This window comes from Streptomyces sp. NPDC093018, from assembly GCF_040684035.1.
Taxonomy (GTDB): domain Bacteria; phylum Actinomycetota; class Actinomycetes; order Streptomycetales; family Streptomycetaceae; genus Streptomyces; species Streptomyces murinus.
In genome coordinates, this window is the sequence record NZ_JBFBFF010000012.1 from 98,791 (window position 1) to 214,133 (window position 115,343).

Sequence of the window (115,343 nt, forward strand, 5' to 3'; positions counted from 1 at the left end):
CGGCTCGGCCGGGTCCAGCTCGGCTCGGCCGGGTCCAGCTCGGCTCGGCCGGGTCCAGCTCGGCTCGGCCGGGTCCAGCTCGGCTCGGCCGGGTCCAGCTCGGCTCGGCCGGGTCCGGCTCGGGCCGTGTCAGACCGTGGTTCCGGCCGGCTCGTTCTCCGCGGCCGCGGGCCGGGAGGAGAAGGTCGTGCCGCCGCGCACCAGCAGCGGCAGCGGGGCCGCGACCAGCACGATGAAGGCGCTGACGATGAGCATGTCGCGGGTTCCGATGCTGGCGGCGACAAGGCCGGCCGCCGCATAGCCGAGCGGCATCAGTCCCTGGCTGCCCAGCCAGTCCAGGGCCATCACCCGGCCGAGGACCCGGTCGGGGACGTCCTGCTGGAGGGCGGTCATCCACAGGATGGAGAAGATGGTGACGCCGACGCCGGCGATCGCCCAGCAGATGAGGACGCCGACCAGCGGCAGCACGGCGAGCGAGCCGACCGAGCCGAAGATGGTGAAGAGGCCGCAGCAGGCGACGGTGCCCGGCCGACTGGTGCGGATCTTGCCGCCGACGATCGAGCCGATGATCGAGCCGACGCCGAGGGCGGCGAACGCACCGCCGTAGGCGGCGGATCCGCCGAGGCTCTTCTCGGCGACGATCGGGGCGGCGAGGAAGGCGGGGGCCACACAGAAGGTCATGACGACGGTCGCCATGCCGATGGAGGCGCCCACCCAGGGGCGGGAGCGGATCTCCCGGATGCCCTCGTTGAAGTCGCGCAGGCCGCGCCGGACGATGCCGCCGGGCTCCTCCTCGCCGGACGACTCGTCGCGCGCGTTGGCCGCGTCGGTCTCCTTGATGAACACGAGGGTGGCGAGGCTGGCGGCGAAGGTGCCGACGTCGATCCACAGCGCGGGCCCGGGGCCCACCCCGGCGATCACGAGGCCGGCCAGGGTCGGTCCGGCCACCATGGAGACGTACTGGGACAGGGCGCTGAGCGCGTTGCCGCCCTGGAGTGCCTCCTCCGGCAGCAGCCGCGGGGGCACGGCGCTGTAGGCGGGCAGGAACAGGCCCTCGGCGATGCCGATGGCGATCACGAGGACCATGAAGACGGCCGTGTTCAGGTGCACCGGGGCGATCGCGATGGCGGCGACACCGACGGCGCGTACGACATCCGCGCCGATCATCACCCGGGTGCGCCGCCAGCGGTCGCCGATGGAGGCCGCGAGCACGGTGCCCGCGGCCAGCGCGATGCCCTGCACCGCGAGGACCACGCCGAGCCCGGTGGCGCCGGAGTGTCTGTCCAGGACGACCATCGCGAGGATGATCGGGAACATGGCGTTGCCGATGGAACTCAGGGACTGCCCGGTCCACAGGAAGGCGAAGTCCCGGTGTTTGAGCGGCAGGAACATGCTGGGCTTGGGATCCGTCATGTACTCGATCTCTCAGGGGGGTCGGTTCGTCGCGGCGGTGGGTGCGTCAGAGGGGTCGTACGGCGGTGAGGCAGGTGAAGTGCGGTGGGGCGCTGGGAAGTTCGACCGTCCGCATACCCGTGAGGCCGGCCTCGGTGAGCCAGTCCGTCACCTCCGCCCGGGAGTACATGGCGCCGCTGCTGGTGCGGGCGGCCAGGAACAGCGCGTACTGGGCGCGCACGGGGTTCGTCTCGTACGGCCCGGAGCCGAGGATGTCGATGACGGCGAGGGTTCCGCCGGGCTTGACGGCGGCGGCCGCCCGGTGCACCAGGCGCTCGGCGTCCCCTGCGGTCTCCAGGTGCAGGATGTTGCCGAGGATCACCAGGTCGTGGGCGGCGGCGGGCAGTTCGACGTCGAAGTAGCTGCCCTCCAAGGTGGTGACGCGGGCGTCGAGGCCGGCCTCGGCCGCGTTGTGCCGCAGTCCTTCGAGGACCGGCGGCAGGTCCACGGCGGTGACCCGGGCGTCCGGCATCCGGGTGGCCACGGCGAGGCTCCACACACCGGAGCCGGCGCCGAGGTCGAGGACCGAGCGGGCGCCGTCGCCCATGCCGTACGGCTCCCCCTCCAGCGCCTCGGCCAGTTCGGCGGCCGCGGCCGGGTACATGTGTCCGAGGCCCTGCGCGACCTGGGCGTAGTGGCGGCCGCGTTCCTCCAGAGTGCCGTCCATGGACAGCAACGGCTTGCCGGACAGGAGCAGTTCGGGCAGGTGGTCGAAGAGGTTCAGATGGAGTTCGACACCGCCGGGGGCGTTGCGGGCGCGCTCGGCCAGTTCGGGGGATGCCTGGTAGCGGCCGTCGGTGTGGACGGCGGCGCCGCTGTGCACGAGGACGTTGAGGGTGAGGCGGGTGGCGAGCGGGTCGAGCGTGAGGTCGGTGGCGAACTCCTCGGCAGTGGCGGCCCGTTCGAGCAGGGCCGCAAGGAGACCGGCGCGTTGGGCGCCGAGGACCGCGAGCACGGGTATGCCCTGGTCGAAGACCTCGGCGAGCGCGGTGGCCGGCTTGGTCATGAGAATTCCCTTCGATCTTCCGAGTCGCACATCCAGGAGACGAGCTCGACGGGTTCGGCCCCCAGGCGCTGCTTCCACGCCGGGTTGGTCCGGCCCAGCTCGATGACCTCGCAGCCCTGGGACACCGCGTAGTCGACGGAGAGGTCCAGCAGCACGAGGTACGGACTGAAGTTGCTGCGCACCTCGCTCTCCACGCCGATGGCCCAGTTGTGCAGGGTCCGGCCGTCCAGGAAGGACACCGAGGCGGCGACCACGTGCCCGGCCTCCTCCAGGGTGAAGACGCAGGCGGGCGCGCCCACGTTGGTCAACAGGCCGGCCAGTGGCCCCTGTTCGTAGTAGCCGGGGTTGTAGCGGTCGGCGGTCAGCTTGAGGAGCCGGCACGCGTCCCGGACGATCCGCTCGGGCAGCGGGTCGCGGTAGACGTGTCCGGTGATCCCGGCCCTGGCCGCCAGGCGCAGCTGTCGGCGCGCGTCCTGCCGTACCCGGCCGGGCAGGCGTTCGAGGTGTTCGGCGAAGCTGGCGACGGCCGTCAGGGGCATCCGGAAGCGGTGGTTGCGCGGCACCCGGCGGGCCCTGCTCTCCAGGAGCGGGGTGAGCGGGGAGTCCAGTGCCATGTTGATGAATCCGAACTCGGCCGCGCCCCACGCGCGGGCCTGTGCCCGCATCGCTTCCCACAGGGGCTCGACCAGTTCCTTCTCCGCGTGCCGCAGGGGCAGCCGGGTGTCGTAGCAGTGCCAGAAGTGGCTGACCGCCCAGGGTGGGCCCGCCACGTTCCGCGTCCCGAACGGGTCCCGCGCGGGCACCAGGTACAGCGGCATGACCGCGGCCGGGTCGTCGCCGGAGCCTACGGTCAAGTACCGGTGGTCCAGGGTGGGTTGCAGGGGGCTGGCGGCGTACGAGGTGAGCAGTGCGGACCGGTAGAAGACCGGTGCGCCCGCGGCGGCGACCACGGCGTCCCAGCCGCGGGGGTCCGGGATCCGGGTGTGGGAGGAGATCCGTATGCCTGTGGCCGGCATCGGAGGCTAGCCCACTCGCTCGTCGGTCATGCGCAGCACCTGCTCCACCGGGGCGATGTCCTGCTCCACGGCGGAGAGCAGACACTCGCTGCGCAGGGTGCCGAGCATGGGCGGGAGTGTCGCCAGCATGCGGCGCACGACGACGTTGGCGAAGAGCACGGTGGTGGCGCCGTACTCGGCGAACGTCTCCAGCGGCACCTCGGGCAGCGAGGTGGGCGCGAGGGTGATCGGCAGCAGTCCGCGGACCTGTTCGAGGACGGGGAAGAGCTGGTCCTTGCACTTTCTGTTGACCTGGACGAACAGCCCGTCCACGCCGGTCTCGGCGTAGCGGCGCATCCGGCGGACCGCCTCGTCGACGCCGAGGCCGGCCACGAGCGCCTCGCAGCGGGCGACGATGCGCAGGTCCTTGCGCTCGGCGGTCACCCGCTCCAGGCGGTGGGCGAACTCCTCGGTGTCCATGAGGTCGCGGGACTCGTCGGCGGCGAGCGAGTTGCGCTTGGGGAAGACGTTGTCCTCGATGACGACGGTGTGGGCGCCGGCGTCCTCGAAGGCGCGGATCGCGCGGGCGGCGGTCAGGTCGCTGCCGTAGCCGTTGTCGGCGTCGACGAAGATCGGCAGGGTGGTGGCCGCGCGGACCTCGCGGATGACGGAGGTCATCTCGGTGGGGGTGAGCAGGTTCCGGTCGGGTATCGCGAAGCGCGAACAGACCTCCAGGCTGCCGAGCCACAGCAGGTCGAAGCCGGCGCTCTGCACCATCCGCGCGGTCAGCGCGTCGTGGACGCCGACGCCGATGGCGGTGGCGGGGGTCGGCCTCAGGGCGGTGTCGTGCACGGTCATGGTCTCAAGTCCTTCGGGTGGGGTGTCCGGTGGTGCCGTAGTGGGGTGGGGTACGGCGCTCAGCCGGCGGCTTCGGTCATGAAGCGGGCGCGGATCGCGTCGGGTTCCAGGCTGGCCGTCGCCCGTGGGGGCGCGGCGCCCGCGCCGGCGGTCGTCTCGATGACGAGCAGGGCGGGTCCGGGCTGTGAACCGACGTGTTCCAGCACGGGTTTGAGGTCGCTGAGGGAGGTGACGCGGCCGCCCCAGCGGTAGCCGCTGGCGCGGGCGACGTCCTCGAAGCGGGTGCGGGCTCCGGCGGTGGGCTGGCCGCCGGTCGATTCGTACTGCTGGTTGTCCAGGACGACATGGACGAGGTTGCCGGGCTGCTGGGCGCCGACGGTGCCGAGGGCGCCCATGTGCATCAGGCAGGCGCCGTCGCCGTCGAGGACGAAGACCCGGCGGTCGGTGCGGGACAGTGCGAGGCCCAGGCCGAGGGAGAGCGCGTGGCCCATGGAGCCCTGCATGTAGAAGTTGCCGGGGCGGTCGGCGCCGGCGAACAGCCAGCGGGAGGTGAACCCCGTGGTGGAGACGACCAGTTCGTCGCGGAGCAGTGCGGCGAGCGCGGCCACCACGTCCTCGGTGCCCGGCCGCCGGGAGGTCTCGGGGATCTCCTCGGTAGGGGCCGGTTTCGCCATCACGCCGCGCGGGACGACGAGGGCGGCGGTGCGTCCGGCCCGGACCGCGTCGAGGGCGGCGTCCAGGGTCGCGCCCAACTCCTCCGGGTCCGGCGAGAGTTGCCAGTTGGGCACCTGGAGCGCGTCGAGGAGCGGGACGGTGGCGGCGCCCATGAGCCGGTGCTGGGGCTCGTCGGACGGCCCGTCCGGGTCGCCGCGGTGGCTGACGAACATCAGGACACCGATGTCGTACGGCGCGGACAGCGAGGTGAGGGGGTTGACCAGGTTGCCGAGGCCGGAGTTCTGGAGCAGTACGGCGCCGGGGGTCCCGGCGAGGGAGAAGCCGCAGGCGGTGGCGAAGGCGGCGCCCTCGTTGGCGCAGGCCACATAGCGGCCGTCCTGCTGGAGCAGGGGGATCAGACCGGCGAAGTAGGAGCAGGGGACGCCCGCGAACCGGTCGACGCCCCGGTCGCGCAGCGCCCGGTCGAGGAGGTCCGCGGGCAGTGCCGGAGTGGTGTTGGTCATGTGTGTCCCTGACATCGGAGCCGGAGTGCGGTGCGGGGCGAGCGGGCCACCGCGTCGGCGAAGCGTATGGCCTCGGCGGCGCCGACCCCGAGGAACGTGGCGCGCAGGGCGGGCCGTTCGGCGTCGAAGTGGCGGGCGGCCACGGTCTTGAACCCCTCCTCCTGGAGCGCGGCGAGCGCGGACTCCTCCAGCTGCTCAGCGGTCGGGGCGGGGGCCTCTCCGGCGCGCGGGTCCAGCGGGATCAGCGCGTTGGGTCCGTCGAAGGCGGGGAAGTCGATGCCGTGCGCCGAGGCCAGCCGGTCTCTGAACGCGGCCTTGGCGGCGTCCACTTCGGCCAGCAGTCCGTCCCGGAGCAGGTCGAGTCCGCCGTCCCGGAGGAACAGTCCCCAGGCCCGCTGCCAGACCGGTGAGGGCGGGGTGCCCAGCAGTTCGGGGAACGCCTCCTCGAAGCAGCCGGGTCCGGCCATCCAGCCGAGGCGGGCGCCGACGCCCCGCAGCTTGTGCAGGGTGCCGACGCTGTCGGCCCCGGCGGGGGTGCCGGCCTGCCCGCAGAACCAGGCGTACGTCTCGTTGACCACGACGCGGTGGCCCTCGGCGGCCAACTCGGCGATGCGGGAACGCTCCTGGCCGTTCAGGGTGCGGCCGTCCGGGTTGCGGCCGGGCGAGGTGAACCACAGCAGGGTGTCCCAGGGTTCGCCGCCGAAGGCGCCCTTGAGCAGCTCGTCCCAGGAGGCCCGGGTCACCTGGGCGCCGGCGCCCGCGAGGACGGGGACGACTCCCGGGTAGGTGGGCCGTTCCAGCACCATGTGCCCGAAGCGCCGGGCGTAGGTGAGGGCGGCCGCCCGCAGGCTGGCGGTGATCGTCAACTGCTCCACCGGCAAGCCGAGTTGGGTGGCCAGCTCCTCTCGCAGGACCTCGTCGCCCTGCGGGGCGGGTACGGTCCACAGGTCGGTCTGCCGGGCCGCCCGGCCGACCCGGTCGGCCCACAGCCGGGTGGCCTCGTCCGGCCAGGGGGCGGGGGATCCGCTGAGGTCGATCACGCCGGCCCTGCCGTGAGACGGCGGGCGAGCGCGAGGCTGTCCCGGCTGATCTCACCCCAGACGGTGGGGACGAGAACGTCCCTGCCGTACCGGACGGCCCAGGCGTTCGCGTCGCCGAACAGGGTCATGCCCGCGGCGAGTTCGATGCTCGTGACCTCCGCGGGCGTGCCGTCGGCCGCCGTCTCGGCCAGCGTCTCCCACACCTCGCGCGGCACCAGCCGCCAGCAGCGGTCCCGTCCCGGATCGCCGGGGGCGGCGGCGCCGTCCGGGTCCGCGACGCGCGGGCTCAGGTCGGCGGAGAAGTAGTGGCGCGCGGAGTCGGCGAGGGCGGTGGCGGCCGTCTCGTCGGCGCCGCGGGCGCGCTCGTCCTCATGGGCCAGCTGGGCGAACGCCTCGGCGCGCGCCCCGGATTCCGGCGGGGTCAGCTCCAGTGGGGTCTCCTCCCCGAGGTCCGGGGGCAGTACGGCGGTGCTCTCCGGGTAGGCCTGGCGGACCGCGTTGACGACGCGGGCGAGGGCGCCCTGGGCGCGCACCGAGCGGCACAGCTCGCTCACCGACACCCAGTCCGGGGTGGTGTCGCTGACCAGGGCGTGCAGGTCGTTGACGTCCTTGACGGACAGCATCTGGTCGCACAGGGCGTGCGCGGCGGTGATCGCGATGGAGGTCTCGACGCCGGGCACGGTGGCCGGCCGCCCGAGCGCGGTCCCGGAGCGCCAGCCGACCAGCGGCAGCAGGCCCGCGTGGCCCACCGAGAAAGCGCCGATGTGCAGGTCGACGCGGGCGTACGGGTTCTTGTTGTCGGGGTAGACAAGGGAGACCTGGCCGTACACGGCACCGTTGTCATGCCACTTGAGCCAGGGCATCTCGTCGGTGTCGTACACCCAGTCGCGCTCGCGCAGCCAGTCGACCAGCGGCCGGGCGGCGGCCCACTGCGGGAACTGGACGTCCACGTCGCCGAGATGGCGCAGTTCGGGCCTGGGGTAGACGGACTGGGCGCACAGGCCCTTGATGATGCGGCCGCCGAACTCCTGGACGGCGTCGATGACTTCGCGCATCTTCGGGGCGGCCTCGGCCTGCCAGGCGTCGTCCTGGCGGACCTCCTCGGCGAGGAGTTCGTACAGCCGGTCGGCCCAGGGGGAGCCGGTGTGGCCGTCGAGGGCGGCGTGTGCGAGGCGGGTGACCTTGGAGCGGGAGAGGATCGCGTACAGATCCTCGGGGGTGATCTCGCCGTCCAGCGTGTTCAGCGCGGCGGCGACGGTCGAGGACGGCGGCTCAGTGCGTCCCAAGGTCATGATCGCGGTCTGCGTGTCCATGCGCGCCTTTCGTGGTGAGGACGGGCTCGAAGTACTGCGAGGTGGTCAGGACCGCGGTCTCCCAGGAGTCGCACGCGCAGCCGTGCCGCCGGAGCACGAGGTCCACCTCGGACAGGTCCCAGGGGGCCGCGCTCGGGTCGAAGGGGTGCGCGAGGACGGCGAGCAGCGGATGCCCGGCGGCCTCGGGGCGGACCAGGTCGGCGAGGCGGCGGCCGGCGTCCGGGCGGGCGAGTTCCCCGTGGGCGGTCAACTGCTCGGCGAGGGCCCGGCCTTCGTCGCCGAGTTCGGTCCACAGCGCGGAGACGATACGGCCGCGCAGCGCGCCGAGGACGGCGACATGGTCGCGGGACTCCTTCGGCTGGGTACGGGCGAGCACCGAGAGGTATCCGTCGAAGGTCCCGCCGTCGTGGAATGCCGCGAGCGGTTCGGGGCCGAGTATCGCGGCCGATTCCCGGGCGGCGTTCGCGGGGCTGTCCGACAGATGGAGCAGGCTCAGAATGGCGTTCACCGAGCCGACCTCGTGCCGGATCGAGCCGGGGCGCGTTCTCGGCGGCGTGCCGCCTTTGATTTCGTGCAGAACGGCGTACCGTTCCGCCGCGCTGCGGGACACTTCGTCGCGCAGCCGCAGGGCGACCGATGGTCCGAGCGAGAAGAGGGCGTCGAGGGCCCGATAGCGGAAAGTGCTTCCGGCGCCGACGTTCTGAATCTCGGCAATGGCGTCGATCTGCTGGGCGGTCACTCGCACTTCCCGCCATCCGACAGGCTTGAAACCCGCGACCGCGAGATGGTCGAGTATGGCGCCGACTCGCTGTTCGCGCAGACTGTCCGGACTGATCAGGCAGAACGCATGAGTTTGCCAGACCGATTCATCGAAAGACTGTCCCTCTCGAATGGCCCGTTCGTCTTCGATTGTCATGGGGCCTTTCCCTGTATTTGCGAGTCAAGGATCCCTAAATGTGCCCGTCAAGGCGCAGGGCGGCGCCGTACAGCGGAGCGGCGACGCATCCTCGGAGTTGCTTCGCCTCCCAGGAGCCGAGGCCGTAGGGAATGATCCGGACGCCCCGCTCGGGTGCCAGCTCGATGGGCTTGTAGAACAGCGTGGCGAAATAGGTGAGCCGGGAGTTCGGGTCGGTGTAGTCCGCGCCGGCGAGGGTGGGCATCCAGGTTTCGCCGTCCTGGACGAAGACGCCGAAGCCCAGGGTCTTTCCCTCGCGTTCGGCCGTGACGACGGTGATCTCGTCGTCGTCGAAGCAGGACCGCAGCCGGCGGATCATCGACGCCTCTTTGGCGGGGTCGGCGCTCCCCCCGTACTTGACGACCAGCTGGCAGCGCAGGTCCACCAGCTCCGGCTCGTCGTCCCGCAGCGGGCGGGTGGTGACCCGCACCGCGGCCTCCTTAAGGGCGCGCAGCTCACGGCGTACGCGGACCCGGCGGCGCGAGGACAGGGTGCCCAGGTAGCCGTCGAAGTCGGACCAGGTGACCTGGAGATCGCAGCGGGCCGCGAACTCCACGACCGGCCAGCCCGCCGTGCGCAGGGCGTTCGTGAGCGGCGCCGCCTCCGGGGCGAGGTACTCGAAGGCGATGCCGCGCAGCCCCTGTTCGCCGGCCCACCGCCGCAGCCGCTCCAGCAGGACGGCGCAGGCCGTCTCGTCCTTGGCGAGCCTGCCCACCGGCAGCGCCTCGTAGTGCGGCATCAGCACCAGCAGGCAGGGATAGACGTCCTCGGGCGCGAGGTCCCGCCAGGGGTGCGGACCCTCGGTCGCCAGGCCCTGATAGGCCGAGGCTCCCGAGAATATCGAATACGGATCGATGCGGGTATTCGGTGAGGGACCCGTCATGACCGAGCCATGGAGCGCTAATTCAGGCTCACCCGACATCCCGCGCAGAAAGATGGTGACGCGTTCTCCGGGCAGCCGCTTCGGTGCGAGGCGCAGCCAACGGTCCGTCGTGGTGGCGGGGATGGGTGCGGGAGTAGCGGCGACAATGTCGTCCCAGGAGCCAGGAACGCCTGGCTCCACTTCAATCGCTAACGCGGCTTTCGTCGTTTCTGGCTCGCCAAGATGCCGAACATGAGGCATGGGTAGATCCCCCGTCGCGCACAGATCCGTCACAGACACCGGCCCGAATGATCGATGCAGTCAAACACACCACCGAGAGCGAGGCAAGAGGATCATCAGCAAACCACGAACCCAGGAAGATGTCCCGATTTCCCGTTATGTCGACTTCGCCTTGGGCGGAAGTCGCCTCGGGCTATTGACTCGGCGGCTGTTGACTCCCCGCGACGGTCCGTGATTAGCTCCCGAACCATCTGCCACTAATCTCCTCTTACCGCTGCCGGTACGGCCTGCCCTCATGCGTGCGGCCACTCGGGATTTGTCAAAACATTTATTCCTGCCCACCTGAGCATCTGAACGCCCTAAGGAGTAGCAGGATGGCTCATCTCCTTGAGGAACTCGCGCTTTCGGTACTCCCCGGGGAGGCGGACACGGCCGCACTCGCCGAACTGAGCTTTGTGCGACTGGGTGGTGACTCTCTGCGGGCGATGCACTTGGTCTCGCTCGCCGAGGAAAGGCTCGGTGTCGCCGTTCCACTGGGACGGCTGCTGACGGACGAGCCGTTGCGCGCCGTCCTCACGAAGGCGGAGGCGGAGACGGAGACGGAGGCCGATCAGGTACCGGCGCCGAGACCCGCGGCGCGCGGCCCCCTCACCGAACCCGCCCGCCCCGAGGGGCAGTTGTCGCACGCACAGCAGGGCATGTGGCTCACCGAGCGGGCGGTCGGCGGCTCGCCGTACAACCTGGTCTTCGCCGCCTTCGCCGAGGGGCCGCTGCGACGGGACCTGCTCGCCGGGGCGGTGGTCTCGGTGGGGCGCCGGCACGAGAATCTGCGCACCCGCTTCGTGGACGCGGACGGGCGGGTCGACCGGCAGGTGGCCGACGAATTCACCGTGCCGCTCGAAGAGTTGGCCTACGACGCGGAACGCGACGGCGACTTCGAGTCCTTCGTGCGCGCGGCGGCGACCCGGGAGGGGCGGGTGGTCTTCGCTCTCGCCGACGCTCCCCCGCTGCGCTTCCTGCACACGTCCGCCGGGGACGGCCGGCACGCCCTGGTCCTGATCGCCCACCATCTGCTGCTGGACGGCTGGTCGGTCGGCCTGCTGCTGCGGGAACTCTTCGACGCCTACGACCACCCGGACCGCCCGCTCACACCCGCACCTCGCTTCCAGTGCCTGCTGGACCACCAGGAAGGGCTGTCCGGCAGCGGGATCTGGGACCGGCAGGGCGCGTTCTGGGAAGGTCATCTCGCGGGCGTCCCGGCCGTGTTGGAGCTGCCGAGCGACCTCCAGCGTCCCGCGCTCCAGGACCCCTCGGGCACCCGCACCCCCTTCGACCTCGGCACCGAGACCTCGGCCGGGATCACCGCACGCGCCCGGGAGTGCGGTGTCACCCCCTTCGCCCTCCTCCTCGGCGCCTACGCCCTCGCCCTCGGCCGCCACACCGGCGCCCGCCGACTGCTGATCGGCGTGCCCCTGGCGGGACGCACCACCCCCGAGCTGCGCGAACTGGTCGCGGTGACGGGCAATCTGGTGCCGGTCAGGATCGATCTCGACGACGACCACGGCATCGGCGAGTATCTGCGCGCGGTGCAGCGCTCCCTGGCACTGAGTCTGGAGCACGGCTCGCTGCCCGTCGACACGCTGGTCACCCGGCTGGGCATGGGCGGCAGCACCAGCCGCCATCCGCTGGTGCAGTTCTGCTTCGGCATGCACGACCAGCTGGTGCCCCGGCGCCTCGCCACCCGGGAACTGGCCGTCCGGATCGAGGAACTGCACGGCGGGGGCTCGCAGTTCGACGCGACCCTGTTCGTCAGCGACAGCGATCCGTCCTTCGCCGGCAGCCTGGAGTACGCGACCGGGGCCCTGCTCCCGGCGGAGGCCGAGGCGTTCCTCGCCGACTTCGCGGAGGCCGTCGTACGGCTGGCGCGGGATCCGGCGCACCAGATCCTCGAAGACGTACGGGCCCTGTCCGCGCCCCAACGGGCCCGGCTCGACCGGCTGAACCGGACCGAGCAGCCGTGTCCGGCGCTCACGGTCGAGGAGTTGTTCCTGGCCCAGGTCGAACGCCGGCCCTCGGCGACGGCCGTACGCGAGGGCGAACAGGCCCTCACCTACACCGAGTTGGCCGAGGCGGCGGCACGGCAGGCGGCGCGGCTGCATGCGGTCGGGGTGCGGCCGGGGGACACCGTGGTGATCGCCGTGGAACGGTCGGTCGCCGAGATCGTGGCGGTCCTGGGCGCCCTGTGGGCCGGGGCCTGCTATCTGGGGATGGACCCCGCCCTGCCCGCGAGCCGCGTCGACCAGATGTTTGAGCGGGTGAAGCCCGCGGCCGTGGTGGCCCGAGCGGGCGCAGAGCTGGGGCGGCTGGGCGAGATCGGACTGCCGCAGGTGGAGCCCTGGCCGGCCGGCGCCGACGCGAGTGCCGTAGGGCCGAGCGGTGACGGGGATCCCGGGCGGGTCGCGTATCTCGCCTTCACCTCGGGCTCCACCGGAACGCCCAAGGGGGTGCGCCTGCCGCATCGGGCGGTCGCCCGGCTGGTGCACGAGGCCGCCTATCTGCGGCTCGGCCCCGGTGAGCGGATGCTCCGCCTCGCGCCGCTGGGCTTCGACGCGTCGACCCTGGAGATCTGGGGCCCGCTGCTGTCCGGCGCGGCGATCGAGATCCTCCCGGCCGGGCTGCCCGCACCGGCCGAGATCGGCGGCTTCCTGCGGCGGCGCGGGGTGACGGTGTGCTGGCTGACCTCGGGCCTGTTCCGGCTGGTGGCGGACTTCGCCCCGGACGGGTTCACCGGCGTACGGCACGTGCTGACCGGCGGGGACGTGGTGCCCGCCCGCCAGGTGGCCGCGCTGCTCGAACGCCATCCGCATCTGCTCGTCACCAACGGGTACGGCCCGACGGAGAACACCACCTTCTCCACCGTGCACACCGTCGGCCGCGCCGAGGACGTCGAGGACCCGCTGCCGATCGGCGTCCCGGTGCCCCGCTCCCGTGCGTACGTCCTGGACGAGCGCGGCCGGCTGCTGCCGCCCGGGGCCGCGGGCGAACTGTATGTCGCCGGGGACGGACTGGCCCTGGACTACGCGGGCGACCCGGACGGCACCGCCGAGCGCTTCGGGCACTTCTCGGCGGACATATCCGAACGGCTTTATCGGACAGGGGACTTGGTCCGTCTCGACGCGCGGGACCGGCTGCGATTCCTCGGCCGGATGGACGACCAGGTCAAGATCCGCGGCTTCCGGATCGAACCCGGCGAGATCGCTGCGGCGCTGCGCGAGCACCCCGGGGTACGGGACGCCGCCGTGGTGGTCGCCGACGACGGGGGCGTGAGCAGGCAACTCCTCGCCGTCTGCGTCCCCTTGGACACCGGCGCGGCCCCCTCGACCGCCGAACTCGGCGCGTTCCTCGAAGAGCGGCTCCCCGCGTACATGGTGCCGGGGCTGTGGGCGATCGTGGACGAGATCCCCGTGACCGCCAACGGGAAGACGGACCGCGCCCGGCTCGCCGGACTCGGCCGGCCGGCCACCGGAGTCCCCGCCGCCCCGGCCGAACAGGACGGGCGGCGGCCCGAGGTGGCGCGCTTCCTGTGCCGGGTCCTGGAGCGGGACGAGGTCGGGGACGACGACAACTTCTTCGACGTGGGCGGCAATTCGACCCGCGCGGTCCGGCTGGTCGGGCTGCTCAGAAGGGAGTTGGGCATCGAGGTGGGGCTGCGGGACTTCCTGCGCGCACCGACCCTGTCCGGCCTGCTGCGCACCCTCGCCCGCGACTCCGGGCCGACGAAGGGCCCGGCGACCGGTCCGGCACCTGGTACGGCCGCCGTGTGAACCGCCGTGTTCACCGCCGCGCGATCCGCGAGAGCGACCACCGCACACCCGCGTGCCGTGCCACACCGCCCCCCCCACCGCCAGCCCCAGGGAGTTCGCCGCCGTGCCACTCGCCAGGATCAACGGAACGGATCTCTCGTACGCCGTCGACGGCGACCGGGGCGATCCGGTGCTCCATGTCGCCGGGTCCGGTCAGTCCTCGGTCGTCTGGGAGATGCAGACCGTGCCCACGCTGCTGGCGGCCGGCTACCGCACCGTCGTCTTCGACAACCGGGGCATGCCGCCCTCGGCGGTGCCGCCCGCCCCGTACACGGTGGAGGACCTGATCGCGGACACCGTCGGCCTGATGGAACACCTGGACCTGGGCCCCTTTCATATGATCGGGTCGTCGCTCGGCGGTCTCGTCACCCAGGCGGTGGCCCTGCGCCGACCCGATCTGGTCCGCTCCGCCACCTTCCTCCAGGGCTGCGGCGACCTCTCCCCCGCCGCCGTACCGGTCCTCGAAGCCACGGCCGAGCTGTACGCACTGGACGCCCCGCCCCCGGCCGCGCTGCGCTGGCTGGCGGCGGACGGGCTGGTCCCGCCCACGCGCTGGCACGACGCGCGCGCGGTGGCCGAGGCGCGGGAGCTGACCGCCGAGATCATCGCGGGTCCGGCCGGTGCCGGGGTGGCCGGGCAGACCGCGGCGACCCTGGAGTGGGCCGGTGCGGACCATCTGTCCGAACTCGCCGGACTGTCCGTACCGGCCCTGGTGGTCGCCTCCGAGTGGGACCGCATGTTCCCGCCGGCGCTGCTCCGGCGCGCGGTCGAGGCCATGCCGGACGCGCGCTACCTGGAGATCGACGGCGCGGCGCATGTGCCGACCGGCCACTCCGCCACGATCGCCGCCGCGATCCTCACCTTCCTGAAGGAGATCGGTGAACCCTCAGCAGACTGAGCCCGCGGCCGCCCCGGGGACCGGCGCGCTCGCCCTCGCCTTCCACAAGTTCGCCCTGTACGCCTCGATGTCCGCGCGGGCCAACCCGGGTATCGCCCCCGGTGTGCTCGCGGTCGGCGCGGTGGCGGAGGCGCTCGGCGCGGCGCTCGAACGGCGCGGGATCGCCGTGCTCGGGGTGCGCGCGCAGGACGTGCTCGGCGCGGATCCGGCGGGGCTCGGCGGCCATCGGCGCTTCCCCGGCGCCTACGTCGAACCGGCCTGCCCCCAGCTGGACTCGGTGCCCGCCGCCCGGCTGATCGGCGCGCTGGCCGACCTGATCGTCCCGCACGGCGCCGTCCTCCTCGCGGGTCCGGAGCGGTGCGGGGAGGTCCGGGAGCTGCTCGCGTCCTGCGGTCTGCACGACAGCGACGACCCCCGGGCGGGCACCCATCTGCTGGCGCGGAAGAAGGACGTCTGCTGCCACGACCGCGACCAGGAATTCCATGACCGCAGCGCCATCTGGTGCGAAGGCTGACTTCGCGACCGCCGACGAAGGGTTCACCATGATCCGCCCCCCGCACCCGGCCCCCTACGGGACCTGGTCCTCCCCCGTCACCGAGGAGGCGGCCGCCTCGCACCCCGGCCGGGCCGAATGGCTCAGTTGCGTGGGGGACGAGGTGTGGTGGACCGAGCTGCGGCCGAGCGAGGGCGGCCGGCAGGCCCTGCTGCGCCTGCGCGACGGACGGCAGCACGATGTGCTGCCCGCGCCCTGGAACGTCCGCAACAGTGTGCACGAGTACGGCGGCCGCCCCTGGACCGGCCAGGAGCGGGCGGCCGGAGGGCCGCTCGTCGTGTTCACGCACCACCCCGACCAGCGGCTGTACGCGTACGCCCCGGACGAGGGCGGGGCGCCTCGCGCGCTCACCCCCCTGGCGGCGTCCGGTGCGGGCCGTCAACTGCGCTGGTGCGCGCCGCGGTTCGGGCCCGCTGGCGACGAGGTCTGGTGCGTCCTGGAGGAGCACACCGGCCCGCGGCCGGGGGACGTCCGGCGCGTGCTGGCCGCCGTACCGCTGGACGGTTCGGCCGCCGGGGATCGCGGCAGGATCAGGGAACTGACCGACGACGGACCGCGGTTCCTCACCGGGGCGGTGCTCTCCCCGGACGGCGCGCGGGCCGCGTGGCTGTCCTGGGACCACCCCGACATGCCGTGGGACGCGACGCGGTTGCACCTCGCACGGATCGACGCCGACGGGAGCCTGCGCGAGCGGCGGACACTGACGCTCACCTCGGACGGCGACGAGGACGGCGGCACGGAAGGGGACGTGGAAGGAGGCGGGGGCGGCGATGGGGCAAGGAGCGGGGGCGCGTCCCGTGAGTCGATCGCCCAGGTCGAGTGGTACTCCCCCGACGAGTTGGTCGTCTCCACCGACCGCAGCGGCTGGTGGAACCTGCACCGCGTGGACGCCGCCACCGGGCGCGCGACCGTACTGCACCCGGCGCGCGAGGAGTTCGCCGGGGCGCTGTGGCAGGTGGGCATGGAATGGTTCCGGGTGCTCCCCGACGGCCGGATCGCCTGTCTGCATGGGCACGGCCGGCTCGCGCTCGGCATCCTCGACCCGGCGACGGGCACACTGACGGATGTCGAGGGCCCCTGGACCGAATGGGCGCCGACGCTGGCGGTGTCCGGGGACCGCGTCGTCGGTGTGGCGGCGGGTCCGGCGTCCGGCTACGAGATCGTGGAGACCTCGGCCCGCACCCTGGCCGCGCAGGCGATCACCGGCCCCCCTGACGAGGCGCTCGACCCGGACTACTGCCCGCTGCCCGAGCCGCGCACCTTCGAGGGCGCCGACGGACGCGACATCCAGGCCTGTCTCTACCGCCCCCGCAATCCCCGATTCAGGGGCCCCGAGGGCGAGAAGACACCGTTCGTGGTGTGGGTGCACGGCGGTCCGACCGCGCGGACACCGAAGGCCCTCGACCTCCAGATCGCCTACTTCGCCTCACGGGGCATCGGCGTCGTGGTCGTCGACCACAGCGGCTCCACCGGATACGGCCGCGCCTATCGCGAACGGCTGCGCGATCAATGGGGAGTCGGCGATGTCCAGGACTGCGCGGACGTCGTCGCGGCGCTCGTCGCGGAGGGCCTCGCCGATCCCGCCCGGGTGGCGATCCGCGGCGGCAGCGCCGGGGGCTGGACCGCCGCCGCGTCCCTCACCTCCCCGCTCGCCGGGGGCCGCTACGCCTGTGCGGCGATCTACTATCCGCTGCTCGATGCGGCGGCCACGGTCACGGGTGAGACGCACGACTTTGAATCGCGGTACGTGGAGGGGCTGATCGGCCGCCCGGACGAGGTGCCGGAGCGCTTCGCCGAACGCTCCCCCATCCATCACGCCGAGCGCGTCACCACGCCGTTCGCGCTCTTTCACGGAGCCGAGGACCCGGTCTGCCCGGCGGCCCAGTGCGAGCGTTTCCTCGCCCGTATCAAGAACCCGGACCTGGTGCACACCCATCTCCTGTTCGCGGGCGAAGGACATGGATTCCGCCGCGAGGAGAACATCATCGCCGCGCTGAAAGCCGAATTGCGGCTCTACCTCGACACGTTCAGCCCTTCGGAAGGTTGATCACGCATGGACGGATCCCGTTCGGACATCCTGCTCTGCTTTCCGGCGGCCGGTGGCGGCCCCAGTCTCTTCGCCCCCTGGATCGGTGCGTCGTCCGTCTTCGACGTGGTGCCGGTCGATCTCCCGGGAAAGGAGAAGCTGCTGTTCGAAGAACCCGTCGACAGTATTCCGGGGCTCGCCCGTGCCGTGCTGCCCGCCGTGCGCGCGGCGGTGGCCGGGCGGCGCCGGATCACCCTCTTCGGCCACTGCTTCGGCGCGATCGTCGCCCACGAGCTGGCTCGCCTCCTGGAACTCGAACACCCGGAGGCAGAGTTGGTCCTGTTCGCCAGCGGCTCCGCCGCGCCCGGGGAGATCCCCTGGACCCGCGCGGCGGGCCTGCCCGACGCGGGCCTTCTGCACCAGGTCGCGCTGAACTCCGGGGAGTCGGGGGCCATCCCCGAGGACCCCGAACTGCGTGAGCTGATCCTGCCCGCCCTGCGCGCGGACGTGACCGCGCACGAGTCGTACGAGCCCCCCGCGGGACCTCTCCTCTCGTGCTCCGTCGTCACCGTGCGCGGCGAGCACGACGCGCTCGTGAGCGCCGAATCGGCGGCCCGCTGGCGGGACTTCACGACGGGTCGGGTCGACGGCTTCGAGCTGCCCGGCGGCCATATGTATCTCACCGAGCGGTGGGGCCCGTTGATGGCCCATCTGGAGAAGGAAGTCGGCGACCGCGCCTGATCCACGCGTCGGCGGCCCCGCCGCGCCGATGACATCTGCCGGTAGGATATTGGGAGTTGAAGCGGATGCGTGCACAGCAGTCGTCGGACGCCGAGGCCGGCACCCCTGTCGATCCACCGCAGGAGGTACTGGCGGCCGCCGTGCTCGCGGTCTCCCGCTTCGCCGGGCAGCGGGACGTCGAGGCCCGGGTGAGCCTGGGTGACTACCAGGCGGTGGACGTACGGGCGGCGGAGGTGACCACCGTCGCCGGATACCGGGAAGCGCTGTTTCGGCACTACGAGAAGGTCATGGCACCGGCGGGCGCGGACGTTGCCGCCCGGCTGCTGGTGGAAGCCGTGGGGGACGACGCGGCGGGCCCGTCCCTCGCGGTGACTCGGGCCCCAGACGGCGGCCGGACGGCGGTGAGCGCGGGGTCGGGTGCCGTACCGGAGTGGCTGGTGGAGCGGCTGGGCAGCAGCGTGAACCATCTGCGGCAGCTGCTCACGGACCCGGCGTGGCAGCACCGGACGATCGCGGACCTCCCGCTCCAAGGCCCCGACACAGAGCTGGAGTTCGTCTCGCTGGGCCAGGGCGCGGAGCTTTCCGCGGACCTCCCGGCGGGCATCCACGCCGCGTTCGGCGCGCAGGCGCGGCGCACCCCCGACGCCGTGGCGGTGACGGACGCGGACACGGAGGTCCGCTACCGGGAACTGGCCGCGTGGGCCGAAGAGATCGGCGGCCGGCTGCGGGCGGCGGGGGTGGGGCGGGGCAGCCGGGTGGGGGTGCTGCTCGACCGTTCGGCGGCGACGATCGCCGCGCTGCTGGCCGTGCTCAAGTCCGGCGGGGCGTATGCCCCGATCGACCCGCATGTGCCCGATGAGCGGCTCGCGTTCATGGCGAAGGACTGCGGCCTCGCGCTGGTCGTCACCGAGGACATCGAGCGGGTACGACGCCTCGGCCTGACCTCGGTCACCGCGCGACGGCTCGGGGACGCCGCCCCGGCGACCGTGCCGGACTCGGTGATCGGCGGCGCGGAGGATCCGGCGTACATCATCTTCACCTCCGGCTCGACCGGTAGGCCCAAGGGCGTCGAGGTGGCGCACCGGAGCGTGCTCGGTCTGGTGGCGGCGACGGCCCCGTCCTTCGGGTTCGGCGCCGGGGACGTGTGGACGTGGTTCCACTCCGTGGCGTTCGACTTCTCCGTGTGGGAGATCTGGGGCTGTCTGCTCACGGGCGGACGGCTGGTCGTCGTACCCGAGTCCGTACGGCGCGCACCCGACGAGTTCCGCGCGCTGCTGGCCGAGCAGCGGGTGACGGTGCTGAACCAGACGCCGTCCAGCTTCATGCAGCTGCTGGAGCTGGAGTGCCGGGAGCGCACCGAACTCGCGCTCCGGCTGGTGGTGTTCGGCGGGGAGACCCTGGACACGGCGGCCCTGGGCCGCTGGCTGGCGGTGCGTCCGGTCTCCGGGTGCCGACTGGTGAACATGTACGGCATCACGGAGACGACCGTGCATGTGACGGCGCAGGAGATCACCGGGGAGCTGGTGGCCGCCGCGTCCCGGTCGGTGGGGCCGGCGCTGCCCGGCTGGTCGGTACGGGTGGTCGACGCCCGTCAACGGCCCCTCCCGCCCGGGGCGTCGGGGGAGATCGCGGTGGGCGGGGCGGGGGTCGCCCTCGGGTACGTCAACCGGGCGGAGCTGACCGCGCGGCGCTTCGTCGCCGATCCGGTGAGCGGGGAGCGGCTCTATCTCAGCGGGGACCGGGGGCGGATGCTGCCGGACGGGTCCCTGGAGCATCTCGGCCGTCTCGACCAGCAGGTCAAACTCCGGGGACACCGGATCGAGTTGGGCGAGATCAGGGCCGTACTGCTGGCGCGGCCGGAAGTGCTCGCCGCGGCGGTGGTGGTCGGCCGGCCGGTACCGGAGGACCGTGCCTTCGACCGGCTGGACGCGTATGTCGTGCCCGCTCCGGACGCGGAACCCTGGGACGCCGAGGAGGTCCGGCGGGGGCTGGCCGCGACCCTGCCCGACTACATGCTCCCGGCCACGCTCACCCCGTTACCCGCGCTGCCGCTCACCGCCAACGGAAAGCTCGACGCGGCCGCCCTCCCCGTCCCCCGGCCCGGCCGGACCGAGGAACCGGCGGACGCCACCCAGGCCCTGGTGCTGGCCTGCTGGGACAGGGCGACGGGCCTAGCTGCGGGCCTGGACGACAACTTCTTCGACCTCGGCGGCAACTCCCTCCTCGCCACCCGCCTGGTCACCGCCCTCCGCGACCGCGGCCTCCCCTCGGCCCGCCTGGCCGACATCTACCGCCACCAGACGCCCCGCCTGCTGGCGGCCCACTATGCCCGATCCAACTGACGCCGAGCGGGCGCGCCCACCGGGGCGACCGGTGAGCCGCACTGACCGGAGGGCTACAGGCTCGACCCTTGACGCGAGACGGCCACAGGGTGGGGGTCCGGGCAAGCGGCCGGGGCCGGGTACGGGCTGCGGCGACCGAGCGGCCCAGGGCGTGCGCCTCGGCGCGCGGCCGACCCAGGGTGGGCGGCCGGGCAGGCGGCTGGCGCGCGGGACGGGCTCTGGCGAGCGGCCGGGACGGAGTGTGGGCGGCGGGGATCGAGCGGCCCAGGGCGTGGGCCTCGGCGCGCGGCCGACATACGGCAGAGGTCGTGGCGAGCGGCTGGCGCGCGGCACGCACTCCGGCGCACAACCCGGGCAAGGCAGGGGCGACGGCCACCGAGCGGCCCAAGGCAGGCGCCTCGGCGGGTGGTCGGCATATGGCCGGGGTCCCGGCGAGCGACTGCCCAGCAATCCGCACACTGGCGCACAACCCGGGCAAGGCAGGGGCGACGGAAATCGGGTGGCCCAGGGCAGGCGCCTCGGCGCGTGGCCGACGTACGGCAAGGGGCCCGGCGAGCGACTGCCCAGCAATCCGCACTCCGGCGCACAACCCGGGCAAGGCAGGGGCGACGGAAATCGGGTGGCCCAGGGCAGGCGCCTCGGCGCGTGGCCGACGTACGGCCAGGGTCCCGGCGAGCGGCTGCCCAGCAATCCGCACTCCGGCGCACGACCCGGGCAAGGCAGGGGCGGCGGAGATCGGGTGGCCCGGCGCAGACGCCTCGGCGCGCGGCCGACGTACGGCAGGGGTCCCGGCGCGCGGTTGGCGCGGGGCGCGCGCGCTGGTGAGCAACCGGCATGGGGCGGGGGGTCTGGTGACCGAGCGGCCCGGGGCGTGGGGCTCGGCGCGCGGACTGCCCGCGGCAGGGGTGCTGGTGAGCTGCCGGTGGGCCGTACGGGCTCCGGCGATCGGGCGGTGGGTGGTGCGCGGCACGGTCGTACGGGCTTCGGCGATCGGGCGGTGGGTGGTGTGCGGCACGGTCGTAGGGGTTCCGGGGCGCCCTCGGGGGGTGGCGCGCCGGGGACGTCCGCTCGTCCCCGCCGACCGCCGGCCCCCCGCACCCGTGCTCAACGCCGCGCGGGGAGGGCGGCCCGCGACCGCCTTCTCACCTCCGAGCCCGGCGAGTCCTCCGGGTCAGGCCCCGAGTCCCGCCATCCAGGCCTCGACCTCCTCCGAGCGGCGAGGAAGGGAGAGGGAGAGGTTCTCGTTGCCGGATTCGGTGACGAGGATGTCGTCCTCGATGCGTACGCCGATGCCCCGGTACTCCTCGGGCACGGTCAGGTCGTCGGCCTGGAAGTAGAGGCCGGGTTCGACGGTGAGGACCATGCCGGGCTCCAGCGTGCCCTCGACGTACATCTCGGTGCGGGCCGCGGCGCAGTCGTGGACGTCGATGCCGAGCATGTGGCCCGTGCCGTGCATCGTCCAGCGGCGCTGGAGGCCGAGTTCGAGGACCTTGTCCACCGAGAGGTCGCCCAACAGGCCCCAGGAGACGAGGTGTTCGGCGAGCACCCGCTGCGCCTCCAGGTGGTACTCCCGGTACCCGGCACCGGGCCTGACCACCGCGATACCGGCCTCCTGGGCCTCGTACACCGCGTCGTAGATCTTGCGCTGGAGCGGGGTGAAGCGGCCGCTGACCGGCAGGGTGCGGGTGATGTCGGCCGTGTAGAGGTTCCGCGTCTCCACACCGGCGTCGAGCAGCAGCAGGTCGCCGGCGCGTACCGGGCCGTCGTTGCGCACCCAGTGGATGGTGGTGGCGTGCGGGCCGGAGGCGCAGATCGAGGCGTAGCCGACGTCGTTGCCCTCGACGCGGGCGCGCAGGAAGAACGTGCCCTCGATATAGCGCTCCGAGGTGGCCTGCGCCTTGTCGAGGACCCGTACGACGTCCTCGAAGCCGCGCGCGGTCGCCTCGCAGGCGAAGCGCAGGTCGGCGATCTCGAAGTCGTCCTTGATCCGGCGCATCTCGGAGAGGAACACCCGCAGTTCCTCGTCGCGTTCGGCGGTCACCTTGTCGGTGAGGGCGTCCTCGATCACCGCATCGTGACCGCGCAGCACCCGCACCGCCCCGGTGGTCTCGCGCAGCGCGTCCGGCAGCGGGCGGACGTCCGCGCAGGGCAGGCCGAGGAGCCGGGCGTTCTCGCCGAGGCTGTGGCGGCGGCCGTCCCACAGTTCGCCGCGGGCGGAGAGCCAGAACTCCCCGTTCTCCCGGTCGGATCGGGGCAGCACATACGCGGTCGCGGTGTGGCCGCCGTCCTCGCGGGGCTCCAGGACCAGCACGCCGTTCTCGGTCTGGTCGCCGGTGAGGTACGCGTAGTCGGAGGAGGGCCGGAAGCGGTAGTAGGTGTCGTTGGCCCGGACCTTGAGCCGGCCGGCCGGGATCACCAGGCGCTCACCGGGGAAGCGGGCGGAGAGCTCGGCGCGCCGGCGGGCGGTGTGGGCGGCCTGCGCTATCGGCTTCAGGTCGTCGCGCTCGGTGTCGTCCCAGCCCTCGTTCATGTTCGTGGCGAGTTCATCGCTGATCTTGCGGTCGAGGCCGTTCTTCCGCTGTTCGACTGGTGCGCCGGACGTCCGCTCGGTCACGTTTTCCTCCTGCGTCGATTCGGTCGGGACCGCCCGTTCACCTGCGGTCGACCGTCATCGTATGGGGAAATAAATCACCGTCGCACAGGAAGTCCGGAACAGCCGGATCCGCGTCCCGGCACCGGAGTCACATTTCCCAACTCATGCCACAAATATAAGCCGTTGACACCCTGCGGTGATCACCCTACTATCACCACGGCACGGCAGCGGGCGGGGGCGCACCAGATCGGCACGGTCGGCGGGGAAGCGTTTAGTTTCCCGACTTGTGGCGGAACCGAGTTTCCGACCCGAATTTGCCTGAGCTTTCTACATGGCCTATTTCATGCCGACAGGAGTGCTGTGTCCGCAGCGGTTTCGGGGTCGCATTCGGGGTTCGGTTCCTATCTGAGACTGCTCCGGTTACCCGGCGCCGCGCCCCTGGCCCTGTGGGGCGTGGTCGGCCGGGCCCCGATCGCGATGCGGTCCATCAGCATCCTGATGCTGGTCTCCGCGATGACCGGCTCCATGGCCGAGGCAGGCACGGTGGCGGCCGCCATGCTGCTCGCCCAGGGTGTGGTCAGCCCGCTGCTCGGGCGCACCGCCGACCGGATCAGCCAGCGCCGGGTGCTGCTGACCGCGGGCGTCATCCACCTCGCGGGCATGACGCTGCTGCTCCTGGCGATCACGCTGAAGGCCCCGCTGGTGCTGATGATCCTGGCGGCGGTGGCCACCGGCTGCACCTCGGTGTCGTTCACCTCGTTCATGCGGGCGCGCTGGGCGGCGATGGTCGAGGCGGACGCGCTGCGCACGGCGTACGCCATGGAGTCCATCCTGGACGACACGATCTTCCTGCTCGGCCCGCTCGTGGTCACCGTGCTGGCGTCGGCCGTGCACCCGGCGGCCGGTCTTGTCGCCTGCGGGCTGCTGACGCTGGCCGGGTCCGTGGCCGTCTCACTGCACCGGCGCTCCGAGCCGGCCCCGCAGGGCGCGACGGGCCGGAGCACCGAGCGCGCCATCAAGGTGCCCGGCGTATGGATCCTGATGCTCTGCTACGCCGGGATGGGCTTCCAGTTCGGCGCGGTCGACGTCACGATGATCGCGTTCGCCAAGGAGCAGCACGCACCGGGGCTCGGCGGTGTGTTCCTCGCCCTGATCTCGGTGGGCAGCCTCATCGCGGGCGCCGTCTACGGAGCCGTCAACTGGCGTCTGTCCCAGGCCCGTTTGCTGACGGTCACCTGCACCGTGCTCACGCTGGGCGTGCTCCCCCTGGCCTTCGCCCCCTCCTCCCTCGTGATGGGGTTCCTCGCCGTCCTCGCGGGGGTGGCGATCTCGCCGGGTCTGATCGCGGGCAGCACGCTTCTCGAATCGGTCTGTCCCAAGGGCGCGTTGTCCGAGGGATTCTCGTGGCTCACCAGTGCCGGTGCCCTCAGCATCGCCACGGGTACGGCGGCGGGCGGCCGGCTGGCCGACTTCTTCGGGTCCGCGGCGGGGGCCTGGGCGGGCGTCGGTGGCGGGCTCTTCGCCCTGACGCTGGCGGTGCTGGGGCAGCCGGCGCTGCGTGGTGAGCGGCCCGCGGCGGAGCCCGCCGCGAAATGGGCGGTGCAGGAACAATGAGCGGAGAGGGAAGAGTTGTGGACGCAAGCCAGCCTGTCCCGGCGAAGAGCGGCCTCGGCGGTCTGCCCGTGCCCCGGCTGTCGTTCGACGAGTTCATGGCCTTTGGACGGGACGCCCTGATCCGTGCGGACGTCCCCGTGGTGATCACCCTGCCGGGCGGCACCGAGGGCATGGGCAAAGAGGGGGTGGCCGAGCTGCTCGGGGAGCTGCCGGTGACCCTGTTCACCGAGCCCAGCGACAAGAAGAACCCCGAGCGCTGGACCACCAGGGAGATCCGGCTCGCCGAGTTCTTCGCCGACGACACCTACCAGAACGACGCGAGCACCTGGAACCGCGTCGTGTCCAACATCCGCGACCGGCCCGGTGACGTCAACCGCATTCTCGGCTTCGACGCGGGGAAGCTGTTCGACTACCGGCGCGCCCTCAACGCGGCCAATCTGTGGATCAGCCACCGCGGGGTCTTCACCCAGAGCCACTTCGACGAGCTGGAGAACTTCAACATCGCCCTGGAGGGCCGCAAAAGGTTCGTCATGGCGCCGCCGGGCTCGCGCGCGTACTACCCGCGCTCGCTGAAGCAGGGGTTCGGCGACAAGTCGCAGGTCTTCGACTTCGACGACGTGGACCCGGCGCGCTTCCCGAGGATCGCGGCCAAGCTCGCCCGGCGCCGCGAAGTCGTCCTGGAACCGGGGCAGATGCTCTATCTGCCGCTGGGCTGGTGGCACCAGGCGGAATCGCTGGACGCGATGAACATCAACGTGAACTTCTGGCTGCGCGACCCCAAGATCCTGCGCCGTCCGTACGTGCTCGGGGTGGCGGTCTACACCGCGGTCTTCCGCAAGCTCAAGGGCGTCTACAACTACGAACCGGCACAGGCGGCGTCATGACCGAGCGCATCAGCATCACCCCCACCCACCGGTACCGCAACAACGACAAGCTCATCGGCATCGGCAACGAGTTCTGGGACATGTCGGAGCGCAACGGTCTGGCCGGTCTCGTGGCCGACCTGGACTCCGGGGTGCTGCGGACCACCGCCGGACATGAATTCGTCGCGGACGGCCATGAGTTCATCAACTTCAGCTGCTGCTCCTACCTCGATCTCGACTCCCACCCGAGGGTGATCGAGGGCGGCCTCGACGCGATGCGCCGCTACGGCGTCCTGGACCACTGCATCGCCCGCAGCCGGGTGCAGATCCCCGCGATGCTGGAGCTGGAGGACTCCCTCGGCGAGCTGTTCGGCGCGCATGTGGTGTGCTCCATCGCGGCCAGCACGGCCACGTTCGGGCTGCTGCCGCTGATCGCCTCCGGTCATCTGGGCAATGGCATCCGGCCGTTGATGGTCTTCGACAAGAACGCCCACATCTCGATGTCGAACCTCAAGCCGGTCTGCGCCGACGAGACCGAGGTCGTCACCTCCCCCCACCACGACCTCGACTTCATCGAGGACGCGTGCCGGAAGTACGCGCGGGTGGCCTACGTCTGCGACGGCAGCGACAGCCTGGGCGGCTATGCGCCGGTCAAGGAGCTGGCCGAACTCCAGGACAAGTACGGCCTGTTGGTCTACTACGACGACTCCCACTCGCTGTCGGCCTACGGCGAGCGCGGTGTCGGGTACGTCCGCACGCACAGCCCGGTCCTGGACGAGCGCACCATCGTGGTGGTCACCCTGAACAAGGCGTTCGGCACCAGCGGCGCGGCCATTGTGCTCGACGGGTACGAGAAGGAGACGCTGCGGGTCATCGAGCGCTTCGGCGGCGCCCTGAACTACTCGCAGCTGCTGAACACGGCCGCGGTCGGCGCGGGCCTCGCCTCCGCCGAGATCCACCGCACGCCCGAACTGACCACGCTCCAGGACCGGTTGTACCGCAACATCGAGCTGTTCGACTCCCTGGTGCACACCGAGCAGACCGGCAGCACCTACCCGATCCGGCTGGTGCCGCTGAGCGACGAGACGGTGATCGAGGCCGGGCGGCGCGTCTTCGAGGCCGGGTTCTACGTCTCCCCGGTGTTCTTCCCGATCGTCGCGCGCGGCACGGCGGGGCTGCGGGTGATGATGCGCGCGGGCCAGACCGAGGAGCAGATCCGGCGGCTGTGCGCGGTCCTCACCGAGGTCGGTGCCTGCCCCGCGATACCCGCGCCCGGGGAGGCGGCACGATGACCGACGCCACCCGGGCGCTGCCGCGCAGCATCCTGTACACGCCCGCGCTCTCCCTCGACCTGGTCGTCAAGGCGTGGTCGTACGACGCCGACGTGCATCTGATCGACCTGGAGGACGCCGTGCCACCGCCCGGCAAGGCGGCGGCGCGCGAGGTGTGCCGGGCGGCGCTGGAGAAGGCGCCGGCCCCGGCCAACACCGCGGTGCGGATCAATCCGCTGGGCACCCTGGACGCCGTACGCGATCTGCTGATGCTGGCCGAGTCGCCGGTCCGCCCCGGCATCGTCGTGATGACCATGGTGGACTCGCCCGTCGAGGTACGGCTGCTGCGGGACACCCTCGCCACGGCCGGGGCGCACCCGGAGATCTATGTGACGCTGGAGACCCCGGCCGGTGCCCGCGCCGTGGACGGCATCGCCGAGGCCGCCGACGGGCTGATCCTCGGCTCCGCCGATCTGGCCGCCACCCTGGGCGTCGAGATCACCTGGGCCGGTCTGCTCGCCACCCGCCAGGCCATGGCGCTCGCCTGCGCGCGGTACGGCACGGCCTGTGTCGACACCGCCAACTTCCGGCTCGACGCGCCCGAGGTGCTGGCCGAGGAGATCGAGCGGGTGCGCGAGCTGGGTTTCCACGGCAAGGTGGCGGTCCATCCCGGCGAACTCGCCACGATCAACCGGGCGTTGCGCCCCGACGCGGCGGAACTGCGCCACGCCCGCCGGGTCACCGAGGCGGTCCGGGCGGCGGACGGCGGAGTGGCCCTGCTGGACGGCGCCATGGTCGGACCGCCGTTCGCCCGCCGGGCACGGATGACGGTGGAGCGCGGGGACGCGTGGAACGCGCGGTTCGCGCCGACCGGTGCGAGGACCTCCGGTGCCGGAACCGCGGACGCGAAGGCCACGGAACGGCGCGCGGCGGAGCCGGTCGCGGCGGATGCGAGATCCGCCGATCCGCTGCCCTCGGACCCGGAGGCGGCGCGATGAGCGTCACCGACGACAGAGCGGTGCACACCGTCCCGGGGATCTCCGTCGCCGTGATCGGCACCGGTGCCATCGGGCAGGACCTGGTCGCCAAGATCCGTCGTTCGGCCGTGCTGGACTGCGCGCTGGTGGCCGGGCGCGACCCGCAGTCGGCGGGGTTGCGCCGCGCCGCCGGGCTCGGCTGTCCGACCAGCGCGGACGGTATCGCCGCGATCCTCGCCGCGCCCCGGCCCTTCGACGTGGTGTTCGACGCCACCAGCGCGCGGGCGCACGCCGAACACCGGCGGCTGCTGCGGTCGTTCGACACGCTGCTGATCGATCTGACGCCGAGCAAGATCGGGCAGATGGTGGTGCCGACCGTGACCGGGGTGCACGCGCCGCCCGAGGGCGACGTCAGCCTGATCAGCTGCGGCGGCCAGGCGTCGGTCCCGGTCGCGCACGCCCTCGCCGAACGGTTCGACGTGCGGTACTTCGAGGTCGTCTCGACCGTCGCCTCCAGCGTCGCGGGCCGGGCCACCCGGCTCAACCTGGACGAGTACGTCGCGACGACCCAGCAGGCGCTGACCGCGTTCACCGGCGTGGGCGACACCAAGGCGATCCTCAACATCAGCCCGGCCGTGCCGCCCGCGGCCTTCCGTACCACGGTGCACGCGCTGGTGCCCGGGGCCGACCCCGCGACGGTACGGGCCGTGGTGGACGAAGCGGCCGCGCGGGTCCGGGAGTTCGCGCCCGGCTACCGGGTACGCGGCTGCGAGGTGCGCGGCGAACTGATCGCCGTCACCCTCGAAGTGACCGCCGACAGCGAGGTGTTGCCCGCCTACGCGGGAAACCTGGACCTCATCGACGCGGCCGCGGTCCTGGTCGCCGAACAGCACGCGGTCCGGCTCGCCCCGGCCGCCGGGCAGGGGGTGAGCCGGTGACCGCGGTGGTGATCCACGACCCCACCTTGCGCGACGGCCAGCACGCGGTGCGCCATCAGCTCGGCATGGAGGCGCTGCGCGGCTACGCGGCCGCCGCCGACGCCGCGGGGATCCCGGTGGTGGAGGTGGGGCACGGCAACGGGCTCGGCGCCTCCTCGCTCCAGGTCGGCCGTGCCGCCGTGCCCGACGATCTGATGCTGGCGACCGTACGCGAGGCCCTCCAGCACAGCCGGATGGCGGTGTTCCTGCTGCCCGGCTGGGGCACCTCCGACGATCTGCGCAGGGCCCTGAAGCAGGGCGCCGACGTGGTGCGGATCGGCGTGCACTGCACCGAAAGCTCTCTAGCCGAGCGCCACTTGGGCTTTCTCGCCGAGCAGGGCGCGGAGGCGCACTGCGTGCTGATGATGAGCCATATGGCCGCGCCCGCCGAACTCGCCGAGCACGCGGCCCGTGCCGTCGGCCACGGGGCGCGCGCGGTCGGCATCATGGACTCCGCCGGGCACTTCCTGCCGGACGACGTCAGCGAGCGGATCGGCGCCATCCGGGCCGCCGTCGACGTGCCGGTGATCTTCCACGGGCACGACAACCTCGGCCTGGCCGTGGCGAACTCGGTCGCGGCCGCGCGGGCGGGCGCGGGAATCATCGACGGCTGTGCGCGCGGCTTCGGCGCGGGCGCGGGCAACACCCAACTGGAAGTACTGGTACCGGTGTTGGAGCGCACCGGGTTCAGCACCGGCATCGATCTGTACGCGCTGCTGGACGCCGCCGAGTTCGCCGAGCGCGCCCTGATGCCGGCGCCCCCGGTGACCGATTCACTGAGCATCGTCAGCGGACTGGCCGGAGTCTTCTCCGGGTTCAAGCACCAGGTCCTCGAACAGGCCCGGCGGGCGGGTGTCGACCCCCGGGACGTGTTCTTCGAACTCGGCAGACGGCAGGCCATCGCCGGACAGGAGGACCTGATCGGGGACGTGGTCGCGGAACTGAGCGCGCGGGGACCGGTCGCATGAGCGGGCCGGTGTTCATCGGGCCCGCGGACATGGGGGGCACCGAGCGGCTGCTGCGGGTGGTCGACGCGCTCGCCGAGGCCTTCGCCGACCTGTCCGCAGGCCGTACGTCCTCTCCCCCGCGCACCATCGTCGCGCACGGGCGCGGCGGGGAACTGCTCGCGGCGACCTCCGTGTGGGAGCGGCACGGCGTGGGCAGCGTCAAGATCACCACGCTGACGCCGGGCAACCCGGAGCGCGGCCTGCCGCTGATCCACGGGGTCGTCGCGGTCACCGAGCTGGCGACCGGCCGTATCACCGCGCTGCTGGACGGCGCCGAGCTGACCGCCGTCCGTACCGGCGCGGTCGCCGCGCTGGCCACCCGGCTGTGCGCGCCCGCGGACGCCGCCGACCTGGCCGTACTGGGCGCCGGAGTGCAGGCGCGGGCCCTGGTGCGGGCCGTGTCCGCGGTCCGCCCGCTGCGTACGGTCCGGGTGTTCTCCCGTACCCGCGAGCGCACCGAGGAGTTCGCTCGCCGGGTCCGGGACAGCTCGGGCGGCGCGCTCCGGGTGACCGTGTGCGACACGGTGCGGGAGGCCGTCACCGATGCCGCCGTCATCTGTACGACGACGTCGACCAGCGCGCGTGAACCGCTGGTCGAGGCCGGCTGGGTGGCCCCGGGCGCGCATCTCAATGTGATCGGCGGCACCCACGAGGACGCGCTGGAGGTCGATCCGGCGCTGCTCGCACACGCGCTGGTCGTGGTGGAGGAACGACGGGCGGCGTGCGCGGAGGCCGGTGAGGTGCGGGCCGCGCTGGCCCGCGGGCTGATCGGTCCGGGGGCGCTGCGCGAACTGGGCGAACTGGTCGGCGCGGGGGCCGCGGCGGACGGCCGTACCTCGGTGTTCCGGGGGGTGGGCCTGGCCATCGAGGACACGGCCGCCGCGGCCGCCCTGTGCGCGGGCACCGCGCCATGACGGGTGGGGCGGTGGTGTCAGGCCGTCTCGCGGCAGCGGACCATGAAGGACCGCTCGAAGACGATGACGGTCTCCCCGGTGGACTTGTGTCCGGTCGTCTCGACCGTGACGATCCCCTGTCCCGGCCGGGACTTGGAGCGCCGCTTGTCCAGGATGCGGCTCGTCGCGTACAGGGTGTCGCCGACGAACACCGGGTCCTTCAGCCGGACCCGGTCCCAGCCGAGGTTGGCCACCGCCCGCGCGGACAGCGCCTGTACGGTCATGCCGCTGATCAGGCAGATCGTGATCCCGCTGTTCACCAACACCCGTCCGTACTCGGCGCCTTCGCCGTACGCCTTGTCGAAGTGCAGCGGGTGCTGGTTCATCGTCAGCAGTGTCAGCCAGGTGTTGTCCGACTCGGTGATGGTCCGCCCGGGCCAGTGCTTGATCACCATCCCCGGCTCGAAGTCCTCGTAGTCGCCGCCGTGTTCCTCGACGTACTCGTTCTCGCTCACCTGACGCAGTGTCATATGACCTTCTCCCGTGCGCGTGTACGGCCTGCGGGGCGCCGGACTCGCGGCGGCGCCGCGCACACCCTAGCGGTGCGCCGCGCCTCGTGATCGGTGGCTCGTGATCGATGACCCGTGATCGGTGGCTCGTGATCAGCGGAAGTGAAAGAGAGGAAGACGGATGACCGTGCTCCTGGAGGCGGACCCTTCGCCGATGACGGGCCACCCGTGGTTCGGCCGGTACCGGCTGGCGCCCGCGGCCGGTGCGGCGACGCTCCGCGACCTGCTGCGGCACGAGATACGGGACACCGGCTACTGGTACCAGACGCATCTGCCGGCCGCGCCGATCGCGCTGCCCGCCGCGTCGTACGCCGAGTTGTTCCGCGTCTCGCGGGCCCTGCTCGACCTGGTGCGGCGCACCGCCCTGGAGAGCGCGGCCACCACCGAGGGGCGCCTGGCCGCGTACCGTATGCCACTCAGTGAGCGACAGCTGTTCCTCGCCGACCAGTTCACCGAGGAGCGGTACGCGGACTGCGTGGCCCGGCCCGACATCGTGATCGGGCCGGACGGGCCCCGGTTCCTGGAGTTCAACGTCAGCGGCGCGCTCGGCGGCCCGGTGGAGTTCCACTGCCGGATGGCGGTCTGGCGGCGCCTGTACACCGACGCCCGGGGGCGGTTGCCGTTCGACCACCAGCACCCGTTCGCCGTACGCGCGCGGATGTTCCGGCAGCTGTGTGCCGAGTGGGGGCTGCCGCCCCGGGTGGCGATGGTGGGCAGCGCCCGCGACCAGGGCGGCTTCACCCGCTACTTCGACCTCCAGGTCGACCACTTCAACAGCCATGGCCTGCTCGCGCGGTTCTTCGAGCCCGAGGATCTGCACGAGGCCTGGGACTGCCCGCCGCGGCTGCGGTACGGGCTGGGGCTGCGGGACTTCACCATCCCGGACTGGGCCGAACTCGGCATCGACACCGCGCCGGTGCAGACCGCGCTGGACCACGGCTGCCTCCTGGTCGGCACCCAGACCTCCACCTTCCTGTCCAGCAAGCTGACCATGGGCCTGCTCTCGGAGGGCCGCCCGTGGATGAGCGCGGCCGAACGCGCCCTCGTCGACCGGTATCTGCCCTGGACCCGGGTCCTGTCCCACCGGTGGACGACCCGGGGCGAACGCAAGGTCGACCTGGTGGAGTTCACCGTCGCGCACCGGGAGTCGCTGGTGCTCAAGGAGAGCATCGGCATGAGCGGCCGACAGGTCCTCATCGGCCGGGAGACGGACCACGCCGAGTGGGCGGCGGCGGTGACGGCGGCCGCCGAGACCGGCACCAGCGTGGTGCAGGAGTTCGTGGCGCCGCGCACCTGCCGGCTCGCGATGGTGGCCGACGGGGTGGACGAGCCGTACGACACCGAGGTGGCCCCGGTGTTCGGGCCGCTGCTGTTCGGCGGCCGCCCCGCGGGGCTGTTCGCGCGGTTCTTCGGCGACGGAAGGGAGGGAATCGTCAGCGTCGCGGGCGCGGGCTGCTCCGACGACTGTGTGGTCTCGATCTAGGCACCACCGAGAGAGCAGAAGGGACACCCGTGGATTCCGCACGCGTGCGCACGCACCCGGAAGGGGGGAGGAGCCGTGTCTCTCGAAGCCGCTGAGGTCGCCCATCTCCTCCTCGCGCTCATCGTCCTGCTCACCGCCGCCCATCTCGGCGGCCATCTGTTCGCACGCCTGCGCCAGCCCCAGGTCATCGGCGAGATCGCGGGCGGTCTGGTGCTCGGCCCGACGGTCCTCGGCGAGTTCGCACCCGGGGCCCGGCACTGGCTGTTCCCGGCCGGGGGTGCCACCGCGTCCGTGCTGGGCGCCTTCTACCAGCTCGGCATGCTGCTGCTGGTGTACCTGACCGGCGCCGAGCTGCGCGCCCGCCGCGAGACCGGGGGCCGGCGCACCATCACCTACGCCGCGATCTCAGGTCTCGTCCTGCCGTTCTCCTTCGGGCTGGCCGTCGCCTCCGCCGTGCACACCGGCGGCCTGGCCGGTCCCAACGGTTCGCCCGCCGCCCTCGCGCTCGTCTTCGGCATGGCCGTCGCGGTCACCAGCGTGCCCGTCATCTCCCGCATCATGCTGGACCTCGGCATCCTGCGGACCCTGTTCGCGCGGATCGTGCTGGCCGTGGCCGTGATCGAGGACATCCTGCTCTACGTCGTCCTCGCCATCGTCCTCGGCATGGCGGGGGCCCGCGGCGCCGACGCCTACGGGCTGTGGGCGTCGTACGGCTCGGGCGAATTGGCGCCCACCGTCGCCTACTTCACCGTCGTACCGCTGCTGTTCCTCGTGCTGTGCCTGCGGCTCGGGCCGGGGCTCTTCGCACGATTGTCACGCTCGCGGGCCAATGTGCTGGAGCGGCGCAGCCCCCTCGCGTTCCGGCTGGTCGTCGTCTTCCTGCTGTGCGCGGCGTGCGGCGGGCTCGGCATCGACCCGATCTTCGGCGCGCTGGTGGCGGGCATGTGCGTGGCGGGCGCCTCGGGGGCGGAGGCGGAGCGGTCCCAGGAGACGCTGCGCCAGGTCTCGCTGGGCTTCTTCGTGCCGGTCTACTTCGCGATCGTCGGCCTCAAGCTGGATCTGGTGCGCCATTTCGACCCGGTGTTCTTCTGCTGGTTCCTGGCGCTGGCCTGCCTGGTGAAGTCGGCCGGCGTGTGGCTCGGGGCCCGGCTGGCGGGAGAGTCCCCGGCGGCGGCCAGGAATCTCGCGGTCGCGATGAACGCGCGCGGCGGTCCGGGCATCGTGCTCGCCTCCGTGACGTTCGGCGCGCACCTCATCAACGAGAACTTCTTCACCTCGCTGGTGCTGCTGTCCATCGTGACCAGCCAGTTCGCCGGATTCTGGCTCGGCCGGACCGTGGCCCGGGGCAAGCCCCTCATGCCTGGCTCCGCCGGGGAGAGGGCAGGCTCCGGGGCCGGCCGGGAACCGCTCGTGGAGGACGTCCGGTGAAGATCTATCTGGTACGGCACGGTCAGGCGCAGCCGATTCCGGGGCGCCGCCGGGACGCCTCGCTCAGCCCGCTCGGGCACACCCAGGCCGGGCAGCTGGCGAAGTGGCTCGCGGGCGACGCGCGGCTCGACGGCGACACCTCGCTGACCGTGGGCAGCGTGCTGACCAGCCCGCTGGCAGAGGCCCGCGAGACGGCCGAGTACGTGTGCCAACCGCTCGGGATCCCGGCCCGGGTCCAGCACACGCTCGCGGAGGCCGACTTCCCCGTCGCCACCGAACTCCCCTCGGCCACCGCGCCGTTCGCCCGGCGCCGAGGCAGACTCCTGTCCGAGCGCTATCTGGACTTCCGCGCCCAGGCGCGCACCGCCCTGGCCGAACTCGGCCGGTGTGCCGAGGAGTCGGGGCGACCGGTGCTGGCGGTGAGCCACGGCGGGCTGATCGGCACGGTCGTCCGGGCGGTCGCGGAGTCCGACACGTTCCGCCTCAAGCTCTACCACTGCGGGATCACCGCACTCGACTGGTCCGACGGCCGCTGGCGGCTGTCCCACGTCAACCTCTGGGACCATCTGCCGGTCCCGCTGCGCACCACCTGACCACCGTGTCACCGGTGACCGGCCGGGCAGTGGCGCTGCCCGGACATTGCCCGTTTCGCCCTGTTCGAGGGAAGCGTCCGTGTCGTACACCGAAAGAGTGGGGCAGGACTCGGCGTGGTGAGGAGAGCTGTGCACGGGCACCGGAAACAACACGAGGATCCCACGGCGGCCGGCTCGCGGCCCCGGCCCACCACGGCCCGTACGGCGGACACTCGGCGGACCGGGCAGACGGACGCACCACGGCCGGACGCGGTGGCTGCGCTGCAACGGCTGATCGGCAACGCGGCGGTCAGCGAGCTGCTGGGCCGCGCCGGGACGGAGCGCTCCGCGGCGGCCGAACAGCAGTCCGCCGCGGTCCGCGGGGTGCTGCGCTCCCCCGGCCGGCCCCTGGACGACCCGGTGCGCGGCGACATGGAGGCCCGGCTGGGCGCGGACTTCTCCGATGTGCGGGTGCACACCGACCGGGCGGCGCACGAGTCCGCGGCTTCCGTCTCCGCCGAGGCGTACACCTCCGGCTCGCACATCGTCTTCCGCGAGGGCCGCTACGACCCCTCGTCCGACGCGGGCCGCACGGTGCTCGCCCATGAGCTGACGCATGTCGTGCAGCAGCGGCGCGGCGCGGTCGCCGGTACGGACACCGGGGGCGGGCTCGCCGTCAGCGATCCCTCGGACCGGTTCGAGCGGGAGGCGGAGCGGGTCGCCCAGCGGGCGGTGGCCGATGGGACGCCCGACGCGGTCGCCGACGGGACGCCCGAGGCGGTGGCCGATGGCCCGGTCCGGGCGCCGGGCGCGGTGGCGCACTCCGGCGCGGGGCTGACCGTCGCCCGGCTGATGTCGGTCGGCGAGTTCCAGCAGCGCACCACCGTCGGCGCCTTCCAGAAGCGCGGCTCGTCCATCGACCAGGTCGAGCAGGCCCTCGCCGAGTGCCATGGGGAGGCGGCACCGTCGAACGACTTCGCGGTCAGGGCCGATCGGCTGGAGGACCTCGTCCAGGCCGCGGAGACCTACCTGACCAAGTCGAAATCGGCCCGGCACACGCAGGTCGTCCAGGCCCTGCTCGCCGAATGCCGGCCCGAGGCGGCGGTCTTCCGGCAGCTCGCGAACGCCGAGGGCCTGGCGAACCCGCTGGCGAAGGCGCGCGCGTTGCTCACCGCGCAGGAGGCGGTCCTCCAGCGCGTCCGGGACGCGAACCTGGGCGCCGACAGCGAAGTGTTCAAGGCCAACGCCCATCTCGGGACACCGCTGCTCCAGGCCGTCAACACGCTGTCGGACGCCGAGAAGCGCACCCTCGTCGGGGACGATCTCGATCTGCTGGCCGAGATCCAGGCGGACCCCGGCGCTCCGCAGGTCACCCGGGACATCCTCGGGGATCTGCTGGCGAACCGCGGCATCGTCAACTTCACGATCGGCATGCCGGGAACGAAGCTGTCCGAGCCGGGAGTCGCCGAGAAGTACACCCTCAAGCACACGATGGCGCAGGCAGGCGGTGCGACCGAGCGGCTCGGCTCACTGGCCCATGAACTCACCCACGTGGACGCCGGAGAGAGCTTCGACAACACGCAGATCCTGCTGTTGCTGCGGCAGAACCTCGCCGACGCCGACATCACGGCGCTGGCCAAGGAGCGCAAGGCCCGGGTCGATGCCCTGCTGGGGCTCCTGGCCGGCAACGAGACGCTCACCGACGCCCAGAAGGACCTCTTCACCTTCAAGTTGAACTACGCCACGGACCCGAACAAGGGCGTCGGCCGCTACGCGGCGGCCTTCAAGAACAAACTCGACGCCGCCACCTACCAACGCCTTCTGGAGATCGAGGCGTTGAGCGCCCCGAACAGTTCCGCCCTCGTGGAGTACGACACCGTCGTCAACCAGCTCCTCGTCTATCTGCACCGCTGGGGCGTCCCCCAGACGGATCCGCTCCACGCGGCGGTCGCCCAGTTGGCCACGGAGCTGCGCAACGACCGAAGGGCCGCGGCGGCGGGCCACTAGAGCGCGGATCACCCGGGCACCGGATCACCGGTCCGCTCACCACCGGGCCGCTCGCTGCCGGCCCTCGGCCCGCGGAGCATCGGGCGGTGCTCCGCCTGCTCAGCCCCACGCGCGTCAGCGAAACGAGCCGGTCCCCCCGAATCCGCGCTCCTCGCCTCCGCGCCCTGGAATTTGACCGGAAACCGCCGCCGCTCCCCATGTCGTACTGCGGTTTTGTGAACGCAATGTAAAAACGTGGCCGGGAAGTTGGCCGAAACGAGCACAGGGTGAACGGGGGCGAACACGGAGCGCGAGTGATCGGCCGCTCGTACAAATCCTCGGGCGGGACCTGGGGACATGGACCGAAGTCCGGGTCGGAGCAGGTCACAGCGGTGAATTCGACTCAGCGCGACACCTGTTGACATTCGGCGAGGGCGCTTGCGATCGTCATGCTCGCCGCGCCGCTTCGAACGAGCGGTCGGCAAGGGGACGGGGGAGGAAAAGTGGACGCAGTGGGGGCGGGCGGCGGCCCGGAGGGGGACTGTCCGGGTACGGACGGTGCGCCCACGCTGGTGATCGTCGGAGCCAATCCGACCGTGGCACGGGCCGCGGAGACGCTGCCCGGCACGCTCATCCACGTCCAGCGGCCCGGCGCACCCGAACTCGACCCCGGCACCCGGGTCCTGACCGCCGACTTCCAGGACCTGCCCGCCTTCCTGGCCTTCACCGACGAGGTGCTGCGGCCGCTGCGGCCCACCGCCGTCGTGTCCCTCACCGAGTTCGGTCTGGAGCCGGCCGCGCTGGCCGCCCGCCGGCTCGGCGTCACCGGCGTCGACCCGGCCGTCGTCCGCGTCACCCGTGACAAGCTGGAGATGCGGCGCGTCCTCGAAGGCAAGGCCCCGCATCTGAACCCGGCCTTCGCGGCGGGCGACGACGCGGCGGCGGTGGCCCGGCTGTTCGCCGCCCATGGCCGGGCGGTGGCCAAGCCGGTCGACGGTGTCGGCAGCACCGCCATCGCCCTGGTGGACGACCTCGACGCCCTCCCCGCGGACCGCCGTACGGCCGCGACCTTGGTCGAACAGTTCGCCGAGGGGCGGGAGTTCAGCGTCGAGGCCCTCTCGGCCGGCGGCCGGCACACCGTGATCGGCATCGCCGAGAAGGGCACCACCGACGGCTTCGTCGAGGTGAGCCACATGATGCCGCCGCCCTCCCTTGACCAGGGCCGCCAGGAGCTGGTCGCCCGCGCGGTCGGCGAGCTGCTCGACGCCCTCGGCGTCACCGACGGCCCCAGCCACACCGAGGTCAAGGTCGACGGCGACAAGATCATCGTGATCGAGACGCACACCCGGCTCGGCGGCGACGGCATCGCGGACCTGGTCCGCCTCACCACCGGCGTCGACTGGCGTCACGCCGCCCTCGGCTGGGCGATCGACGCGGGGATCCGCCGGACCCCCGCCACGGCCGCCGCTGCCGCCACCGTCTTCCTCACCGCCCCTGCCGGACGGGTGACGGCCGTCGCGCCGCGCCCCGTCCTCACCCGGGGCGAGGTCCGGACCTGGGACCTCGCCGTCCGGCCCGGAGCCGCGGTCCGGCCGCTGCGCTCCTCCACCGACCGGCTCGGCATGGCGGTCGTGACCGCCGCCGACACCGACTCCTGCGCGGCAGCCGTCGCGGAACTGACCGCCCTCCCGGTGGTCGTCACCACGCCCGAGCCGCACCTCTGACGAGAACACCGCTCCATCTCTCGTCCACTTCACCGACGAACCCGTCACTTCCCTGACGACGACACGATGCCGGGGGGCACATGTCCGCCCAGAACCACCCCATTTCCTATGATTTCCACGGCGATGTTCCGTTCTCCACGCCGTTCAAGGACATCAAGCCCGAGGACATCCACCTCTATCTCGACCTCGACACCAAGGTCGGCCGCAACACCTGCGGCCAGAAGTGCGCGCACTGCTGGTTCGTGAACTACGAGAAGGTGTACGACAAGTCGTTCGCGATGGAGGAGGGCCCCCGCATCCTGGCGGGCCTGCGCGCGCACGGCTACCAGGTCTACCCCCGCTACGTGGACAGCTTCGCCTACGACGGCGCGTTCATGAGCCTGTACGGCACCGCCAACAACCGTGAGTTCCGGCAGGAGTCGGACCACACGCCGACCGCCACCATGGAGAAGGGCGACGCCTGGACCAGCGGCCGCCCGCTGCTCGCCGACAACTGGCGCGACCTCCTCGACCTGGCCGTCGAGAACGGCTACGGCACCGTCTCCATCACCTACCACGGTGTGATCGACGAGAACCTTGAGGTCACCGACCACAAGACGTACCCGATCAAGGGCGTCTTCTCCGGCGCGGACACCGAGGAGGTGCTGCGCCGCATCGCCGAGTACAACCAGGACGTCGCTCCCGAGGACGCCTTCCGCGTCAACATCGGTGTCACCGTCGGCCGTCACAACCACGGCCGCACCTCGCTGGAGCGCTACGCCCACTACTTCAACAAGCTGGGCGTGGCCACCGTACGGTTCAACAACTTCACCGACCACGGCAACCGGCACCCCGAACTGCGCCTGTCCCGCGAGGAGATCGAGCAGGCGTACCGCGACTTCAAGTGGGTGCACGAGACGATCCCGCTGGGCTTCCAGCTCGGCGTCAGCGAGGACTTCGGCACCTTCGGCATCAAGGCCATGGGCTTCCCCGGCCATGTCGGCTGGTGCCGGGCCGGCCGCCAGCTGTTCGCCGCGATCCCGGCAGCGGAGGAAATCCTCTCCGACGGACCCGAGGGCCGCCGCGAGAAGATCGGCGATGTCGTCGGCTGCGTCAACACCTTCGAGCCGCACCTGGGCATCCTGACCCGAACCGTCACCCACGGCGAGACGGGCGAACAGGTCGCGTACGACGTGGAGTTCGACCAGGACGAGATCGAGGCCTTCACCGCCAAGCGGCTCTCCGGCACGTACAAGGACGGCTGCTTCGCCACCGAGCTGTCCGAGGAACTCGGTCTGATCTCCCGGGTTCCGGAGCGGCGCCGGCTGCCGCTCCTGACCGATTGAGCGCCTGACCGACCGAGCGCCCTGACCGGTTCCGTGCCCTGATCGGTTCCGTGCCCTGATCGCAGAGAAAGTACCGCCCCGATGCGTCACATCCTCGTCTTCGCCAAGACGCCCTACACCAAGACCCCGTACGACCAGTGGCTGGCAGGCACCGGGATCGTCCCGGTCCTCGTGACCCCGCGCGAGTACGCGCAGGGGTACTCCCATCTGCCGCATGTGCACGCCTTCGACGCCTACGACACCAACCAGCTGGTCGAGAAGACCGCGCTGCGCCTGGCCCGCGCGTTCGATGTCGAGGCGGTCTTCGCCCGCGCCGAGGCGGACATCGTACGGGCCGCCCGGCTGCGGGAGTTGCTCGGTCTGAAGGGGCAGCACACCGCGAGCGCGCTCGCGTTCCGCGACAAGGTGGTCATGAAGGACCACCTCGCCCACGGACCCGTCGAGATACCCGCCTACCGGCAGGTCGAATCGGCGTACACGATCCTCGGCTTCGTCGCGGAGCACGGCTTCCCGGTCGTGATCAAGCCGGTCTCCGAGTCGGGCTCGCTGGGCGCGGCGATCATCCGCGACGAGCCGGAACTGGACGCGTATCTGGCCGACCCATGGCGCGGGACCAGCGAGATCGAGGTGTTCGTACCCGGGCAGATGTACCACGTGGACGGGCTGGTGGCCGATGGCGAGGTGGTCTTCGTGCACCCCTTCCGCTATCTCCACGACTGCCTGTCCTTCCGGGACGACGACTGGGTGGCCAACCTTCCGCTCACCCGGTCGGATCCGCTGTACGACCGGCTGGTCGAGGCGGCGCGGGCGGTCATCGCCGAGCTGCCGACGCCGCCCGCGACCGCGTTCCACGCCGAGTTCTGGATCACGCCCGACGACCGGCTGGTGTTCTGCGAGATCGCCAGTCGCACCGGCGGCGGCATGATCAGCGGGATGGTCCGGCACGCGTTCGGCATCGACCTGGACAAGGAGTGGCTGTACGCCGAGTGCGGCCTGCCCGCCACGATCGGCGTCCCCGTGTACCGCCCCGCCGGAGCGCTGTGCATCCCGCCGCGGCACGGGCTGCTGGAGCGGCTGCCGTCGGCCGCCGACGGACAGCCGGAGTGCGTCCGTGAGGAGATGCTGACCGGGGCGGTGGGCCAGGAGTTCCACGGCGGGGTCAAGTCCGGCCTGTTCCTGGCCGGTTATGTCGTCGACGGGGACACCGAGGAGGAGGTGGCCGCGCATCTCGAACGCGTGGCCACCTGGTTCTCCGACAACTCCCGGTGGCGGCCCGCCCTTTCCGGTGGAGGTGCCGCGTGAGCGCGCCGACGCCCCCGGAGAGTTCCCTTTCCGGCGTCCCCGGTCCGGTCGTCGGGGCCGACTGGGTGGCCGGGCGGCTCGGGGCGGGCCTGGTCCTCTTCGACGCCTCGGTCGGTTCGAAGCGGGGCGGCGCCGCGCGCCTCCCCGGGGCCCGCCCCTTCGACCTCGACGGCGAACTGTCCGATCACTCCTCCCCCGTGCCGCACACCATGCCCGGCGCCGAGCGGTTCACCGAGGCACTGCGGGCGCTCGGCGTCAGCGACACGGACACGGTCGTGGTCTACGACGCGCAGGGCGTCTACTCCAGCGCCCGCGCCTGGTGGATGCTGCGCGCGATGGGCTTCGACCGGGTCGCCGTCCTCGACGGGGGCCTGCCCGCCTGGGCCGCCGCGGGCCATCCGGTGGAGGCCGTGCCCGCCGCCTACGACGGTCCGCGCGGCACCTTCACCGCACGACCCAGGCCCGGTCTGATCGTGGACGCCGACACCGTCGCCGAGGCGCTCGCCGATCCGGGTGCCGCCGTGCTCGACGCGCGGACACGGGAGCGGTACGCCGGTATCGCGCCCGAGCCGCGGCCGGGGCTGCGCGGTGGCCATATGCCGGGCTCGGTCAACCTCCCGTTCGGTGAACTCCTGGGTGATGAGGGCCACTTGGCACCGCCGGACGCGCTGCGCAAGGCGCTGAAGGCGGTGGCCGGGGACCGGGAGCGGCTGTACTTCAGCTGCGGCTCCGGGGTCACCGCCTGCGTCCTCGCGCTCGGCGCCACCGTGGCCGGCTACCGCGAACTCGCGGTGTACGACGGCTCGTGGAGCGAGTGGGGGCTGCCCTCGGAGCGCCCCGTGGCCACCGGCGGGAGCGGTTCGCCGTGAGCCGCGGACCTCGCGCGCGACTCGGCGCGAAATACCGGACGTTCACCGGGCTGCCGGCCGCGCTCAAGTCCCTGATCATCCTGTCGTTCGTGGTCGCGCTGGGCAGTTACATGGTCACCCCGTTCATCGGGGTGCTCATGGTCGAGGCGGTCCACCTGGACGTCCGGGTCGCCGGGGTCCTGGTGGCCGTCGCCACCTTCATCCAGTTCGGCGGCAGCATCCTGGGCGGCGCGGTCGTGGACCGGCTCGGGCTCAAGCGGACCATGGTCCTCGCGCTCACCGTGCGTACGGCCGGTCTGGTGCTGCTCGGGCTGGCGGTGCGGGTGCCGTGGGTGGCGTACCCGGCCGTCGTGCTGGTGGCGGGCGGCCCCGCACTGTATCTCCCGGCGAACAAGGCGTACATCGTCACCAGCGTCTCCGACGAACTGCGCCCGCTGTTCCTCGGGGTGAGCAGCGCGGCCCTCAACGCGGGCATGGGCCTTGGGCCGTTGCTCGCCGCGCTGCTGGTCGACGCCGATCCGATGCTGCTGCTGATCGGCCTCGCCGGGCTGTTCGCCCTGATCACCGTGGCCCACCAGATCACATTGAAGCAGGTCGAACGCCGTTCGGCGGCCGGGCCGTCGACGGCCGGGGAGAAGGCGTCCACCCGCAAGTGGGCGGCACTTCGGGGCGCGTTGCGCCCGGTCCTGTTCACCGCCGTCGCCTACTACCTCTACTTCTTCTTCCAGAGCTTCATGGGCCTGTACGCGGCCGAGGTGTCGAACATCCAGGCGCTCGGCTGGGTGATGCTGCTCAACTGCGCCATGGTGGTGGTGCTCCAGCCGCCGCTCGCCGACCGCATCGCACGGGCCGACTACCGGCTGCTGGTCGCCGGTTCGTTCGCCCTGATGGCGCTCGGCACGGCGGCCATGTCCCTCGGCCACACCCCGGCGCTGCTCGCGGGCACCGCGCTGTTCACGATGGGTGAGATCTTCCTCTTCCTGCGCTGCGATCTGGAACTCGTGGAACTGCTGCCGCGCAACGCCGCGTTCGCCTTCGGTGTCCAGCGGCTGACGGGCGGGGTCGGCGGGCTGCTCGCCGGTGTCGTCGGCGGCTTCGTGTTCGCGCACTACAAGGCGAGCGGTGCACCGGGCACGTTCTGGCTGGTGGTCGGCGCCCAGTGCGCGATCGCCGCGCTGCTCGCCCTGGCGCTGAGCGGCCGCAGGCAGTCCGCGGTGCCCGAACAGGCCCTGTCCGAAGCGGCGGTGGGCCGGTGAAGGAACCCCTCGCCTCCCCCGAGACCCGGTACGTGCACGCGGGTGCGGACCCGCGCCGCCAGAGCGGCTATGTGAACCCGCCCGTCCACCACGCCTCCACGGTCCTCTACCGGGACACGGCCGAGATGGCGGCCTCCCAGGCCGACCCGCTCAAGCGGGGCGGCCCGGTCTACGGCCGTTTCGGCACACCGACCAGCCGCGCCTTCGAGGAGGCACTGACCGAACTGGAGGGCGGGCACGCGGCGGTGGCGACCTGCTCCGGCCTCGCGGCGATCACCACGGCGATCCTCGCGTACGTCCGGGCCGGCGACCACATCCTCGTCAGCGACTCCGTGTACCTGCCGACCCGCAGGTTCTGCGACTCGCTCGCCGCGCTCGGCGTGGAGACGGAGTACTACCGCCCGGACGCCCCGGCCGCCGCGATCGAGTCCCTGATCCGCCCCGGCACCCGTCTGCTCTACCTCGAATCCCCGGGCTCCACCACGTTCGAGGTGCAGGACATACCGGGGATCACCGCCGTCTGCCGGGCCCGCGGGGTGGTCACCCTCGCGGACAACACCTGGGCCACACCCGCGTTCTGCCGTCCGCTGCGGCTGGGCGCCGGGGTGGACGCGGTGGTGCACTCCGCGACCAAGTATCTGACGGGGCACGCGGACAGCATTCTCGGCGCGATCGTGTGCACCGAGGACAGCTACCCCCTCGTCCGGGGCGCGGCCATCCGTCTCGGCCAGTGCGCCGGCGCCGACGACGTCTACCTGGGGCTGCGCGGTCTGCGCACCCTCGGCGTACGGCTGGACCGGCATCACGAGCAGGGCCTGGAGCTGGCCCGCTGGCTCGCCGGGCGGGAGGAGGTGGCCGCCGTACTCCACCCGGGGCTGCCCGGGGACCCCGGACACCGGCTGTGGCGCCGGGACTTCACGGGCGCCGCCGCACTGTTCGGCGTGGAGCTGGCGCGGGGCTTCACCAAGCCGGCCGTCGACGCTTTGCTCGACCGGCTGCGCCTCTTCGGTCTCGGGCACAGCTACGGCGGCTACGAGAGTCTGGTCGTCCCCGCGGACCCCGTCTCCCATCGTCTGCCGGGCACTTGGGCCGGGCGGGGGCCACTGATCCGGGTGCATGTCGGGTTCGAGGGCCTGGCGGATCTCCGGCGGGATCTGGCGGCGGGCTTCGAGGCGTTGCGCTCCGGAGGCGCCCCCGTCGAATCCTGATCCGCGCAATGCCGTGTCACGTGAATCCGGGACCGGCAGATCGGGACTTATCTCCATCCCGTCCCGCGCCTAGCGTTGATCTCGCCAACCAGTGGGATCAGTGCCGCACGTCCGGAAAGGCGTGGCGGTCGAGGGAGTCGACTTGGCCACTCACGTCACGGCCGAAGCATTCACCGAGCCGGCGATCAGCGTGTTCCGCGCCTCGCGGGCCCAGCAACGGATGTATTTCCTCCAGGAGATGGAGGAGGGCAGGCCGACGTATCACATGCCGGTCTTCTGCGCGCTCGACGGCGCCGTGGATGCCGAGGTGCTCCGCTCGTGCGCCCAGGGCCTGCTGGACCGGCACGAGGCGCTGCGGACCCGGTTCGTGCTGGACGAAGGGGAGTTGACACAGCACATCGACGCCTCCGCGCGGCTCGACTGGTCGGTCGCGGAGGAGCACGGCGGCGGCGACGCCGAGCGCTGGATGGACGCCCAGCACCACAGGCCCTTCGATCTGGCGGCCGGTCCGCTCTTCCGGGCCGCGCTGCTGCGGCGGGAAAAGGGTGCCGTACTCGCCCTGGGAATGCACCACATCGTCGGTGACGGGTGGTCGGCGGGGCTGCTGCTCAAGGAGCTGCTCACCGATTACGCGGCCCGCACCGGCGCGGCCGATGCACCCGGGGGCGGCGCGTTCGAGCCGGCGGAGCCCGAGTTCCAGTACGCCGATTTCTCCGAATGGCAGGAGGAATGGCTGAGCGGTCCGGCCGCCGAACGCCAGCTCGCCTACTGGGCCGATCAGTTGGGCGGCGAACTGCCCTCCGCGGGACTGCCGACGGACCGCAGGCCGGGCGGGGAGCTGCTGCCCCGTGCCGCGGCCCTCCATGAGGCGGCGGTCCCCGGGGACGTCCTGGAGCGGCTGAACCGGCTCTGCCGGGAGACCGACAGCACCCTCTACACGACCATGCTGGCGGCCTTCCAGATCGTCCTTTGCCGCTACACGGGCGGCGAGGACATCCTGGTCGGCACGCCCGTGGCCAACCGCAACCGCAGGGAGTTCGAGGACACCGTCGGGCTGTTCGTCAACACCCTCGTGATCCGCTCCGACCTCTCCGACGACCCCCGCTTCCGCGATCACCTCAAGCGGCTGCGGGACACCGTCGCGGACGCCCAGGACCACCAGGACCTGCCCTTCGAGCGGATCGTCGAGCACCTCAACCCCGAGCGCACCACCGACCGCGCCCCCCTCTTCGACGTCGTGTTCGGCTTCCAGGACGAGGCGGAGACCACCGCGGCGCTGCCCGGCCCGCGCGCCCGGCTGCTCGAAGGCCCCGCCGGAAGCGCCAAGTTCGACCTCACCTTCGATGTCGTACGGGGCGAGGACGGAGTGCGCTGCCGACTGGAGTACCGCGCCGATCTGTTCGAGGCCGCCACCGTCGAGCGGTTCACCCGGCACTATCTGCGCCTGCTGGCCGCGGCCGTCGCGGACCCCGAGCTGCCCGTCAGCCGGCTCCCCATGCTCAGCGACGAGGAGCGTCACCCGCTCGTCTCCGCCCTGCCCGAAGGGGCCGCGGAGGTCGCCGGGCGCTGCGCCCACGAGGTGTTCGCCGAGCACGCCGCCCGCACCCCCGACGCCATCGCCGTAACCGACGGCTCACGAGCGCTCAGCTACGGCGAACTCGACCGCAGGGCCAATCAGTTGGCGCACCGGCTGCGCGCCCTCGGGGTCGGACCCGACACCCTGGTGGGCCTGTGCGCGCCGCGCTCCGCCGAGCTGATGGTCGGCCTGCTGGGCATCCTCAAGGCGGGCGGCGCCTACCTTCCGCTCGACCCGGACAACCCGCCGGAGCGGCTGCGGCACATCATCGGCGACGCCGGGCTGCGCCATGTCGTCGGCACCACCGCCACCCGTCCGCTGTGGGAGGCCGCGGCCGCGCACGCGGTCGATCTGACGGCCGACGCGGACCGGCTCGCCGAACTGCCGGGCACCGCACCGGACAGCGGGGTGACGCCCGAGCATCTCGCCTATGTCATCTACACCTCCGGCTCCACCGGACGGCCCAAGGGCACCCTGGTGCCGCACCGCAACATCACCCGGCTGTTCTCCGCCACCCACCACTGGTTCGGCTTCGGCCCCGAGGACGTGTGGACGCTGTTCCACTCCATCGCCTTCGACTTCTCCGTCTGGGAGTTGTGGGGCGCGCTGCTGCACGGCGGACGGCTCGTCGTGGTGCCGTACGAGACCAGCCGGTCCCCGGAGGAGTTCCACCGCCTGCTGTGCGACCAGGCGGTCACCGTGCTCAACCAGACCCCGTCCGCCTTCCACCAGCTCGACCGCGTGGACGCCCAGCGTGCGGCTGAGCCGTCCGGTGAACTCGCGCTGCGGTATGTGGTGTTCGGCGGCGAGGCCCTCGATGTCGGGGCGCTCACCGGCTGGTTCGAGCGGCACGGCGACAGCACGCCCCGGCTGGTCAACATGTACGGCATCACCGAGACCACGGTGCATGTCACCTACCGCCCGCTGACCGCCCGGGACGCGGCACAGGGGCGGGGCAGCGTCATCGGGGTGCCCATCCCCGACCTGCGGCTGCATCTGCTGGACCGGCACGGGGACCCGGTCCCGCGCGGCGCCGCCGGTGAGCTGTACGTCGCCGGGGCAGGTCTCGCCCGGGGCTATCTCAACCGCCCGGAACTGACCGCGGAGCGCTTTCCCACCGCGCCCTGCGGGGAGCGCCTGTACCGGACCGGCGACCTGGCACGGCTGCGGGCCGACGGCGAGCTGGAATACCTCGGCCGCATCGACGACCAGGTCAAGCTGCGGGGCTTTCGCATCGAGCTCGGCGAGATCGAGGCGGCGCTCACCGCGCACCCCGCCATCGGCGCCGCCGTCGCCCGTGTCGTCCCGGACGCCACCGGGACCCCCGTACTGGCCGGCTATGTCGTACCGGCCGCCGAGAACCCCGCCGAGAACCCCACGACGGACGGCACCGGAACGGATGGCTCCGGCACGGACGGCACCCGCACGGAAGGCTCCGCCCCGGTCGGCCTGACGGTGGACGGCCTCCGCGCCCATCTGGCGGCCCGGCTGCCCGCGTACATGATCCCCGGCGCCCTTGTCACCCTCCCCGCGCTTCCCCTCACCGCCAACGGCAAGGTCGACCGGCGCGCGCTGCCGGTGCCGGGCACGGCGACGGGCGCGCTGGCGCCCGGATCGGCGTACGAACCGCCGAGCGGGCCCGTCGAGAGCGCCCTCGCGGAGATCTGGCAGGAGGTGCTCGGGCATGAGCGGGTCGGCGCCCTCGACAACTACTTCGCGCTGGGCGGCGACTCCATCCGCTCCCTCCAGGTGCTGGCGCGCGCCCGGGACCGCGGGCTGCGCTTCGGCGTCGTGGACCTCATGCGACACCAGACCGTGCGCGGCCTGGCCGAGGCCGTCGCCCAGGAGCCGGGCGCGGCGGAGGAGACGCCGTCGTACGAGCCGTTCTCGCTGCTCACCGAGGCGGACCGGGCCGCGCTCCCGGACGGGCTCGACGACGCCTACCCGATGACCCGGCTCCAGGCCGGGATGCTCTTCCACAGCGATCTCCCGGCCGCCGCGGGGCGCGTCTACCACAACGTCTCCGCCTACCATGTGCAGGCGCCCTGGTCCGAGGCCGCCTGGCGGCAGACCGTCGCCGAGGCCGCCGTCCGGCACGAGATGCTGCGCACCTCCTTCGATCTGCACGGCTTCGGCGAACCCCTCCAGTTCGTGCACCGCGACGCCCGCCCCGAGATCACCTTCGAGGATCTGCGCGGGCTCGACGACGCGGCACGGGAGGCGGCCGTCGCCCGGCATTACGAGGCCGAGCGCACCCGCCCGTTCGTCTGGGACCGGGCGCCGCTGATCCGCTTCCATGTGCAGCGCCGCTCCGACACCGCCTTCCAGCTCTTCATCGCGGAACACCACGCGATCGTGGACGGCTGGAGCGAACGCTCACTGTTCACCGAACTCAGTGCGCGGTACGTCCGCCTGTGCGCCGGAGCGGACGCCCCGGCGCCCGCCCCCGCGCCGCGCTCCCGCTTCGCCACCTTCGTCGCGCTCGAACGCGCCGCCCTCGCCGATCCGGCGCACCGCTCCTTCTGGGCCGGGCAGACGGCCGGCGCCACCGTGACCCGGCTGCCCCGCACCGGCCCCGCGGGCGCCGCGCCGCGGATGTCCTGGCACCATGAGCCGCTCCCCGCCGACCTGCACGAACGCCTCACCGCGCGCGCCGCCGAGCTGGGTGTGCCGCTGCGCACCGTCCTGCTCGCCACGCATGTCCGGGTCATGGCGCTGATGGGCGGCAGCGACGAGATCACCACCGGTGTGGTCCACAACGGGCGCGCGGAGGAGCCGGACGGCGACAAGGTCGTCGGCGTGTTCCTCAACACGCTGCCCTTCCGCGTCGCCCTCGCCGCCGGGAGCTGGCGGGAGTTCGTGCGGCGCGTCGCGGACCTGGAGGTCCCCGTCCACGAGCACCGGCGCTTCCCGCTCGCGGAGATCGTGCGCACCGGCGGTGGCAGCGCGCCCTTCGAGACGTTCTTCAACTACACCCACTTCCACGTCGAGCAGGCGGGCCCCGCCGACGGCGCGTTCACCGTGCTGGACGAGATCGGTGAGGCCGACACGGACTTCGCGTTCGGCGCGGAGTTCTCCCGCAGCCCCGACGGGCGGCTGCTCGAACTCGGGCTGCGCTACGACGCCGCCCGCTTCCCCGCCGAACGGATGGCCGCGGTCCACGCCTCGTACACGGCGGCACTGCGGGCCCTCGCCGACACCCCGGACCGGGACTGCCTGGCGGCCGACCTGCTTCCGGTGGCGGACCGGCAACGGTACGCGGAGTGGAACAGCACGGAGAAGCGGTACGAAGAGCCGCATGTGCTCACCGAATTGATCGAGCGTCAGGTCCGGGCGACTCCGGATGCCGTCGCCGTCCGTTTCGAGGGCGGCGAGCTGAGTTACCGGGCGCTCGACGCGGCGGCGGAGCGGCTGGCCGTACGGCTGCGGGAGCGGGGCGCCGGTCCTGGCGCGTTCGTCGGGTTGCTCCTTGAGCGGTCCCGCACGCTGCCGGTCGTCCTGCTCGCCGTGCTCAAGTGCGGTGCCGCGTATGTGCCGTTGGACCCGGAGCATCCCGAGCAGCGGGTGCGGTCCCTGCTGGCCGAGGCGGGGATCGGGCTGGTCGTCGCCGACGAAGGCCGGGGCGCCCGGCTGCGGGACGCCGGGGTGAGTGTCGTCGTACCGGGTGAACCGAGCACCGTGCCGGGCAAGTCGGACGTCGTACCGGAGCGGCCGGCGGACGGTCCGGGCACCGCCGTAGCGGTCGCAACCCCCGACGACCCCGCGTACATGATCTTCACCTCGGGTTCCACCGGTACCCCCAAGGGTGTCGTGGTGTCCCATCGGGCCATCGCCAACCGGCTGTTGTGGATGCAGGACGCGTACGGGCTGGTCCCCGGCGAACGGGTGCTCCAGAAGACGCCGTACACGTTCGACGTGTCGGTGTGGGAGCTGTTCTGGCCGCTGCTCACCGGGGCGACGCTCGTCCTCGCCCGGCCCGGCGGGCAGCGCGACCCCGGCTATCTGGCCGGGCTCGTGCGGAGCGAGCGGATCAGCACCGTGCACTTCGTGCCGTCGATGCTGGCCGTGTTCCTGGACGACCCGGGCGCGGTCGCCGGAGCCGCCGGGCTCACCCGGGTCGTGTGCAGCGGCGAGGCCCTGCCCGCCGACGTGCGCAACCGGTTCTTCGAGCTGCTGCCCGGGGTGGAGCTGCACAACCTCTACGGTCCGACCGAGGCGGCCGTCGATGTGACGGCCTGGCGGTGCGCGCCCGGCGACGGAGACACGGTGCCCATCGGGCGGCCCATCGCCAATATGCGCACCCATGTCCTGGACGCCCGTCTGGCCGAGGTCCCGCTGGGCGTCACCGGCGAGCTGTACCTGGAGGGCGTCGGGCTGGCGCTCGGGTACCACGGCCGACCGGAGCTGACCGCCGAGCGGTTCGTGCGGCACACCGGCGCCGACGGGGTCACCCGCCGCCTCTACCGCACGGGTGACCTGGCCCGGCACCGGCCGGACGGCGCCCTGGAGTACGCCGGCCGCACCGACCACCAGATGAAGATCCGCGGCTTCCGGGTGGAGCCCGGAGAGATCGAGGCGGTGCTCGGCGAGCACCCGGCGGTGCGCGGCTGTGCCGTGCTGCTGCGCGGGGAGCGGCTGGTCGCGTATGTGGTGACGGCCGACGACGGCGCCGACGCGACCGGCACAGACACCCGCACGGCCACGGACACCGGTACCGAGGAGTTGGTCCGGCATGCCCGGGCCCTGCTTCCCGACCACATGGTCCCCTCGGCGTGGGTCCTGCTGGACGCCCTGCCGCTCACCCCCAACGGCAAGCTCGACCGCGCTGCGCTGCCCGCGCCGGATCCGGCGGGCACGCTGCGCCAGAGCCCGCCCGAGCCGCCCCGCGACGCGACGGAGGCCCGGATCGCCGGGATCTGGGAACAGCTCCTCGGCACCGGACCGGTCGGCGTCCACGACGACTTCTTCGCCTGTGGCGGCCACTCCATCGACGCCCTGCGCCTCATCGGCCGCCTCAACGACGCGTTCGACGAACGGCTTTCGGTCTCCACCGTGCTGGAACGTCCGACCGTCGCGGGCCAGGCGGAGGTGCTGCGCGCCCACCGGCCGCCGACCGGCCCGGACACGGTCGTCCGCATCCGCCCGGACGGCGATCTGGACCCGCTCTTCCTCGTCCACCCCATCGGCGGCCAGGTCCTGTGCTACCGCGACCTCGCGGCCGAACTGGACGCCGGACGCCCGGTGTTCGGACTCACCGCACCGGGCTTGACGGGCCCGGTACCCGACGGGGACGACCGCACCCCGGCGACCGTCGAGGAACTCGCCGCCGCACACCTCGCCGCGCTGCGCCAGGTAAGGCCCGAGGGCCCGTACCACCTGGCCGGCTGGTCCTTCGGCGGGCTGCTCGCCTATGAGATGGCCCACCAGCTGCGCGCCGCCGGGGAACACGTCGGCACGCTCACGCTGCTGGACACGGCCTACCCCGGGACGGTCGACGTCCCCGACGACGACGTGTCCCTGCTGGAGTGGTTCCACGACGACCTCGCGCGCTCCTCGGGCACGGACCCCGGTCCGGACGCCCGTGCCGCGCTGCGCGCCGAACTGCTCGCGGCGGCCGGCACCCCGGCCCGGCTGCGGGTCGTGGCGGCCCATCTCCCGGACACGGGACCGGACTTCGAGGACCTGGTCCGGCACTACACCGTCTTCCGCACCGGGCTGCTCGCCACCGTCCGCTACCGGCCGCCCGTCGCGCCGGGCCCCGTGCACTTCCACCAGAGCCTGACCGGCGCCGAGATCGGCTCGGCGCAGCGATGGGCCGACCGGGTCCCGGACGGTCTGATCCGGTACGACGCGGACGCCGACCACTACCAACTGGTGCGGCCTCCGCGGGTGTTCGCCGTGGCCACCGCCCTCGGCGCCGCCCTGGCCGCGGCCGACCACCGCTGACCCCTCCCTGCCCCGCCCGCGGAAGGCGCCCACCGGCCCTCCCGCACCATGCCCGCTCACACCACAGAACGGACACCGTCACGTGACGAGCCAGTCCCCGGCACCCGCCGCCGAACTCACCGGCCGCATCAGCGGCGGACCGAGCGAACTGCTGCACGAGGAGGTGCTCGCCCCGCAGTTCCGGTTCGAGTCCCGCCATCTGCTGCACCACTACGTCGCCATCGAGAAGACCCTCGCCGCCGAGTACGCCCGCATGGGACTGCTCGACACGGACGAGGCGCACGCCGTCGCCACCCTCCTCGACGGGGTGGGCCCGGACACCCTCAGCGCCCGGCCCGACGCCAACATGTCGGACATCGCGTTCGCGATCGAGCGCCATGTCGAGGCGGGGCTCGCGCGGCCGGCCGTGCGCTGGCACGTCGACCGCAGCCGCAACGACCTGCAGGCCTGCGCCCAGTTGATGTTCGGCCGGGAGCGGCTCAGCGCGTTCGCCGGGGCCCTGGCGGAGCTCGGCGAGGTCGTCGTACAGCTCGCGGAGGAGACCCGCGAGCTGCCCATGCCCGGGTACACGCACTTCCAGGCCGCCCAGATCATCACCCCCGGCTTCCACCTCACCGCGCTCTCCGAGCACCTGCTGCACACCCAGCGCCGGCTGCTGGCCGCCTACGACGGCATCGACGCCTGCCCGCTCGGCGCCGGTGCGATGGCCGGGCAGGAACTGCCGTGGGACCGCGTCCGGATGGCCCGGCTGCTCGGCTTCGACCGCCCGCAGTCCAACGCGCTCACCGCGGTCGCCTCCCGCCGCTGGAGCGCCGAGGCCACCGCCGAACTCAGCCTGCTCGGCGCCGCGTTGAGCCGCTTCACCACCGATCTGCTCAGCTGGGGCGGCAGCGAGTACGGCTTCATCGAGCTGCCCGACGAACTGTCCGGCATCTCCTCGGCGATGCCGCAGAAGAAGAACTACCCGGTGCTGGAACGCATCCGGGGCCGCACCGCCCATCTGACCGCCTTCCACACGGACGTCCTGCTCGGCCAGCGCAACACGCCGTTCTGCAATCTGGTCGAGGTCTCCAAGGAGGCCGGTACCCATGTGCTGGCCGCCTTCGACTCGGCGCACGGCACCGTCCGGCTGCTCACCGAGGTGCTGCGCCGCCTCACCTTCCGCGCGGAGCGGATGCGCGAGGTCTGCGAGCGGGAGTTCCTGGGCGGGTTCAGCCTCGCCAACGCCCTGACCCTGACCGAGGACGTGCCCTGGCGCACCGCCCAGGTGATCGCCGGCAAGTACATCGTGCGGGCCGTCGGCGCCGGTGCCCCGCCGCACCCGGGCGTGCCCGAGCTGCTGGTGGAGGCGGCGGCCGAGCACTCCGTCACGCTCGCCGAACCGGCCGCGTTGCTCGCCGACGCCTTCGATGTGCGGCGCGGGCTCGAACGGCTGGCCTCGGGGGGTTCGGCGCGGCCCGAGGCGGTCGCCGAGGCGCTGCGTGTCCAGCGGGAGGCGTACGCCGAGGTGCGGGCCGCCTGGGAGCGGCGGGCCTCGGCCGTCCGCGCCGGTGCCGCCGAGACGGACCGGGCGCTCGGGCGCACGGCGCCGGCGGGCTCCGCCGTGGACGCCGTACGCGCGGAAGAGGCGACGGCGGGCTCCCCCAAGGGTGCCGTACGCGCGGAAGCGGGGGACCGCTGATGCCGCCGTCACCGATCTCCAGCCCGGCCGCCGCGCCGGCCGGCCTCGAACCCGGTCTCGGGCACGCCTTCGGCACCTTCGGGGAGCTTCTCCAGGGCGCGCTGCCCGAGCCGGACGGCGACTTCCTGGTGACGTTCCCGCTGGCCCGGTGGGCGAGCGCCGCCTTCCACCCGTGGCCCGGACGGCAGGACGTGCGGGTCGCGCCCGCGCACAAGGTCAAGTCCCGGCGCACCGCCGAGGCCGTCCTGGCCGCGCTCGGGGTGGCCCACGGCGGCCTGCTGGAACTCGGCGGTGATCTGCCCGAGGGCAAGGGCATGGCCAGTTCGTCGGCCGACCTGGTCGCCACCGTGCGAGCCGTCGGCGCGGCCTTCGGACAGTCGTTCTCCCCCGCCGAGACCGAGGCGTTCCTGCGGGGCGTGGAACCGGCCGACGGTGTGATGTACGACGAGATCGTCTGCTTCCACCACCGGGGCGTGCGGCTCGGCCGCAGGCTCGGCACGCTGCCGCCGTTCGCCGTCGTCGCGCACGACGAGGGCGGTCAGGTCGACACGGTCGCCCACAACCGCACGGCCGGTCCGATCGGGGCCGGTGACCGGCACGAGTACGCCCGGCTGCTCGACCGGCTCACCATCGCCGTCACCGAAGGCGATCTGCCGGCCGTGGGCGAAGTGGCCACCCGGAGCGCGGAGTTGAACGGGCGGCGGCGCGAGCGCCCCGGGTTCGACCGGCTGCGCGTGCTGTGCGACGAGGTCGGCGGGCTCGGCCTGGTCCTCGCGCACAGCGGTACCCTGCTCGGCGTCCTCCTCGAAGCCTGCGACCCCGAACTCGACGCCAAGTCCGCGCACATCAGGGCCGGTTGCTCGGCTCTCGGCGGCGAGGTGTCCGTGCATCGCTCGCTGGGCGCGGGCGACGACTGGAGTCGGCCGCACCGCGGACAGCCCGCCGGGCCCGCCGTCCCCGTACCCCGTCCCGCCGTACCCCATCCCGCCGCGGACCCCTCCGCCCTCCCTCACGAGCTGGAGATCTGACCATGCTGTTCGACACGCTGACGGACGCGATCGGCGGGACGCCGCTGGTCCGGCTGCGCCTCGGCGAGGCACGCGGGGTGGAGGTCTACGCCAAGCTGGAACTCCAGAACCTCTTCGCGATGAAGGACCGCGTCGCCCGCAACATCATCCGGGAGGCCCGGCGCCTCGGCACGCTGCGGCCGGACGCCCCGGTCGTGGAGAGCTCCTCCGGCACGATGGCCCTCGGTGTCGCCCTCGTGGGCCGCTCGCTGGGCCATGAGGTGCACATCGTCACCGACCCGCGCATCGATCCGGTCACCCTCGCCAAACTCCGCGCCCTCGGCTGCCAGGTGCACATCGTGGAGGCGATGACCAGCCACGGCTGGCAGTCCGCCCGCCTGGAGCGGCTCGCGGAGCTGATGGCCGAACTGCCCGGCGCCTTCTGGCCGCAGCAGTACACCAACCCCGACAACCCGGGCGCCTACCGGGAGTTGGCGGGCGAGCTGCTCGCCGACCTGGGGCACATCGACACCGTCGTCGGGGCGGTCGGCAGCGGTGGATCGCTGTGCGGCACCTCCCGTGCCCTGCGGGAGAGCCTGCCCGGTGTGAAGGTGGTGGGCGTCGACTGCGTGGGCAGCGCGCTGTTCGGGCAGCCCGATGTGCCGCAGCGGCTGCAGAGCGGCCTCGGCAACAGCCTGCTGCCGAAGAACCTGGACCGCTCGCTCATCGACGAGGTGCACTGGCTCAACGACCACGAGGCGTTCGCCGCCACCCGGGATCTCGCCCGGGAGCAGCAGATCTTCGCCGGGAACACCTCCGGCTCGGTCTACCGCGTCCTCGGCGACCTCGCCGAGCGCGCCGAACCGGGCTCGCGCATCGTCGGCATCATGCCCGACCGCGGCGACCGGTACGCCGACACCGTCTACAGCGACGAGCACTGGGACACCCATCGGTTGCACGAACTCCCGGCGCCCGAGGGGCCGTCCGTGATCCCGGCCGGGCAGACCGCGCTGAGCTGGTCCCGGCAGCCGTTCCGCGCCCCCGAGGAGCTGCGGCGGCACCTGGTCTTCGTGGAGTCCAACACCACGGGCACGGGCATGCTCGCCCTGGAGCTGGCGCGGGAGCAACTGGACACCGTGCCCGTGCTGTTGACGGGCGATCCCGACCGGTACCGGGGGCTCGCCGCCACCGGCGCCGAGGTGATCCGCTGCGACACCAACTCGGACGCCGCCCTGCGCGCCGCCGTCCAGGACCGCTTCCGCCGCGAGGAGATCGCGGGCATCACCACCACCAGCGACTTCTACGTCCCCGCCGCCGCGCGCCTGGCCCGCTGGCTCGGGCTGCCCGGCAATCCGCCCGAGGCCGTGACCGCGTGCCGTGACAAGTCGGCGCTGCGGGCCCTGCTGGAGAGCGCCGGGGTGCGCCAGCCGCGGTACGCCGTCGTCCGCGACGCGTCCGAGGTGGCCGCCGCCGTGGCCGCGACCGGGCTGCCCTGCGTGGTCAAGCCCGCCGACGACTCCGGTTCCGTGAACGTCCTGCTCTGCGCCGACGAGGCCACGGCCACCGCGCACGCCGAGCGGGTCCTCGCCGTGACCACCAATGTCCGCGGCATGCCGACCGCGCGCACGGTCCTGGTGGAGGAGTACCTGGACGCCCCCGAGTACAGCGTGGAGATGTTCACCTGGGACGGCCGGGCCGAGTGTGTCGGCATCACCGAGAAGTCCGTGACCGGCACCCCGCACTTCGTGGAGCACCGGCATCTGTTCCCGGCCCCGCTGCCGGCCGAGACGGCCCAGCGGATCACCGAGACCGTGACCGCCGCCCTGGACGCGGCCGGGATCCGGCTGGGCGCCACCCACACCGAGGTGAAGCTGACCGCCGAGGGGCCCGCCGTCATCGAGATCAACCCGCGCCCCGCGGGCGGCATGATCCCCGAGCTCATCAGGCTCGCCACCGGCGTCGACCTGCTCGAACAGCAGCTGCGCACCGCCGTCGGGCTCGCCCCCGCGCTCAAGCCCGCCCAGGACGCCCACGCGGGCATCCAGTTCCTGCTGCCCGACGCCGACGGGGTGCTCGACGCCGTCGCCGGGACCCAGGAGGCCGCCGCGGTGCCGGACGTCGAGGCGGTCACGGTCACCGCCGCGCCGGGCACGGTCGTACGGCGCCCCCGCAGCGCCGGTGACCGGATCGGGCACGTCATCGCCGGCCACCCGACGCCGGAGCGGGTGACGGCGGCGCTGGACGAGGCGCGGCGCCTGGTGCGGCTCAGCGTCGACAGCGGCCCCCGCCCATAACTCCCACCACCCTCACCACCTCGTCGTACGACCCGTACGGCACCCGGAACGGACACCCCGAGGACCTGCCATGAGCAACCCCTTCGAGAACGACAACGCCGACTACCTGGTCGTCCGCAACGACGAGCTGCAGCACGCCCTGTGGCCCGCCACCGTGGCCGTCCCCGCCGGGTGGACGCGGGTGCACGGGCCCGCGCCGCGGCAGAGCTGCCTCGACCACGTGGAGCGGAACTGGACCGACATGCGGCCCGCGTCCCTGGTGGCCGCCCTCGCCGGGAACACGGCCCGTGACTGACCTCGACCGCTCCACCACCACCCTCGCGGGCCACGGGGTCGACGGCGGCACCGGCGTGCCGGATCCCGCCGGGACGCTGTGCGCGCTGATCGCGGACGTGCTCGGGCTGGCCGCCGTCGACCCGGGGCAGAGCTTCACCGGACTCGGCGGTGACAGCATCCAGGCCATCCAGGTCGTCAGCCGCGCACGCCCCGCCGGGCTCCTCGTCACCACCCGTGAGGTGCTGCGCAGCGAGACCGTCGCCGCGCTGGCGGCCGGTGCCCGCGCGGTCGGCCGCTCCGGTGCGGGCGCCGGTCCCGCCAGGCCCGCACGCCGGCTCGGCCCGTTCGCGCCGACCCCGATCATGGCGTGGCTCGGGGAGCTGGGCGGGCCCGTCGACACGTACAACCAGTCGCTCGTGCTGCGCACCCCGGCCGGTTTCGGCGCGGAGGACGCGGTGCGGGTCGTACAGGCCCTGCTGGACACCCACGACATCCTCAGACTGCGGGTGCCGGGCGGCGCGGCCGCGATCGGCGCGGGCCCGACGGGTGCGGGCCCGGCCGGTGCGACCGCGACCGGTGCGAGCACGACCGATGCGAGCACGACCAGTGCAGGCACGACCGATGCGAGCACGACCGATGCGAGCGCGGCCCGAACGGGCGCGGCCGGTGCGAGCGCGACCGATGCGAGCGCGGCCCGAACGGGCGCGGCCGGTGCGAGCGCGACCGATGCGAGCGCAACCCGAACGGGCGCGGCCGGTGCGGGCCCGACGGGTGCGGACTCGACAGGCGCGGGGCCCCTGGTGCCGCCGCCCGGGAGTGTCGACGCCCGCGTGCTGATCGAGCACGTCGAGGCGGGCACCGCAACCGACGAGGAGCTGCCCGGTCTGGTGACGGAGCGCGTCCGGGCCGCGCGGCGGCTGCTCGCGCCCGCCGAGGGGATCGTGCTGCGCGCCGTGCGCGTCGACCGCGGCCCCGCCCGGCAGGGCCGACTGGCGCTGGTCGTCCACCACTTGGCCGTCGACGGGGTGTCCTGGCGCATCCTCCAGGACGATCTGCGCTCCTGCTGGGAGGCGCTCGCCGCGGGCCGCGCACCCGAACCGGCGCCGGTGCCGACCCCGTTCGCGCACTGGGCCGGCCTGCTGCGGGCCGACGCCACCTCGGGCCGCCGGATGGCGGAGGCCGTACGGTGGACCGACACCCTGCGCCCCGCGCCCGAACCGCTGGGCGGGGTCTGCGGGTTGGACCGGCTCGACGCCGAGAGCGCCGTCAACCGGCACACCCGCACCCTGCCCCCGGATGTCACCGGGCCACTACTCACCCTGGCGCCCGGGTTGGTCAACGGCACGGTGAACGACGTCCTGTTGACCGGTCTCGCCCTCGCCGTCCTGGCCTGGCGGCGGCCCGGCACCGGGGACGGCGACGGGGGTTCGGTGCTCGTGGACATCGAGGGGCACGGGCGGGAGGAGATCACCGACGGCGTGGACCTGTCCCGCACCGTCGGCTGGTTCACCACCATGTACCCGGTCCGCTTCGACCTCGGGCTGCCCGATCTGGCCGACGCCCGCGCCGGCGGACCCGCCGTCGGAGCCGCCCTGCGCCAGGTCAAGGAGACGCTGCGGGCGATCCCCGACCACGGCATCGGCTACGGCCTGCTGCGCCATGGCAACAGCCGTACCGGCCCGGGGCTCGCCGCCCTCGGCATCCCCGAGATCGGCTTCAACTACCTGGGCCGCTTCCCCATGGGCGACACCGCCGACTGGGCCGCCGCCCCCGGGCACGACTTCGCCCTCGACGACGCCGACGAGGGCCTGCCCATGGCGCACGCCGTCGAGGTCAACGCGGCCGCGCACGAGGGCCCCGACGGGCTCACCCTCAGCGCCACCTGGACCTGGGCGGGCAACGCCTACCCGGCCGACCGGGTGCGGGCGTTGGCCGACGAGTGGTTCGCGATGCTGCGGGCCCTCGCCCGGCACACCGCGCTGCCCGGCGCCGCCGGACTGACCCCGTCCGACGTGTCCCTCACCGGCCTCAGCCAGGCCGACCTCGACGCCTTCGAATCCCAGCTCGGAGATCTGCTGTGATCCCCCTGTCCCACGCCCAGCGCCGTCTGTGGTTCCTGTGCCGCGACGGCGACCCGTCCGGCCTGCACAACATCCCCGTGGGGCTGCGCCTGCGGGGCGACCTCGACCGCGCCGCCCTCGCGGCCGCCCTCGCCGATGTGACCGACCGGCACGAAGCCCTGCGGACCGTGTTCCCCGACGAGGACGGCCGCCCCCGCCAGCACGTCCTCGATCCGGGCACGGCACCCGACCTGACCGTCACGGTCTGCCCCGCCGCCGAACACGGGGAGCGCGCGCGGTCCGCCGCGGGCCGCCCCTTCGACGTGGCCACCGACGTCCCCTTGCGCGCACACCTGTTCACCGACGAGGCCGACGAGCACCAACTGCTGCTGGTCCTGCACCACATCGCGGGCGACGGCGCCTCGCTCGACGTCCTCGTCCACGACCTGGCCGCCGCCTACACCGCCCGGGTGCTGGGCGGCGACCCCGAGTGGCCGGAACTCCCCGTGCAGTACCCGGACTTCGCCCTGTGGCAGCAGGAGGTCCTGGGCGACGCGGCGGACCCGGACTCGCTGCACGCACGGCAACTCGACCACTGGACGGGCGCGTTGGCGGGCCTGCCCGAGGAGCATGCGCTGCCCACCGACCGGCCGCGTCCCGCCGTCGCCTCGTACCGCGGCGCCGTGGTGAGCGCCGAGGCCGGTGCCGACGTGCACACGGGGCTCGCCGCGCTGGCCCGGGAGCGGCACGCCACGCCGTTCATGGCCGTCCAGGCGGCCTTCGCCGCGCTGCTCACCCGGCTCGGCGCGGGCACCGACCTGCCGCTTGGCTGCCCGGTGGACGGCCGTGACGACGAAGCCCTGCACGATCTCGTCGGCCTGTTCGTCGACACCGTGGTGGTGCGGGCCGACACCTCGGGCGACCCCGCCTTCACCGAGGTCCTCGACCGGGTCCGCGACGCCGTGCTCGACGCCCACGCCCACCGCGACCTGCCCTTCGACGCGCTGGTCGAGCGGCTCAACCCGCCGCGCTCGCCCGGCCGTCACCCCCTCTTCCAGATCGCGGTGGCCAGCCAGCGGGACGCGCACGACGAGCCGGTCTTCCCCGGACTGCGGGTGCGGACGCAGGCCGTGCGCACCGAGACCGCCAAGTTCGATCTGACCCTGGAGGTGGACGAGCACCACGACCCCGCGACCGGCGCGCCCGCCGGGATCGGCCTGGCCCTCGAATACGCCGCCGACCTCTTCGACGCCGACACCGCCCAGCGGCTCCTCGACCGTCTGGTCCGCCTCGCCGCCGCCGTCGTCCACGACCCGGCCGCCCCCATCGCCGCCCTCGATCTGCTGACCCCCGCCGAGCGCGCGGACCTGCTCCACGGCTGGCAGGGCGCCCCCGCGCAGCCCCACGCCACCACCGTGGACGCCCTGTTCACCGCGCGGGCCGCCGCCCACCCGGAGCGGACGGCCGCCGTCTGCGCCGGACGCGCGGCCACCTACGGTGAACTCGACGCGCTCTCCGACCGGTTGGCCGCGCGGCTCGGCCGACTGGGCGTGCGGCACGGCGACACCGTCGCGGTGCTGATGGACCGCTCGGTGGAACTGATCGCGGCCACCCTCGGGGTACTCAAGGCCGGCGCGGCCTACCTCCCGCTGGACGCGGCCGCCCCCCTGGCCCGTTCGACGGCGATCGTCGCCGAGGCCGGGGCGGCCGTGCTGATCACCGACGCCGGGGCCGCCCCCGATCTCGGTGTACGGCACATCCTGCGCGTGGACGACAACAGCGACGGCGGCTACGGCGGCGGGGGCAGCGACGGCGGCACCGCCCCGGACCGCGCCGGCGCCCATCCCGACGGCCTCGCCTATGTGATGTACACCTCCGGCTCGACGGGCACCCCCAAGGGCGTCGCCGTCTCGCACCGGGAGGTCGTCGCCCTCGCCGTGGACCGCCGTTGGCGCGGCGGTGCCCATGAGCGGGTCCTCTTCCGCTCCCCGCACGCCTTCGACGCCTCCACCTACGAGTTGTGGGTGCCGCTGCTGAACGGCGGCCTCGTGGTCATCGCCCCGCCCGGCGACCTGGACGTCCCCGCCCTCGCCGCGCTCATGCAGGAGGAGCGGGTCACCGGCACGTTCCTGACGGCGACGCTCTTCAACGAGCTGGCCGACCGCTGCCCCGAGCGGCTGGCCACGCTGGTCGAGGTGATGACCGGCGGCGAGGCGGCCTCCCCCGCCGCCGTCCGGCGGGTCCGCGAGCACTGCCCCGGCACCACCGTCACCAACGCGTACGGGCCGACCGAGACGACCACCTTCGCCGCCACGTTCGCCATGGCGCCCGGGGCGCAGCTCCCGGACGGTCAGGTGCCCATCGGCCGCCCCCTGGACGGCACTTGCCTGCACATCCTCGACGACCGGCTCGCGCCGGTGCCGCCCGGTGTGACCGGTGAGCTGTACATCGCCGGGGCGGGCCTCGCGCAGGGCTATCTGGGCCGCCCCGGGCTCACCGCCGAACGGTTCGTCGCCTGCCCCGCCGGGCCGCCCGGTGCCCGGATGTACCGCACCGGCGATCTCGCCCGCTGGAACACCGCGGGGCAGGTCGAGTACCTCGGGCGGGCCGACCGCCAGGTCAAGATCCGCGGGCTGCGCATCGAACCGGGTGAGATCGAGAACGTGCTCGCCGGGCATCCGTCCGTCGGCCGGGCCGCCGTGGCCGTCGTACCCACGGCGGCCGGACCCGCTCTCGCCGGGTACGCGGTGCCCGCCGCGGGTGCCGCCCCCGACCCGGCCGAGCTGCGCCGGCATCTGCGGTCCGAACTGCCGGACTACATGGTGCCGTTGACCATCATGGTGCTGGACCGCTTCCCGGTCACGGCGAACGGCAAGACCGACCTGGCCGCGCTGCCCTCCCCGGCCCCGGCCGCCGCCGAACGGCCCTACGAGGCGCCGCGCGACGACACCGAACGGGCGCTCGCCGCCCTGTGGGAGCAGTTGCTGGGCGCAGGCCGAGTGGGCGTCCACGACAACTTCTTCGAGCTCGGCGGGCACTCCCTGCTCGCCACCCGGCTGCTGGCCGAGATCCGCTCCGGCCTCGGCGCCGCGGTCACCGTCCGCCGCTTCTTCGCCGGACCGACCGTCGCCGAACTCGCCCTTGCCACCGCCGAGTCGGCCGCCGCGCCGGAACCGCCGATCGTGCGCCGCGCCCGCCGCGGCCGTCCCGCCTGACCACCGACAAGGAAACACACCGTGAGCGAAACCGCCGCCCCCGCGGACCCCAGCGCCCCCAACGCCCCTGCACACACCGGCACTTCTGCGGGCCCCGCCGCCCCCGCCGCCTCCCGCGTCGAGGACGTCCTGCCCCTCTCCCCGCTCCAGGAGGGCATCCTCTTCCACGCGCTGTTCGACGAGGACGAAACGGACGTCTACGTCGCCCAGTTGCTGCTGGACCTGACCGGGCCCCTCGACGCCGAGCGGCTGCGGGCCGCCGCCGACGCGGTGCTGCGCCGCCACGCCAATCTGCGCGCCGGCTTCCTGCGCCGCGCCTCCGGTGAGCCCGCGCAGGTCGTACGGCGTGACGTCCAGGTGCCGTGGGCCGAGACGGACCTCAGCGGACTCGGCGAGGCGGAGCAGGCGGCCGCCGTCCAGACGCTGCTGGCCGAGGACCGGGCCCGCCGCTTCGACCTGGCCCGGCCGCCGCTGCTGCGCTTCACCCTCGTACGCCTCGGCCCGCTCAGCCACCGGCTGCTGCTGACGTACCATCACATCCTGCTGGACGGCTGGTCGTGGCCCGTCCTGGTGCGCGAGCTGCTGGCCCTCCACGACGCGGGTCCGGACGAAGCCGCGCTGCCTCCGGTCACGCCGTACGCCTCGTTCCTGCGCTGGCTCGGCACCCGCGACACCGACGCGGCCCGGGACGCCTGGGGCCGGGCGCTGGCCGGACTCTCCGGTGGCACCCGTACCGCCCCGGTCTCCGCGGCCCCCGCGGGGCTGCTGCCGCACCGGGTCGAGACCGTGCTGCCACAGTCTTTGACCGAGCGGCTCACCGGGCTCGCCCGGGCCCACCGGATCACCCCGGGCACCCTGCTCCAGGGCGCGTGGGCGCTGCTGCTCGGCAACCGGCTGCGCTCATGCGACGTGGTCTTCGGCGCGGTCGTCAGCGGCCGCTCCCCCGAACTGCCCGGCGTCGCCGACATCGTCGGGCTGTGCCTCAACACCGTCCCGGTGCGCGTCCGTATCGACCCCGCCGAGTCCCTGATGGGTCTTTTCACCCGTCTCCAGGACGAGCAGGCGAGCCTGATCGAGCACCATCACCTCGGCCTCACCGAGATCCAACGCACCGCCGACGCGGGCGAGTTGTTCGACTCCTGTGTCGCGTTCCAGAACTACCAGGCGGACGCCGAGGGGCTCGCCGCGCTGTCCGCGCTGTCCACGGGCGACCTCCGTGTCACCGGGGTCGACCCGCACGACGCGGCGCACTACCCGCTCTCCCTGACCGCCATCCCCGGCGAGCGGCTGCGCCTGCAGATCGACCACCGGCCGGACGTCTTCGACACCGAGGACGCCGGGGCCCTGCTGGACCGCCTGGTCCGGCTCCTCACGGCCGTCGCCGACGACCCGGACCGCCCGGCCGGCTCCGTCGACCTGCTGTCCCCGGCCGAGCGCCACCGCGTCCTGGTGTCCTTCAACGACACCGCACGCGAGGAGGACTTCGCCGAGGTCACCGACCGGGTACGGCGGCAGGCCGAACTGCGTCCGGACGCCGTGGCGGTCACCGACGACTCCGGCCGAACGCACACGTACGCCGATCTGGTCGCCCGCGCCGACGCGCTCGCCCTGCGGCTGCGCGCCGAGGGGGCGCGCGAGGGCGATCTGGTCGCGGTGCTCAGCGAGCCGACCGCCCGGGTGCCGGTCGCCCTGCTCGGCATCCTCGGTGCCGGCGCCGCCTATGTGCCGCTCGACCCCGAGGGCCCGGTGGTGCGCACCGCCGACCTGCTGGCCACCGGCGGCGTGAGCTGGCTGCTCGCCGCCCCCGAACAGCGGGCCCGCGCCGAGGAGATCGCCGCCGCGGTGACCACCGTACGGCTGCTGTTCCTCGACGACCGCCACGACGACGCGGGGCCGCGGGCCGCCGAGCCGGGGACCGTTCCCGTGCCGCCGCCGACCGCCGGTGGCCGCGACGCGCTCGCCTACATCTGCTTCACCTCCGGCTCCACCGGCCGCCCCAAGGGCGCCATGGTGCACCGGCGCGGCATGAACAACCATCTGCTCGCCAAGCTGGACGACCTTCAACTCACCCCCGGTGACCGGGTGGTGATGAACGCGCCGCTCACCTTCGACATCTCGGTGTGGCAGATGCTCGCGCCGCTGATCACCGGCGGCCGGGTGCACCTGGTCTCCCGTGATGTCGCCCGCGATCCGGCGGTGCTCTTCGCCGCCGTCGCCGACCACGAGGTCACCGTGATGGAGACCGTGCCCTCCTTCGTCCGCGCGGCCCTCGACCTGTGGGACTCCGGCACACCGGCGCCCGAACTCCCGTCGCTGCGCTGGTTCATCGTCAACGGCGAGGTGCTGCCGCCCGAGCTGTGCGAGCGCTGGTACGACCGCCACCCGGACGCGGCGCTCGTCAACGCCTACGGCCTCACCGAGTGCTCGGACGACAACACCCACGCCCTGATCACCCGGGATGTCCAAGCCCAGCTGGAACAGGGCAGGTTGCCCGTCGGCAGGCCGCTGCGCAACAACCGGCTGTACATCCTCGACCCCTCTCTCGCGCCCGTACCGCCGGGCGTGGCCGGGGAGTTGTTCATCGCCGGGACCGGCGTGGGACCCGGCTATCTGAACGATCCGCGGCGCAGCAGCGAACGCTACGTCCCCGACCCCTTCGCCACCGAGCCCGGCGCCCGGATGTACCGCACCGGCGACCTGGCCCGGCTGCGCGCCGACGGCCAGCTGGACTTCCTCGGCCGCCAGGACCACCAGGTCAAGATCCGCGGCAACCGCATCGAACTGGGCGAGGTGGAAACGGCGTTGCGTGCCGTGCCCGGTGTCGGCGACGCGGTCGTGGCCGTGGACCGCGACGGCGCCGGACAGCAGCGGCTGATCGGCTATGTCACCGGTACCGCCACCCCGGACGAGATCCGCGCGGCGCTCTCCCACACCTTGCCGAACTACATGGTCCCCTCGCTGCTGCTGCGGCTGCCCGCGCTGCCGCTGACCACGAACGGCAAGGTGGACCGCAAGGCGCTGCCGGATCCCGCGAGCCTCACGCGCTCCGCCGGGCGGGCGCCCTCGGGCCCCGGTGAGCAGAAGGTGTGCGATCTGTTCGCGGCGGTCCTCGGGCTGTCCGAGGCGGGTCCGGACGACGACTTCTTCGCCCATGGCGGGCATTCGCTGCTCGCCACCCGGCTGACCGGCCGGCTGCGCACCGAACTCGGCGCCGAACTGACCATCCGCGACCTGTTCGAGACGCCCACCCCGGCGGGCATCGCCGCCCGCCTCGCCTCCGCCCGCCCGGCACCGGCCCGCCCGGCCCTGCGGGCCCGCGCGAGGAACGGCGCGTGAGCCCCGCACCGCCGGCGGCCGCTGCGACCTCTTATCCGGCCGTGTCCTCGACGCGCCCCGGTCCGGCCGAACCGACCAGGAGATCTTGTATGACCACCGCCACCGAGCTCCCCGTACCGCTGCTCATCGCCCGGCAGGCGGCGGCGACCCCCGACGCCACGGCGGTGCTCGGGCCCGAAGGAGAGCTGACGTACCGTCAACTGGACCAGCGGGCCCGGGTGGTGGCCCGTGAGCTGACCGTCGCCGGTGCGGGTCCCGAGGACACGGTGCTGGTCGGCGTGGGCCGGGGCGCCGACTGGGCCGTCGCCGTGCTGGGCATCTGGTACTGCGGTGCCGCGCTGCTGCTCGCCGATCCGGCGACGCCCGACGAGCGGCTGCGCACCCTGCTGGCCGCCGCCGGTACCCGCTATCTGGTCGCCGCGGACCACACGGCCGCGGCCGACCTGCAACTCCGGGTCGGCACCGAGCTGTTCTGGGCGGCGACCGCGGGGGCCGAGAGCCGGGGCGCGGACTTCGTCCCGGCCCGGCCCGCGCCCGGCGCCCTCGCCTACGTCCTGTTCACCTCCGGCTCCACCGGGGCGCCCAAGCCGGTCGCGGTCGGACACCCCGGCCTCGCCCGGCAGGCCCGTGTGCTCGCCGAGCGCTACGGCCTGACCGGCACCGACCGGGTGCTCCAGTTCGCCGCGCCCGCCTTCGACGTGTGCCTTGAGGAGGCCCTGCCCACCTGGTGCACGGGCGGCGCCGCCGTGTTCGTCGCGGACAACCTGGTCTCGCCCGGCGAACTCGAACCCTTCCTCGCCGGGCAGCGGATCAGCGTCGTCAATCTGCCCACCCCCTACTGGGCGCAGTGGGCGAAGGACGTCGAGCGCCGGCCCCGCCCGCTGCCCGCCTCCCTGCGCCGGGTGGTGATCGGCAGCGACGCCGGGCGCACCGCGGACCTGCGCCGCTGGTACGGCGCGGGCGGCCCGCCGGTGACCAGCGCGTACGGCCTCACCGAGTCGACGATCACCGCGACCTGCCACGAGGCCCGTGCCGCCGCGCTCGACGGCGTCGCCGACGACGAGGTGATTCCGCTCGGCGTGCCGCTGCCCGGCGTGCGAGCGTATGTCCTGGACGAGGGGCTGACGGAAGCGGCGGACGGGGAGGCGGGCGAACTGTATCTGGCCGGCGCGTGCTTGGCGCGCGGCTACCACGGCAGGGCCGCGCTGACCGCGGAACGCTTCGTGCCCGACCCGTTCGCCGAGGAGCCGGGGCAGCGGATGTACCGGACGGGCGACCGGGTGCGCCGGTCCGCGGACGGCACGCTGCGCTTCCTCGGCCGCGCCGACGACCAGGTCAAGGTGCGCGGCCACCGGGTGGAGCTCAAGGAGGTGGAGGCGGCGGTCGGTGCGCTGCCGGACGTGGTGGACGTGGTCGCCCGCGCGGTGACGCATCTGGGTGAGGTCCAGGTGGCGGCCTATGTCGCCGCCGCGCCGGGCCGGACCCCGGACGCCGCCGAGCTGCGCCGCGTTCTGAGCGCCCGCGTCCCGGCCCACCTCGTCCCGGCGCATCTCACCGTCCTGCCCCGGCTCCCCCGCACCCCGGGCGGCAAGCTCGATCCGCGGGCCCTGCCCGAGATCGCCGTCGGCTGACACCGACGCAGGGGAAGCCGCACCGCTTCCGGTCATCGCGCGGCGCCCGCCGCCCTCCACCAGACAAGGAACGTCTCTCGTGTCCCAGCCCACGGCCGCGTCCGGCCCCGCCACCGACCCGGACGACACCGCTGCCGTATCCGACCCCACCGCCGTATCCGACTCCGCTGCCGTATCCGACTCCATCGCCGGGGCGGAGGCGGCCACCGCCACCGCCACCGCCGCGGTCGCCGAGCCCGAGGACTCCGCCCCCTCCCCCCGGCAGCGGCGCGACTTCCGCCGGTTCATGGCGTCGCACATCTGCAACGAGCTCGGCAACAACATCACCTACGTCGCCCTCCCCCTCACCGCCGTGCTGACCCTGCACGCCTCGGCGTGGCAGGCCGGTCTGCTCGCGGCGGCCGAGCAGGCGGCGTTCCTGCTGTTCGGACTGCCCGCCGGGGCATGGGTCGACCGGATGCGGCGGCGCAATGTCATGATCGCCGCCGATCTGACGCGCGCGGTGCTGCTCACCGCGGTGCCGGTGGCCTGGCTGCTGGATCTGCACTCCATGCCACTGCTGTACGTCGTGGCCCTGCTGCTGGGCTGCGCCCGGCTGTTCGGCGATGTGGCCGACCAGAGCTATCTGCCCACCCTGGTCGGCCGCTCGACCCTGGTGAGCGGCAACTCCCGGCTGGAGACCGTGCGTTCGACGGCCGAGCTGGCCGGTCCCGGCATCGCGGGCTTCTTCGTCCAACTCCTCGGCGCGGTCGGCACCTTGGCCGGGCAGGCCGTCACCTCCCTGGTCTCCGCCGCCCTGTTGGGCAAGATCGAGGCGCGGGAGGAACTGCCGTCGCCCGCTGGACGCGGCCGGCTCCTGCACGAGATCCGCGAGGGACTGCACCATGTGCTGCGCAACCCGATCCTGCGGGTGATCGCGCTCAGCACGGCGTCCGTCAATCTCTTCCTGAGCGGGATCTTCGCCCTGGAGACGCTGTTCCTGACCCGCACGGTGGGCCTCCAGCCGGCCGCGGTCGGCTGGGTGCTCACCACGGCGGGCGTCGGCTCGATGCTCGCCGCGCTGGTCACCGAGCGCCTCTCCCGCGCCCTCGGCGAGGCCCGTCTCACCTGGCTCTCGCTGCTGGTCACGATGCCCTTCGGGCTGCTGCTCCCGCTGACCGGCCACGGCTGGCGCATCGCCCTGTTCGTGCTCGGCGCCCTGATCCAGTCGGCCGGTGTCACGACGTACAACATCTGCCAGGTCACCTACCGCCAGACGGTCTGCCCCCCGCATCTGCTGGGCCGGATGACGGCCACCATGCGCTTCCTGGTCTGGGGTGTCCTCCCGCTCAGCGGTCTACTCGCCGGTGGTCTCGGCCAAGTTGCGGGCGTGCGGGGCGCGTTGTGGTTCCTGACGGCCGCGCTGTCGGCGACCCCGCTGGTCCTGCTGTGCTCCCCGCTGCGCCGGATGCGCGCCTTCGACACGGACACCGCCGCCGCCCGGTAGCCGACCCTGGCCCCGGCGGTCCGCCCGGAGACCCCCGGAAAGTACATGTAGGCTACAAATATATGGGTCGACTGCCACTCATCCAACGGCGGCGCCGGGACGAGAGGGCGGGTAACAGAGCGTGGGCGACGACGCACAGCGGTACGGCGGCCGGGTGGCGCACCCCACCCGGCCGCCGTGGGCCAGGACCTTCGCCGAGGCCGTCTGGTTCCCGGCCGCCCTCTTCCTGGGCTTCCTGTTCTGCTTCGCACCGGCGCTCCACTCACCCGGGCCCCATCACGCCCATGTGGTCGTCGCCGGCCGCGCGGCCGCCCGCGACGTGGACGCCGTACTGAAGCGGACCCAGCCGGGCGGCTTCGACGTCACGGCCGTGGCCCGCGCCTCGGACGCGCGTCAGGCCGTACGCGACCGTACGGCGGTGGCAGGTTTCACCACCGGGGAGACCGGCGCCCCCGGCGGCCGGGGCGCGCACCCCGTGCTCTTCGTCGCCAAGGCGAACGGCGCGTCGCTTGAGCAGGCGCTGACGACGACGTTCACCCGGCTCGTCGCGGCGGACGGGTCGGCGACGCACCTCACCGTCCGGGACGTCGCGCCCACCGTGCGCGCGGACCGGATGGGCACGACCCTGGTGTACTTCGGCATCGCGTGGAGCGTGCCGGGCTACCTCCTCGCGACCACCCTGCTGCGCGCGACGACCTTCGACCGGCGCGGAAAGCTGCTGGCCATCGCGGGCGCCGCAGCGCTGTTCAGCGTCGTCGGCTTCACGGTCGGCGCGGGCCTCGGCTATCTGCCGCACAACCCGGTGGCCCTGTTCGTGGCCTTCCTGCTCACGACCGCCGTGGCCACCTTCGCCTCCGGCCTCGCGCCCTTCACCCGCCGGTTCTTCCCCGCCGTGGGCATGACGCTGTTCATCGTGCTCAGCATCCCCACCAGCGGCGGCGCGGCGCCCGCCGCGATGCTCCCGACGTTCTTCCAGTACGTCCACGCCGTCATCCCCCTCGGCAACGCCGTGGAGGCCCTGCGCTCGGCGCTCTACTTCGGCGGGGCCGGGATGCTCAGGCCGGTCCTGGTGCTGTGCGCGTGGATCGCCGCCGGAATCGCCCTGCTGGGCCTGGACGCCCGGCGGCACCGGCGCACGGCACTCGCGGAGGCCGAGCGGGAGATCCAGGACCCGCCGACCGACGACCCCTCCCTGGAGACGCCCACCCCCACGGCGCTCCCGGTGCACCGCCACCGCTTCGGCGAGCCGGAACCCGATCTCCTCGGCACGGTCACCGACCCGCACGGGCGGCCGGTGCCGCGCGCGCTGGTGACCGTGCTGGACCCCGGCGGCCGTCAACTGGTCTCCACTTTGACGGACGCACAGGGCGAGTACGCCGCGACCGGCCTGCCCGAGGGCTACCTCAGCATCGTGGCGACCCTGCCGGGCAGGCAGCCGGCGGTCCAGCAGCGGCCGCTGCGCTGCGGCGCTGTCGTACGGGCGGACTTCCTGCTGCGGGATCGCGAGGACGCGCCCGGAACGGGGCTCACGACCGCGGCCACGGCTGGCCGGTGATCCGCTCCACGCTGGTGTTGAACCGCTGGAGGTAGCGGGCAAAGTTCTCCACGTCGTCGGCCGACCAGTCCTCGAAGACCCGGTCCAGGTCCTGGACGTGCAGCTCGCGCTCCTCGCGCAGCTTGCGCTCGCCCTCCCCGGTCAGCCGGAACTTGCGGGCCATGCCGCCCTCGGGGTCGGGGATGCGCTCCAGGAGCCCGGCCCGCATCGCGTGCGCGGTCTGCCGGTTGACGGTGGAGACGTCGAGTTGGAAGGCGTCGCTGAGCTGCCCGATCGACATCGGCCCCTGTACCTCGATCCGGCTCAGCATGATGTACGCGCTCCGCTCCATCCGGCCCTCCTGGTACCGGCGGGTGGTACTGCTCAGCTGATGCCGCCCGAGCACCATGTGCTCGAACTCGACCAGGTGCGACGGCTTCCCCATGTACGTGCCTCCTTCAGAAGTCGACCGTATCTCAGGGCCCGGCGGCGAAGGTCCGCAGGCGGACAGCGGCATGCATGGCACATGCGGTATGAATAATGCATACGATGTGCATGATGCACATCGACAGGTGTGCATCATGCACATCCCGTTGCCCCGCCGGCCCGGACGGCCGACCGGACGACCGGACGACCGGACGAATCGAGGAGTCACCCATGGATGCCCCGCAGCCGAGCCGCAGAACGGGCGGTATCGTCGCCGCCCTCGCGCTCGCCGGAACCGTCGCCGCGATCATGCAGACACTGGTGACCCCGCTCATCGCCGAACTGCCGCGGATCCTGCACACCTCGTCGTCGAACGCCGCCTGGGTGGTCACGGTCACCCTGCTCGTGGGCGGGGTCTGCGTGCCGGTGTCCGGGCGCCTCGGCGATCTCGTGGGCAAGCGGCGGATGATGCTGATCTGCGTGGTGCCGCTGGTGATCGGCTCGGTGGTGTGCGCGCTGTCCACGTCGGTCGTGCCGATGATCGTCGGACGTGGCCTTCAGGGCATGGGCATGGGCATGATCCCGCTGGGCATCGCGCTGCTGCGGGACGTCCTGCCCGCCGAGAAGCTCAGCGGCTCCATCGCCCTGGTCAGCGCGTCCATGGGCATCGGCGGCGCGATCGGGCTGCCGCTGGCCGCCGCGGTCGCGCAGTACGCCGACTGGCAGCTGCTGTTCTGGGGATCGGCCGCCCTCGCGGTGATCGTCGGCGTGCTGATCTTCGTCGTCGTACCGGATGTCCCGGCCGGCGCCAAGGGGCAGCGTTTCGACGCGCTCGGCGCGATCGGGCTCGCGATCGGCCTGGTGGCGCTGCTGCTGGCGATCTCCAAGGGCGCGGACTGGGGCTGGGCCTCGGGCACCACCCTCGCGCTGTTCGCCGCCGCCGTCCTCGCCCTGCCGGCCTGGGGCTTCTGGGAGCTGCGCACCCGCGACCCGCTGATCGACCTGCGCACCACGGCCCGGCCGCGGGTGCTGATCACCAACGCCGCGTCGGTCCTGATCGGGGTCGGCATGTACTCCTTCATGCTGATCGCGCCGCAGCTGCTCCAGTTCCCGAAGGCCACCGGGTTCGGCCTGGGCCAGTCGATGCTCGCGGCGGGCCTGTGGATCGCGCCCGGCGGCATCATGATGATGGTGATCTCGCCGCTCGGCGGAAAGCTGATCAACGCGCGCGGCCCGAAGCTCGCGCTCACCTGCGGCGCGGTCGTGATGGCCGCCGGCTACGCGCTCGCGCTGCCGCTGATGGGCACGGCCTGGGGCATCATGCTCTCCGGCATCGTCATCAACAGCGGCGTCGCCCTCGCCTACGGCTCCATGCCCGCGCTCATCATGAGCTCGGTCCCGGTCTCCGAGACCGCCGCGGCCAACGGCTTCAACACCCTGATGCGCTCGCTGGGCACCACGATCGGCTCGGCCGTGATCGGCGTCGTGCTGGCCCATATGACCATCACCCTGGGCGGCTACACCATCGCCTCCGAGAACGGCTTCCGCACCGGCCTCCTGATCGGCTGCGGCGTCGCCCTCGTCTCCGCCGCGGTCGCCTCCTTCATCCCCGCCCCGCGCAGGCCCACCGACAGCCCCGACGCCCACCCGGCCAAGGCCGACCCGACCCCGGCCCGCCCCTGAACCGACCCCGGCCCGCCACTGAACCGGCGGCGCGCCCGAACCACGAGACCGGGCGCGCCGCCTCGGGGGGCGGCTGTGCGAGGGCGGCTCGTCGCCGGGGCCCTGGTGGAGATCGGACAACCCACCGGAGTCCACCGTCCCCGACAGCCCCGGACACCCTTCCGCGCAAGGCCCCGCCACTGCGGCGCAGTACGGCGGGGCCGATCGCGTTGTCAGTGCCGGGTGACTCCGTCACCCCTTGTCCCGCAGCCGCCCCGACAAGGAGCTCAGCTGCTCGGTCGCCTCGGGGTGGCCCAGGCCGGTGAGGAGGGAGATCGCCGTGCCGAGGCGAGTGCGGGCGGGCGCGGGGCGCTCCATGTAGGTGCCCTCCACGACGGCGGCGAGACGGACGTACTCCGCCCACTCCCCGGCGTGGTCCTTGTCGTCCCCCGGTTCGCCGAGCAGGGTGAGGGCCTCGTCCAGGGCGGTCAGGGCGGTCTCGTACGCGCCCGCGTACGCGTTGACCCGTCCGTGCTCGTAGGCGAGGGCGCTGTCCAGGTCGCGGCCGTGTGCCTGGTACCCGGCGGTGCGGGCCTCCTCGGCGACCTTGCCCGCGTCGGCGAGGAAGGCGAGGGCGCCGGCCAGGCCCTCCGCGCCCTGCTGCTCGGCCCGGAGGCGGGCGAGTTCGCGCAGGCAGTTGCTCAGCTGCTCGTAGCGCGGCGCCCGGGCGTGCGCGGCGAGGGCCTGGTCGGCGGCCTCGCGGGCCCGGCCGAACTCCCCTGACTCGGCGAGGAGTACGGCGGTCTCCGCGGCGATCATGGCGTGGCTCCCGGGATCGTCGTCCCAGCCGGCCGACTCGGCCGCGAGGGCGGCGAACTCCGCCGTGGCGGCCTTCAGATCCTCCCCGGCGTGCAGGGCGCGGGCGCGGGTCAGGCGCAGCTGGGCGACGAGCCGGTCGTCCAACTCGCCTGCGGTGAAGTCCGGTTCGGCCAGGAGGGAGTCGAGCAGCGCGATGCAGTCCTCGACGCGGCCGAGGTCGAGGCTGAGCCCGGCCGCGTTGCTGTAGGCGCAGAACGCGTCCGTCCGGTCGCCATGGCGCAGTTCCAGCTCCGCGGAGCGGGTGAAGTGCCGCAGTGCCTCGTCGGGGCGGCGCAGACGCATGCACGCCTCGGCCAGCGCGCTGTGGAGGCCGGCGGTGTCGACGGCGTCGCAGGGCCAGTCGGCGGCCAGCCGCAGGCTCTCGGTCAGGTCCGCGTGCGCGGCCTGCGCGTCCTTGAGGCCGAGGTGGACCCTGCCGCGCATGCCCAGCGCCCGGGGCAGGTGCCAGGCGGGGCCGTGTGCCTTCAGCCGGTCGAGAAGGGCATCGGTCTGCGCGAGCGCGGCCGGCAGATCGCCGGAGAGGGCGTACGTACTGATCCGCAGCAACAGGGCGCCGGAGACCTGTCCGGCGATGTCGTGCCGCTCGGCGAAGGCGAGCAGCAGGTCGGCCTCGGCGAACACCGGCGCGATGTGCTCCTCGCTCCTCGTCGTCTGCAGACGCAGGCCGAGCGCGGACGCCCGCAGCCGCAGCATGCGGGCCTCCAGGTACGGGGCGAGCCCGGGCGTCTCCTCGTGCAGCCGGACAAGGGCCGCGTGGATGCCGGTCAGCCGGGCGGCCTTTGCCTCGGCCCCGTCGGCATGCTCATCGGGGATCCTGCCCGTGGGGAGGAGGGCGCAGGCGCGCACGAACGCCGCGTGACCCGGCGCTCCGGCCTCGTCGTACAGGCCCGCCGCCGCCTCGTACAGGGCGACGGCGGCGTCGTGTTCGCCCTTCTCGCCCGCCCGGCCCGCCTCGTCGGCCAGCAGGTCCGCGCGCAGCCGTACGAGGGATCCCACGGCCGGGTCGTCGGGGTGGGAGTAGCCGGGGGCGGCGACGAGGGCGCGCAGTCGTGCCCAGCAGGCCGGTGCGTCCGGATCCGCCTGTTCGTCCAACGTCCTTGCGCGGACGATGAGTTCGGGCAGCGGCTCGGGGACGGCGGCGGTCTCGTGGGCGGCGGGCGCGGTCACCGGGGCCACGTCGTCGAGGGCGCGGGTGCGCAGGGTCAGTTCGAGCGTGTCCAGGAGCGGGGCGCGGTCGAGGCGGTCCTTGCGGCGGTCGGTGTGGGCCGTCGTTCCGTTGCGGGCGTCGAAGCGGGCGGCGAGGTCGTCGGCGCGGGCCCGCACCTCGGCGCGCAGGCCGGCCACCGTCCAGCCGCGGCCCGCGTATCCGGCGGCGGGAAGCTCACCGTGGCCGAGGAGTTCGACGCGCTGGAGGAGGACCTCCACGCCGGTGAGGAAGCCGAGCAGGTCGAGCGGCGAGTCGACGTCGTCGAACAGGCTCCGGTTCTCGGCGAGCAGTTCCAGGCCGCGTGCCTCGTTGCCGGTCAGCGCGCAGAACTCCAGGTGCCGGCCGATCTCCGCGGCCATCGAGGAGTTGCGGCGGCAGACGCGGTAGCCGGTGAGGTGCAGTGCGCGGGCCCGGTCGGTGTCGCCGGTGCGCAGCAGGGGAAGCAGCGCGCAGGAGATGGAGCGGGCGGGCTCCTCCTGGCAGGACTCCCTCCCGGCCAGGACGGGCTCCCAGACGCGCAGCGCCCGCTCGTCGTCGCCGGCCGCGAGGTGGTACCGGGCGCGTGCGCAGATCTCGCAGGCCTCGCAGTCGCTGAGTTCGGTGCGGGCACGGGCCGCCCACAGTTCGTAGGCGAGATCGGTGTCCTCCCCGACGTGGGCGGCGAGTTGGTACGCCTGCCCGTAGTACGGCTGGAGTTCGTGGCCGGCCTTCTCGTACCGGTCGCGCATCTCCGTCAGCCACTGGCGAAGGGCGGTCAGCGGCATCTCGGGCAGCGCGAGGAGGGCGTGGGCCACCCACTTGAACCGCCAGAACAGCGTGTGGCGGCGGCGCTCGTCGAAGGCGTCGGGCTGCTCGTCGAAGAGGGTGAGCAGCCGGGCGAAGACGACGGGCGACTTCCGGGGCTCGGAGCCGTAGTTGTACGCGCTCTGCAGCGCGAAGAGCGCCACTACGAGATGGACGGGGTCCCCGAACTGCTCGGCCGCCTCCGCCAGTTCCTCGGCGGTGACGGTGCGGGTACGGCCGTACGGGCGCCGGTCGTTCTCCCGCAGCGCCTGGTACAGCTCGTCGGTGGTCTGGGGTGCGGTCGGCATCGTCAGCTGTCCTTGCGCAGGGCGTGGGCGAGAAGGTCGAGGAAGGAGCGGTTGATGAGGCTCGATTCGGCGGGCCTGAGCGGGCGCCGGGACAGCATGGCGGCCTGCCCGTAGAGGGCTTCGGCGCTGGTGCGGGCCAGTTCGGGTTCGTCGATGGTGACGGCCGTACGGACCAGCGGATTGAGCTGGTTGAGGATCAGCTGGGCGCGCGGTGCCTCCTGCCACAGATGGCCCAGGATGTCGCCCCATACGCCGCCCTGCTGCTCGCGGGCGAGCTGGGAGCGGGTGCGCTCGTGCCGGGCCTCGCGGCTGTCGAGGAGGAGGGCGGGGGCGGCGGCGGGCTGGAAGGTGCGCAGCGCCACGTCGCAGTCGAAGACGGCGAGGGCGTCGCGGGCGAGGGCCAGGTAGGCCGCGGCGGCCAGTTCCGTGTCCCGGTCGACGGGGTCGAGGTGCGCGGTGAGCGTCGCCGGGTCGAGGTCGGCGACGCCGACCTCCGGTCTGATCTCCGGCAGCCGGTGGACCAGGTCCCGGTCGTAGGTGTAGCCGCCGTTGACGACGCCGAGTCCGGCGGCCGAGGCGATCGCGGCGACCTGCCGGAACTCCTCCACACTGGATGTCACGAGCACGGTGCGGTGGGCGCGCGCGAACTCGTCCAGGGTGGCGTGTCCGTCGGTGGTCTCGAACGGCAGCCACGGCAGCAGCATCCGCATGATCTCGTCGTCGTGCACCGCGAGCGACTTGACGGCCAGGTGGTGGGCCTGGAGGAAGCGGCCGAGGAGGTCGGGGTCGCTTGCGGCGATCCGGGCGATCCACGCGCGCAGCCGTTCGGCGAGGGCGTCGCGGACGGCGGCGAGGGTGTCGTCCTCGTACAGGGACTCGCGGGACGCCGTCGGGCGCAGGCTCTCGGCGTCCACGACGCAGCGGACGAAGAACGCCCACTCGGGCAGGATCTCCTCGGCCTGCTCGGACAGCAGCATGCCCTTGACGTGCACCCGGTGGCCGTGGCGGCGGCCGGCCGGCACCGCCTCGGGGAGCACGCAGGCGATGCCCTTCAGACCCACGGCCGGCAGATCCAGTTCGATGGTGTCCAGCGGCGTGAAGCCGAAGGTCTCCTCGCCGTACGCGGCCAGCGCGCGGGAGCGTGCTCCCGGCGTGGGGTACGTACGTGTCCAGGGCGCGGGCTCGGGGTTGACGGCGGCGCCCCGGCCGCCGGTGCCGTCGTCGAAGGTCACGGGGTGGCGGAGCAGGGAGCCGAAGTGCCGTGCCAGCGCGTGCACCTGGTTCGGCCGGGTCCACTCGCCCGCGTCGGCGCGGGGCGTCAGCGTGACGGTGGTGCCGGGCCGGGGCCGGGCCGCGGCGGGCAGGGTGCGGACAAAGTAGCTGCCGTCGCCGCGTCCTCGCCACTCCACGGTGGGCGCGTCGGGGGTGCGGGCGGAACGGCTCAGGACGTGGATCTCGTCCGCGACCAGGAAGCAGGAGAGCAGGCCGATGCCGAACTGGCCGATGAAGTCGGCACGTTGCTCGGCGATCTTCTCGGCGCGCTTGCTGCTGCGGCCGATCGTGGCGAGGAAGGTGTGGACGTCGGCCTCCGTGAGACCGACGCCGTCGTCCTCGACGCGTACCGCCGAGCCGTCGGCGTACAGGCGGATGCCGAACGCGTCTGCGGGGGCGGCCGGTTCGAGGCCGTTCCGCGCGGTCAGCGCGTCCACCGCGTTCTGGAGGAGTTCGCGCAGGTAGACGCGGGGGCTGGAGTAGAGGTGGTGGGAGAGGAGGTCGACGAGGCCGCGCAGATCCACCTGGAAGGTGCGGTCGGCGCCGGCCGGGTTCGAAGGGGTTTCGGGCAGAGTCATCGGGCAGTCCGGGGTGAGATGGGCGGCGGGCGGCGAGTGGGGTGGCGGGCGGCAGGTGGGGCGGCGGGTTCAGGCGTTGCGCCGGGCGCCGGCGTACATCTTTTCCGGGTGTGCCATGTACCTCCAGGGCCACTGGGTGTAGGCGCCCTTCAGCTCGCGGAAGACGCGCGGCATGGCGATCCGCTCGGAGGCCAGGGACAGGGCCATGGCGAACATGTTGAAGTCCCGCTGCCAGCCGGGGCGCCGCCGGTAGGCGGGGTGGAGGATGCTGCGCTCGGCCGTTTCCAGCAACTCGTCCTGGATCTCGGGGGCGATGAGGCAGTTCTTGTTGTCGGACTCGACCCAGTTCTCGATGTGTGCCATGGCGATCACGCACCCGAGCCGATGGCCGTCGGGCGCACCGGCGAACGCCTCGCGGGCGAACGCCAGCGCCTCGCCGGGTTCGCCGTGCCAGCGGGGCTGAAGGTGTGACACCCACTCGACATGGGTCTCCAGGTCCAGCGGAGCGCGGCGCAGGGCGGCGTCGAGCCGGGTCTCGTTGACGGCGGAGCCGAGCGACATGCCGCGGCCGGAGGTGAGCAGGCGGCGCCACGGTGTGACCCAGTCCGGCCGGGACTCGGCGACTTCGAGCAGCTGCTCCTCCGCGATCCGGAGCCGCTCGAAGAAGACCTGCCACTGGTCCCGCGTGACATCGACGGCACTCGCGGCGGTACGTGCCTCCCAGCCCCAGATGATGTGGCGGGTGCCGGATATCAGCAGCGCCGTGGCCCGGTGCTCCTTGTCCTCCTCGACGGCCCGCCCGATCCAGTCCTGCACACCGCCCGTCTCGGCCAGCTCCCCGAGCACCAGATCGTCACGCCCGAGGTCGAAGGGCGCCAGCCCCGCCTTGACCCCCTCCCACTCCCCCGCGGCCGCCGCCTCCACCGCCGCGAGCACCCGGGTGTCCCCGAGCCCGCGCAGCGTGTACATCCCGTTCTTCCGCACGAGCGGCGCACGCAGGGCATGCGGATCCCCCGCCGGTCTCTCCCCGCCCCTGCCGAACACCTTGCCGAACATGCCGCGCCCTCCCCGGGTCCCGCGTGATCATCTGGTGCAGCATAAGCGGCACCACTGACAGGACTTCCACGGGATTCACACGGGGGCTTCACGAATCGGTGCTTCACAGGCAGGCGCGACGGAATGCCGATTCGCCGCCCGGTCCGCGTCACCTCTGCGCGCACGTACTCACGCCTCAGGCCCCGCGAATGAGTACGTGCGCCGATCCGCGCGGCCCCCGCCTTCCTTGAGGCTTGGTCCGTCAAAGGCCGAGCACATCCGAGGGGAAACACACATGACCACGCACCGCACCCGCCGACGGACCACCGGAACCGCCGCGGCACTCGTCGCCTGCTCCGCCGCCACCCTCGCCGCGCTGCTCACCGGCTGCTCGACCGCCGACGCGATCTGCTCGGGCGGCGAGTACCCGGTGCAGAACATCGGCACGACCGGCGGCCAGTGCGTCGCCGACGGGCACAAGGTCCCGAAGGGCACCTTCCGTTACCCCGAGGACAAGATGCCGAAGCACGTGGACGACAAGTGGGACATCTACTGGCAGACGCACACCATCGACGAGCACGGCACCATCATCAAGGCGCCGAAGGACTCCTGACCGTTAATTCGTTTGGCGCGCGCGAGGCGTCGTGATGGGATCAGTGCGACGGGGGCGGCTCCCCGGCGCGCATCCTTCTCACCTTCCTGAAAAGACCCGGCGCGCCCACTCTCCGCCCCCGTTCTTCTGTTCCAGACCACAGTGGAGGGGAATCCCTGTTGCTCGCTGCCGAGTCCGTACTGCTGCGCCGTATCCAGACCGTCTACGTCGACGGACCGTCCGCCTCCGGCGGCGGAACAGGACCGGCACTGCGTCGGCTCGAAGCCGAACTGCTCGGCCGCGGTCACGTCCCCTCCGTCGAACTGCACACGGCGCTCGGCTCGTTGGGCCCCGAGGAACTGGCGGCCGCGCACGCCCGGCTGGCCGGGCTGGTCGACGACCTGCTCGGCAGCGACCGCGTCCACATCCCGCTCTTCCGCCGCTTCCCGCGCACCGTGCCCCGGGACACCGAAGCGCTGTACGTGGACCGGGTCTTCGCCTTCCTGCTCCAGCAGCCGGACCACCCCTGCGTGCTGTGCGGCGAGGCACGCACGGTGTTCCCCGTCTCGCCCTGCGCCCACCTGGTGTGCCGGCTGTGCTGGGACGGATCCGACTACGCGGGCTGCCCGGTCTGCCACCGCCGGATCGATGCGAACGACCCCTTCCTGCGGCCGGTGCGTGCCGTCGGCGCCGCCAAGGCACCGCTGCCCGGCCCGCTGCGACTGCTGCGCCTGGGCACCGACCGGGCCGCCGACGCCACCACCGTGGTCGGCTCCCTGCTGGCCCGCCGTACCCCGCTCTCCCCGCAGGACCGCGACGACCTGCTCACGCTGCTGCCGCTCACCCCGGCCGGCCGGGGCCTGCTGCCGCAGGAGATCCCGGTCCGGGAGACCAAGGCGATGGTGCTGGGCGCGCTGCTCCGCGAGGCGCCGGACGGCCTCCCGCTGCGGAAGCTGCTGACCGAGCGACTCACCACCGCCACCGACGTGTTGCGGCTGCTCGCCGTGCTCTCCGACGGCGACGCCGGACTGGTGCCCCTGTCGCCCTTCACCAGTCCTCCGCGCCCGCTGCGCCGCGAACTCCTCGCGGTCCTGGACGCGTTGCCGACGCCGTACCTGGTGGAGGACGTGCTACGGCACCCCACGGCATGGAAGCGGGCCGCGGAGGTACTGCACCCCTTCGAACGGCACGCCCGGCATCCGCGCGCCGCCCTCGCCTTCGCCGTGCTGCGCGGAACCCCGCTGGATCCCGGCACGGCCTTCGGCGCCGCCCTGCTGAAGACGGCCGCCGCACACCCGGACGCCGTCCGCGTGGAGGATGGCCGTGTGGAGGATGGCCGCGACGAGGGTGGCTGCGTGAACGACGGGTGCGTGGGCGACGGGCGCGTGGACCGTGTCCGGCTCCGCCCGGCCACCTGGGCCGGGCGGCTGGAGCAGGCGGTGGCCGAGGGCGACGCGGGCCGGGCCGCGGCCCTCGCCGGGGAGCGCCCGGGCGAACTGGTGCGCCGTCTGGACGTGTTGCTGCGCCTGCACACCCGCGACACCCTCGTGCCGGAACTGGAGAAGGCCCTGCTGCGCGGCCTGCCCAAGGTGGGCCCGGGTCCGCTGCTGTCGGCGCTCGGAGCCCTGCGGGTCCGCACCGAGGACCGTACCGGCCGCCGCCGGGTGTTCTTCCCGCGCGGCGAGGTCACCCGCGCCCTGTCCGTTCCGGAACGGCGGGCTCCGCTGTCCACCGGGCTGGTCACGGCGGCGGTCACGCTCCTGGAGGCCGAGGTGCTGCGCCGGTTCGCCACCGGGGAGCCGTACGAGCTGTCGGTGCTGGGCGCGGACCTGGCCGACCTCACCGTGCCGTTCACCGAGCGGTCCACCGCGAAGGCGCTGGTGGCGGTACCCCGGGGCAGCATGCAGACGCTGCCCGAGGGTGCGGTGCTGCGGCTGTTCCTGCACTGGACCGAGCCTCAGGGCAACCGCACCGACCTGGACCTGTCGGTCGCGTTCTTCGACGCCGAGTGGAAGTTCACCGGCCTGTGCGACTACACGAACCTGGCGCACGGCTCGGGGGCCGCGGTCCACTCCGGCGACCTCACCTCCGCCCCGGCCCCGCGGGGCGCCACCGAGTACGTGGACCTGGACCTGGAGCGGCTGGCGGAACGAGGCGATGTGTACGCCGTCCCGCTCGTCTTCAGTTTCAACAATGTGCCGTTCGAGGAGTTGCAGGACGCCTTCGCCGGTTTCATGGCGCTGCCCGCGCAGGGCCCGCGCGACGCGTCGTACGACCCGCGCACGGTGCGCCAGCGCTTCGACCTGGCGGGCGAGTCGCGGGTGTGCCTGCCGATGGTCGTGGACCTGGGACGGCGCCGGATGCTGTGGACGGACACCCATCTGACGTCCACGGACGGCTTCCAGAGCATCGGCTCGCACGGCGGCGGCCAACTGGCCATCGTGGCACGTGACTTGTGGGAGCAGTTCGGCTCCGGCAGCCGCACCACCCTCTGGGACCTCACGGTTTGGCGGGCGGCTGCCCGCTCGCCCGAGGTGGCCGTGGTGTGCCGGGATCCGGAGCCCGCGCTGCTGCGGTACCGGCGCCGGCCGAAGGAGGACGTGGCCGCGTTCGCCGGCCGGGTCTCTTCCCTGGAGGACGCCGAGGAGCGGCGCCCGCACCCGGACCCCGACGCGGCGGCGGCCGAACTCGCCTGCGATGCACGGGTGTTCCTGGCGACGGTGCACGGATCCATCGGGCCCGCACGGGCGTCGGGCACGTACTACCGGCTCTTCCCCGGAGCCGGGGACGCCTCGGAGAGCCTGGACCGTGTGACCGCCGGTGACCTGGTCGCGGAGCTCGGCGGCGTCCTGTAGGAGCCCGCCCGGAGCCTCCCCCGCCGACCGATGCGCGCCGCGCGAACGGGGAACCCGGTGGGCGTGAGGAACACCGCACTGCTGGTCATCGACATGATCAACACATACGACCACAAGGACGCCGACCTGCTGCTTCCCTCGGCCCGGACGGCCTGCTCCGGCAGCAGAGCATCGACCGGCTGGTGCTCACCGGGCAGGTGACCGAGCAGTGCGTGCTCTACTCGGCCCTCGACGCCCATATCCGCCACTTCGACGTGATCGTCCCCAGGGACGCCGTGGCCCACATCCACGAGGACCTCGCCGGGGCCGCGCTGCGGATGATGGAGCGCAACATGGGTGCGCACGTGTGCTGGAGCAAGGACCTGTGGAGGTGAGCGGCGCGCGCCACCGTGGCTGACACGCCGGGTGGGCCGGTCCCGGTGGCTCGTGGCATCGGGACCGGCCCGCCGTCATCGGCGTTTCCCGCCTCTCACCGGCCGAAGCCGTAGGCGAAGAGGTGGTCGTTGCCCGAGGAGCCGGTCACCGGGAGGGTGATCGAGGCCACCTGCTTGGACGCGTCGAGCGGGACCTTCGTGGCGAAGACGTAGGTCTTCACGCCGTCCCGGCCGCCGCTGCCGGTGTTCCGGTAGCCCGTCGTGACGGCCGTGGTGTCGCCCGCCATCGGCTTGGTCGAACCGGCGTTGAGCGTCCAGTCCGAGAAGCCGACCGTCGCCTTGGCGGTGGTGCCGTCGGTGTAGGTGACGGTCATCGTGCCCGACACCCCGCTGCCGTCGGTCGGCGCGTTGGTCGCCGTACCCAGCAGGCCCAGCGACGCTCCCGACGTACCGGCCGGCATCGGGATGGTCTGGCCGGCCATCTCCAGGTTGTCCAGCTGACCGGACGCCACCGCCGGCCAGGTGTAGGAGACGCCGTCGACCGTGAGGGTGGAGCCGCTCGTGGCACCGGCCGCGGACAGCGCGTTCTGCGAGAACGCCCAGCCGCTGTCGTCGAAGCCGCCCGAGAAGGTCGTACCGTCGGGATAGATGCCCTCGTTGGTGTCATACGGCCACAGCTCACCGGCCTTGGCCACGGCCACCCGGAGTGCCGCCCCGTTCAGCGCCGCCCCGGTGCCGTGATCGGTCAGCGCGAAGGCGACGGGGAACGTCCCCTCGCCCGCGCCCGCCGTCACCTGGACCTTTGCCTCCGCGCTGCCCGAGGCGGGCACCGTCACCGAGCCGGACGCCGGGTCGAGCGTGACGCCCGACGGCGCCGTCGCCTTCCAGTCGACGGTGACGGCCTTGCCGCCGAGGTTGGTGAGGTCGAGCGTGCCGTCACCGGAAGCGCCCGGCTGGAGCACCAGTCCGCCACCGGTCGGACCGGCCGCGGCCAGGACGCGGTCCCCGCCCGTGGTGTCCGACGGCGGCACCGCCGACGGATCGGAGGCCCAGGACTTGTCCGGCTGGGTGCCGAGGGCGAAGTCCAGCGTGCCCGCGCCCTCGAACTGCCCGTACGTCAGCCAGGAGGTGTTCCACTCCTTGCCCTTGACGTCGAGGGACTGCACGTACGGCGCGTCGGGCGCCGCCTGCGGGGCGTTGATCCGCACCGTCCTGCCACCGGCGAGCGTCACCTGCGCCACCGGGAAGGCCGGGCTGCCGAGCGCGAGGGTGTCCGTGCCCGGGGTCTCGGGGTACATGCCCAGCTCGGACCAGACGTACCAGGAGCTCATCGCGCCGAGGTCGTCGTTGCCGAACGAGCCGACGGGGGCGTTGAAGTACAGATTCAGCTGGGCCGCGCGGACGGCCTCCTGGGTCTTCCACGGCTGCCCCGTGTAGTCGTACTCCCAGGGGATCTCCACACTGGGCTCGTTGCTCAGGTTGGCGTCGGTGTTGCCGGGGTCGGTGATGTTGTCGAGCAGGCTGTCCAGGAAGGACGAGTACGCCTGGTCACCGCCGCGTGCCTGGATGAGCTGCTTCAGATTGAACGGGACCATCGGCGTGTACTGGGCCGATGTGCCCTCGACGAAGCCGTTGGAGGTGCCCGGGGTGAAACCGCCCGCGAACCGGCCGTCCTTGTCCTTCGCCTGCAGGTAACCGGTCCCCGGGTTGAAGACGTTCATCCAGTCCTGGGCGCGGGTGGCGAACTTCTGGTAAATCGCCTCCTTGCCCAGCGACTTGGCGAAGGCGGCGAGGGCGTAGTCGGCGGAGTCGTACTCCAACTGGGTGGAGACCGGGCCGTAGAAGTTGCAGCACCCGTAGTCGTTCTCGTCCAGCGGGAGATAGCCCTTGGCGTCCCGTACGGCCTCGCCGGGGCGGTCGTTGTTCGGGGCGGTCGCCTCGTGCTGGAGGGCGGCGAGCGCCTTGTCCGTGTCGAAGCTCCGGGCGCCGAAGGCGTACGCGTCGGCGATGATGCCGGCCGCCGGGTCGCCGACCATGACGTAGCTCTCGCCGTTGTTGGAGGCCCACTTGGGGAGCAGGCCCGTCTGGTCGTAGCCGTTGAGCATGGAGGTGACGACGTCGCTGGTGACCTTGGGTTCGGCCATCGCCATCAGCTGGGTCTGGGAGCGATAGGTGTCCCAGCCCGAGTAGTTGGCGTACTGGGCCTGCTGCCCCTTGGCCAGCTTGTGGATCTGGTTGTCCATGCCCATGTACTGGCCGTTGTCGTCCGAGAAGACGTTCGGGTGCAGCAGCGCGTGGTAGAGCGCCGTGTAGAACTGCACCTGCTGGTCCTGGGTGCCACCGCCGATCCGGACCTTGTCCAGCACCGCGTTCCAGGCGTCGTGGTTGGCCCGCTCCACCGCGTCGAGGTTCCAGTTCTTGATCTCGGTGGTGAGGTTGTCCGCCGCGTTGGCGTCACTGGTGTACGAGATGCCGACCTTCGCCTTCACCGTGGCGTTCGAGGAGGTGTCGAAGGTCAGGTACATCCCGTTGGCGCCCGTGGTGGGCGGCTGGGCGGTCTTGCTCGTGGCCGTGTGCGAGGGCGAGGTCGAGGGCGTGGCGCCGGTGCTCGGGGCCGGGGAGGGCGTACCCGTACCGGACGACTTCGCGGCGCCCCCGTGCACGGTCGGCGACGGGGCCGCGGGAACGGTGAAGTGCTTCTCCTTCAGCCGCTTCGAGGGGTGCGGCTGCGTCTGCTGCTCGGCCTTGCCCGCCTTCAGCGAGGTCGCGTCCGGGTTGATGGTGCCGCCGACCCAGGTGCCGCTGCCGGTGAACGGCTGGTCGAACTTGATGTCGAAGTGCAGGGTGTACCGGTTCTTCGCGCCGCAGAAGTGACCGCTGTCGACCGAGCCGCTGATCTCCTTCTTGTTCACCACCTGGACGCGGGTCCCGTCCACCTGGGTGGCCCCGCCGCTGAGCTTGAACAGCAGGTTGGCCTGACTGCCCGCCGGGAAGGTGAAGGAACCCAGGCCGGCGCGCGTGGTGTCGGTCAGCCGGGTGGTGACGCCGTTGGCATCGGTGACCTTGTACGACCCGATACCGGTCTGCTCGTCGGTGTGGCTGAAGCCCGCTGACGTGTTGCCGAGGTTGCCGGAGAGCGAGCCGGTCACGGGCAGGACGGGCAGGTCGCCCGCGACACCGCACCCGGGTCCGGAGACATGAGTGAGGCTGAAGCCCGAGATCTTCTTGTCGTCGTACTCATAGCCGCCGCCGGAGGGCCGGTCAGGCGTGGTGTCCGGACCCCACTGCACCATGCCGGCCGGCATGTCGGGTCCGGGGAAGGTGTCCACCTCTCCGGAGGTACCGATCAGCGGGTTGACGAGGGACGCGGGATCCTTCACCAGGGCCGGCGGCGCGGCGCTCGCGGCTTGGGCGCCGCCGATCGCCGGGAGCGGGAACGCCGCGATCCCCAGGACGGAGATCACGGCCAGACGTTGGCGAAATCTCTTTCGATTACGTGGCTCGGCTGAACGTCGGGATCGGACCATCGGTTGCCTCCGCAGCGTTTCGTGCTTCGCACAGGTGCTGATGTGCCGAAGGGCAGGGACATCGGTCAGGGCCCCGGTGCCGGACGCCTTCGGTCGACGGCCTGACAACGTTGCCATACACAGGTGTCGAGTGAAACGCGTGGGCTTACGGCGTGTCAACGAGGCCAACAGCAGTTTCTGCGAGCGAAGTTCGCGAGGGGAGGTGACCGGTGTGGCGGCGGCACGGTCGGTCCCGACGGCCGCCGGCCGACTGCTGAGCCCGCGTCAGCCCCGGCGAACTGCACAGGCCCGGAGCGAACTCCGCCCGCCCCCCGAGCCGACCACCGGCACGCCACTGTGGCCGCGACCGGTCGGAAGGCGGAGTGACAACGCCCTCACATCGCAAAAGCGACGAGCAACGGCCGCGACTGCCCCTGATCCGAACGCTCTCCGGGGCACGGGGTACGGGCGAGGAGAGGCGCCCCGCACTGAGCTGACCCTGCATCCGATTGCGCGCTCAACCCCCGTGTCGGACACATCAGTCGGCATCTCGGCCCGAGTGGGTTCGACGCGCACCGAGACGGTGCGCTTGCCGACGGCTGGTCCTCTTCGGACTCGGCGCCAATCCATTCGCCCAGGTCGCTGCCGTAGCGGAGGATGCCGGTACCCGCCGGCGGATGATGCCGTACCCGCCGAGGCGCCACCCACCCCGCGGGCACCGCCCGCCTGATTGCACCACGAAGAGATACAGGAAGTGCAGCCATGGCCAAACAGCGCATCACCGTCTGCGTCGAACCGCCCGGCGCCCCCGGCGACCCCGATGCCCTGCACGCGGCGATCGGGAAGGCCATGGCTCCCTACTCCTACGACCGCGAGGACATCCCGCACCCCGACTGGGTGGGCGAGTGGGACTACTGGGCCGTCTCCGGTGCGAACTTCGCCTTCGCGGTACTGCCCGGACACGAGGACGACCCCAGGCTGGTCCGGGACAGCGACTGGCAACGAGGCTCGGAGTGGGAGGAGCTCGACCGGGGCCGCTGCCACGGCGGGCCCCGGGGCCTCCTGGACCTCGACGTCGACCGGGACGCGACCGCGCTGGAGGCGGCCCGGCGGTGGGACGAGTGGGCGCGGTTCGCCGCCCACCATCCCCCGGCGCTACCAGCCTCCCACCACCTCGACCGGGCGTACCTCGATCCGATCGGCTACCCCGAGAAGCACGCTCGGGCAGAACACCACGCCCAGCCGGTGATACGAGCCATCCTCGACGACCCGGAGCTCGCGGAACGGTTCACGGACGACCCGATCCGATTCTTCGGCCCCGACCGGGAGGCGTTCGTGACGGACCGCGCCGCGCAGGTACTGCCCACACCCGCCCTGCTCACGCTGGACGGCCACTGGCGCGAGGACGGCGGACCGTCCTATCGCCGGTGGTTCAACACCTACCTCGACACCCTGCCGCCCGAGACGATGCTGGTGCGAGTGCTCTACCACTCGTGATCCACCCCCGCCGCCCCCGAATCGAAGAGATCGCGGTGGCGCCGATCCCGTAGCGCATCGCACAGGCCTTCGCCGTCGGCCGGCTCACCGATACGTCCGCGGTGGGCTCGCCTTCCGCCCTCGGTCGAGGGAGTCGTCCCATGCACCGTCCCGGTCGAAGCCGGCGGCTCGGCAGCCACGGGACATAGGAGCCGCGACGCTATGACGCCAAGGAGCATCCCCGATTCGGGCTATTGCGTGGCCGCAGTGTCGGCAGACCGTGTGCCCCGTCAGCTCGTCGGCCAGTCGCTCGAACTGAGCGGTGCGGTCCGCGACCTCTTCTTCGATGCCCCGCAGTACCTCCTCTGCGCTGGAGACCCCCGCCGAGGCGATGATGTCGCGCACAAGCACCGCCGCTTCGGTGGCGATGTCGGCTCTGTGTGCGGCATCGACCAGGCTCTGTGCGGAACCGCTCTGAGGTGATGTGCGCACCGTCCGTTCGGCCAATCGAACCGACACGTGGCTCGACACCGATGACCGGCCCTCGCCGGCCTCAGGCTCCGTCACCCCGTCTCGCAGCCGTCTGCGAGCCACTTCGAAGGCCCATTCGACCGAGATGGTGAAGACTCTTCCGCACGGGTCCGACCGTCTCCATGCGGAGGCCGACACGTTTCGCCTCGGCCGGCATCTCCGGCTCCACGCTTTCCCACTCCATACGGCCGTCGCGTTCACAGGCGCAGTCGGCCCAGGACCAGAACGCCTCGACGTCCGCGTCATCGGGAGCCTCACGGTGGTGGCGCGGGCAGAGAAGGGCGAAGTTGCGCACATCATCGGATGAGACAGATCGGCTCATCGAGACCGAGGTAGTCGGCGATGGCCCGCGCCGGAGGTCTGGACCGGCGGCGGTGCGGGTGGCTGTCCCGATTGCGCACACGCAGCTCACGGGGGTCGTAGGCGTGCTCGGAATCCCGATGCCACGACTGCCAATCGAGTGGTGACCGCCACAGCCCAAAAACAGAAAGACCCCAGATCAACTGGGGTCTCTGCTGGTGTCCGAGGGGGGACTTGAACCCCCACGCCCGATAAAGGGCACTAGCACCTCAAGCTAGCGCGTCTGCCATTCCGCCACCCGGACTAGGTGTCTGTCGCCTTGCGGAGGGCTTCCCCCGCGGCGACATGGACAACAATACCAAGGTTTCGGAGTGCCTTTCACCTGCGTATTTCGCTCGGGTGGGCGAGGAGCCGGGCGGGCTGGAGGGGCGTGTACGCGGTGATGGATGGCGAGTACGCAGAGTGATCGTGGGCACGCGGGCCGCGCCCTACGGGCAGTGGATGACCTGACCGGCGTACGACAGGTTTCCGCCGAAGCCGAAGAGGAGGACCGGCGCGCCGGTGGGCAGGGCGCCCTGTTCGACGAGTTTGGACAGGGCGAGGGGGATGCTCGCGGCGGAGGTGTTGCCGGATTCCGTCACATCGCGGGCGATCACCGCGTTGACGGCGCCGATCTTCTCCGCGAGGGGTTCGATGATCCGCAGATTGGCCTGGTGGAGGACGACGCCCGCGAGTTCCTCGGGGGCGAGCCCGGCGCGCTCGCAGGCCTGGCGGGCGATGGCCGGCAGCCGGGTGGTGGCCCAGCGGTAGACGCTCTGGCCCTCCTGTGCGAACCGCGGCGGCGTGCCCTCGATCCGTACCGTGTGCCCCATCTCCGGCACCGACCCCCACAGCACGGGCCCGATCCCCGGCTCCTGCCCCGGCGCGCACGCCTCCACCACCGCGGCTCCCGCGCCGTCACCGACGAGGACGCATGTGCTGCGGTCGTTCCAGTCGGCGACATCGGTCATCTTCTCGGCGCCGATGACCAGCGCACGGGTGGCCGCCCCGGCGCGGATCGTGTGGTCGGCGGTGGCCAGGGCGTGGGTGAAGCCGGCGCACACCACGTTGATGTCCATCGCGGCGGGCCCCGGGATGCCGAGCCGGGCCGCGACCCGCGCGGCGGTGTTCGGGGACCGGTCGATCGCGGTGGAGGTGGCGACCAGGACCATGTCGATGTCCGCGGGCCCGAGCCCCGCCGCGGCGAGGGCCTTGGCGGCGGCGTGCGCGGCCAGCTCGTCCACCGGCTCGTCGGGGCCGGCGATGTGCCGGGTGCGGATGCCCACCCGCGTGCGGATCCACTCGTCGCTGGTGTCGACCATGCCGGCCAGGTCCTCGTTGGTGAGCACCCGGGCGGGCTGATAGTGGCCGATGGCGGCGATGCGAGAGCCGTGCATGACGGAGGTCCCCCTTGTTGCCGTGGTGAACGGAAATCCACAGTCTGCTGAGTGACTCGCCAGTACGACGGCACGTGAAGCCACAGGAATCGGGCATACGAATTGTCGGCTCCCCTCAGCACCGCCGAGCCCGCGCGCGAAGCGGGCCGCTGCCGCGGCCTTGTCCTCCATGTGCAGGACAATGCATGTGCAGGACAATGAGATCTCCGCATCGCAGATCCCGCACCAAGGGCCGCTTCGGCCACCAGCACGTACAGAACCGGGGCTGATCAGGACATGGGACGAGTCACGGAACGGCGCAAGGTCCTCCGCATCCGGGACGGCGCGGTCTCCACCCGGCCGGACACGCTCGTCGCCGAGGAGCCCCTGGAGATCCGGCTGAACGGCAAGCCGCTGGCGATCACCATGCGCACCCCGGGCGACGACTTCGCGCTCGCGGCCGGGTTCCTGGTGAGCGAGGGCGTGCTGGCCGCCGCGTCCGACCTCCAGAACATCGTCTACTGCGCCGGCGCGACCGCGGACGGTTCGAACACCTACAACGTGGTCGACGTGCGGACCGCCCCGGGCGTCCGCCTCCCCGACTTCACCCTCGAACGGAACGTGTACACCTCGTCCTCGTGCGGACTGTGCGGCAAGGCCAGCCTGGACGCCGTACGTACGACCGCCCACTGGCCGATCGCCGACAGCCCCCGTCTCCGCGTCACGCCCGCGTTGCTGGCCGGGCTGCCCGAACGGCTGCGGGAGGCCCAGCGGGTGTTCGACCGCACCGGGGGTCTGCACGCGGCCGCCCTGTTCACCGAGGACGGGGAGCTGCTCGACATCAAGGAGGACGTCGGCCGGCACAACGCGGTCGACAAGCTGGTGGGGCGGGCCCTCCAGAACGGCGGGCTGCCGCTGTCCCGGACGGTGCTGCTGGTCTCCGGCCGGGCCTCGTTCGAGCTGGCGCAGAAGGCCGTGATGGCCGGGATCCCGATGCTGGCGGCGGTGTCGGCGCCGTCGTCACTGGCCGTGGACCTCGCGGCGGAGACCGGCCTGACGCTCGTCGGATTCCTGCGGGGCAGCTCGATGAACGTGTACGCGGGGGACGACCGGATCGTCCTGGCGGAGGAGACGGAGACGGCCAAGGGCTGACCACCACCCGACCGGCCACTGAGCGACTCCCCCGGCTCAGCACGGGCCGGGCGCCGTGCGGTCGCTCGGCGGCGTGGCCGAAACCGAGCGTTTCGGTGCCCGCCACGGCCGGAAGAGGTCTTGGACGAACCCGCCCCCGAAACCGCAGGCTTGGAGGCGTCCGGAAAGACGGAGCAAGTCGACGGAGAGGTAGTTCCATGGGTCTGCGGGGACAGCGTGTGGTGGTGCTCGGGGGCACGTCGGGCATCGGGTTCGCGGTGGCCGAGGGCGCGGCGCGGGAGGGTGCCGAGGTGGTGGTCGCCTCGCGGCGGCAGGAGAGCGTGGACGCGGCGCTGAAGCGGCTGCCGGAGGGTGCGCGCGGGGAGGTGCTGGACACGACGGACGAGGCCGCGGTGCGCGGGTTCTTCGAGGGGCTCGGCGCGTTCGACCACCTGGTGTACACGGCGGGCGAGACGCTGCTGCTGGAGAGCGTGGCGGACACCGAACTGGCCAGGGCGCAGCGGTTCTTGGACATCCGGCTGTGGGGTGCGTACCGGGCGGTGAAGCACGGCGCCGGGTCGATCCGGGAGGGCGGGTCGATCGTACTGACCACGGGCACGGCGGGGAATCGGCCACTGCCGGGTTCGAGTGTGGTGTCGGCGCTGTGCGGGGCGATGGAGTCCCTGACGCGGGCGCTGGCACTGGAGTTGGCGCCGCTGCGGGTCAACGTGGTCGCGCCCGGCCTCGTACGCACCGAGTTGTGGCGGGAGTTGCCGGAGGCGGAGCGCGAGGGGCTGTACAGCGCGGCGGCGGGATCGCTGCCGGTGGGCCGGGTGGGCGAGCCCGCGGACGTGGCGGAGGCGTACCTGTATCTGATGCGCGGGGGTTACAGCACCGGCTCGGTGGTGGTCGTGGACGGCGGCAAAGCCCTGGCCTGAGGTCCGGTCCGACGCCGCCCGGGTCATCCCTCCACGCCGGAGATCCTCGTCAACAGGAGCATGAACAGCTCGCGTTCGGCCGCCGACAGCGGGGCGAGCAGTTCCTCGTTGGCCGTCCGGGCGGCCTGCTCGCAGCGTTCGAGGAGCAGGCCGCCCTCCTCGGTGAGGGACACGGCGTTTTTACGGCGGTCCCCGGGATCCGGCGCGCGGACGACCAGGCCGGCACTCTGCAGGTCGTTCAGGATGCCGACGAGGTCCTTGGGGTCGAGGGCGATCCCCCGCGCGAGATCGGCCTGCGCCACGGGGGCGAGGTCGCGGACGGCGGACAGCGCCACGTGATGCCACATCTTCAGGCCCTCGGCGGCGAGCGCGTCGGCGACCAGGGCCCGGCCCCGCGCGGCGGCCCGGCCGAGGATCCAGCTGGGCAGCGCCCGGATCGCGGTCAGGGGCGGTTCGGGCGTCCGTGCCGGTTCGGCGCTTTCGGCACTCGGAAACGTTTTGGCGGCCATGGTCGGCAGCCTATCCGAGAAATCGTTGGACTTCCCCATGAGTTTCGGCATATCGTTGGGGTTCCCAACGATTGCGCGAGGAGGTCGCGATGCGTCGCGTCCGGTACGGCTCCCCCGGCGGCCCCCTGTTCATGGAGAAGGCCGGCGTCCCCGCGCCCGGCCCCGGGCAGCTGCTGGTGCGCTGCGCCGCGATCGGCGTCACGCTGCCGGTCGTCCGCAAGGTCCGCGAGGCCCCCGAGCCGATACCGCTGGGCGGCGAAGTGGCGGGCGAGGTGGTGGCGGTCGGCGCGGAGGTGACCCGGTTCCGGCCCGGCGACCGGGTGACCGGACTGTGCTTCGGGCACGGGTACGCCGATTACGCGGTGCTGGACCAGGCCATGGCCTCACCGGTACCGGAGGGCGCCACCGAGGTGGACGCGGTCGCGCTGGTGCGCAGCGGGCTGGTGGCGCTCGGCGCCCTGGCGGCGGCGCGTCCGGAGCCGGGTGAGTCGGTGCTGGTGACGGCGGCGGCGAGCGGCGTCGGGCACCTGGCGGTGCAGCTGGCGCGGGCGCGGGGTGCGGGGCGAGTGGTGGGCGCCGTGTCCGACCCGGCGAAGGCGCGGTTCGTGCGCTCCCTCGGCGCCGATGACTGCGTCCGGTACGCCGACGACAGCTGGGGCGAGCCGGTGGACTGCGTCCTGGACGCGGTCGGCGGTGAGCTGCTCACCCCCGCCGTCGCCGCCCTCGCACCGCACGGCCGGCTGGTCGCCTACAGCTCGGGCGGCGGCACCGTCCGGGCGTACGACCTCCTCGTGGGCGCCAAGTCGGTGATCGGCTTCCAGCTGGCGCTGATCGCCCGCGGCCGGCCCGAGCTGTACGAGCGGTGGCGCCGGGAGCTGTGGCGGCTGCTCGCCGAGGGGAGCGTACGGCCCGTCGTGCACGCGGAGTTCGCCCTGGAGGAGGCCGCGCGGGCACACGCGGCGATAGAGACACGGTCCAATCTGGGCAAGGTCGTGCTGCGCCCATGAACCCCCGCGCGCTTGCTCCGGTAAACCCCCGGATGCTTCCGGTGGCGGGCTCCATCGTTTCGCGCGGCGGGTCCCGGCACACTTCTTGTATGACACCAAAGGCCCAACTACCTTCGATGGGGCGCACCTTGGACATGGGATGTCCGGACGTCCAGATGTCCGGCCGACGAGAGGCAGGCCGCACGTGCCGTCATGTCTTCGCGCCCGACTCAGATCCGTACTCGCCACGGCCGCCGTCATGACGGCCGCCCTCCTCGCGCCCCTGCTGCCGGCCCAATCGGCCCACGCCCAGCCGACCCGATCGACCCCGCAGAACCAGAACAGCCAGAACAGCCAGAAGAACCAGCAGACTCAAGGAGGTCGACAGTCCCGACAGGCGGGCGGGACACCCGAGTTCGAGCAGCAGGTGCTGTTCCGGGCGTCCCAGGACCCGGGGTACGCCTGCTTCCGCATCCCCGCGGTCGTCAAAACGAAGGACGGGACGCTGCTGGCCTTCGCCGAGGGCCGGGTACTCAACTGCGGGGACGCCGCCGACATCGACATCGTGGTCAAACGGTCCACCGACGACGGCCGCACCTGGAGCCCGCTGCGGGTGGTCAACGAGGGCGCGGGCGACACCCACGGCAACCCGGCACCGATCGTGGACCGGAGAACCGGCCGTGTCTGGCTCGCCGAGACGTACAACACGGGGCGTACGGACAGCGCCAGTTGCTCGGTCCCCTGCGACCGCACCCCGCATCTTCAGTACAGCGACGACGACGGCCTGACCTGGTCCGCGCCGCGCGATCTGAGCCCCGAGATCCTGCCCGCCGACTGGAACTCCTGGTACGCGACGGGTCCGGTGCACGGAATTCAGCTGACCAGAGGGCGGTACGCGGGCCGGCTGGTGTTCGGGGTCAACGCCGAGACATGGAACGGCAGCCGGATCACCGCCAACCACGCGGCGCTCATCGTCAGCGACGACCACGGCGGCCACTGGCGGATCGGCGCCACCGACACCTGGCCCATCGCGGACGACGGCACCTTCCGGCAGAAGCCGTCCGAACTGACCCTTGCCGAGCTCGGGGACGGTTCGATCCTGGTCAGCGGCCGGGAGACGGACGGCACCGATCTCGGCCAGCGCACCCAGACCACCAGCCGCGACGGCGGCAGCAGCTTCACCGCACCCTTCCGCGCCCTGCCCGACCTGTACACCCCGCAGGTGCAGGGGTCGATACTGCGCCTGGGCGACCGCGTCCTGCTGGCCTGCCCCGCCGACCCGGACCGGCGCCGCACCATGATGATCCGCTCCTCGTACGACGGCGGCCGCACCTGGGACAGCGTGGACCGGGGCACGGTCGTCACCACCGACTGGTCGGGCTACTCCGACCTGGTGCGGACAGCTGATGACACCGTGGGCCTGCTGTACGAGGGCGGGGCGGTGGATGCACGGGACGAGATCCGCTTCGCCCGGTTCACCGAGGACTGGCTCACCCCGCGCCGGGGCCCCGACCCCGTCACCCCGGACCTGGCCCCGGGCGCCCACCCGGCCGCGGTGCTCGGCGGCGCGCGGCGGACGGACGGCGTCTTCGGGGGCGCGCTCGCCCTGGACGGCACGGACGACGCCGTACGGCTGCCGTACCGCGCGAGTCTTCCCCTGGGCGCGAAGGACTTCACCGCGTCGCTGTGGTTCAGATACACGGCGACGACCGGGGAGCAGCCGCTGCTGTGGATGGGCGGGATCGGGACCAGCGAGCCGCAGGTGTGGCTGCGCGGGGAGCCCGCGAACAACCGGATACAGGGGCTGATCACCGCCCGGGACGGCGCCGCGGCACCGCGCACGGTCTCCGTGCGCACGGACAGCGCGTACAACGACGGGCAGTGGCATCACGCGGTGCTGCGCCGGGGCGGCGGGACGCTGTCGCTGTTCGTGGACGGGACGCGGGCTTCGGTGGCCGATGTGCCGGGTTCGGTGAGCCGTGGCTCGGCCTTCGGTGTGCACATAGGCCAGCGGATGGACAGCCGGGCCTTCTTCACCGGTGCGATCGACGAGGTGCATGTGTGGGACCGGGCCCTGACCGATCAGGAGCTGGCGGACCCGAAGGCGCTGCGGTCACCGAAGGGCACGGTTGTGTGGCTGCCCCTGGACCGGGTGAGCGGCTGACCCCTCGGCGCCGGGGCCCGTCTCGGTCCCGGCGGCGCCACCGTTCCCGGAACCGGCGCGGCCACCGTCACCGGGCCCGGCGGCACCGGCGTCCTCGGCCCCGGCGCCCCGGTCGGCGTCCCCGGTCTCGACGCCCGGGTCATGGGCGCGGCGCTTGGCGATGACCGCGCACACCATCAGCTGCATCTGGTGGAAGAGCATCAGCGGGAGCACGGCCAGGGAGGCGTGGGCGCCGAACAGGACGCTGGCCATGGGGAGCCCGGCGGCGAGGGACTTCTTGGAGCCGGCGAACTGGATGGCGATCCGGTCCCCCCGGCCGAAGCCCAGCGCCCGGCCGCCGTACCAGGTCCCCACCAGCATCACGGCGAGCACCGCGGCCTCGACCAGGAGGAGGGCGCCGAGCCGGGCGGGGCTGACCTGGTGCCAGATGCCCTGGATCATGCCCTCGCTGAAGGCGGTATAGACGACGAGCAGGATGGAGCCGCGGTCGACCAGTCCGAGGACCTTCTTGTGCCGGGTGATGAAGGGGCCGATCCAGCGCCGCAGCAGCTGCCCGGCGAGGAACGGCACCAGCAGTTGCAGCACGATCTTGACGAGGGAGTCGGCGGAGAACCCGCCGCCGCTGTTGCCGAGCAGTACGGCGGCCAGCAGGGGGGTGATGACGATGCCGACCAGGGAGGAGAAGGAGCCGGCGCAGATGGCGGCGGGCACGTTTCCGCGTGCGATGGAGGTGAAGGCGATGGAGGACTGGATCGTGGACGGCACCAGGGTCAAAAAGAGCAGGCCCTGGTAGAGGGGCTGGGTGAGGAGGACCGGCACGGTGGCGCGGGCGGCCAGGCCGAGCGCGGGGAAGACGAGGAAGGTACAGGCCAGCACGGTGACATGGAGCCGCCAGTGGCGCAGTCCGTCGAGTGCCTCGCGGGTGGAGAGGCGGGCGCCGTAGAGGAAGAAGAGGAAGGCGATCGCGGCGGTCGAGGCGCCCGAGGCCACGGTGGCGCCGGTGCCATGGGCCGGGAACAGGGCGGCGAGGCCTACCGTGCCGAGGAGCAGCACGATGTACGGGTCGATCGGCATCCAGCTCGGCCAGCGCAGGCGGGTCACGGTGCTCCGATGGTGTGCGAGGACATGGGGGTGTGCGACGGCATTCCGGTCGGGCCCGTGGGACCGGACCCTTCCTCATGATCCCTTGCCCCGCCTTGATCGGGAATCCCGTACACCACTCTCACTGTCATCGTGATGCGCGATAACGACGTACGCTGGGGCCGTGTACGACCCGACGCAGCTGCGGACCTTCCTCGCGGTCGCCCAGACGCTGAGCTTCACCCAGGCCGCCGGGCGCCTGGGCCTGCGCCAGTCCACGGTGAGCCAGCATGTGCGCAGGCTGGAGGACGCGGCGGGGCGTCCGCTGTTCGTCCGGGACACGCACTCCGTGGAGCTGACCGAGGACGGCGAGGCGATGCTGGGCTTCGCACGCCGGATCCTTCAGGTGCACGAGCAGGCGACGGCGTTCTTCACCGGGACCCGGGTGCGCGGGCGGCTGCGGTTCGGCGCCTCCGAGGACTTCGTGCTGACGCGGCTGCCGGAGATCCTGGCGGGCTTCCGTCACGACCATCCCGAGGTCGATCTGGAGCTGACGGTCGAGCTGTCCGGGATCCTGCACGAACGGCTGGCCGCCGGGAAGCTCGATCTGGTGCTGGCCAAGCGGCGTCCGGAGGATTCGCGCGGGGCGCTGGTGTGGCGCGACGACCTGGTGTGGATCGGCGCCGAGCGGCTGCGGCTGGACGCCGAGCGGCCGGTCCCGCTGATCGTGTATCCGCCGCCCGGCATCACCCGGGCGCGGGCCCTGGAGGCGCTGGAGCGGCAGGGCCGCGCGTGGCGGATCGTCTGCACCAGCGGCAGCCTCAACGGGCTGATCGCGGCGGCCCGCGCGGGGCTCGGGGTGATGGCGCACTCGCGCCGGCTGATCCCGCCGGGCCTGTTCCGGCTGCCGGAGCGCGCGGGGCTGCCGGAGCTCGGCAAGGTGGACTTCGTGCTGGCGCACGGCCCTCACCGGCCCGGGACGCAGGAGGCGGCGGACGCCCTCGCGGCGGCGGTCCTGGCGGGCGGGGAGCGGCTGCGGGGCCATCGCGGCTGACGACCGACGGCTGACGGCGGTGTGGCGCTCTTCACAGGGGGGCGGGCGGCGGGCCGGATGCCGGTGGCCGCACGGTTGCGGTGGGGCGGGGCGGTCGCCGGGCCGCGCACGGCGTGGTCATGGCCGTAATCGCCCTGTACAGAGGGGTAATCGGCGCGTACAGATTCGGTGGAGATTACGCCGCCGAAACTTACTGACCCGTCAGTATTGTGTCCGTCCCTTCCCCATGTGCGGGCATTTTCCGGACAACCGTCGGGCAGAAGGCGAGGTTTGCTCTGTTTCCGCCCCCCTCCCCTCCGGTCAGGGTGTGAGGTAGCTTTCACGGCGCTGTGCCGCACATCACCGGCGCGTTCAGGCAGCGAGGATCGGGGAGCGAGGATTGCGCGAGTTCACCAACCCGCCTCTCACGTCGGCACCGCCGGTGGGTGGTCTGGCCGATGTCGTCTTCGAGCATGCCCAGACGGATCCGGGGCATGTGGCCCTCGGCCGCAAGGACGCTGCCGGGCAGTGGCGCGATGTGACCTCCGCCGAGTTCCGTGACGAGGTCCTCGCCCTGGCCAAGGGCCTGCTGGCGAGCGGGATCCGGTTCGGCGACCGGGTCGCGATCATGTCCCGCACCCGCTACGAGTGGACACTCTTCGACTTCGCCCTGTGGACCATCGGCGCCCAGGTGGTGCCGGTCTATCCCACGTCCTCGGCCGAGCAGTGCTTCTGGATGCTGTACGACGCCGAGGTCACCGCGGCGGTCGTGGAGCACGAGGACCACGCGATGACCATCGCCACGGTGATCGGCCGGCTGCCGCGGCTGCGTCAGCTGTGGCAGCTGGACGCGGGCTGTGTACAGGAGCTGTACGACGCCGGCGCGCATCTGGACGACGAGGTGGTGCACCGGCACCGGCAGGCGGTCACCCCGGACTCGGTGGCCACCGTCATCTACACCTCGGGCACCACGGGCCGCCCCAAGGGCTGTGTGCTCTCGCACGGGAACTTCATGTTCGAGGCGGACAGCGTGGTGGGCCGCTGGGAGCCGGTGTTCCACTCCAAGCGCGGCGACGAGGCGTCCACCCTGCTGTTCCTGCCGCTCGCCCATGTCTTCGGGCGCATGGTGGAGGTGGCCACGATCCGGGGCCGGGTGCGGCTCGGCCATCAGCCGCAGCTGAACGCGGCCGCCCTGCTGCCCGACCTCCAGGCGTTCCGGCCGACGTTCGTCCTGGCGGTGCCGTACATCTTCGAGAAGGTGTTCAACGCCTCCCGGCGCAAGGCGGAGAAGGAGGGGAAGGCGGGGCCGTTCGAGAAGGCGGTCGATGTCGCGGTGCGGTACGCGGAGGCGATCGAGGCGAAGGCCTGGGGGCTCGGGCCGGGTCCGACGGCGGGGCTGCGGATGCAGCACCAGTTGTTCGACAAGCTGGTGTACGCGAAGGTCAGGGCCGCGATGGGCGGCCGGATCCGCAATGCCATGTCCGGCGGCTCCGGCATGGACCGCAGACTGGGGCTGTTCTTCGCGGGCGCGGGCGTGCAGATCTACGAGGGCTACGGACTGACCGAGTCCACGGCCGCGGCGACCGCGAACCCGCCCGAGCACACCCGCTACGGCACGGTCGGCCGGGCGATCCCGGGCACGACCGTGCACATCGCCGACGACGGCGAGGTCTGGCTGCACGGCGGCAATGTCTTCCAGGGCTATCTGAACAATCCCAAGGCGACCGACGGATCGCTGCACGACGGCTGGCTGGCCACCGGTGACCTGGGCTCCCTCGACGAGGACGGTTATCTGACGATCACCGGCCGCAAGAAGGAGATCCTCGTGACCTCCGGCGGCAAGAGCGTCTCGCCCGGGGTGCTGGAGGAGCGGGTCCGCGATCACCCGCTGGTCAGCCAGTGCATCGTGGTCGGCAATGACCGCCCCTATATCGCGGCCCTGGTCACCCTCGATCACGAGGCCGTCGAACACTGGCTCCAGATGCGCGGCAAACCGGCGATGGCGCCCGCGCAGCTGGTGCGGGACCCGGATCTGGAGACCGAGGTGCGACGCGCGGTGGTCGCCGCGAACACACTGGTCTCACAGGCCGAGTCGATCCGCACCTTCCGGATACTGGCGCAGCCGTTCACCGAGGAACACGGCCTGCTGACGCCGTCGTTGAAGCTGAAACGGAAGGCGATCGAGAAGGCGTACGAGCGCGAGGTCGAGGCCCTGTACAAGTCCTGAGGGGTACAAATCCTGAGGGGCCGGGACGGGTCCGGATCTTCCAGGCGCGTCAGGAATGTATCGCGGTGTGTGATCGTTGACGATAGAGAACCACGTCGTCGACCAGCGAAGGATCACGAGCTCGTGAGCAGCAAGGTCCCCCCGATCATCCTCAACAACGGCGTCGAGATGCCCCAGGTGGGCTTCGGCGTGTGGCAGGTGCCGGACGACGAGGCCGAGCGGGCCGTCGGCACGGCGCTTGAGGCCGGGTACCGCAGCATCGACACGGCCGCGGCGTACGGCAACGAAGAGGGCACCGGCCGGGCCATCGCGGCCTCCGGTCTGCCCCGCGAGGAAATCTTCGTCACCACCAAGCTCTGGAACAGCGACCAGGGGTACGACGCGACCCTGCGTGCCTTCGACACGTCGCTCGGCAAGCTGGGGCTCGACCATCTCGATCTGTACCTGATCCACTGGCCGCTGCCGGCCCGGGACCTGTACGTCGACACGTACAAGGCGCTGGAGAAGCTGTACGCCGACGGCCGGGTCCGTGCCATCGGTGTGTCCAACTTCCTTCCCGAGCACCTGCGGCGGCTCGCCGAGGAGACGTCCGTCATCCCCGCGGTGAACCAGATCGAGCTGCATCCGCATCTTCAGCAGCACGCGGCCCGGGAGTACCACGCGGAGCAGGGCATCCGGACGGAGGCCTGGTCGCCGCTCGGGCAGGGCAAGGGGCTGCTGGAGGTGCCGGCGATCGTGGCGATCGCGCAGAAGCACAACCGCACTCCGGCGCAGGTGGTGCTGCGGTGGCATGTCCAGCAGGGCACCATCGTGATCCCGAAGTCGGTGACGCCGTCCCGGATCAAGGAGAACATCGAGGTGTTCGACTTCAGCCTGGACGCGGAGGATCTGGCGGCGATCGGCGCGCTGAACGAGGACCGGCGGATCGGACCGGACCCGGCCACGTTCGACATGGGCTGACGATTTCTTTCCGGCCGTGTGTACAGGGTTTCCTTTTCCTCGTACACACGGCCGGAAATCTGAAGGGGCGCGGGGAACCCCGCGACCAGCGACCAGCGACCAGCCACACTGGACGCCGCGAACCGCGACGGCGCCCGCGGACCCTCCCGCTCTCACAGCGTATGCGCGTCCGCGTGCACCACCTCGAACTCCTCCAGCGCCACCACCGTCGCCCGCGCCTTCGCCGTGCCGGAGCGGCGGACGGCGCAGAGGGCGGCGCGGGAGGACGCGAGGGCGTGCCGGTCGGTGAAGACCGTGCCCGCGATGCCCCGCCCCCGGTCGTGGTCCAGCAGCAGCGCCGTGCGGGCGAGTCCCGGCACCGCCTCAAGCCGCGGCAGCGCGGTCGCGTGGAAGGTGTCGGCGAGCAGGTCCGCGTCCCGGGGGTCGAACTCCAGCCGGGCGACGCGCAGTCCGCCGCCGACTACGGGCCGGGGCAGGGCATGGAAGACCGCGACGCGATAGTGCTCGACGGCCACCGAGGCGGCGAACGGTTCCAGCAGCGCGGGGCGCCGCTCCCGCATCACCTCGTCGCTGTTGACCTGCGCCTCCTCGGACTCCCACCAGCTGACCGTGAGCAGTTTGCCCAGCTCGCGGTCGACGAAGACGCCCGCGCCCCGATAGCCGGGCCGCTCCTCCAGCAGATCGTGGCCCTGGCCGTTCAGGGCGCGCAGGGCCGAGTCCAGCCGGGCCGGGTCCCCGGTCGCGTACACCGTGCGTACGAACATGACGCCTCGCCTCCCGGGCGCGAAGGACACGGATCCCTCCGGTGCCTCCAGTCTCGCCATGACCACAAACCCCCGCAATACGCACGGGGTTCGCACGAGTTCGCAACCGCAGGGTTGACGCGCACATGGCGCCTGCGCCACGGTGGAGCCGCCCGGTAAGGAAAGTTTCCTAACAGAAGGGTCCCCCACAGTGCGTCTTCGATCACTGACCCTCGCCGCGGCCTCCGGGGCCGCCCTGCTCGCCGCCGGCCTGATGCCCGCGCACGCGCTCGCGAACCCCGCGCCGACAGCCGCGCCCAAGGCCGCCCAGGAGGGCTCGGTCAGCGCGGCCGACCTGCTCGCCAAGGTGAAGTCCTGTGCGCAGATCTCCAACGGCAAGTACAAGACCGACGACGAGACCTCGGCCACGGTCCCCGTCTGCGGCAAGAACGGCGCGGTGTTCTGGAAGGCCGACATGGACATCGACTGCGACGGCCAGCGCACCACCAACTGCAACGAGGACCGCGACCCCTGGTACCAGGACGACACCGCCTTCCACCAGTCCGACGGCAAGCCCCTGAAGTCCGAGTCGCTGCCCTATGTCGTGGTGCCCAGCTCCAGCAGCATCTGGAAGTACTCCGACTACGGGATCAAGGGCGGTGGCGTGGTCGCCGTCATCTACGACAACAAGGTGGAGTACGCCGTCGTCGGCGACACCGGCCCCACGAAGATCATCGGGGAGGCGTCGTACGCCACCGCCAAGGCGCTCGGGATCGATCCCGACCCGGCGACCGGCGGCGCGGACTCGGGCGTGACCTACATCCTGTTCAAGGACTCCAAGGCCTCTCCCATCGAGAGCCACAGCGCCGCCGTGTCCCTCGGCGACCAGCTGGCCAAGCAGTTCATAGCCAACAACTAGCGCCGCTGGTACGTCAGTTGGGCTGACCCAGCGGGCGTACCACCACGGTGTTGACATCGACCCCGGCCGGCTGCCGGATCGCCCACACCACGGAGTCGGCGATCTGGTCGGCGGTCAGCAGGTGCCCCGGGGGCAGGCTGCCACAGCCGTCCCAGAACGGGGTCTCCACCCGGCCGGGGGCGATCAGCGTCACCCCTACGCCGAACTCGGTGACCTGCCGCCGGGTGTTCTCGGCGAGCCCGGTGACCGCCCACTTGGTCGCGCCGTAGAGGTTGCCCGGCGTGTTCACGAACCCGGCGACGCTGCCGACGAGCACGATCCGGCCGCGTGTCTCCTTGAGCGCGTCGACCGAGGCGCGGATCAGCAGGGCCGGGCCGAGGACGTTGGTGAGGACCATCTCGGACCAGCCGGCCGGGTCGCCCTCGGCCACGGAGTCATGGGTGGCGATCCCGGCGTTGGCGACCACGGTGTCCAGCCGGCCGTACGCCGTGCGGGTGCGGTCGACCGCGTGCCGGATGTCGTCGTACGACGCCGCGTCGCCGACGACCGTGGTCAGCGCCTCGGGGTCGCCCAGGCCCTCGGCGAAGTCCCGCAGCCGCCGCTCCGTGCGGCCGGTGACGGTGACCCGGTGTCCCGCGGCCAGCAGTCGCCGGGCGACGGCGGCCCCGATGCCGCTGCCGCCGCCGGTGATGAGCGCGACCGGAGTGTCGTTCATGGTTTCCCCCTGGATATCCGAATGCCGTTGGACAGAAGGGGAGTTCACCACTTGAAGCGCTCTCGAAGTCAAGTGCCGTCGGACCCCGGGCGCGGTCAGGACGGGCGTACGGCCGTGTGCACGGTGTACGCGGACAGCACGAAGACGTCCGGCCGCCGGTGGACGCTCGCGGGATCGGCGGGGTCCAGGAGCCGGTCGAGGGTGTCCCGGTCCTCGGCGGCCAGGGCGTCGCCGAAGCCCTCGCGCAGCCGGCCGAGGGTGGCGGCGACGTAGGCACGGGTCCGGTCGCCGGCCGGGGCGGGCAGGTCGAGCAGGAAGCTGCGGGTGCCGGTGTACCGCAGGCCCGCGGCGGTCAGCAGGGCCGGCCAGTCCTCGGTCTCGGCGACGGAGCCGGGCAGTTCGGTGCGCATCCGGGTGAACCAGTCCTCCTCCAGCGCGTCCAGCCGTGCCTGGAGTCCCGGGCGGCCGATGCCGAGGTCGCGGGGCAGGAAGCGGGAGGGCAGGCCGCCTTCGAGGAGGGCCAGGGTGCCGCCGGGGGCGAGCCGCTGTCCGAACGCGGTGAGCGCGGCCCGCTGGTCGCCGAGGTGGTGCAGGCTGCGGCTGGCCCACAGCAGATCGGCCGGCTTCGGCAACTGGTCCAGTACGCCCGGGAGTTCACCGGCGAGGGTGTCGAAGCGGTCGGCGAGGCCCAGCCGGTCGGCGCGGGCGCGGGCCCGGTCGAGGAGTGGTGCGGTGCCGTCCACGGCGACGACCCGGGCGCCGGGGAACGCCTCGGCGAACAGACAGGACAGGACCCCCGGTCCGCTGCCCGCGTCCGCGATCAGCCCCGGCTCGGCGATCTCGTCCGCGAGCCAGGACAGGGCCTGCCGGTACAGGGGGGCGAACAGTTCGGCCTGGGCCTCCAGCAGGGGGGCCATCTCGTTCCAGTCGAGGTCCGTGCCGTGACCGTGACCGTGGCCATGGCCGTGCCCCTGCCCATGGCCGTGCTTGGGCCCGTGGTCCTCTTCGTGTCCCTGGCCGTGGGTGTGATCGCCGTCGTGGTCGTGCGCCATGGTGGTCAGCCTCTCTTCCGGATGCCGTCAGGGTGCGACGGCACACCGGGCGAGGGCCAGTTCCGTTGCCGACCCGGCAAATCCGGGGCGGGGCGGCCGCCGGAAAACCGGATGCCCGGCCGCCCCGCCTCGTCCACCATGGCCCGTATGGGCAACGACATGGTGGAGCGCTTCCTCGCCGACGGGTTCGTGAAGATCGAGGGCGCGGTCGCGCCCCGGGTCGCCGAGGACTGCGCGCGGCTGCTGTGGCGGGAGACGGGGTACGACCCGGAGGACCCCGGCACCTGGAAGGAACCGGTGGTACGGATCGGCGGCCTGGCGCAGGGACCTTTCGCTGCCGCCGTCAACTCCCCCGCCCTGCACGCGGCGTTCGACCTGCTGGTGGGTGAACGGCGTTGGCTGCCGCGGTACTCGCTCGGCACGTTCCCGCTGCGCTTCCCGCACCCCGAGGACCCGGGCGACGACGGCTGGCACATCGAAGGCAGCTATCTGCCCGAGGGCGCCACCTGGTTCCACACCAATCTGCGGTCCCGGGACCGGGCGTTGCTGATGCTGTTCCTGTTCAGCGAGGTGACCGAGGAGGACGCCCCGACGCGGATCCGGGTCGGCTCGCATCTGGATGTGCCGCCGGTCCTCGAACCGTACGGCGAGGCGGGTGTCTCCGGCCTTGAGATCGCGCCGGAGCTGGTCGCGGCGAGCCAACACCGGCCGCTCGCCCTGGCCACCGGGCGCCCCGGCGATGTCTATCTGTGCCATCCCTTCCTGGTGCACGCGGCGCAGCCGCACCGCGGCACCCGGCCGCGGTTCATGGCGCAGCCGCCGCTGGAGCCCGCGGTGCCGTACGAGCTGGAGCGGCCGGACGGGGCGTACTCGCCGGTGGAGACGGCGATCCGCCGGGGGCTCGGGCGATAACCAGCGGGGCCGGCCACCCGCGCCCCCGTCCCGCCCCCGTCGGCCTCTGACGCCCGTCAGTGTTTGCGGAAGGCGCGCAAGGTGAACGTCGGGTCACCGCGCGGGCGGTCCTGGTCCGGGAGGGCGGCGAGGCGGGCGGCGTACGTCTCCCGGCGGGGATCGCCGGGCGGCAGCATGCTGAACCAGCCCCGGTGCAGGTCGGCGATGGTGCTGCGGGGGCTGCGGCCCTGGCCGACGCCAGGGAAGGCGGACCGCCCCGCGAGAGCGAGCCCGTGCCGGGCGGCCCGCGCGGTGACGAGGTCGGCGGCGTCCGCGGCGGGGCGGATCGGGCGGTCGGCGAGGACGGCCTCGATGTCGCTGCCCACGTCGTGCGCGGCGGCCTTGTCGACCGTCGTGACGTACACCCCGCCGGGCCGCAGGACGCGGGCGCACTCGGCGAGGACGGCGTCCAGGTCGTCGGGGCCGGTCAGCAGATGCAGCAGCCAGATGCTGGTGACGGCGTCGAAGGTGGCGCCGGGGAAGGGCAGTCGGCGGCTGTCGGCCCGGACGATCGCGCCGGGCAGTCGGGCGGCGGCCCGGTGGATCATGCCGGCGGCGAGGTCCGCGCCGGTCACCCGGGTCGCGGGGCGGGCCGCGGCGAGCCTGCGGGTGACGATGCCGGTGCCGCAGGCGAGGTCGAGGAGGCGGCACGGGCGGTCGGGTATCAGGTCGAGGACGGCGTCCGCGGCGGCTTCGGCGCGCTGCTCACCGCCGCGTGAGGCGTCGTAGAGGCGGGCTTCCTTGTCGTAATCCAGCACGACGCTCAGTGTGCGCCGTGGCCCGGGGCGATGTCTTCCACCCTGAGGGCGAGGGTGAAGTCCTTCTCGGTGAGGGTGCCGCCGGCGCTGTGGGTGGTGAGGGTGAGGTCGACGGAGTGGTAGCCGAGGGTGCAGTCGGAGTGGTGGTCCAGCTCGTCCTGGATGCGGGCGATGTGCATGACCAGGGCGGCCGCGGCGAAGTGCGAGGGGAGCCGGTAGGTGCGGGTGAGCCGGTCGCCGTCCGCGGACCAGCCGGGGAGTTCGGCGAGCCGGTCCTCGATCTCCTTCTGCGACAGCGGTGCGACGGCCATGGCGCGGCTCCCTTCGGGTCGGTGGCGGATCTCCTCCCAGCCTGCCACGCGCCGGGCCGGGCGGGCGGGCGACGCGTCCACGGGGCCGGTACCGGCCGGCGCCCCCTCGATTCCGGCCGGACCCCGCGACGCTCGGCGAGATCCGGAGGAAAGGCCCTGGCGCGTCCGCGGGCGCGAGGTCGTTGGGGTGCGCACTTCTCGTTTAGGGTCGGGGCATGACCATGGTCGCCACCGAAGCTTCCGTGTCCACCGCCGCCCCCGACAGCAAGGGGGTGGGTCCGCTGCTCCGTGCCTGGCGGGAGCGGCGCCGCATCTCCCAGCTGGAGCTGGCCCTGCGGGCCGACTCCTCCGCCCGGCACATCAGTTTCGTGGAGACCGGCAGGTCCCGCCCGAGCGAGGAGATGGTGCTGCGGCTCGCCGAGCATCTGGACGTGCCCGTGCGGGAGCGCAACGCGCTGCTGCTGGCGGCCGGTTACGCCCCGCGCTATCCGGAGACCCCGCTGGACGATCCCGCGCTCGACGCCCTGCGCGACGGGATGGAGCGGCTCATCCAGGGCTATGAGCCGTATCCCGCGCTGGTGGTGGACGCCGGGTACACGGTCGTGGCCGCCAACCGGGGCATCACCATGCTGCTGGACGGCATCCCGGAGAAGCTGCTGCAACCGCCGAACGCCATGCGGCTGACCCTGCACCCCGAGGGTCTCGCGCCGCGGATCCGCAATCTGAGGGAGTGGCGCGGGCACCTGGTCGCGCAGATGGAGCGGCAGCTCGCGCTGCATCGTTCCGACCAACTGCGCGCCCTGTACGAGGAGGTGACGGCGTATCCGGTGCCGGAGGACGCGCCGGGTGAGGAGCCGGAGGAGCCGGTGCCGTACTTCGCGCTGCCGATGCGGGTCGAACACGAGGGCCGGATCCTGTCGTTCGTGTCGTCCATCTCCACGTTCAACACGCCGATGGACGTCACCGTCGCCGAACTCGCCATCGAGACGTTCCTGCCGGCGGACCCGGCGACCGCCAAGTACCTCCAGACACTCGCGGGTTGACGAACCTGTGATCCTTTAGTGCGCTCGATCCGCTGTGCGAGAAGGCGTCGCGTGACAGACTGCTGCGCGCCAAGGCGGCACGGCAGGGGAGGGCGTGGCGTGAGTGAGCGGCGGGCCGCACCCACCGTGGGCCAGGTGGTGCTCGGCAAGCGGTTGCAGGAGCTGCGGGAGACGGCGGGGCTCAGCCGGGAGGAGGCCGCCGGGGTACTGCGGGTCGCGGCGGCGACGGTACGGCGCATGGAGACGGCCGAAGTCGCGCTGAAAATACCGTACTTGCAAGTGCTCCTCGACACCTACGGGGTGGCGCGGGAAGAGGCGGCCGCGTTCGTGCGGCTGGCGGAGGAGGCCAACCAGCCGGGCTGGTGGCAGCGGTTCCATGATGTGCTGCCCGACTGGTTCAGTCTCTATGTCAGCCTGGAGGGCGCCGCCCGGATCATCCGCTCCTACGAGCCGCACTTCGTGCCGGGACTGCTCCAGACCGAGGCGTACGCGCGGGCGGTGATGGAGGCGGGGACGATCGGGCAGAGCGAGCCGGAGTCGGTGGAGCGGCATGTGTCGCTGCGGATGGAACGGCAGCGGCTGCTGGAGCGCGCGGATCCCCCGCACCTGTGGGTGATCATGGACGAGACGGTGCTGCGGCGCCCGGTGAGCGCGTCCGCCGATGTCATGCGCGACCAGCTGGACCGGCTGATCGAGTGCGCCGAGCAGGACCGGATCACGCTCCAGATCGCGGAGTTCGCGGCGGGCCCGCACCCGGGGACGTACGCGCCGTTCACGCTGTTCCGGTTCGCCGAGCCGGAGTTGCCCGACATGGTGTTCACCGAGTATCTGACCGGCGCCCTGTATCTGGACGCGCGGCGGGAGGTCGCCGCGCATCTGGAGGTGCTGGACCATATGACGGCGCGGGCCGCCTCGGCGCGGCGCACCCGTCAGATCCTGCGGGAGTACCGGGCGCGGTGCTGAGGCGTACGGTGCCGCGGCTCGTCGTCCCCGGCACCCCGCGTACGAAGCCGGTCGGATCAGTCCGTGACGGGCAGGCACTCGGCGAGCAGGGCGACGATGTCACGCCAGGCCCGCCGCGCCTGCCGCGGGTGGTGGCCGACGCCGGGAGGGGCGGCGTGGTCGACCGGTGGGTGGTGGAAGGCGTGCAGGGCGCCTCCGTAGACCACCAGGCGCCAGTCGACGCCCGCGGACTGCATCTCCGCGGTGAACGCCGCCCATTGCGCGGGCGGCATGATCGGGTCTTCCGACCCGACCCCGGCCCATACCGGGCAGCGAATGCGTGCCGCCTCGCCCGGTCGGCCCGTGATCGGTGCGTTGACCGTCCCGATCGCGCGCAGGTCGACGCCGTCGCGACCGAGTTCCAGCGCGACCGCGCCCCCGGTGCCGTAGCCGATGGCGGCGGTCCGGTCGGGGTCGGCCCGTGGTTCGGCGCGCAGCACGTCGAGCGCGGCGTGACCGATTCCTCGCATCCGGTCGGGATCGGCGAGCAGCGGCGTGCAACGGGCCAGCATCTCCTGCGGATCATCCAGATAGCGTCCGCCGTGGAGGTCGAAGGCCAGCGCCACGTACCCCAGCTCGGCCAGAGCCTCGGCCCGCCGGCGCTCGACCTCGCTGAGCCCCATCCCCTCGGGTCCGATCAGGACCGCGGGTCGGCGCTCGGCACCGGCCGGGAGCGCGAGGTGTCCGACCATCGTCAGGTCGTCGGCCGGGTATGCGACCGTGCGGGTGGTGATCGTCGTCATGCGGCTGGACGGTAATGACCGTCGTGCCCGCTCGGGGTGGTGTTCACCGATGGCAGACAGCGGTTCGTCCCGGCCGCATCACCCGGGCGCGTCCACGGCCGAGTGGTGCCGCGCCCCGATGGGGAGCGCGGCACCTGTGCGCCGCTCGACGGCGCCCCGGCTCAGGCCAGTTCGGCGGTCAGCGTGATGGTCGTACCGGTGAGTGCCTGGCTGACCGGGCAGTTCTTCTTGGCGTCCTCGGCGGCCGACTGGAAGCCCTGCTCGTCCAGGCCGGGCACCTCGCCGCGCACGGTGAGGTGGATGCCGGTGATGCCCTCGCCGGGCTGGAAGGTGACGTCGGCCTTGGTCTCCAGCCGGGTGGGCGGGGTGCCGGCGCCGTGCAGGCCGTGGGCGAGGGCCATGGAGAAGCAGCTGGAGTGGGCGGCCGCGATCAGCTCCTCGGGGCTGGTCTTGCCGTTCGGCTGCTCGGCGCGCGACGGCCAGGACACCGGCTGCTCGCCGATGCCGGAGGAGTCGAAGCTGACGACGCCCTTGCCCTCAAGAAGGTTGCCTTCCCATTCGGTGTGCGCGGTGCGCGTGGTGGCCACGATGGTTCCTTTCGCGAGGGGATGCGGTCCCGTTGCCGGGTGTCCGGGATCCCTATCCGATCACATCCGGGCGGCGCGGGAGGGCGTTCCGCGGTGCCCGTGGGACGCGTCGTCAGGCCGCCCGCTCGTCCTCCGCGGCGGCGGCCGCGCCGAGCGGGACCTCGGGTCCGGACAGCTCGCCGAGCCAGCGGCGCAGCACCCGGTGCACCTGCTCGGCCCCGGTCAGCCGCTCCCCCGCCGCGACCGGCTCGGACAGCTCCAGCGGCGACATCAGGAACGGACGGGACTGGGCGCCGCCGAGCCCGCCGTGGGAGCCGATCTGCTCCTCGAAGGCGAGCACCTCGCCGTCGGCGGGGTCGTACGCGGAGTTCACCATGATGTCGGCGGTGTGCGGGAAGGAGTGGGTACGGCGCACCGCCTCCACGGCGCCGGGCCCGAAGCGGGCCAGCGGGCCGGGCTCGCGGTCGAGGTCCGCCAGCGGGATCTCGGTGCCGCCGGGGCCGAGCAGCACGCCGTCGTGCGCCGCGCTCGCCACCAGCAGGAAGCCGATGCCGGGGTGGTTGGCGAGGGTAGTGAGCAGGGCGGGGTGGCGGGCGTCGATCTCCTCCTTGGTCATGCGGTGGGGCACGTCCGGGAAGGAGACGAGGCCCAGATTGCCGGAGGCCAGCACGATCGGCTCGCGGCGGCGGGCGGGGCGGTGCTGCTCGCCCTCCTCCACCGGCCGGCGCAGGGCGGCACGGACGGCGGCCCGCGCCTCGGTGCCGCTGTGCGTGCTCCCCCATGGCTCGACGCGTGGGGGGACCCCCACGGCACGGCGCGGCACATGCAGTCCGCAGCCGGCCCGTACGAGGTCGGCGAGGGTGAGTCCGTAGCGGGCGTGGAAGGTCTCGCCGGGGCTCTGCCCGTGGTCGGAGAGGACGACGAGGCGGTACGGGCGCGGGGCGTGGTCGGCGACCCGGGCGAGCAGGGCGATGCTCCGGTCGAGGCGGGTGAGCACCTTCTCGGCGTCGCGGCTGCAGGGCCCGGAGTGGTGGGCCACCTCGTCGTAGGCGACCAGGTCGGCGTAGACGGCGGTGCGTCCGGCGAGCATGTCGCCCATCACCGCGGCGACCACGACGTCCCGTTCCACGACGGTGGCGAAGGCGCGGACCAGCGGGTAGAGGCCGCCGCGGGAGACGCGGGGGCGCTGGCGGCAGAACCGGGCGCGGGTGGACTCGCCGATCTCGCGGGCCACCTCGGCGATGAAGGACAGGGCGGTGCGCACGGCGTTGGCCGGGTCGGAGAAGTAGGCGAAGTAACCGGCGCGGGAACGATTCTCCCGGCTTCGGCGGCGGGCCGCTATGGACAGCACGAGGGCCTGTTCCCCGGCGCCGCCGCTGAAGAGGTTGCCGCGGCTGGCGCCGTCCGCGGTGAGCAGTCCGCCGTCGCCGGTGTGCGCGACGGCGCGGCGCTGGAGTTCGGCGGCGCTGGTCGGCCGGTTGCAGACCATCACCTCGCCGCGGTCCTTCTCGTACCAGCGGAAGGCGGGGACGTCGTAGGTGCTGCCGTGCAGGATGCCGAGCTGGCTGGCGCCGGTCTGGCTGGACCAGTCGGTGTGCCAGGGGGTGAGGCGGTGGGTGGGGGCCGGTGTGCTCCCGTCCGCCGCCAGCAGCCGGGCGAGGGTCGGCATCAGCCCTCGGTCCACGGCCGCCCTCAGCACGTCGTGGCCGACGCCGTCGAGCTGGAGGAGGACCAGGCCGGGGGCGGTGGCGCAGGGCGGGTCGGTTCTTCGGCGGCGGGCGGCCAGGCGATGCAGCCGGCGCCGGTACGCCTCGTCGTCGCGCACGGCGAGCGCGCCGCCCGTGGCGGAGGCGACGGCCGACATGACCGCGGCCACGATGACGGCGGTCTCCGGCGCGACCGCGCCCCGGCCGGTGGGGTTCAGGCGCAGCGCGACCAGCAGCAGCGAGCCGTTGAGGAAGAAGACCAGCAGGCCGAGGACGAGGGCGGGGACGAGCAGCAGCAGCCGCACGAGCAGCGGCCACACCACGGCGGACAGGATGCCGAACGCGCCCGCGCCGAGGGCGGCGGTGAGGGCGATCCGGGTGGCGCTGTCGCCGTCGGCGGACTGGAGCCGGAAGTCGGGCAGGAGCAGCGCGAGGGCCAGCATGGTGAGCGTGGAGACGGCCCATACGGCGACGCTGCGCCCGGTCTGACGGGCGATCCGCCGCCATCCGATCCGACCGGCGATCCGCCGCCACCCTACGCCCCGCACGCCCGCGCTTCCTCCGCTTCGACCCTCCCCCGCCCCGCGGCGAGGTCACCGTCCCGGTGCGCTGGGGCGACCGGGCCGCCCTCCACCTTGTCATACCGACCGGAAACCACCCGAAGGAGTGACGGGCGGCTCACCGTCCGTGGTAGCGGCGGGGTCGCCGTCCGTCGTGTCCGCGGGATCACCGCCCGTCGTACCCGGCGGTCGGCATGGACAGCCGGCGGTGCACCCGGGCCTTCATCTGCGCGTCGTACGACGGTTCCGCCCGGCCCACCGTGACCACACGCACCCCGCGCCGCGCGCACTCCGCGGTGAACTCCTCGACGGACGACAGGGCCCGGCGCAGCACCCGCAGGCTGGGTACGACGAACAGGTCCACGCCGGGGCGTACGCCGTCCCACAGGGCGCGATGATCGAAGCGGAGCCCGCCGACGAGCAGCTCCCGGGCGACGACATAGCCGTGTTCGTCGGCCCAGCGGGCGCACATGGCGTGCTGGGTGCGGCTGTCGACGAGAAAGGGCTCGGCGTCGAGTTCTTCGAGGGGGGTCAGACTGGCGATGGCGATGACCCGTGCCGGTGTGCGCGCGCCGGAGGCGCCCCGTGATTGTCCCATGGCGTCCCCCTCACCTCCGGTTTTCGCCGCCGACCCTACTCCTGCCCGTAGGCTTCGGACAGGCGCGTGAAGGAGGCGAAGAAGGTGCCGGTGGAGATCACCTGGTGGGGTCATGCCACCTGCACGATCGAAGATTCGAACATACGAGTGCTCACCGATCCCCTGTTCGCCAGTCGGCTGGCGCATCTGCGGCGCCGGCGGGGCCCGCTCCCCTCCGACGAGGCCCGGCGCGCCGATGTGGTGCTCGTCTCCCACCTGCACGCCGACCATTTGCATCTGCCGTCACTGGGGGCGCTCGCCCCGGGCACACGCCTGCTTGTGCCCCGGGGCGCACTCCAGGTGGTGCCGGGCGTGCGCCGGCTGCGACACCTCCGCGTCACCGAGGTCGTCCCGGGGGACGAGATACGCGTCGGCGAGCTGCTGGTGCGGGTGGTGCCCGCACGGCACGACGGACGGCGGCTGCCGGTGGGCCCGCACCGCTCGCCCGCGCTGGGCTTCGTCGTCGAGGGGGAGGCGCGGACCTACTTCGCCGGGGACACCGGGCTGTTCGACGCGATGGCCGACTGGGTCGGGCCGGTGGAGGTGGCGCTGCTGCCGGTGGGCGGCTGGGGTCCGTTCCTCGGGGAGGGGCATCTGGACGCGGGCCGGGCGGCACAGGCCCTGGACCTGCTGGCACCGCAGGCGGCGATACCGGTGCACTACGGGACGTACTGGCCGATCGGCATGGACGCGGTGCGGCCGCACGAATTCCACGCCCCGGGCGATGAGTTCGTACGACTCGCCGCCCTGGCCGCCCCGAAGGTGGCGGTGCACAAACCGGCACACGGCGAGAGCGTCCGGCCGGCGGTCGCCCGGTGAGCCGGCTGGCGGCCGCGGCGGCGCTGGCCGCGGCGACGACGTCCGCCGTGCCACCGGAGTCGACGCAACAGGCGCTCGGTTACCCGTCGTTGTTCCTGCTGGTGCTGATCGGCGCGCTGGTGCCGGTGGTGCCGACCGGGGCGCTGGTGAGTTCGGCGGCGGTGGTGGCGTTCCATCAGACGGCGCCGTTCGCCCTGGCGTTGGTGTTCGTCACGGCGTCGCTCGCGGCGTTCCTCGGGGACGCGGCACTGTACTGGCTGGGACGGCGGGGGCTGCGGTCGCGGGGCGGTTCGCGGTGGCTTGAGGCGATACGGTCGCGGGCGCCGGAGGAGCGGCTGGAGCAGGCGCGGGGGAAGCTGGCCGACCATGGGGTCGCGGTGCTCGTCCTGTCCCGGCTGGTGCCGGCCGGTCGCATTCCGGTGATGCTGGCGTGTCTCATGGCGGAATGGCCGTTGCGGCGGTTCGCCCGGGGGAATGTGGCGGCGTGTCTGGCATGGGCGGCGACGTATCAGGTGATCGGGATCGTGGGGGGTTCGCTGTTTCCCGAGCCGTGGGAGGGGGTGGTGGTGGCGGTGGCGGTGACCGTCGCGATCACAGCGGTTCCGGGACTGGTACGGCGGTTCCGGTAGCTCCGTAGGAGATCAGCCGAGGGTTCTCGAAGAGCCGATCGGCATGTCCCACAGGTCTTCTCTGGGCAGGCCCGCCTTCTCCCAGGCCGTTCGCACCCGTGTGAGCGGCTCCAGGACCGGCTCCGCCGAGAGGATGAAGGTGGCCCAGTGCATGGGGGCCATGCGGCGGGCGCCCAGGTCGAGGGTGGCCCGGACGGCCTCCTCGGGGTCGCAGTGGACGTCGCTGAGCCACCAGCGGGGGTCGTAGGCGCCGATGGGCATCAGGGCCAGGTCGATGCCGGGGTAGCGGCGGCCGATGCGGGAGAACCAGTGGCCGTAGCCGGTGTCGCCGGCGAAGTAGAGGCGCGGGCCGCCGGGGGCGGTGAGGACCCAGCCGCCCCACAGACTGTGGCAGGTGTCGGTCAGGGTGCGCTTGGACCAGTGGTGCGCGGGCACGAAGTCGAAGCGGACGCCCGCCAGTTCGGCGCCCTCCCACCAGTCCAGCTCGGTGACGCGGGTGAACTCTCGGCGCCGGAACCAGCGGCCGAGCCCGGCCGGCGCGAACACCGGTGTGTCACGCGGGAGCCGGCGCAGGGTGGGGGCGTCCAGATGGTCGTAGTGGTTGTGGCTGATGACGACCGCGTCGATCCGGGGCAGCCGGTCCCAGGGCACCCCGACGGGGGTGATGCGGGCCGGGGTGCCGAGGATGCGGCGCGACCAGACCGGATCGGTGAGCACGGTCAGACCGCCCACCTGGACGATCCAGCTGGCGTGCCCCGCCCAGGTGACGGCGAGGGTGCCGGTGTCGGCGCGGGGCAGCGGGGCGGGCGCGTACGGCAGCCGGGAGATGTCGGCGAGGCCCCCCGCGTCGGGGCGCACGGCACCCTCGCGGGCGAAGCGGGCGAGGGCCTTGAGGCCGGGCAGCGGTGCGGTGAGCCGGTCGTGGAACGTGCGCGGCCACACCCGGCGTTCGCCCAGCGGACGGGGTTCGGCCAGCGGCGGGAAGGGGGGCGCGCCCGCGGTGGTCGCCGCGCCCGCGGTGGCGTCGGCCGCCGTCGCCGTACCGCTGTCGATGTCCGTAACGGCGCCGGTCGCCGTCGAAGTCGTGGCAGCCATGGGCGAGTTGTCGGTCGTCGGGGTCGATCCGGACTCTTGCGTCTGCTGCGTCATCGAGGAGGCTCCCATCGCTGGGCGTCGTCGCGGAGATCGTCGAGGACCGACCTCAAGGAGATCAACGAGCGTTGCACAAAGGGCAGTTCCCATGGCGTGGGTGAGGTGAGGGCTTCGGTGCGTTCCTCGTCCGTGCCGCCCAGCAGCGGCCCGGTGCCGAGCCGAACGCGCGGGGCCGCCAGATCGTCGCCGAAGCGGTGGCCGCCGGGCGCGGGCATGCCGGTCCCGGCGGTGAGGAAGTCCTCCAACTCCTGGGCGTCGTTCACGTTCCGGGCGGCGAGCGCCTCGCGGAACGGGCTCAGGTCGGCGTAGACATGACGCCCGGCCTGCGGGGGACGGGCGAGGGCACCGGCGGCGGTGACCTCGGCGTGCGCCGCGTCGGCCAGGCGGGCGTGCAGCCGTACGGCGGCCTCGCGGCGCTCGGTGACGGGCGGGGGCTCGTCCAGGGCGTAGCACGCGGCCGCGCCGACCGGGGTGGCCAGGCGGGCGCCGAGTCCGGTGAGGATGTCCA

At 72.7% G+C, this 115,343-nt stretch carries 81 protein-coding genes, 1 tRNA gene and 1 pseudogene (1 of these 83 running past the window's edge); 52 read left to right on the top strand and 31 right to left on the bottom strand.

The window, feature by feature from the left end:
- Positions 1-129: 129 nt before the first annotated feature.
- The 9 genes from AB0N90_RS25245 to AB0N90_RS25285 are packed head-to-tail and all read right to left on the bottom strand — an operon-like array spanning position 130 to position 9,680.
- Positions 130-1,413 carry an MFS transporter gene (locus AB0N90_RS25245; protein ID WP_365200202.1) on the bottom strand — a complete coding sequence of 428 codons (1,284 nt, stop codon included), beginning with the start codon at positions 1,411-1,413 and terminating at the stop codon, positions 130-132.
- Between the two features lie 46 nt (positions 1,414-1,459).
- Positions 1,460-2,458 carry a class I SAM-dependent methyltransferase gene (locus AB0N90_RS25250; protein WP_361675531.1) on the bottom strand — a complete coding sequence of 333 codons (999 nt, stop codon included), beginning with the start codon at positions 2,456-2,458 and terminating at the stop codon, positions 1,460-1,462.
- The gene (locus tag AB0N90_RS25255; protein WP_365200206.1) at positions 2,455-3,474 is read right to left on the bottom strand and encodes a GNAT family N-acetyltransferase; all 1,020 of its coding nucleotides are present in this window, start codon (positions 3,472-3,474) and stop codon (positions 2,455-2,457) included. Before AB0N90_RS25255 ends, AB0N90_RS25250 begins: the two co-directional genes overlap by 4 nt.
- 6 nt (positions 3,475-3,480) lie before the next feature.
- On the bottom strand, positions 3,481-4,311 hold the full coding sequence (locus tag AB0N90_RS25260; RefSeq protein ID WP_365200209.1) for an isocitrate lyase/PEP mutase family protein: 831 nt from the start codon (positions 4,309-4,311) through the stop codon (positions 3,481-3,483).
- Positions 4,312-4,370: 59 nt separating this feature from the next.
- Complete coding sequence (gene aepY / locus AB0N90_RS25265; protein WP_365200210.1) at positions 4,371-5,489, bottom strand: phosphonopyruvate decarboxylase; 1,119 nt, start codon at positions 5,487-5,489, stop codon at positions 4,371-4,373.
- Positions 5,486-6,529: an aminotransferase class I/II-fold pyridoxal phosphate-dependent enzyme gene (locus tag AB0N90_RS25270; protein ID WP_365200212.1), complete on the bottom strand. Its 1,044-nt coding sequence runs from the start codon at positions 6,527-6,529 to the stop codon at positions 5,486-5,488. Before AB0N90_RS25270 ends, aepY begins: the two co-directional genes overlap by 4 nt.
- Positions 6,526-7,842 (bottom strand): nucleotidyltransferase family protein, encoded by a 1,317-nt coding sequence (locus AB0N90_RS25275; protein WP_365200214.1) that lies wholly within the window; start codon positions 7,840-7,842, stop codon positions 6,526-6,528. Before AB0N90_RS25275 ends, AB0N90_RS25270 begins: the two co-directional genes overlap by 4 nt.
- Positions 7,802-8,758 (bottom strand): nucleoside-diphosphate kinase, encoded by a 957-nt coding sequence (locus tag AB0N90_RS25280; RefSeq protein ID WP_365200217.1) that lies wholly within the window; start codon positions 8,756-8,758, stop codon positions 7,802-7,804. The genes AB0N90_RS25275 and AB0N90_RS25280 overlap by 41 nt, the downstream gene beginning before the upstream one ends.
- A gap of 34 nt (positions 8,759-8,792) precedes the next feature.
- Positions 8,793-9,680, bottom strand: coding sequence for a GNAT family N-acetyltransferase (locus AB0N90_RS25285; RefSeq protein WP_365200220.1), 888 nt, complete (start codon positions 9,678-9,680; stop codon positions 8,793-8,795).
- A 593-nt stretch (positions 9,681-10,273) separates the two neighbouring features.
- On the opposite strand from AB0N90_RS25285, the gene AB0N90_RS25290 reads away from it, so the two are divergent.
- From AB0N90_RS25290 to AB0N90_RS25315, 6 genes are all read left to right on the top strand, one after another.
- Positions 10,274-13,723 (top strand): amino acid adenylation domain-containing protein, encoded by a 3,450-nt coding sequence (locus AB0N90_RS25290; protein ID WP_365200222.1) that lies wholly within the window; start codon positions 10,274-10,276, stop codon positions 13,721-13,723.
- 103 nt (positions 13,724-13,826) lie between these two features.
- Positions 13,827-14,660, top strand: coding sequence for an alpha/beta hydrolase (locus tag AB0N90_RS25295; RefSeq protein ID WP_365200224.1), 834 nt, complete (start codon positions 13,827-13,829; stop codon positions 14,658-14,660).
- Positions 14,641-15,174 carry a hypothetical protein gene (locus AB0N90_RS25300; protein ID WP_365200227.1) on the top strand — a complete coding sequence of 178 codons (534 nt, stop codon included), beginning with the start codon at positions 14,641-14,643 and terminating at the stop codon, positions 15,172-15,174. Before AB0N90_RS25295 ends, AB0N90_RS25300 begins: the two co-directional genes overlap by 20 nt.
- Positions 15,175-15,202: 28 nt before the next feature.
- Complete coding sequence (locus AB0N90_RS25305; RefSeq protein WP_365200463.1) at positions 15,203-17,260, top strand: prolyl oligopeptidase family serine peptidase; 2,058 nt, start codon at positions 15,203-15,205, stop codon at positions 17,258-17,260.
- 6 nt (positions 17,261-17,266) lie between these two features.
- Complete coding sequence (locus AB0N90_RS25310) at positions 17,267-17,980, top strand: thioesterase domain-containing protein (RefSeq protein ID WP_365200230.1); 714 nt, start codon at positions 17,267-17,269, stop codon at positions 17,978-17,980.
- A gap of 65 nt (positions 17,981-18,045) precedes the next feature.
- Positions 18,046-20,322 carry an amino acid adenylation domain-containing protein gene (locus AB0N90_RS25315; protein ID WP_365200232.1) on the top strand — a complete coding sequence of 759 codons (2,277 nt, stop codon included), beginning with the start codon at positions 18,046-18,048 and terminating at the stop codon, positions 20,320-20,322.
- 1,171 nt (positions 20,323-21,493) lie between these two features.
- On the opposite strand, the gene AB0N90_RS25320 is transcribed toward AB0N90_RS25315, so the two are convergent.
- Positions 21,494-22,936 carry an aminopeptidase P family protein gene (locus AB0N90_RS25320; RefSeq protein WP_365200235.1) on the bottom strand — a complete coding sequence of 481 codons (1,443 nt, stop codon included), beginning with the start codon at positions 22,934-22,936 and terminating at the stop codon, positions 21,494-21,496.
- 339 nt (positions 22,937-23,275) lie between these two features.
- Here AB0N90_RS25320 and AB0N90_RS25325 point away from each other — a divergent pair, with 339 nt between their 5' ends.
- The 7 genes from AB0N90_RS25325 (at position 23,276) to AB0N90_RS25355 (ending at position 30,538) form a co-directional block, all read left to right on the top strand.
- Positions 23,276-24,529 (top strand): MFS transporter, encoded by a 1,254-nt coding sequence (locus AB0N90_RS25325; RefSeq protein ID WP_365200237.1) that lies wholly within the window; start codon positions 23,276-23,278, stop codon positions 24,527-24,529.
- A gap of 62 nt (positions 24,530-24,591) precedes the next feature.
- Positions 24,592-25,413, top strand: coding sequence for a cupin-like domain-containing protein (locus tag AB0N90_RS25330; RefSeq protein ID WP_233360890.1), 822 nt, complete (start codon positions 24,592-24,594; stop codon positions 25,411-25,413).
- The gene (locus tag AB0N90_RS25335) at positions 25,410-26,684 is read left to right on the top strand and encodes an aminotransferase class I/II-fold pyridoxal phosphate-dependent enzyme (RefSeq protein ID WP_365200240.1); all 1,275 of its coding nucleotides are present in this window, start codon (positions 25,410-25,412) and stop codon (positions 26,682-26,684) included. Before AB0N90_RS25330 ends, AB0N90_RS25335 begins: the two co-directional genes overlap by 4 nt.
- On the top strand, positions 26,681-27,661 hold the full coding sequence (locus AB0N90_RS25340) for a CoA ester lyase (protein WP_365200242.1): 981 nt from the start codon (positions 26,681-26,683) through the stop codon (positions 27,659-27,661). Before AB0N90_RS25335 ends, AB0N90_RS25340 begins: the two co-directional genes overlap by 4 nt.
- Entirely contained in the window at positions 27,658-28,578 is a 921-nt protein-coding gene (locus AB0N90_RS25345; RefSeq protein WP_365200243.1) for an acetaldehyde dehydrogenase (acetylating), read from the top strand. The genes AB0N90_RS25340 and AB0N90_RS25345 overlap by 4 nt, the downstream gene beginning before the upstream one ends.
- Positions 28,575-29,585: a 4-hydroxy-2-oxovalerate aldolase gene (dmpG, locus tag AB0N90_RS25350; protein WP_361675475.1), complete on the top strand. Its 1,011-nt coding sequence runs from the start codon at positions 28,575-28,577 to the stop codon at positions 29,583-29,585. The genes AB0N90_RS25345 and dmpG overlap by 4 nt, the downstream gene beginning before the upstream one ends.
- Entirely contained in the window at positions 29,582-30,538 is a 957-nt protein-coding gene (locus AB0N90_RS25355; protein WP_365200245.1) for an ornithine cyclodeaminase family protein, read from the top strand. Before dmpG ends, AB0N90_RS25355 begins: the two co-directional genes overlap by 4 nt.
- Positions 30,539-30,555: 17 nt before the next feature.
- On the opposite strand, the gene AB0N90_RS25360 is transcribed toward AB0N90_RS25355, so the two are convergent.
- Positions 30,556-31,047, bottom strand: coding sequence for a MaoC family dehydratase (locus tag AB0N90_RS25360; protein WP_365200247.1), 492 nt, complete (start codon positions 31,045-31,047; stop codon positions 30,556-30,558).
- Between the two features lie 160 nt (positions 31,048-31,207).
- Here AB0N90_RS25360 and AB0N90_RS25365 point away from each other — a divergent pair, with 160 nt between their 5' ends.
- From AB0N90_RS25365 to AB0N90_RS25465, 21 genes are all read left to right on the top strand, one after another.
- Positions 31,208-32,569, top strand: a complete 1,362-nt coding sequence (locus tag AB0N90_RS25365; protein ID WP_365200250.1) for a hypothetical protein — start codon at positions 31,208-31,210, stop codon at positions 32,567-32,569.
- Positions 32,570-32,644: 75 nt separating this feature from the next.
- Complete coding sequence (locus tag AB0N90_RS25370; protein WP_365200252.1) at positions 32,645-33,997, top strand: cation:proton antiporter; 1,353 nt, start codon at positions 32,645-32,647, stop codon at positions 33,995-33,997.
- On the top strand, positions 33,994-34,590 hold the full coding sequence (locus tag AB0N90_RS25375) for a histidine phosphatase family protein (RefSeq protein ID WP_365200253.1): 597 nt from the start codon (positions 33,994-33,996) through the stop codon (positions 34,588-34,590). The genes AB0N90_RS25370 and AB0N90_RS25375 overlap by 4 nt, the downstream gene beginning before the upstream one ends.
- Before the next feature lie 252 nt (positions 34,591-34,842).
- A complete protein-coding gene (locus AB0N90_RS25380) occupies positions 34,843-36,576 on the top strand; it encodes a DUF4157 domain-containing protein (protein WP_365200256.1) in 1,734 nt (577 codons plus the stop codon).
- A gap of 482 nt (positions 36,577-37,058) precedes the next feature.
- Positions 37,059-38,279 carry an ATP-grasp domain-containing protein gene (locus tag AB0N90_RS25385; RefSeq protein ID WP_365200258.1) on the top strand — a complete coding sequence of 407 codons (1,221 nt, stop codon included), beginning with the start codon at positions 37,059-37,061 and terminating at the stop codon, positions 38,277-38,279.
- A gap of 80 nt (positions 38,280-38,359) precedes the next feature.
- Positions 38,360-39,604 carry a radical SAM protein gene (locus tag AB0N90_RS25390; protein ID WP_365200259.1) on the top strand — a complete coding sequence of 415 codons (1,245 nt, stop codon included), beginning with the start codon at positions 38,360-38,362 and terminating at the stop codon, positions 39,602-39,604.
- Between the two features lie 81 nt (positions 39,605-39,685).
- Positions 39,686-40,906 (top strand): ATP-dependent carboxylate-amine ligase, encoded by a 1,221-nt coding sequence (locus AB0N90_RS25395; protein ID WP_365200262.1) that lies wholly within the window; start codon positions 39,686-39,688, stop codon positions 40,904-40,906.
- Positions 40,903-41,775: a sulfurtransferase gene (locus AB0N90_RS25400; protein ID WP_365200263.1), complete on the top strand. Its 873-nt coding sequence runs from the start codon at positions 40,903-40,905 to the stop codon at positions 41,773-41,775. Before AB0N90_RS25395 ends, AB0N90_RS25400 begins: the two co-directional genes overlap by 4 nt.
- Positions 41,772-43,031: an MFS transporter gene (locus AB0N90_RS25405; RefSeq protein ID WP_365200265.1), complete on the top strand. Its 1,260-nt coding sequence runs from the start codon at positions 41,772-41,774 to the stop codon at positions 43,029-43,031. Before AB0N90_RS25400 ends, AB0N90_RS25405 begins: the two co-directional genes overlap by 4 nt.
- On the top strand, positions 43,028-44,239 hold the full coding sequence (gene metC, locus AB0N90_RS25410; RefSeq protein ID WP_365200268.1) for a cystathionine beta-lyase: 1,212 nt from the start codon (positions 43,028-43,030) through the stop codon (positions 44,237-44,239). Before AB0N90_RS25405 ends, metC begins: the two co-directional genes overlap by 4 nt.
- 142 nt (positions 44,240-44,381) lie before the next feature.
- A complete protein-coding gene (locus AB0N90_RS25415) occupies positions 44,382-51,761 on the top strand; it encodes an amino acid adenylation domain-containing protein (RefSeq protein WP_365200271.1) in 7,380 nt (2,459 codons plus the stop codon).
- A gap of 82 nt (positions 51,762-51,843) precedes the next feature.
- On the top strand, positions 51,844-53,442 hold the full coding sequence (locus tag AB0N90_RS25420; RefSeq protein ID WP_365200273.1) for a lyase family protein: 1,599 nt from the start codon (positions 51,844-51,846) through the stop codon (positions 53,440-53,442).
- Positions 53,442-54,470, top strand: a complete 1,029-nt coding sequence (locus AB0N90_RS25425) for a kinase (RefSeq protein WP_365200276.1) — start codon at positions 53,442-53,444, stop codon at positions 54,468-54,470. The genes AB0N90_RS25420 and AB0N90_RS25425 overlap by 1 nt, the downstream gene beginning before the upstream one ends.
- Before the next feature lie 2 nt (positions 54,471-54,472).
- The gene (locus AB0N90_RS25430; protein WP_365200278.1) at positions 54,473-56,743 is read left to right on the top strand and encodes a pyridoxal-phosphate dependent enzyme; all 2,271 of its coding nucleotides are present in this window, start codon (positions 54,473-54,475) and stop codon (positions 56,741-56,743) included.
- A gap of 70 nt (positions 56,744-56,813) precedes the next feature.
- Positions 56,814-57,038 (top strand): MbtH family protein, encoded by a 225-nt coding sequence (locus AB0N90_RS25435; protein WP_085567510.1) that lies wholly within the window; start codon positions 56,814-56,816, stop codon positions 57,036-57,038.
- Entirely contained in the window at positions 57,031-59,100 is a 2,070-nt protein-coding gene (locus AB0N90_RS25440) for a condensation domain-containing protein (protein ID WP_365200280.1), read from the top strand. The genes AB0N90_RS25435 and AB0N90_RS25440 overlap by 8 nt, the downstream gene beginning before the upstream one ends.
- Entirely contained in the window at positions 59,097-62,294 is a 3,198-nt protein-coding gene (locus AB0N90_RS25445) for an amino acid adenylation domain-containing protein (RefSeq protein WP_365200282.1), read from the top strand. Before AB0N90_RS25440 ends, AB0N90_RS25445 begins: the two co-directional genes overlap by 4 nt.
- A 21-nt stretch (positions 62,295-62,315) precedes the next feature.
- Positions 62,316-65,630 (top strand): amino acid adenylation domain-containing protein, encoded by a 3,315-nt coding sequence (locus AB0N90_RS25450; protein WP_365200284.1) that lies wholly within the window; start codon positions 62,316-62,318, stop codon positions 65,628-65,630.
- An 89-nt stretch (positions 65,631-65,719) separates the two neighbouring features.
- Positions 65,720-67,261 carry an amino acid adenylation domain-containing protein gene (locus tag AB0N90_RS25455; protein WP_365200287.1) on the top strand — a complete coding sequence of 514 codons (1,542 nt, stop codon included), beginning with the start codon at positions 65,720-65,722 and terminating at the stop codon, positions 67,259-67,261.
- Positions 67,262-67,340: 79 nt separating this feature from the next.
- Positions 67,341-68,747 carry an MFS transporter gene (locus tag AB0N90_RS25460; protein WP_365200289.1) on the top strand — a complete coding sequence of 469 codons (1,407 nt, stop codon included), beginning with the start codon at positions 67,341-67,343 and terminating at the stop codon, positions 68,745-68,747.
- A 121-nt stretch (positions 68,748-68,868) separates the two neighbouring features.
- Positions 68,869-70,302, top strand: a complete 1,434-nt coding sequence (locus AB0N90_RS25465; RefSeq protein ID WP_365200292.1) for a carboxypeptidase regulatory-like domain-containing protein — start codon at positions 68,869-68,871, stop codon at positions 70,300-70,302.
- Here AB0N90_RS25465 and AB0N90_RS25470 read toward each other — a convergent pair.
- Positions 70,274-70,726 (bottom strand): MarR family transcriptional regulator, encoded by a 453-nt coding sequence (locus tag AB0N90_RS25470; RefSeq protein ID WP_161216219.1) that lies wholly within the window; start codon positions 70,724-70,726, stop codon positions 70,274-70,276. The two genes, AB0N90_RS25465 and AB0N90_RS25470, sit on opposite strands and share 29 nt — an antisense overlap.
- A 212-nt stretch (positions 70,727-70,938) precedes the next feature.
- Between AB0N90_RS25470 and AB0N90_RS25475 the strand changes: the two genes are divergently transcribed.
- Positions 70,939-72,390, top strand: coding sequence for an MFS transporter (locus AB0N90_RS25475; RefSeq protein ID WP_365200294.1), 1,452 nt, complete (start codon positions 70,939-70,941; stop codon positions 72,388-72,390).
- A 231-nt stretch (positions 72,391-72,621) separates the two neighbouring features.
- Here the strand turns inward: AB0N90_RS25475 and AB0N90_RS25480 are convergent, their stop codons facing one another.
- From AB0N90_RS25480 to AB0N90_RS25490, 3 genes are all read right to left on the bottom strand, one after another.
- Positions 72,622-75,546, bottom strand: coding sequence for a hypothetical protein (locus AB0N90_RS25480; protein WP_365200296.1), 2,925 nt, complete (start codon positions 75,544-75,546; stop codon positions 72,622-72,624).
- Between the two features lie 2 nt (positions 75,547-75,548).
- Entirely contained in the window at positions 75,549-77,396 is a 1,848-nt protein-coding gene (locus AB0N90_RS25485; RefSeq protein ID WP_365200299.1) for an HSP90 family protein, read from the bottom strand.
- Positions 77,397-77,465: 69 nt separating this feature from the next.
- Positions 77,466-78,452: a hypothetical protein gene (locus AB0N90_RS25490; RefSeq protein WP_365200301.1), complete on the bottom strand. Its 987-nt coding sequence runs from the start codon at positions 78,450-78,452 to the stop codon at positions 77,466-77,468.
- 274 nt (positions 78,453-78,726) lie between these two features.
- Here AB0N90_RS25490 and AB0N90_RS25495 point away from each other — a divergent pair, with 274 nt between their 5' ends.
- From AB0N90_RS25495 to AB0N90_RS25505, 3 genes and pseudogenes are all read left to right on the top strand, one after another.
- Entirely contained in the window at positions 78,727-79,044 is a 318-nt protein-coding gene (locus tag AB0N90_RS25495) for a hypothetical protein (RefSeq protein WP_365200303.1), read from the top strand.
- 158 nt (positions 79,045-79,202) lie between these two features.
- Positions 79,203-81,878, top strand: a complete 2,676-nt coding sequence (locus tag AB0N90_RS25500; protein WP_365200305.1) for an MXAN_6230/SCO0854 family RING domain-containing protein — start codon at positions 79,203-79,205, stop codon at positions 81,876-81,878.
- A 63-nt stretch (positions 81,879-81,941) separates the two neighbouring features.
- A pseudogene (locus AB0N90_RS25505) lies at positions 81,942-82,252 on the top strand (isochorismatase family protein).
- 95 nt (positions 82,253-82,347) lie between these two features.
- On the opposite strand, the gene AB0N90_RS25510 reads toward AB0N90_RS25505, so the two are convergent.
- A complete protein-coding gene (locus tag AB0N90_RS25510; RefSeq protein WP_365200308.1) occupies positions 82,348-85,716 on the bottom strand; it encodes a lectin in 3,369 nt (1,122 codons plus the stop codon).
- An 804-nt stretch (positions 85,717-86,520) separates the two neighbouring features.
- On the opposite strand from AB0N90_RS25510, the gene AB0N90_RS25515 reads away from it, so the two are divergent.
- Positions 86,521-87,255 carry a hypothetical protein gene (locus tag AB0N90_RS25515; RefSeq protein WP_365200311.1) on the top strand — a complete coding sequence of 245 codons (735 nt, stop codon included), beginning with the start codon at positions 86,521-86,523 and terminating at the stop codon, positions 87,253-87,255.
- 1,026 nt (positions 87,256-88,281) lie between these two features.
- Here the strand turns inward: AB0N90_RS25515 and AB0N90_RS25520 are convergent.
- A tRNA-Leu gene (locus AB0N90_RS25520) sits at positions 88,282-88,369 on the bottom strand.
- A 184-nt stretch (positions 88,370-88,553) separates the two neighbouring features.
- Positions 88,554-89,501: a beta-ketoacyl-ACP synthase III gene (locus AB0N90_RS25525; protein ID WP_365200313.1), complete on the bottom strand. Its 948-nt coding sequence runs from the start codon at positions 89,499-89,501 to the stop codon at positions 88,554-88,556.
- Positions 89,502-89,777: 276 nt separating this feature from the next.
- Between AB0N90_RS25525 and fdhD the strand changes: the two genes are divergently transcribed.
- Entirely contained in the window at positions 89,778-90,632 is an 855-nt protein-coding gene (gene fdhD, locus AB0N90_RS25530; RefSeq protein WP_365200316.1) for a formate dehydrogenase accessory sulfurtransferase FdhD, read from the top strand.
- Between the two features lie 197 nt (positions 90,633-90,829).
- A complete protein-coding gene (locus AB0N90_RS25535; protein WP_365200318.1) occupies positions 90,830-91,549 on the top strand; it encodes an SDR family oxidoreductase in 720 nt (239 codons plus the stop codon).
- Positions 91,550-91,572: 23 nt separating this feature from the next.
- Here AB0N90_RS25535 and AB0N90_RS25540 read toward each other — a convergent pair whose 3' ends face one another.
- On the bottom strand, positions 91,573-92,058 hold the full coding sequence (locus tag AB0N90_RS25540; RefSeq protein WP_365200320.1) for a MarR family transcriptional regulator: 486 nt from the start codon (positions 92,056-92,058) through the stop codon (positions 91,573-91,575).
- A gap of 89 nt (positions 92,059-92,147) precedes the next feature.
- Between AB0N90_RS25540 and AB0N90_RS25545 the strand changes: the two genes are divergently transcribed.
- On the top strand, positions 92,148-93,065 hold the full coding sequence (locus AB0N90_RS25545; protein WP_365200322.1) for a zinc-binding dehydrogenase: 918 nt from the start codon (positions 92,148-92,150) through the stop codon (positions 93,063-93,065).
- A gap of 238 nt (positions 93,066-93,303) precedes the next feature.
- A complete protein-coding gene (locus AB0N90_RS25550; RefSeq protein ID WP_365200324.1) occupies positions 93,304-95,208 on the top strand; it encodes a sialidase family protein in 1,905 nt (634 codons plus the stop codon).
- Here the strand turns inward: AB0N90_RS25550 and AB0N90_RS25555 are convergent.
- On the bottom strand, positions 95,158-96,309 hold the full coding sequence (locus tag AB0N90_RS25555; protein WP_365200327.1) for a bile acid:sodium symporter family protein: 1,152 nt from the start codon (positions 96,307-96,309) through the stop codon (positions 95,158-95,160). The genes AB0N90_RS25550 and AB0N90_RS25555 overlap by 51 nt on opposite strands.
- A gap of 163 nt (positions 96,310-96,472) precedes the next feature.
- On the opposite strand from AB0N90_RS25555, the gene AB0N90_RS25560 reads away from it, so the two are divergent.
- From AB0N90_RS25560 to AB0N90_RS25570, 3 genes are all read left to right on the top strand, one after another.
- Positions 96,473-97,342: a LysR substrate-binding domain-containing protein gene (locus tag AB0N90_RS25560; RefSeq protein WP_365200329.1), complete on the top strand. Its 870-nt coding sequence runs from the start codon at positions 96,473-96,475 to the stop codon at positions 97,340-97,342.
- 379 nt (positions 97,343-97,721) lie between these two features.
- Positions 97,722-99,548 (top strand): AMP-dependent synthetase/ligase, encoded by a 1,827-nt coding sequence (locus AB0N90_RS25565; protein ID WP_365200332.1) that lies wholly within the window; start codon positions 97,722-97,724, stop codon positions 99,546-99,548.
- A gap of 123 nt (positions 99,549-99,671) precedes the next feature.
- A complete protein-coding gene (locus tag AB0N90_RS25570) occupies positions 99,672-100,508 on the top strand; it encodes an aldo/keto reductase (RefSeq protein ID WP_365200334.1) in 837 nt (278 codons plus the stop codon).
- 152 nt (positions 100,509-100,660) lie between these two features.
- Here the strand turns inward: AB0N90_RS25570 and AB0N90_RS25575 are convergent, their stop codons facing one another.
- The gene (locus AB0N90_RS25575) at positions 100,661-101,272 is read right to left on the bottom strand and encodes a hypothetical protein (protein ID WP_365200337.1); all 612 of its coding nucleotides are present in this window, start codon (positions 101,270-101,272) and stop codon (positions 100,661-100,663) included.
- Between the two features lie 190 nt (positions 101,273-101,462).
- On the opposite strand from AB0N90_RS25575, the gene AB0N90_RS25580 reads away from it, so the two are divergent.
- Entirely contained in the window at positions 101,463-102,170 is a 708-nt protein-coding gene (locus AB0N90_RS25580; RefSeq protein ID WP_365200340.1) for a glycoside hydrolase family 75 protein, read from the top strand.
- 13 nt (positions 102,171-102,183) lie between these two features.
- Here the strand turns inward: AB0N90_RS25580 and AB0N90_RS25585 are convergent, their stop codons facing one another.
- The gene (locus AB0N90_RS25585; RefSeq protein ID WP_365200343.1) at positions 102,184-102,885 is read right to left on the bottom strand and encodes an SDR family NAD(P)-dependent oxidoreductase; all 702 of its coding nucleotides are present in this window, start codon (positions 102,883-102,885) and stop codon (positions 102,184-102,186) included.
- Between the two features lie 95 nt (positions 102,886-102,980).
- Positions 102,981-103,937 carry a methyltransferase gene (locus tag AB0N90_RS25590; protein ID WP_365200345.1) on the bottom strand — a complete coding sequence of 319 codons (957 nt, stop codon included), beginning with the start codon at positions 103,935-103,937 and terminating at the stop codon, positions 102,981-102,983.
- 147 nt (positions 103,938-104,084) lie between these two features.
- Between AB0N90_RS25590 and AB0N90_RS25595 the strand changes: the two genes are divergently transcribed.
- Positions 104,085-104,849, top strand: coding sequence for a phytanoyl-CoA dioxygenase family protein (locus tag AB0N90_RS25595; protein WP_365200348.1), 765 nt, complete (start codon positions 104,085-104,087; stop codon positions 104,847-104,849).
- 56 nt (positions 104,850-104,905) lie between these two features.
- Here AB0N90_RS25595 and AB0N90_RS25600 read toward each other — a convergent pair whose 3' ends face one another.
- Positions 104,906-105,646 (bottom strand): class I SAM-dependent methyltransferase, encoded by a 741-nt coding sequence (locus tag AB0N90_RS25600; protein ID WP_365200351.1) that lies wholly within the window; start codon positions 105,644-105,646, stop codon positions 104,906-104,908.
- Positions 105,647-105,651: 5 nt separating this feature from the next.
- Positions 105,652-105,957, bottom strand: coding sequence for a 4a-hydroxytetrahydrobiopterin dehydratase (locus tag AB0N90_RS25605; protein WP_365200353.1), 306 nt, complete (start codon positions 105,955-105,957; stop codon positions 105,652-105,654).
- Positions 105,958-106,172: 215 nt separating this feature from the next.
- On the opposite strand from AB0N90_RS25605, the gene AB0N90_RS25610 reads away from it, so the two are divergent.
- Together AB0N90_RS25610 and AB0N90_RS25615 are read left to right on the top strand one after the other, a co-directional pair.
- Complete coding sequence (locus tag AB0N90_RS25610; protein ID WP_365200356.1) at positions 106,173-107,000, top strand: helix-turn-helix transcriptional regulator; 828 nt, start codon at positions 106,173-106,175, stop codon at positions 106,998-107,000.
- 99 nt (positions 107,001-107,099) lie between these two features.
- Positions 107,100-107,963 (top strand): helix-turn-helix transcriptional regulator, encoded by an 864-nt coding sequence (locus AB0N90_RS25615; RefSeq protein ID WP_361675324.1) that lies wholly within the window; start codon positions 107,100-107,102, stop codon positions 107,961-107,963.
- A gap of 56 nt (positions 107,964-108,019) precedes the next feature.
- On the opposite strand, the gene AB0N90_RS25620 is transcribed toward AB0N90_RS25615, so the two are convergent.
- The 4 genes from AB0N90_RS25620 to AB0N90_RS25635 all read right to left on the bottom strand — a co-directional run bounded on the left by AB0N90_RS25620 (position 108,020) and on the right by AB0N90_RS25635 (position 112,196).
- Entirely contained in the window at positions 108,020-108,745 is a 726-nt protein-coding gene (locus tag AB0N90_RS25620; RefSeq protein ID WP_365200358.1) for a dienelactone hydrolase family protein, read from the bottom strand.
- A 161-nt stretch (positions 108,746-108,906) separates the two neighbouring features.
- Positions 108,907-109,332: an OsmC family protein gene (locus AB0N90_RS25625; protein ID WP_365200360.1), complete on the bottom strand. Its 426-nt coding sequence runs from the start codon at positions 109,330-109,332 to the stop codon at positions 108,907-108,909.
- Between the two features lie 112 nt (positions 109,333-109,444).
- Positions 109,445-111,586 (bottom strand): alkaline phosphatase family protein, encoded by a 2,142-nt coding sequence (locus tag AB0N90_RS25630; RefSeq protein WP_365200361.1) that lies wholly within the window; start codon positions 111,584-111,586, stop codon positions 109,445-109,447.
- A gap of 178 nt (positions 111,587-111,764) precedes the next feature.
- Positions 111,765-112,196, bottom strand: a complete 432-nt coding sequence (locus tag AB0N90_RS25635) for a hypothetical protein (RefSeq protein WP_361675312.1) — start codon at positions 112,194-112,196, stop codon at positions 111,765-111,767.
- 84 nt (positions 112,197-112,280) lie between these two features.
- Here AB0N90_RS25635 and AB0N90_RS25640 point away from each other — a divergent pair, with 84 nt between their 5' ends.
- Both AB0N90_RS25640 and AB0N90_RS25645 read left to right on the top strand, forming a co-directional pair.
- Complete coding sequence (locus AB0N90_RS25640; protein ID WP_365200466.1) at positions 112,281-113,054, top strand: MBL fold metallo-hydrolase; 774 nt, start codon at positions 112,281-112,283, stop codon at positions 113,052-113,054.
- Entirely contained in the window at positions 113,051-113,683 is a 633-nt protein-coding gene (locus AB0N90_RS25645; RefSeq protein WP_365200364.1) for a VTT domain-containing protein, read from the top strand. The genes AB0N90_RS25640 and AB0N90_RS25645 overlap by 4 nt, the downstream gene beginning before the upstream one ends.
- Positions 113,684-113,695: 12 nt before the next feature.
- Here AB0N90_RS25645 and AB0N90_RS25650 read toward each other — a convergent pair whose 3' ends face one another.
- A complete protein-coding gene (locus tag AB0N90_RS25650; protein WP_365200367.1) occupies positions 113,696-114,832 on the bottom strand; it encodes an MBL fold metallo-hydrolase in 1,137 nt (378 codons plus the stop codon).
- Positions 114,829-115,343, bottom strand: the end of a protein-coding gene (locus AB0N90_RS25655) for an aminotransferase class I/II-fold pyridoxal phosphate-dependent enzyme (protein ID WP_365200368.1). 742 nt of this gene lie beyond the right edge of the window; only the last 515 of its 1,257 coding nucleotides appear in the window; its start codon lies beyond the right edge, outside the window — the gene reads right to left on this strand; it ends in the stop codon at positions 114,829-114,831. Before AB0N90_RS25655 ends, AB0N90_RS25650 begins: the two co-directional genes overlap by 4 nt.

Excerpts from the sequence above, each read along its gene's own strand:
- AB0N90_RS25245 (WP_365200202.1), bottom strand. The coding sequence starts at position 1,413 with ATGACGGATCCCAAGCCCAGCATGTTCCTGCCGCTCAAACACCGGGAC.
- AB0N90_RS25250 (WP_361675531.1), bottom strand. The coding sequence starts at position 2,458 with ATGACCAAGCCGGCCACCGCGCTCGCCGAGGTCTTCGACCAGGGCATA.
- AB0N90_RS25255 (WP_365200206.1), bottom strand. The coding sequence starts at position 3,474 with ATGCCGGCCACAGGCATACGGATCTCCTCCCACACCCGGATCCCGGAC.
- AB0N90_RS25260 (WP_365200209.1), bottom strand. The coding sequence starts at position 4,311 with ATGACCGTGCACGACACCGCCCTGAGGCCGACCCCCGCCACCGCCATC.
- aepY (WP_365200210.1), bottom strand. The coding sequence starts at position 5,489 with ATGACCAACACCACTCCGGCACTGCCCGCGGACCTCCTCGACCGGGCG.
- AB0N90_RS25275 (WP_365200214.1), bottom strand. The coding sequence starts at position 7,842 with ATGGACACGCAGACCGCGATCATGACCTTGGGACGCACTGAGCCGCCG.
- AB0N90_RS25280 (WP_365200217.1), bottom strand. The coding sequence starts at position 8,758 with ATGACAATCGAAGACGAACGGGCCATTCGAGAGGGACAGTCTTTCGAT.
- AB0N90_RS25285 (WP_365200220.1), bottom strand. The coding sequence starts at position 9,680 with ATGACGGGTCCCTCACCGAATACCCGCATCGATCCGTATTCGATATTC.
- AB0N90_RS25290 (WP_365200222.1), top strand. The coding sequence starts at position 10,274 with ATGGCTCATCTCCTTGAGGAACTCGCGCTTTCGGTACTCCCCGGGGAG.
- AB0N90_RS25305 (WP_365200463.1), top strand. The coding sequence starts at position 15,203 with ATGATCCGCCCCCCGCACCCGGCCCCCTACGGGACCTGGTCCTCCCCC.
- AB0N90_RS25310 (WP_365200230.1), top strand. The coding sequence starts at position 17,267 with ATGGACGGATCCCGTTCGGACATCCTGCTCTGCTTTCCGGCGGCCGGT.
- AB0N90_RS25315 (WP_365200232.1), top strand. The coding sequence starts at position 18,046 with ATGCGTGCACAGCAGTCGTCGGACGCCGAGGCCGGCACCCCTGTCGAT.
- AB0N90_RS25335 (WP_365200240.1), top strand. The coding sequence starts at position 25,410 with ATGACCGAGCGCATCAGCATCACCCCCACCCACCGGTACCGCAACAAC.
- AB0N90_RS25340 (WP_365200242.1), top strand. The coding sequence starts at position 26,681 with ATGACCGACGCCACCCGGGCGCTGCCGCGCAGCATCCTGTACACGCCC.
- AB0N90_RS25345 (WP_365200243.1), top strand. The coding sequence starts at position 27,658 with ATGAGCGTCACCGACGACAGAGCGGTGCACACCGTCCCGGGGATCTCC.
- AB0N90_RS25355 (WP_365200245.1), top strand. The coding sequence starts at position 29,582 with ATGAGCGGGCCGGTGTTCATCGGGCCCGCGGACATGGGGGGCACCGAG.
- AB0N90_RS25360 (WP_365200247.1), bottom strand. The coding sequence starts at position 31,047 with ATGACACTGCGTCAGGTGAGCGAGAACGAGTACGTCGAGGAACACGGC.
- AB0N90_RS25365 (WP_365200250.1), top strand. The coding sequence starts at position 31,208 with ATGACCGTGCTCCTGGAGGCGGACCCTTCGCCGATGACGGGCCACCCG.
- AB0N90_RS25390 (WP_365200259.1), top strand. The coding sequence starts at position 38,360 with ATGTCCGCCCAGAACCACCCCATTTCCTATGATTTCCACGGCGATGTT.
- AB0N90_RS25395 (WP_365200262.1), top strand. The coding sequence starts at position 39,686 with ATGCGTCACATCCTCGTCTTCGCCAAGACGCCCTACACCAAGACCCCG.
- AB0N90_RS25425 (WP_365200276.1), top strand. The coding sequence starts at position 53,442 with ATGCCGCCGTCACCGATCTCCAGCCCGGCCGCCGCGCCGGCCGGCCTC.
- AB0N90_RS25430 (WP_365200278.1), top strand. The coding sequence starts at position 54,473 with ATGCTGTTCGACACGCTGACGGACGCGATCGGCGGGACGCCGCTGGTC.
- AB0N90_RS25435 (WP_085567510.1), top strand. The coding sequence starts at position 56,814 with ATGAGCAACCCCTTCGAGAACGACAACGCCGACTACCTGGTCGTCCGC.
- AB0N90_RS25455 (WP_365200287.1), top strand. The coding sequence starts at position 65,720 with ATGACCACCGCCACCGAGCTCCCCGTACCGCTGCTCATCGCCCGGCAG.
- AB0N90_RS25470 (WP_161216219.1), bottom strand. The coding sequence starts at position 70,726 with ATGGGGAAGCCGTCGCACCTGGTCGAGTTCGAGCACATGGTGCTCGGG.
- AB0N90_RS25475 (WP_365200294.1), top strand. The coding sequence starts at position 70,939 with ATGGATGCCCCGCAGCCGAGCCGCAGAACGGGCGGTATCGTCGCCGCC.
- AB0N90_RS25480 (WP_365200296.1), bottom strand. The coding sequence starts at position 75,546 with ATGCCGACCGCACCCCAGACCACCGACGAGCTGTACCAGGCGCTGCGG.
- AB0N90_RS25485 (WP_365200299.1), bottom strand. The coding sequence starts at position 77,396 with ATGACTCTGCCCGAAACCCCTTCGAACCCGGCCGGCGCCGACCGCACC.
- AB0N90_RS25490 (WP_365200301.1), bottom strand. The coding sequence starts at position 78,452 with ATGTTCGGCAAGGTGTTCGGCAGGGGCGGGGAGAGACCGGCGGGGGAT.
- AB0N90_RS25495 (WP_365200303.1), top strand. The coding sequence starts at position 78,727 with ATGACCACGCACCGCACCCGCCGACGGACCACCGGAACCGCCGCGGCA.
- AB0N90_RS25515 (WP_365200311.1), top strand. The coding sequence starts at position 86,521 with ATGGCCAAACAGCGCATCACCGTCTGCGTCGAACCGCCCGGCGCCCCC.
- AB0N90_RS25525 (WP_365200313.1), bottom strand. The coding sequence starts at position 89,501 with ATGCACGGCTCTCGCATCGCCGCCATCGGCCACTATCAGCCCGCCCGG.
- fdhD (WP_365200316.1), top strand. The coding sequence starts at position 89,778 with ATGGGACGAGTCACGGAACGGCGCAAGGTCCTCCGCATCCGGGACGGC.
- AB0N90_RS25535 (WP_365200318.1), top strand. The coding sequence starts at position 90,830 with ATGGGTCTGCGGGGACAGCGTGTGGTGGTGCTCGGGGGCACGTCGGGC.
- AB0N90_RS25540 (WP_365200320.1), bottom strand. The coding sequence starts at position 92,058 with ATGGCCGCCAAAACGTTTCCGAGTGCCGAAAGCGCCGAACCGGCACGG.
- AB0N90_RS25545 (WP_365200322.1), top strand. The coding sequence starts at position 92,148 with ATGCGTCGCGTCCGGTACGGCTCCCCCGGCGGCCCCCTGTTCATGGAG.
- AB0N90_RS25550 (WP_365200324.1), top strand. The coding sequence starts at position 93,304 with ATGACGGCCGCCCTCCTCGCGCCCCTGCTGCCGGCCCAATCGGCCCAC.
- AB0N90_RS25575 (WP_365200337.1), bottom strand. The coding sequence starts at position 101,272 with ATGTTCGTACGCACGGTGTACGCGACCGGGGACCCGGCCCGGCTGGAC.
- AB0N90_RS25585 (WP_365200343.1), bottom strand. The coding sequence starts at position 102,885 with ATGAACGACACTCCGGTCGCGCTCATCACCGGCGGCGGCAGCGGCATC.
- AB0N90_RS25590 (WP_365200345.1), bottom strand. The coding sequence starts at position 103,937 with ATGGCGCACGACCACGACGGCGATCACACCCACGGCCAGGGACACGAA.
- AB0N90_RS25595 (WP_365200348.1), top strand. The coding sequence starts at position 104,085 with ATGGGCAACGACATGGTGGAGCGCTTCCTCGCCGACGGGTTCGTGAAG.
- AB0N90_RS25605 (WP_365200353.1), bottom strand. The coding sequence starts at position 105,957 with ATGGCCGTCGCACCGCTGTCGCAGAAGGAGATCGAGGACCGGCTCGCC.
- AB0N90_RS25610 (WP_365200356.1), top strand. The coding sequence starts at position 106,173 with ATGACCATGGTCGCCACCGAAGCTTCCGTGTCCACCGCCGCCCCCGAC.
- AB0N90_RS25620 (WP_365200358.1), bottom strand. The coding sequence starts at position 108,745 with ATGACGACGATCACCACCCGCACGGTCGCATACCCGGCCGACGACCTG.
- AB0N90_RS25635 (WP_361675312.1), bottom strand. The coding sequence starts at position 112,196 with ATGGGACAATCACGGGGCGCCTCCGGCGCGCGCACACCGGCACGGGTC.
- AB0N90_RS25650 (WP_365200367.1), bottom strand. The coding sequence starts at position 114,832 with ATGACGCAGCAGACGCAAGAGTCCGGATCGACCCCGACGACCGACAAC.